Consider the following 112,723-nt stretch of genomic DNA (forward strand, 5'->3'; position numbering starts at 1 on the left):
CTTCAGGCCAGCCTCGGCTTCCTTCAAGATGCCGATGATTTGTTCTTCGGTGAATCGCTTTTTCATTGCCGTTCCTCTCTGGAACGGACTCTACACCGTCACCGTACTAAATGCGGGGAGCAGGTCACCGGCCTTATAGAAGGCGCGCAAGGAAAGGTTCGCGCATTCGAAGAAAAGGTAAAGAGAATCGACGCTCGCATCCGGCAGCTTGAGGATGATAGAGATGCAGTTGAGGCCTTACTCGAGTACGTAAAAAAGGCCACGGAGCGGAAATCTGCGCTAACTGGCTTGTTCGTACAGGAATTTGAGTACGGTGCCGGCGAAGAGGTTCATCCCGAGATTGTTGACCAGTACGAGAAACGACTGGAAAGGCGAAAAGCGTCGATTGAGCACCTGAGTGCATTGCGTGAGCAACGCTTACGTGGAATCGAGTTTGCGAAGCGGGACATCGAGTTGCTGAAGAGAGTCTCTGCGGTTGAATATTGGCCTGTCTACCTTGAAGCAGCGGTTGAGGACTTCTAAGGCACGTACGCCCGTTCGGATTGCCGAGGCTCTAGGTTCCTGAGGCCCGCGCGAAAGGGTAGCGTAGGCCGTCAATGACCGTGGTCTTCGAAACGTTCGAGGAAGAACGATGCGCGTCGTCGAACTCGCGATAAATCTAGGCTACCAACAGAACGGACCCGTAAGTTTCTCAACTTATGGGTCCGTTTTTCTCAGGTTATGAGGCTATCTACATTACCCCTTAAACGTCAATATTCCCCGCCCGCAACGCATTGCTCTCAATAAACGCCCGCCGCGGCTCGACATCATCCCCCATCAGCGTAGTAAAGATCCCATCCGCAGCAATCGCGTCCTCGATCTGCACACGCAGGAGTCGCCGCACCGCCGGATCCATCGTCGTTTCCCAAAGCTGCCCGGGGTTCATCTCCCCCAGCCCCTTATACCGCTGCTTCGAAACGTTCCGTTCAGCATCCGCCAGCAGCCACTTCATCGCGCTCTTGAAGTCGCTGACAGCCATGCTGCGCTCACCACGCTTGATAACGGCACCTTCCCCGATAAGCCCCGTGAACGTATTCGCGGTGGCCACGAGCTGCTGATAATCCGCCGTGTGCTGGAATTCCTGATCGATGACAGAAACCCGCACATTGCCGTGATGCGTCCGCTCGACATTCAGCGACCGCTGTTCCCGAACCGGATCATACGAAGGCACCACGCGCACTTCGTTCTTCAAAGCCTCGTCATGCAACGCAGCATGAAGCGCCTTCGCCGAAGCCTCGGTCGACTCCTCATTGGAGAGATCGATCACCACCCCGTCCATGACCGCTTCCAGCGCCGCCGGATCATACAACCGGCTCAATCGATCGATCACGCTTTGCGACAGCAGATACGACCTTGCCAGCTCCCCAAGCGCATCCCCAGAAATCGCCGCCGCATTCTCACCCGGCACCAGCTCCGAGCCTTGCAGCGCCAATCGCAGCATGTGCGCGTTGAGCTCCGCGTCATCCTTCAGATACCGTTCGTCCTTGCCCGCCTTGATCTTGTACAGCGGCGGCTGCGCGATATACACATAGCCGCGCTCGATCATGTCCGGCATCTGGCGATACAGGAACGTGAGCAGCAGCGTCCGGATGTGCGCACCGTCCACGTCCGCGTCGGTCATGATGATGATGCGGTGATAGCGCAGCTTGTCGAGGTTGTAGTCTTCCTTGCCGATCCCGCAGCCGAGCGCGGTCACGAGCGTGACGATCTGCTCCGACGACAGCAGCTTGTCGTAGCGCGCCTTCTCGACGTTCAGTACCTTGCCGCGCAGCGGCAGGATCGCCTGGAACTTGCGATCGCGCCCTTGCTTTGCCGAGCCGCCTGCCGAGTCGCCCTCGACGATGTAGATTTCGCACTTCGCCGGGTCTTTCTCCTGGCAGTCCGCGAGCTTGCCCGGCAGGCCGACGCCATCGAGCACGCCCTTGCGGCGCGTCATCTCGCGTGCCTTGCGCGCAGCATCGCGCGCACGTGCGGCTTCGACGATCTTCCCGCAAATGATCTTCGCGTCGATTGGCGTCTCGAGCAGGAACTCTTCCAGCGCCTTCGCGACGACTTCTTCAACCGGCGCGCGCACTTCGGACGACACCAGCTTGTCCTTCGTCTGCGAGCTGAACTTCGGCTCCGGCACTTTCACGGACAGCACGCACGACAGCCCTTCGCGCATGTCGTCGCCGGTCGTCTCGACCTTCGCCTTCTTCGCGATTTCGTTGTCGGTGATGTACTTGTTGATGACGCGCGTCATCGCGGCCCGCAGGCCGGTCAGGTGCGTGCCGCCGTCGCGCTGCGGAATGTTGTTCGTGAAGCACAGCACGTTCTCGTTGTAGCTGTCGTTCCACTGCATCGCGACTTCGACGCCCACGTTGTCCTTCTCGCCCGTGGCGAAGAACACCGTCGGGTGCAGGTTGGTCTTCGTCTTGTTGATGTACTCGACGAAACCCTTCACGCCGCCGGCGAACGCGAAATCGTCTTCCTTGCCCGAGCGCAGGTCGGTGAGGCGGATCCGCACGCCGTTGTTCAGGAACGAAAGCTCGCGCATCCGCTTCGCGAGGATGTCGTAGTGATACTCGACCGTGCCGAAAATGGTCGGATCGGCCATGAAGTGCACTTCGGTGCCGCGGTTCTCGGTGTCGCCGGTCACGAGCATCGGCGACACTTCCACGCCGTCCACCACTTCGAGCACGCGATCCTGCGCGACGCCGCGATGGAATTCCATGAAACGCTTCTTGCCGTCGCGGCGCACGGTGAGGCGCAGCCAGCTCGACAGCGCGTTCACGCACGACACGCCCACGCCGTGCAGGCCGCCGGACACCTTGTAGCTGTTCTGGTCGAACTTGCCGCCGGCGTGCAGCTCGGTCATCACGATCTCGGCGGCGCTGCGCTTCGGCTCGTGCTTGTCGTTCATCTTCACGTCGGTCGGAATCCCGCGGCCGTTGTCGGTCACGGAAATCGAGTTGTCGGCGTGAATCGTCACGTGGATGTCGTTGCAGTACCCGGCCAACGCTTCGTCGATCGAGTTGTCGAGCACCTCGAACACGAGGTGGTGCAGACCGGTGCCGTCCGACGTGTCGCCGATGTACATCCCGGGGCGCTTGCGCACCGCTTCCAGCCCCTCGAGGATCTGGATCGACGAAGCGCCGTAGCTGCTGTTATCGGGTCGCGAATTGTGCTGTTCACTCATGGATATCTTCCGGTTCTGCGGGGCCACTCTCGTGGCGGCGCGGTGCGTTTCAGCGGGGGAAATCGCCGGCCGCTCGAGTTTCCTGGCCCGCCCCGGGGCACCGAAAAGGCACCAAAGGGGCGGGTTGTCGGTTCGCCATAAAAACGCCAAAGGGGCTTGCCGCCCCCTGGTGTGTGTCGCGATGTCGAACGCGTCAGATGCGCATCGGCATCACGACATACTTGAACTCGTCGTTCTCGGGCACGGTGATCAGCGCGCTCGAGCTGGCGTCGCCGAGGCTCACCTGCACGGTGTCGACCTTCAGGTTCGCGAGCACGTCGAGCAGATACGTGACGTTGAAGCCGATGTCGACGGTATCGCCCTGATAAGCGATTTCCAGTTCTTCCTGCGCCTCTTCCTGATCGGCGTTGGTCGACATGATCTTCAACTGGCCCGGCGCGATGATGCAGCGCACGCCCTTGAATTTGTCCGAGGTCAGGATCGCCGCGCGCTGCAGCGAACGCTGCAGTTCTTCACGGCCGATCTCGAACGTGTTCTTGTGCGCCTTCGGGATCACGCGCTGGAAGTCGGGGAACTTGCCCTCGACGAGTTTCGACACGAGCTCGACCTGGCCGAACGTGAACTTGGCCTGGGTTTGCGCGATGTCGATGGTGACGGTGTCGTCGATGTCCTCGAGCAGGCGTTGCAGCTCGAGAATCGTCTTGCGCGGCACGATGACTTCCTGGCGGCCGAACGTGCCGCCTTCGAGCTTCATCGACGAGAACGCGAGGCGGTGGCCGTCGGTGGCCACGGCCATCAACTGGTCGCCGTCGACGACGAGCAGCATGCCGTTCAGGTAGTAGCGGATGTCCTGCTGCGCCATCGCGAAGTGCACCATGCCGAGCAGCTGGCGGAACGACTTCTGCGGGACGGTGAGCGTGGCGCCGAAATCCTTCGCCTGCGCGACGGTCGGGAACTCGTCGGCCGCCAGCGTCTGCAGTGCGAAACGGCTCTTGCCCGATTGAACGGTGAGGCGCTTGTCGGCGAGCGACAGCGTGACCTGGCCGTCAGGCATCGCGCGCAGGATGTCGAGCAGCTTGCGGGCCGCGACGGTGGTCGCGATCTGGTCGCCGCCGACGCCGAAATCGGCGCGCGTGGTGATCTGCAGCTCCAGGTCGGTCGACAGGAATGAAACGTCCGGGCCGTTCTTGGTGATCAGCAGGTTGGCGAGGATCGGCAACGTATGGCGGCGTTCGACGATGCCGCTGACCGTTTGCAGCGGCCTGAGGAGGGTGTCTCGTTCGGTCTTGACCAGTTGCATAGAGTTCCTTCGTTGAGTAACGGCCTGCAGCGCAGCAGCCACGCAGCGCCCCGCCGGCCGGGCTCTTGGCCCGCCACCACCGGGGCGGTCAAACCAGTATTGTGCCTCAAAACCGAACCGCCCCCCTTAAATTGGGGCGGAGGCCGAATTATCAAGCGCGGCCGCCCGCTCAGCCCTTCAGCGTCTGTTCCAGCACGTGCAGCTCGTGGTTGAGCTGCGCGTCCTTGCTGCGCTCGTCGGCGATCTTGCGCACCGCGTGCAGCACGGTGGTGTGATCGCGCCCGCCGAACAGCTCGCCGATCTCCGGCAGGCTCTTCTGCGTGAGTTCCTTCGCGAGATACATCGCGATCTGCCGCGGCCGCGCGATGTTCGCGGGGCGCTTCTTCGAATACATGTCGGCGACCTTGATGTTGTAGAAGTCGGCGACGGTCTTCTGGATGTTCTCGACCGAAATCTGCCGGTTCTGCACGGTCAGCAGGTCCTTCAGCGCTTCCTTGGTCAGCTCGATCGAGATCTCGCGACCGTGGAACTTCGAATACGCGAGGATCTTGCGCAGCGCGCCTTCGAGTTCGCGCACGTTCGAGCGCAGGTGCTTCGCGACGAAGAACGCGACGTCTTCCGACAGGTTCACGCCTTCCGATTGCGCCTTGCGCATCAGGATCGCGACGCGCATCTCGAGCTCGGGCGGCTCGATCGCGACGGTGAGGCCCGAGTCGAAGCGCGAGATCAGGCGATCGTCGATGCCCGAGATCTCCTTCGGATACGTGTCGCTGGTGATGATCACCTGCGCCTTGTTCGCGACCAGCGCCTCGAACGCGTAGAAGAATTCCTCTTGCGTGCGCGACTTGCCGGAGAAGAACTGGATATCGTCGATCAGCAGCAGGTCGAGCGAGTGGTAGTAGCGCTTGAAGTCGTCGAACGCCTTGCGCTGGTACGCCTTCACCACGTCGGACACGTACTGTTCCGCATGGATGTAGCGGATCCGCGCGCCGGCCTTGTCGAGCAGCAACTGGTTGCCGATCGCGTGGATCAGGTGGGTCTTGCCGAGGCCGACGCCGCCATACAGGAACAGCGGGTTGTACGAGATGCCGGGGTTGTCCGCGACCTGGATCGCCGCGGCGCGCGCGAGCTGGTTCGCCTTGCCGGTCACGAAGTTGTCGAACGTGAGCACCGGGTTCAGCTTCGAACGTTCGTACATCGAATCGGCTTCGCCGCCGTTGGCGGGCGCGGCGCCCGGGCCCGGACGCCACGTGCGGCGGCCGGCCGCCGCTTCATGCGCGGGCAGGCTCGGCAGGTCGATGTCGGCGTCGTCGGCGTTCAGGTGGTGCGCGGCGGCCGCGGACGGCGTCATCGGCACGTCGGCCGGCGCGCTGGGCGTGGCGGCGGCATGCGCGGTCAGGTTGGCGGCGATCGCGGCGACCGTCGCGGCCGGGCCGCCGGGAGTCAGCGGCGCGCGCGGCGCAGCCGGTGCGGCGCCCATGGCGGCGCTGCGCATGCCGGCCTTCGGATCGAGAACGAACTGGACTTCGATCGGCGTGTTCCAGAATTCACGGGCCAGATCGGCGATCCGCCCCGAAAACTGGCTCTTGACCCAGTCCAGCTTGAAGCGGTTCGGCGCGGCGATGGACAGCGTGTTCGCCGACGCATCGAAGGCCACCGGGGCCAAGGGTTTGATCCACGTCACGTACTGCTGGGGCGTCAGCTCGCGCTCCAGCAGTGCGGAACAGTGTTGCCAGAAATCGTTCATCAAGTAGCTGTCGTTTTTGCGTGCACAGCGCGGCTCGCCGGCGCGCTTGTCGCGGTCGCGCAACAAGGCCCGAAGCGGTCGTGCGAGCGTGCGTCGGACGCCTGCGTCACAGTCTTGGCGGGGCAGGCGCGGGCCGAAGCGGCGTGCGGGATTCTTGGAGATAAGGCGAGATTCTAACGCCAAACGCAGCCACAGCGGGACTTATCCACAGGCTGGGTTTGTGGGGCGCGGGGCCGGATCGCCTGGGGTGTGCACAGGCGGACGACTCCTAAGGTATTGACCGTCAAGAGAAAAACGGTTTAAATAGCGGGTTCCGCGAAAACCAATCCTGTATTCCCGGCGATTGCGTTCGCCCGAATGCCTCCGGTTAAGGGCACGCGGTCCCCTGAATTTCGACATTCTCGAACAAGTGAGAACATCATGAAACGTACTTACCAACCGTCCGTGACGCGCCGCAAGCGCACCCATGGCTTCCGTGTCCGCATGAAGACGGCAGGTGGCCGCAAGGTCATCAACGCTCGCCGCGCGAAGGGCCGCAAGCGCCTCGCCATCTAAGGCAGGTTGCGCGCTGTGTCCGCCGTCCGCAGTTCCGCGGAAGGTGCCGTCGAGCCGGGTGCGAATCCGTCGCAGACGAAAGCCGCCTTCCCGAAAGCTGCGCGACTTCTGAAAACGGATGAATTTTCATCCGTTTTTCGTTTGCGCCCCTGGCGGCGTTCCGCGCACTTCGTGATCTACGGCAAGCCGACCGGTCAGCCCGCGCGCCTGGGGCTCGTCATCGGCAAGAAGTATGCGCCGCGAGCGGTAACCCGTAACCTCGTGAAGCGGCTGGCGCGCGATGCGTTTCGCTTGCGCCGGGCCGAATTCGCCGGTTACGACCTGCTGCTGCGGCAGCACACGCGCTTCGACAAGAAAGCGCTGCCGAGCGCGGCTTCCGCCCCGCTCGCGGCGATGTGCGCGGCCGAGATCCGCGAACTGCTCGACAGGGCAGTCCGGGAAATCGCCCGCCGCGCGTCGAAGCCCGCGTCCGAGTGACGCATCCGTGCCCGGTGCGGCGTTCGCGCCCACCCGGCCGGTTTTGACGCGGCGTCGTACGGCGCCGCCCAAGGTATGGAAACGGTATTGATCGCCTTGCTGCGCTTCTACAAGGTTGCCGTGAGCCCGATGCTCGGCAACCGTTGCCGTTTTTATCCTTCCTGTTCGGATTACGCGCGCGAGGCAATCCAGTATCATGGCGCCGCGCGCGGCACGTATCTCGCCGTCAGGCGCGTGTGCCGATGCCACCCGTTTTCCGCGGGCGGCATCGACCTCGTCCCGCCGCCCAACTCCGACACTCGCGCTCGCGGCGAAGCCGACGCGCGGTCCCATCGACTCTGAGACAACGCATGGATATCAAACGCACCGTCCTATGGGTGATCTTCTTCATGTCAGCTGTCATGCTGTACGACAACTGGCAGCGGGACCATGGACGCCCGTCGATGTTCTTCCCGAGCGCCACGCACACGGCCCCCGCCGCTGCCGGCGGCGCATCGGGCACGGGCGCGACGACGACCGCAGGTGAAGTGCCTGCCGCCGCGGCCGGCGCCGCACCGTCGACGACGGCTCCGGCCGCCCAGGCGCAGCTCGTGAAATTCTCGACCGACGTGTACGACGGCGAAATCGACACGCGCGGCGGCACGCTCGCGAAGCTGACGCTGAAGAAGCAGGGCGACGGCAAGCAGCCCGACCTGTACATCACGCTGTTCGACCACACGGCCGGCCACACGTACCTCGCACGCACGGGCCTGCTCGGCGGCGATTTCCCGAACCACAACGACGTCTACACGCAGGTCAATGCAGGCCCGACGTCGCTGACGGGCGACCAGAACACGCTGAAGCTGTCGTTCGAATCGCCGGTGAAGGGCGGCGTGAAGGTCGTGAAGACCTACACGTTCACGCGCGGCAGCTACGTGGTCGGCGTCGACACCAAGATCGACAACGTCGGCACGGTGCCTGTCACGCCGACGGTCTACATGGAACTGGTGCGCGACAACACAGCCGTCGAAACGCCGATGTTCTCGCACACGTTCCTCGGGCCGGCGGTCTACACGGACGCGAAGCACTTCCAGAAGATCGACTTCAGCGACCTCGACAAGAACAAGGCGAACTTCGAGAAGGCCGCCGACAACGGCTGGGTCGCGATGGTGCAGCATTACTTCGCGTCGGCCTGGATTCCGCAGCAGGGCGTGAAGCGCGACATCTACGCTGAAAAGATCGATCCGACGCTGTACCGCGTCGGCGTGAAGCAGCCGGTCGCCGCGATCGCGCCGGGCCAGTCGGCCGACGTGCAGGCGCGCCTGTTCGCCGGTCCGGAAGAAGAGCGCATGCTCGAAGGCATCGCGCCGGGCCTGGAGCTCGTGAAGGACTACGGCTGGGTGACGATCATCGCGAAGCCGCTGTTCTGGCTGCTCGAGAAGATTCATGGCTACGTCGGCAACTGGGGCTGGGCGATCGTGTTGCTGACGGTGCTGATCAAGGCGGTGTTCTTCCCGCTGTCGGCCGCCAGCTACAAGTCGATGGCGCGCATGAAGGAAATCACGCCGCGCATGCAGGCGCTGCGCGAACGCTTCAAGAGCGATCCGCAGAAGATGAACTCGGCGCTGATGGAGCTGTACAAGACCGAGAAGGTCAATCCGTTCGGCGGCTGCCTGCCGGTCGTGATCCAGATCCCGGTGTTCATCTCGCTGTACTGGGTGCTGCTCGCATCGGTCGAAATGCGCGGCGCGCCGTGGATTCTGTGGATTCACGACCTGTCGCAGCGCGATCCGTTCTTCATCCTGCCGGTGCTGATGGCCGTGTCGATGTTCGTTCAGACGAGCCTCAACCCGACGCCGCCGGACCCGGTCCAGGCGAAGATGATGAAGTTCATGCCGATCGCGTTCTCGGTCATGTTCTTCTTCTTCCCGGCTGGTCTGGTGCTGTACTACGTCGTGAACAACGTGCTGTCGATCGCGCAGCAGTACTACATCACGCGCAAGCTCGGCGGCGTCAAGAAGAAGCCGGCCTGACGCCCGTTGGCCTCGCGGGCGGTCAGCTGCCCGCGATGCTTGCAAAAAAAGCCGCATGGTTCATGACCATGCGGCTTTTTTGTTTCCCGGCGGCGGCGCGTGCGGTGGCTGCGTTCAGGCTTTCTTCGCTTCGAGTTTCGGATCGCCGTAGAACTGCTCGATCAGTTCCTGAACGAGGTAGCGCTGGTGCGGAGACAATGCCTCGATCTTCGACGCGAGTTCGATCGTCTCGGGCGTCGGCGGATAGCGTTCGTCGCGCGGCAGCGGTTGCGGCGTCGGATGTTCGATCACGCTCGGCGACGGCCCGTAATGCAGCCAGTGCACTTCGACGCGCAACCATTCGGCCAGCGTTTCGAGTTTGTCCGACGTCGGGATCGTGCGGCCCGTCAACCATTTGTGCGCGGTTTGCGGCGAAACGGGATGCGTTCCGCGGTGGCGCAGATTGAATCGGTTCGCCAGCTCCGTCGCGCCCGTGACCTTCTCCGGGCTGCGCCGCAGGGCGAATTTCAGGCGTTCCGAGAACGCGGCTTTTTCTTCGGATGTCGGCATGGGGAGATTGTGCAATTCCATCGCCGCGTCTCAGACAACCATATGAGATAAATGTATCTCGTTCAGACGAATCCCGACCTTGGTTAGGATGGGGAATGAAATTGAGGGACGTACTGCCAAGCCCCTCCGGCCCGCATACTCGTCCGAAATGGCCGGTGTGTGATGCGGCCGGACTGATACTCGGCTTATCCCCGGTGGGATAAATTCGGGCGAGTCCGAATCCGGCGTCGCCGCCAGTGGCGTGTGAGCCGGCACGCTACAATGCCGGCGTTCCGATGCCCGAGCTGTTGTGCGGGCGCACCATTGACACGCTGTTTACCCGATTTCTCCGATTCCCATGCTCGCTACCGATTCCGATCCGATCGTCGCCATTGCCACTGCTGCCGGCCGGGGTGGCATCGGGGTCGTCCGCGTGTCGTTCGGGCGCGGCGGCGAGGCGGCCGCGCTGCCGCTGATCGACGCGTTGTGCGGGCAGAAGCTCGCGCCGCGTCATGCGAGCTACGTGCCCTTCCTCGACGCGCACGGCGCGCCGCTCGACCGCGGGATCGCGCTGTATTTCCCGGCGCCGCATTCGTACACCGGCGAGCACGTGCTCGAGCTGCAGGGGCATGGCGGGCCGATCGTGATGCAGCTGTTGCTGCAGCGCTGCCTGGATGCGGGGCGTGGCTTCGGGCTGCGGCTCGCGGAGCCGGGCGAGTTCACGCGACGCGCGTTCCTGAACGACAAGCTCGATCTCGCGCAGGCCGAGGCCGTCGCCGACCTGATCGAGGCGAGCACCGAAGCGGCCGCGCGCTCGGCCGGGCGTTCGCTCGACGGCGCGTTCTCGCGGCAGATCCATGCGCTCGTCGACGACGTGATTACGCTGCGGATGCTGGTCGAGGCGACGCTCGATTTTCCGGAGGAGGAAATCGACTTCCTCGAAGCGGCCGACGCACGCGGCAAGCTCGCGAAAATCCGCGCGCAGCTCGCGCATGTGCTCGGCGACGCGCGGCAGGGCGCGCTGTTGCGAGAAGGGCTGTCGGTCGTGCTTGCGGGGCAACCGAACGTCGGCAAATCGTCGCTGCTGAATGCGCTGGCGGGCGCCGAGCTGGCGATCGTCACGCCGATCGCCGGAACGACGCGCGACAAGGTGGCGCAGACGATTCAGGTCGAAGGGATTCCGCTGCACATCATCGATACGGCCGGGCTGCGCGAGACGGAGGACGAAGTCGAGCGGATCGGGATTGCGCGCACGTGGAGCGAGATCGAGCGCGCGGATGTCGTACTGCATCTGCTCGATTCGCGCACGGGGATGACGCCGGACGACGGGACGATCGCGGCGCGGTTTCCGGCCGGCGTGCCGGTGGTGCGCGTGCTGAACAAGACGGATCTGACCGGCGTGCCGGCGTGCGTCGAGCATCCGGCGGCGGAAGGTGACCTGACCGAGGTACATCTGTCGGCGAAGCGCGGCGACGGGATCGACATGCTGCGCGCTGAGCTACTGCGGATCGCGGGGTGGCAGGCGGGGGCCGAAGGCGTATATCTCGCGCGCGAGCGGCATCTGATCGCGCTGCGGGCCGCGCAAGAGCATCTCGCGCAGGCGGCGGATCATGCGGAGCAAAGGGCGCAGTCGCTCGATCTGTTTGCCGAGGAGTTGAGGCTCACGCAGGAGCAGCTCAATGCGATTACCGGGGAGTTCACTTCGGATGATCTGCTGGGGGTGATCTTCAGCAGGTTTTGTATCGGGAAATGATCCCAGGGTCATCGAATGCGATCCGGACGGTACGTCGCGGTTGCACTTCCTGCCGATCGTATGGCACCTGGTACTGGTGGCCATGGCGGATCTAACCCGCTACTACGTCACCGCGTTAAATCAGCACCGGGCTGGCCTGTTGGTTCTGATATCGCTGACCATGCTCGACTTTCTACGTTTCCATTCGTTCCCAGATGGCAATGTAACGCTATTACAGCTCTACCGCTTCGATCATGATGCTGTCATCAGCCTGGAGCGAAACTTCGAGCAAGCTAAGGAAGGACTACTACGCGCCTTTGGAGTGGAGCGGGAAGCTCCTAGGATTGGGATCAAGGGCTGCACGATGCCAAACCTTGGCTTGACTATTTCTGAAGGCTTCGGGCCTACCGCGAGTTCCAGTAGCGTGTTGGAACCATCGAGCATGGCCGAGGTAGCATGGGCTCAGCCTCCCGTTTTCGATCGCGGAGATTGAAGGCGCTGGTCCAAGTGTGGGCCGGGACATGGTTCGGCTGGTGTTGTGGGGGATGAAAGCTGGCGGCTGATCGAGTCAATTGGTTACGGGTGCGGTGAAAAATGGTACGGCCACAGTCAATTGACTGAAAACTGGGGTCAGAACAGTCTATTGCTACAGAGAACGGGTCCCCGTTTCCGGGCGCCTTTCTGGTTGTGCTGCGTGGCGATCAACGCTTGCCGTGGCGCTGTTGCTGTTCGCCCAGTGCTTGGACGACTTTTCCGGCGACTGTATCGGCGAACAAGTCCAGCGTCTGCTCGTCGATCGATCGAGGCCCTGCGCTATCGTGAGCAAGGCTTTCCTCCAAACGCGCCACAATTTCGGCGGTTAGTGATCGCTTGCTTTTCACAGACGCTTCTATCAACCGCTCTTTGAGGGCAGCCGGAATGCGCAGGTTGGTTTGGGGTTCATCGCGAGCCATAGCCAAGTCTAAGGCAGCACGGTGCTTGCAATCAATGAAGCACCGTGCTATACATATGAGTAGCACGGTGCTTCATGGCGATCGATGTTATGTGAGATTGTTCGACGAGGTCACGATAGAGACGACTCGTCCTTGGTAGGTCCTATTGCCTATTTCGGTCCGCGGCCGCTGGATGGAGAGGGCAATTTGAAGCGTTGATGTCATACCGCAAATCTTGGTGGTTCTCTTGATCGAAATTCGTTCGAATCGTCGGGGAATTGGAGAGGCTGCGAAGATGTACTGCGAGTAGACGGCTGATTCTTTGTTCAACGGAATTGGCAACCAACCATCAGGTGCTTGCCGCATTGTCTGAAACTTGGTTTTGATAGATCTGACTTCGTTCAGGTATGTAAATATGCGTGTCAATTAGGAAAGCTAATTTAGTACGAGGATGGAAAATGAACGACAAAGGACTTGCGAGCAGCAATCGTTCTGCTATTCAAGGTAGAGACGCAGATGCATCTTGTCGCGATGTTCTGGATGCTCCGGGCATTGACCAAAAAAAAGTTATCACTCAGCGCCTCGATAGCAGTAGAGGAGGCCGCCGCATAGAGATCGCGGAGGCTCATCATGGCTGACAATGACGATCCGATCTTGGGGGCTGACGAAGTGCGCCGCGAACTAATTCAGGCATCGCGTCAACTAAGCGTATTGCTGCTCGATCTTTCGATGGACCCCGAGCGGATTTTCGAACACTTCGCCCCACGTCGTGATGCCTTCTTCGAATTACTGTCGGATCTAAGCGTCAAGATCAATACGCGCGTGGAGGAGCTGCTTCGCGAGTGATGATATGAGTATTCCGGCGTCCCAGCCCATTTTTGCTGTGAGGGCGATCATGCCGCCGACTGAGCGGAGCACAATTCCGCCGACGCGACGCAAGTCATCTGTTACGCGAAGAGCGATGTTCACGCTCGGCCGCTTCGGATTTCGCGCGACGCGCGGCGTTGTACCGGAGGCCGCTTAATGAAGCCTCATCGATGTTTGGAGCGGTGTCGTATATTTCCCGCGTGTCAATCCCAATGACGATGATGATGGTAATACCCGCCATCACCGTAATACCCGCCACCGTCAGGCACCACGATACAGCCGCTCAGCAACACGGCCACGCCTGCAATCAACAAAAGGGTTTTCTTCATGGCGTTCACCTGCTCGGGTTCGATATGAAACCGAGCATAGCGAGCGCCCGCAACCCGGGCTGTAAGCATTGGTATCCCTGCGGCGCTTTGCGTAACGGCGCATTATTCCGGTCAAAATGACCGTAACAAATACCCAAACAACAGACGTTATCAGGCGACGACCACCCTGTTTCGCCCCGTATCCTTCGCCCGATACAGCGCGGCATCGGCGGCTTCGATCAACGCATCGGGTGTCGACAGATCATCCGCCGACACGGTCGCACAGCCGACGCTGACGCTCACGCGCCCGGCCGGCGAGTCGGGCATCGCGAGGTCGAGCCGCAGCACCGCTTCGCGCGCTTCGTCGGCTACCACCCGCGCGCCGCGCGCGCCGGTGTTCGGCAGCACGATCGCGAACTCCTCCCCGCCGTAACGCGCGACGATATCCGCGGGCCTCCGCACGGCACCGGCCAGTGCATTCGCGACGGCGATCAGGCACGCATCGCCCTTCACGTGACCGAATGCGTCGTTGTACGCCTTGAAGTGATCGACGTCGACCATCAGCAGCGACAGCGGTTCGCCCTGCCGTCGCGCCTGCAGGAACAGCGTGTGGAAATGATCGTTGAAGTGGCTGCGGTTGAACGCGCCCGTGAGCCCGTCGCGCGCGGACGAACGAATCAGCGTGGCGTGCGCTTCGAACAACTGCTGATACAGCATCGTCACTTCCCACGCGAGCACGCACACGAGCACGCCGGGCGTGAACATGCTGAACACGCGTGCGACGTACCAGCCGACCGTGAAGCGGTTCGTGGTCAGCAGGTTCAGCGTCGTGTCGGTCAGGCACGCGAGCACCGCGATGGCGAGCCACAGGTCGAGCGTCGTGCGCAGCCGTCCCGTGACCAGCACGCCCACGAGCGCAAGCACGTTGAGGATCCAGACGACGAGCGCGATGCCGTTGACGGGCAGCACGGCCGCGTCGCGAGGCGGATGGAACGCGGGCGGCAGCGACACGTTCAGCGCGAGCGCGCACAGGAGGGCCGCCGCGACGGCCGGCCCGCCGACGAGCGCGACCGTCCAGCGGCGCGTCTCTTTCGCGCCGACCGGGGCGCGCGTCAACCGCTCGCGGGCGAACAGCGCGGCCATCACGAAGCACGGAAAGCCGGCATGCCAGAAGATCCACATCCATGCGGCGCTTTGCGGGCGGGCGCCGAGCAGGCCATGCGGCGCGAACACGCCGGGAAAGGTGAGCAGTTGCAGCGCGACGGCGAGCGCGGTGAACGCATAGGCGCCGCCGAGCGCACCGAGCACGGGCTGGCGCGTCACGGTGAACTGCGCGCCGAGGAAGAACGCCGCGATGCTCGCGGTCGTGAACACGGTGAGCGCGCACATCGGCATGAACGGCTCGACGGCCGGCAGCGCGACGTTCGCGTGCGGCGCGGCGATCCCGAGCGCAAGCAGGATGACGAGCGCCGTCAGCGCGCCGAACCACAGCTGACGTTGCGTCGTGTGCTGAATCAGGATGCCTTCCATGGACTCCCCCGGACACGCGTGCTCAAACGCCCGATCTTGCGCCGGGCAGCACGCATCCGATCGCGGCGCGACCGGTGCGGTCCGATCCTATCTCGTTATTGGCGTCCGCTCAAATGCCGAGCCCCGGGCCGAAGTTGCCGGCGACGCAGCGTGTGACGGCGTCGACGTCCGCGTAATCCTGTTCGGGCAGGCCGTCGAGCATCGACAGCACGTCGTTGCTGGCGCCGGCATCGCGTGCGGCATCGACGATCGCATCCTTGTTCGCCGGATAGCGGACGGCCGCCAGCACATCGGCGATCTGCAGGTCGATCGTTTCGTTCGGGATATCGTGCGGAGGAAGGGCGGGCTTGTCGTTCACGTCGGCGTCTCGCGGGTTGGGCGGGAATCGGGTCGAAGCGCAAGAATCGTGCACCGCATGTTACTCGGCCGGCGGAGGCGGCCGGCGCGTGCTGCGATCGACGATGATCGAAGTCAATGCCCGCGACGCATGCGGCGCCACGGATGCTTCCAGTCGATGTGCGGCGCGTTCTCGTCGCGCGGATGCTGGCGGCGATGTTCCTGCCAGAGTTCGTCGGAAAACAGCGCGGCCACGATGACCAGCGGCAGCACGAGGAAAATTCCGAGTATGACTTGCTCCATCACGATAGCCTCCTTGCGGTGGCAGGAACCCTTGCTCCCATTCTAGGCTCTGAACTGCGCCCGCGTTCAATTTCTTACAGTGCGAAACGGGCCCGAACGCGGCCGTGCCGCGCGGGCGTTCCGCACGTGCGCCGGCATTAAAAAGGACATGAACATGCAACTCCAGAACGATACCAACACACTCGCGCTGCGGCCGCTGGAGCGCCAGGACCTGCGCTTCGTCCACGAGATGAACAACGACGCGAAGATCATGCGCTACTGGTTCGAGGAGCCGTACGAAACCTTCTCGGAACTGTCGCAACTGTACGACCGCCACGTGCACGACCAGCGCGAGCGCCGTTTCGTCGCGGTCGATGCGCAAGACGAACTGGTCGGCCTCGTCGAGCTGATCGAGCTCGATTACATCCACCGTCGCGGCGAGTTCCAGATCATCATCGCGCCTCAGTGCCAGGGGCGCGGCTACGCGGGCCAGGCGACGCGCCTCGCGATCGAGTACGCGTTCAAGGTGCTGAACATGCGCAAGCTGTACCTGATCGTCGACACGTCGAACGCGGCGGCAATCCATGTGTACGAGAAATGCGGATTCCAGCACGAGGCCGAATTAAAGGAAGAATTTTTCGGGAATGGCGCGTATCACAACGCTTATCGCATGTGCATCTTCCAGCGCGATTATTTCGAGCGCCAGCAAATCGGGCTGAATAAAGCAGGGTAAACGCCACACTGGTAAAAGGCACTTGCGGCGGGGCTCGGAGGGCGCAGAACGGAGGCGGGAACTACGGATAAATACGGATGCGCTTATACCTGGCATTTTTCTTGTATCAGGTAAATGCGATTCCGCGCTGCGGTAAAGTCGAATCGTTTCGGATGACTTTATGTGCAACGCATCAAAATGATCCGGATAGCGAAATGGATTATCCAAATCGTTCAATCGGCGCATTGTAACTTTGCTGAAAGCCCTGTCGGGTAACGCTTTCCGCCCGGCGGCGCGGGCCGGCGCGTCGTTCGGCAGCCGTTGCCGCCGGCGTGAATCGCGCCAAAAGTGGGTTGCGCGCGGGGTGCGACAATCCGCCGCTATTGCGGTCGCACAACAAATGTGCTTGCTATCGTTTGCCGGTCTTCTAAAGTGAAAAACGCGGGTTCACGATCACCTTTAAACACATAGCTAACCCAGCCTGGTGCCCGCAAGCCTGGAGACAGAACATGATGAAGCGTACCGGTGTCCTTTTTGCCCTTGTCGGCGCATTTTGTGCTGTGTCGATTGCCAAGGCCGGCGGCGATTCGGCCGTCAAGCCGAAGCAGGAAATCCAGCTGACGAAGAATGCATGGGGCTGTCTGTCCAAAGACAATCTGGATTCCGTACTGAATCACGAACGTGACGGCAAGTCGCAGGCGAAGCAGCAGTACTTCGACGACTTCCGCTGCCTGTCGGTGCCGGAAGGCCAGCGCTTCCGCGTGGTATCGGTCGATCAGGGCGACGTGCAGTTCGTCAGCGCCGACAACAGCGACCAGCAAGGTCTCTGGACCGATTCGCGCTTCGTCAAGCAGTAACCGTCCATTCACCGCGCCGTCGCACGACGCCCGAGCGCACCGGCCCGACGGGCCGGCGGAGCGAATCGAACACGGCCCGGCCATGCCGGGCCGTTGTGCTGTGAATCGCGCATGAAGCACGCCGGACGGCGCGCATTCGGTATCATCACGGCCCGACCGAACCGAATGCCCGCCCGGGCCGCATCCGCATGGCGCTGAAATCCACGATCTACAAAGCCGAACTGCAAATCGCCGACATGGATCGGCATTACTACGCCGATCACGCGCTGACGGTGGCGCGCCATCCGTCGGAAACCGACGACCGGATGATGGTGCGCATCGCCGCGTTCGCGCTGTTCGCGCACGAACGGCTCGAATTCAGCAAGGGGCTGTCGGACGTCGACGAGCCCGATCTGTGGCAGAAGGACCTGACGGGCGCGATCGACGTGTGGATCGAGGCCGGCCAGCCGGACGAACGGCGCATCGCGAAGGCGGCCGGCCGTGCCGGGCAGGTCACGGTGATCGCCTACGGCGGCAAGACGTCGGAAATCTGGTGGCAGGGCGTGCGCAGCAAGGTCGAACGGCTGCGCAACGTGCAGGTGCTGTCGCTCGCCGACGGCGTCGCGGCCGCGCTCGGGCGGCTCGCGGAACGCACGATGCGCCTGCAGTGCACGGTGCAGGACGGCGCCGCGTGGATCTCGAGCGCCGACCACGATCCGATCGCGGTCGAGTGGACGGTGCTGAAGGCGCGCGCCGACGCGTGACGGCCCGCGCGCCGGCCGCGTTCAGCCGAGCGCGGCCGGCGGCCCCTTGAATTCGACCATGTTCCCTTCGGGATCGAACAGGTAGATCGACGGCCCGTAGCCGCCGGCGCCGTAGCGCTGCGCCGGCGCTTCCGGCCGCGCGCCATGCGCGGCGAAATGGGCGATCAATGCGTCGGGGTCGAACGGCTCGACGCGCAGGCACAGGTGGTCGAGGTTGCGCCCGGTGCCGGGCGGGCCGCTGTCGGGGCGATCGATCGGGCCGCCGACCGTCAGCAGGTCGATCAGCGCATCGCCGGCGCGCAGTTGCACGAGGCCCAGATCGGGCTGCTCCTTCTCCACGTGGCAACCGACGGCGTCGCAGTAAAAGCGTGTCATTGCCGCCATGTCGGTCACGCGCAGCACGATGTGATCGATTCCGCGGATGGTGGGCTTCATGGGCGGGAACTCCTTCGCAGTCGACGAGCATCGAGTGTAGACGCATCGCGCCTGCGCTGCCGGCCGGAACGCGGCACAATCGACGGACGAAAAAAAGCCCGTTCACGCAGAGCGGAACGGGCTTAATCCATATCAGGAGGAGACATGGAGGAGACAGTTCCAACTATACACACGGCGATGGTGCGACGCAATATTCCGATTGCAAAAAAACGTCAGGACGATGATTTGCCGCATCCGCACTGCAGCAAAATGGTGACGGGACGATGACGAAAACCGCGCGGGAGCGGCTGTCGCGCACATTTCGTCGGATTTATTTTTAGCGATGCGGCCCCGATTCGCCGGCACGAATCACAGAGCAAGATTCGGGGCGCGACGGCATGTGCCGATGTCTAGAGTAGGCACCATCTACACTAGAGAGTGCGAGGTTCAGATGAAAACCGCCTATCCGACCGACGATGCCCGCTGGGGCGCCGTGACCGAACGCGATCCGCATGCGGATGGCGCGTTCTTCTATGCCGTCAGCACGACCGGCGTGTTCTGCCGCCCGACCTGCGCGTCGCGCCAGCCGCGTCGCGAGAACGTATCCTTTTTTGCCGATCCGGCGGCCGCGCGCGCGGCCGGCTTCCGGCCCTGCAAGCGTTGCCAGCCCGAAGGGCTGCCGCGCGAGCTGGAAATCGTCAATCGCGCGTGCGCGGTGCTCGACGCGCACGCCGAGCGGCTCACGCTGCAGCAGTTGAGCGACGCCGTGCACGTGAGCCCGTTCCATCTGCAGCGGCTCTTCAAGCGCGTGGTCGGCGTGTCGCCGCGGCAGTACCAGGCCGCGCAGCGCGGTGCCGCGCTGCGACAGGCGCTGCAAAGCGGGCAGCCGGTCACGCGGGCGGCCGTCGACGCGGGTTTCAACTCGCCGTCGCGGCTCTATGCGTCAGTGCCGCGCGAGCTGGGGATGGCGCCGTCCTCCTTCCGCCGCCAGGGCGCGGGCCTGCGGATCGACTATGCGACCGCGTCGACGTCGCTCGGCACCGTGCTCGTCGCCGCCACCGAACAGGGCATCTGCCGGATCGCGTTCGGCGACGACGCGGCGTCGCTCGTCGGCGAGCTGAAGGACGCGTTCGCGCGGGCGGAACTGGTCGAATCGTCGGCCCGGCTCGCGCCGTTCGTCACGCAGATCCGTGCGTACCTCGACGGCACGCGGCACGCATTCGACCTGCCGCTCGACATCGCGCCGACGGCGTTCCAGCAGCGCGTGTGGGAAGCGCTGACGCATATCCCGTACGGCGAAACGCGCAGCTATTCGGAGATCGCCGAGGCGCTCGGCTCGCCGCGCGCGGTGCGGGCGGTCGCGTCCGCGTGCGCGTCGAATCCGGTCGCGCTCGCGATCCCGTGCCACCGCGTCGTGCAGAAGGGCGGCGCGCTCGCCGGCTATCGCTGGGGCGTGCGCCGCAAGGCGACGCTGCTCGCGGCCGAGGCGCGTCATATCCACACCGATGAAGCCGAAGCCGAGACGGAGGGCAGTGCGGTTTGAGCATCGAAACGACAACGATCACATCCATCGCGAACGGCGGCCCGGTGCCGCCGTTCGCGCGGATGGAACTGCGCTACAAGGCGCCGTACGACTGGGCGCGCGTGCTGCGCTTTTTCAGCGGGCGCGCGATTCCGGGCGTCGAGCAGGTGGCCGACGGCGCGTATCGCCGCATCGTCGACCTGCACGGCGATGCCGGCCGGCTCACCGTCACGAAACACCCGCGCAAGCATTGCCTGATCGCGACCGTCGAAGGGGCGCTCGCGCGTCACGTCGACGATGCATTCGCCGCGCGCGTCGCGACGATGTTCGACCTCGGCGCCGATCCGGCCGCGATCGGCGGCGATCTCGCGCGCGATCCGTGGTTCGCGCCGCTCGTCGAGGCCGCGCCGGGGCTGCGCGTGCCGGGCGCGTGGTCGGGGTTCGAGCTGGCCGTGCGCGCGATCGTCGGCCAGCAGGTGAGCGTGAAGGCCGCGACGACGATCGTCGGCCGGCTCGTCGAACGGGCCGGCGAACGCGTGATTCATGAAGACGACGGCGCGCCCGCGTGGCGTTTCCCGACGCCCGACGCGCTGGCCGCGTGCGATCTCGACAAGATCGGGATGCCCGGCAAGCGCGTGGCGGCGCTGACCGGCGTGGCGCGCGCGGTGGCGGCCGGCGACGTGCCGGTCGACCGCGCGCATGCCGATCTCGCGACGCTGCGCGGCGCATGGCTCGATCTGCCCGGCATCGGTCCGTGGACCGTCGAATACATCGCGATGCGCGCATGGCGCGACCCGGACGCGTGGCCGGCATCCGATCTCGTGCTGATGCAGTCGATCGCCGCGCGCGACCCGGCGCTCGACCGGCTCACCAGCCAGAAGCGCCGCACCGAAGGCTGGCGGCCGTGGCGCGCGTATGCGGCGCTGCATCTGTGGAACGAAGTGGCCGACCGGGCGGGCGCCGCGCGCGGCGGGTAAGCGCGGCGGGGCGAGCGCGGCGGCCCGCGCTCGGGTGCGACCGCAACGCGGCTGGGCCGCAACCCGCTGCGCAAGCGGTGCCGGCAAGCGGCAAGCGCCGGCGCGACGCGACTCGTCATGGCGGAGTCCGCGCCTCCGGCGTCGGCCGGATGTCGCGCGTGCGATGCCCGCGCACGCGTCGTTTCGCGATCCATTCGGCGACGAGGTTGCACCTGCCGCCACCCGTTCGCCGTTCGCGTTCCGTCCGACGAATGGCGCCGACCGGCGTGCCGATCGGCCTCGTCCGGAGCCGGCGATACCGGCCGGGACTGCCGCGCCCGGCCCGTCCGACGGCCCGCTCAGGCCCGCGCGCCATGCCCGGGGCCACCTCAAGCGCGGGTTCCGGCGAGATGTTAAAGTGCCCGCTACCAACGAAGCGACCAACAATCCAGCCGGCCGCGCGGCGTTCTGCGCGCGGCCGTCACGCACTTGCGTCTCCATGTCGAACACCATGACTCACCGCCAGTCCGAACTGCTGCTGAATCGCCTCGACGCGCTGAGCTCGGGCCCGACGCGGCAGCATCTGCCCGACGGCCTGCGCGGCATCGAAAAGGAAAGCCTGCGCGTGACGCGCGACGGGATGATCGCGTTCACGCCGCATCCGCGCGCGCTCGGTTCGGCGCTCACGCATCCGGCGCTGACGACCGACTATTCCGAAGCGCTGATCGAACTGATCACGCCCGCGGAGCGCGACGCCGCGCTCACGCTCGAACGCCTCGACGATCTGCATCGCTACGTCTATTCGTCGCTCGGCGACGAGATGCTGTGGAGCGACTCGATGCCCGGCCTGCTGCCGGCCGACGACCAGATCCCGATCGCCAACTACGGCACGTCGAACATCGGCCGCCTGAAGACGGTGTACCGGCGCGGCCTCGCGTATCGCTACGGCCGCACGATGCAGTGCATTGCCGGCATCCACTACAACTACTCGCTGCACGAGGAAGTGTGGCGGCGCCTGCATGCGGAAGAAGGGTCGACGGCGACGCTCGTCGATTACCAGTCGGAACGCTACCTCGCGCAGATCCGCAACTTCCGCCGCCGCAGCTGGCTGCTGATGTACCTGTTCGGGGCATCGCCCGTGCTCGACACGAAGTTCCTGCGTGGCAAGCCGCATCACCTCGACACGTTCGACGCCGATACGCTGTACCGGCCGTACGCGACCAGCCTGCGGATGAGCGATCTCGGCTACTCGAACACGACGGCCCAGGCCGCGCTGCACGTCGACTACAACACGCTGCCCGGCTATCTCGACGCGCTGTCGAAGGCCGTCAGCGAGCCGTATCCGGCGTACGAGGCGATCGGCACGCATCGCGACGGCGAGTGGATCCAGATCAACACGAACGTGCTGCAGATCGAGAACGAGTTCTACTCGACGATCCGGCCGAAGCGCGTCACGTATTCGGGCGAGCGGCCGCTGCATGCGCTCGCGTCGCGCGGCGTGCAGTACATCGAAGTGCGCTGTCTCGACATCGATCCGTTCGAACCGACCGGCATCGCACTGGAGACCGCGCGCTTCCTCGACGCGTTCCTGCTCGCCTGCGCGCTCGACGAAAGCGCGCCCCTCGACTGCGACACATACAAGGAAGCGAACGCGAACTTCGGCAGCGTGACGCTGGATGGCCGCAAGCCGGGGCTCACGCTGACACGCGACGCCCAGCCGGTCACGCTGCAGGCGTGGGCGGATGCGCTGATGGCCGATATCGAAATCGTCGGCCGCCGTCTCGACGACATTCGTGGCGGCGACGAGCATGCGCGCGCGATTGCCGCGCAACGCGAGAAGCTCGCCGATCCGGAGCGCACGCCGTCCGCGCGCGTGCTGCGCACGATGCGCGAGAACGGTCAGTCGTTCCTCGCGTTCGCGCTCGCTCAGAGCGAAGCGCATGCCGCGCATTTCCGCGCGCATCCGCCGTCGGCCGAGACGCTGCGCACCGAGCAGGCGCTCGCCGCGAAGTCGCTGGCCGAGCAGGCCGAGCTCGAAGCGAAGGAGGCCGGATCGTTCGACGCGTTCGTCGCCGCCTATCGCGCCTATACGCTGAACCGCTTCAGCGTGTGACGATCGCGCATGCGGCCGGCGCAGCGTGCGCCGTGCCGCGATGCGATTGCAATCCGGGTCCGTCAGCGATCAGTAACGGGCGTACGTGCCGCGCTCGGCCACGCCGGCTTGCCCGATTCCGCGTTGCCCCGGCCGTCGCTGCCGTAACCGGCGGCGTCGCGCTCACCACGCGCCTGCGCGGCACGCTGCATGACCGCCTGCATGTTCCGCGGAAAGTCTGGACTGCTTGCGAGGCTCGATCGGTAGCCGGCTGCCTGCAGTTCCACGAGTTCCTGGCGGACCTGCGTGCGCGTGAGCGCCGACGCGGTTTGCGCGTGAGCGGCGAACGCCGCGCCGATCAGCATGAACGCGCATGCCGCGTGTTTCATCGTCGTCATCGTGTTTGCTCCGTGAGGTTCCGGTGCCGCGCCATCGCCGGCGCGGCCGGAAACGATGCAGCCAGTCCAGGCTTCGGAGGCCAAACGAAACATCCTCGTGGCTGGCAGTCATCTTTTCCGGTCGCGCAACATTGCGCGGCCACCGGTGAGCCGGCCGCGACGGGTTTTCTGTCGAACGCGACAGCGGCACGCCATCTGCCGGCCATCGTGCGGCGGCGGGTTCGTATCGGCTCGCCCGCATCGGGCTTCTCCCCCCTTGTACAAGCGCGTCGCGCCTCCTAACCTCTTTTAAGCGACCGATCGGTTGGCCGCGCAACGTCGTTGCGTACGCAAGCGCCCGATCGCGGTCGCGACTGCAGGAGACTGCAGGACATCGCTTGTACCGAGCCCGGCGCATCGACATGCGAAGCCGGGCCGGCCGCACAAGGCATGGGACCCGAGTAGACGCTGAAGCGCCAACTCGGGTCGACATCTGGAGACACGATGAATCCCACCGACGCCCTACCGCCCGGCATCGTCTTCGCGCAACCGTTGACGCCGGTCGCGCACTCGCTGCTCCTGTCGTTCCTCGTCGCCGCGATCCCGATCGCGGTCGCGCTGATCGCGCTCGGCGTGCTGCGCCGCCCCGCGTGGCAGGCGTCGCTCGCCGGGCTCGTCGCGGGCCTGGCGGTCGCGATCGGCGCGTGGGGGATGCCGGCCGGGCTCGCGTTCAACGCGGTCGGCGCCGGCATGGCGCTCGCGGTCGTGCCGGTGATGTGGATCGTCTTCAACGCGCTGCTGCTGTACAACATCGCGGTGAAGTCGGGCCGCTTCGACCAGTTCCGGCAGTGGATGCTCGACAACCTGCCCGACGACCGCCGTCTCGTGCTGCTCGTCGTCGCGTTCTCGTTCGGCTGTCTGCTCGAGGGAATCTCCGGATTCGGCACGCCGGTCGCGATCACGAGCGCGCTGCTGATCGCGCTCGGTTTCCCCGCGCTCGAAGCGCTCACCTATACGCTGCTGTTCAACACGGCGCCGGTCGCGTTCGGCGCGCTCGGCGTGCCGATCACCGTGCTCGGCGCGGTCACGTCGCTGCCGCCCGCGACGCTCGCGCAGATGGTCGGCCGTCAGTTGCCATTCTTCGCGCTGCTGCTGCCGTTCTACGTGGTCGGCGCATACGGCGGCTTGCGCTCGATCACGAAGCTGTGGCCCGCGCTGCTCGTGTCCGGCGGCAGCTTCGCGATCGCGCAGTTCGTCACGTCGAACTTTCTCGGCTACCAGCTCACCGACGTGCTGTCGTCGCTCTCGTCGCTGATCGTGACGATCGGCTTCCTGCAGGTGTGGAAGCCGCAGCCCGATCCGCAATTCGCGCTCGCGCGCAGCGTGCCGGCCGCCGCCGGCGCCGCGCGCGCGGGCTTCGGCGGCTGGCTGCCGTGGCTCGTCGTGTCGGTGGTCGTGATCGTCTGGGTGCACGCGAACATCGCGGCGATCGGCGACGTGAAGATCAAGTGGCCGGGCCTGCACAATGCCGTGTACGTGTCGCTGTACCACAAGCCGTATGCGGCGATCTGGGATTTCCAGCCGCTCGGCACGGGCACCGCGATCCTCGTGTCGGCGATCATCACGGCCGCGCTGACGCGCACCGGCCCCGGCGCGTTTTTCGAATGCGTGGTGAAGACGTGGCGGCAGACGTGGATCGCGATCGTCACGGTGATGATGATCGTCGGGCTCGCGTACCTGCTGAACTACTCGGGCATCAGCTACACGCTCGGCACCGGCGTCGCGTCGACGGGCGCGCTGTTCCCGCTGGTGTCGGCATCGCTCGGCTGGATCGCCGTGTTCCTGTCCGGCAGCGACACGTCGGGCAACGCGCTGTTCGGCAACCTGCAGGTCGTCGCCGCGCGGCAGCTCGGCCTCGATCCGGTGCTGATGGCCGCGACCAATTCGTCGGGCGGCGTGATGGGCAAGATGATCTCGCCGCAGAACATCGCGACGGGCGTGTCGACGACGGACCTGAAAGGGCAGGAAGGCGTCGTGTTCGCGCGCACCTTCTGGCACAGCGTGATCCTCACGCTGTTGCTCGGCGTGCTGGTGTTCCTGCAGCAGCACGTGCTGACATGGATGATTCCGGCGCTGCCGAAGTGACGCACGGCGCGACGACGGAAGGAAGGCACGAGGACAACGACGAGGGAAGGCGCGAAAAAAGCGCCCGGCAGTGTGCGGAAGCGGCGAACGCGCGGCGGCTCAGCGCGCGTTCGCCCGCCGCATCGTTCGCCCGGGTTCGACCACACCGGCCGCTTCGGCGCCGTCCGGCAGGATGCACGCGAGGAACGCGTCGATCGCGGGGCTCTGACGGCGCGCCTTCAGGTAGTACACGTATTCGTCGATCGTCGTATCGACACCGCGCAGCGCGATCACGCGCAGGTCGGGATGACGCTCGGCCTCGCCGCGCGGAAACAGGCTGCCGCCCACCCCATGCAGGATCGCCTCGCGAATCGCTTCGCGGCTGCCGATCTCGGCGACCGAGGTGGCCGCGACGCCGGCCGTGGCGAGGATCGTCTCCGTGCAGCGGCGCGTGATCGACCCTTCCTCGCGGATCAGCAGCCGCACGTCGGCGAGCTGCACCGGGTCGATCGAATCGAACCGCGCGAGCGGATGACGGCGATGCACGACGAGCACCAGCGGATCGGTCGAGATCACCTTGCGTTCGAGGCCGTCGGCATCGTTGCGCTGCGACGAGACCGCGAGATCGATGCGAAACTCCTGCAGCGCCTGCAGGATTTCCTCGGAGTTGCCGATCCGGCACGTGAGCGCGATCGACGGGTGCGCGCTCGAGAAGCGGCCGACCGCGTCCATGATGTAGTACGGGCCCGTCGCGCCGATCCGCAGGTGGCCTTCGAACAGGCCGCCGACGTTGCGCAGCATGATGTCGGCCTGCGCCTCGAGCGCGATCATCTTCTCGACGAGCGGGAGCAGCTCGATGCCCGTCTCGGTCACCTCGAGCTTGCGGCCGCTGCGGTAGAACAGCTCGACGCCGTACACCTGCTCGACCTGCCGGATCTGCGCGGCAATCGTCGGCTGGCTCACGCCGAGGTGGCGCGCGGCGCGCGTGATGCTGCCCTGCCGGACGGTCGCGTGGAACGCCTTCAACTGATCGAACACGACTCGGCTTCTCCCCCCTCTACATCGCGCGTCAGCGTAGCGCACGCATGTGTCGGCCACATGAAAGGCGCATCGTGCGCGACTTCGAAAAAAAGCTGGGGGTGACCGCAAGAAACCTGCGGGAACCGGTCACGGCCGGGACATGCCGGTGAGGGGTAATAACGGCGACGCAGATCGCCGGCTCCGCTCGCCCGGCGAGCCCACTCCCACCGACCACAAGGTTCTCTTCATGTCCTCGAACAATCGACGCGATTTCCTGCGCCTCGCCGCGCAGTCGGCCGGCGCGATGGCCGCCTACGCGGGCTTCCCGCCCGCGATCCGCAATGCGCTGGCGATGCCGGCCGCCTATCGCACCGGCACGATCCGCGACGTGGAGCACGTCGTGATCTTCATGCAGGAAAACCGTTCGTTCGACCATTACTTCGGCGGGCTGCGCGGCGTGCGCGGCTTCGACGACCCGCGTCCGCACCTGCTGCCGAGCGGCGCGCCGGTGTGGCAGCAGCCGCCGGCGTCGGTGTTCACGAAGAACTACCATTCGCGCGGACTCGATCCGTCGGCGCCGTACGTGCTGCCGTTCTACCTCGATCCGAAGCAGACGACCGAATTCCAGCCGGGCACCAACCACGGCTGGAGCAGCGGCCACCTGTCCTGGAACAACGGCCAGTGGGACCAGTGGGTGAACCAGAAGCAGGACGTGCTGACGATGGGCTACCTGAAGCGCCAGGATCTCACGTACCACTACGCGCTGGCCGACGCGTTCACCATCTGCGATTCGTATTTCTGCTCCGCGCATGCGGACACCGCGCCGAACCGCATCTACCTGTGGACCGGCACGGTCGACCCGCGCAACATCTACGGCACCCCGCCGAACGGCCCGGGCATCGGCGAGCGCGACGACGTGAACGGCTACACGTGGACGACCTACGCCGAACGCCTGGAGAACGCGAAGATCAGCTGGAAGGTGTACCAGGGCGGCACCGGCATCCCGGGCGACCCGACCGACAACTACACCGACAACTCGCTGATGTTCTTCAAGCGCTTCCAGGTGAAGGAAGGCGCGAGCGGCCCGCTGGTCGACAAGGGCGCGTCGGACCACACGCTCGCCGAGCTGAAGGCCGACGTGCAGGCTAACCGCTTGCCGCAGGTGTCGTGGATCGTGTCGCCGTACAAGTACAGCGAGCACCCGCAGGCGTCGCCGACCGACGGCGCGTTCTACATCAACATGGTGCTCGAGGCGCTGACGTCGAACCCCGAGGTGTGGGCGAAGACGGTGTTCATCCTGAACTACGACGAGAACGACGGGCTGTTCGACCACGTCGTGCCGCCGGTGCCGCCGGTCACGAGCGGCGTGGGCGGCCAGGGCATCGTGTCGTCGAACCTGCTGTCGAACCTCGGCGACGAGCTGCTCGACCTGAACAAGTACCCGGGCGAAATGAGCCCGCTCGTGCCGGGCGCCGACCCGGGCGGCATCCAGCCGATCGGCCTCGGGCCGCGCGTGCCGTTGATCATCATCTCGCCGTGGACGAAGGGCGGCTGGGTCTGCTCGGAGACGTTCGACCATACGTCGGTGCTGCGTTTCCTCGAAGCGCGTTTCGGCGTGAAGGAGCCGAACATCAGCGCGTGGCGCCGGTCGATCTGCGGCGACCTCACGTCGGCGTTCGACTTCTCCGCGCGCCCCGACACGCGCACGGTGAGCTTCACGGTGCCGCAGCACATCGCGACGGCCGGCCAGGCGTACCAGGTGCCCGCGCAGCAGTCGATGCCGGCGCAGGAACCCGGCACGCGTCCGGCGCGTGCGCTGCCGTACGAACTGTTCGTGCACAGCCGCGTGGGCGCGCAGGACGACACCGTGTCGCTCGACTTCGCGAACACCGGCGACGCCGGTGCCGCGTTCTACGTGTACGACCGCCGCAACCCGGCGACGCCGCCGCGCCGCTACGCGGTGTCCGCGCGCGACCGCTTCCTCGATACGTGGAGCACGTCGGCCGCACGCGGCGAGTACCATCTGGCCGCCTACGGCCCGAACGGCTATCTGTGCGAATTCCAGGGCAACACGCGGCTCGCCGCGGACGGCCGCCACGCGAACCCCGAAGCGAAGATCGGCTACGACGTGCGCAACCGTCACGTGTACCTGCAACTGCGCAACAGCGGGCGCGCGACCTGCCGCGTGACGGTCGACAACGCGTACAGCCATGCGCATGCGAAGACCTACACGCTGGAGCCGGGCGAGCGCGTCGAAGGGCACTTCGAGCTGTCGTCGAGCCACGGCTGGTACGATCTGACGATCACCGCGACCACGCTGCACGGCGGCGACGACAAGGTCGTGCGCCGCTTCGCGGGCCACGTCGAGACGGGGCGGCCGAGCCACAGCGATCCGGGGCCCGTGAAGCACACGGCCTGACGGTTGCGCAGGCGCTCGCGCGATGCGGGGCGGTGCCCCGCACCGCGCGAGCGCCGCGTGCCGGTTGCATGCTGGCCGTGTTCCGTCGGTGTTCCGGCACGCAGGATTGGCTTTTGGAAACTGAAAACTGTTGACAATATGCCGTAGCGAGGGTATACAAGGATCATTCGCCGATATGGCGCCCTCGTTTTCATCCACAGCCCCGCTGCCTGCCCGACCATGACTGCCCCGAACACGCTCAGCGCCATCGAACTCCTGCAAAGCCAGTCGCTCGCGATGATCGTCCAGGACATGCTCGAGCGCGCGATCGTCTCCGGCGAATACGCACCGGGCGAGAAGCTCAACGAAGTCGAGATCGCGACCAGGCTGAACGTGTCGCGCGGCCCGGTGCGCGAAGCGTTCCGCGCGCTCGAGCAGGCCGGCCTGCTGCGCAACGAGAAGAACCGCGGCGTGACCGTGCGGGTCGTGCCGCTGCGCGAGGCCGAGGAGATCTACGAAGTGCGCGCGATGCTCGACGAATCGGTCGCGCGCGCGCTCGCGAAGCGTATCTCGCCCGATACGCTGAAGGTGCTGAAGGGCATCATCCAGTCGATGAAGGACGCCGCGAAGACGCACGACGTCACGCGCTACACCGAGTTGAACGTGCAGTTCCACGACGCGATGGTCGTCGGCGTCGGTAATACGCATCTCACCGATACCTACCGGCGGCTCGTGCGCCAGCTCGGCCTGCTGCGCCAGGCGGCGATCGAGGCCGAGGAGGATGCGATCGCCGTGTCGGCGGCCGAGCACGACAAGATCGTGCAGGCGCTCGCGGCCGGCGACGAGGAAAAGGCCGTCGCGCTCGTGCGCGAGCACGTCGCGCACGGCCTCGCGCGGATGCGCCGCATGCACGAACAGGGGTTGCTGGCGACGGGCAAGGCGGCGCGGGAGAAGGCCGGCGCATAAGAACCGGCAATGCCCGCGCGGGCTGCCGCGCACCGGCAAAGGGACGCGTCGCCGCGTCCCTTTTTCGTTGCGCTTCGGTTCAGCGGGTCAACCCGTCGTCACGCCTTGTCGGCCTTCCCCGCCGCGCTCGCGAACTTCGCGAGCCACGTATCGACCGCCGCCGGCTGCCGGTTTTCGTCCTCCGCGCGTTCCTTGCGGCGAATCGCATTGCGCACGACGTGCGCGCCGACATAGCGGATCGGCTCCGGCGGGAAATGGCCGAGGGGGCCGCGCACGATCGGGCTGCGCGTCCACGCGTTGTCGAGACCGAGCACCAGCGACGACAGGATCTGCCCGCCCATGTAGGTCGGCCCGACGCCGTTGCCCGAATAGCCGAAGCCGTAGAACACGTTCGGCGCGTCGTCGAGGCGGCCGAAGAACGGGAAGCCCGTCACGGAGCGGTCCGACGGCCCGTTCCAGCTTGCGGTGATCGGCACGCCCGCGAGCGACGGGAAGAATTCGCGCAGGCTCTGCGTGAGCTGCGCCTCGTACGGCGAGCGCCGGTCGAACACCGGTGCGATGCGGCTGCGCCACGAAAACGTGTTGCCGCCCTTGCCGAGCATCAGCCGGCCATCGACGGTCGTGCGGTAGTAGTAGACGAAGATCCGCGAATCGAGCACCGACACGCCGTCCACCAGCCCGGTGCGCTCGAGTAACTCCGGGCATTTCTCGGTGATTACCATGTCGCTCGACACGACCGCGATCGTTCGTTCGAACTGCGGGAAGCGGCTTGCCATCCACGCGTTGATCGCGAACACGAGTTTGCCGGCCGTCACGCTGCCTGACGGCGTATGCACCACGGCCGGCTGCCCCGGCGTGAAGTCGAGCATCGGCGTGCGTTCGTAGATCCGGATCCCCATGTCGAGCGCGACGCGGCGCAGCCCGCGTACCAGCTTGCCGGGATGCACGGTCGCGGCGATCGGCGAGTAGACGCCGTCGAGATTGCGCGCGGAGCCCGAGCGTCGCGCGACTTCGGCGGGCGGCAGCGGCTCGTAGCTGTGGATGCCGCACGCGGCGAGCGCGTCGAGCACCGGCGCGAGCGTGCCGACCTGCGCGCGCGACGTCGCGGTGTACAGCGTGCCGTCGAGCCGCAGTTCCGCGTCGATGTCGTGCGCGCGGCAGAAATCGGCGATGTGCTGCACGGCCGCTTCCGATGCCTTCACGAGCCGGATCGCCTCGGCTTCGCCGAACAGACGCCGCAGCGTCAGGAATTTCGCGGACCACGTGAGCAGGCAGCCGCCGTTGCGGCCGCTCGCGCCGGCGCCGCAGAGGTCGGCTTCAAGGATCGCGATGTCGAGCGCGGGGTTCTGCTGCTTCGCCTGGATCGCGGTCCAGAGGCCCGTGAAGCCGCCGCCGACGATGCACACGTCGGCCTGCGTCGCGCCTTGCAGCGCGGGGGCGAGATCGCCGTCGTTGAACAGCGCTTGTTCGATCCAGAAGGGTCGCATCGGAAGGTTCGTCGATAAGGGGCCGTGCGGCGCACGGCCGGGAAAAAACGCTCGCCCGCATGCTCATGCGCACGCGGCCGGGTGCATCGCGTCACATCGTCATGCCGCCGCTTCGGCCGATACGCGGCGCACGCCCATCGCCTTCAGCGTGTCGGCGATTGCCGCGACGGCGCCCGGAATCCCGGCTTCGCCGAAATGGCCGATGCAGCCGACGCGGAACGTCTCCACTTCGGTCAGCTTGCCCGGATACAGAATGTAGCCGCGCTTTTTGACCTCCTGATAAAACCGCTTGAAATCGTAGTTCGGATCGTCCGGCGCATGGAACGTGACGATGATCGGCGCCTGGATCGCCGGATCGAGGAACGGCCGGAAGCCGAGCGCGAGCATCCCGTCGATCAGCGCGCGATAGTTGCGCTGGTAGCGGCCGCCGCGCGCGGCGAGCCCGCCTTCGTCGACGTATTGCGCGACGGCCGCGTCGAGCGCGGCGACCACGTGCGTCGGCGGTGTGAAGCGCCACTGCGTCGTGCGCTGCATGTAGACCCACTGGTCGTACAGGTCCATCGCGAGCGAGTGGCTGTTGCCTTCGCAGCGTTCGAGCGCGCTGCGCTTCGCGATCACGAAGCCGAGCCCCGGCACGCCTTCGAGACACTTGCCGGACGCCGCGATCACCGCATCGAACGGAGTCGTGCGCGTGTCGATGTCGATCGCGCCGAACGAGCTCATCGCGTCGACGATCAGCGCGCGTTCGTGCCGGGCGACGACCTGCGCGATCTCGTGCAGCGGGTTCAGCACGCCGGCACCCGTTTCGCAGTGCACGAGCGCGACGTGCGTGATCGACGGATCGGCCGCGAGCGCGCGCTCGACGTCGGCCGGATCGACGCGGCGATCCTCGCGGTAGTCGATCGTCGTCAGCTTGCGGCCGAGCACGCGGCAGATCTTCGCGAGGCGCTGGCAGTACGCGCCGTTGTTCGGCACCAGCACGTGACCGTCGCGCGGCACCAGCGTGCCGATCGCCGCTTCGACCGAGAACGTGCCGCTGCCCTGCAGCGGCACGCATTCGTGCGTGCTTTCGCCGTGCACGATCCGCAGCAGGCGTTCGCGCAGCCGCGCGGTGATCGCGTTGAAGTCGCCGTCCCACGAACCCCAGTCGCGCAGCATCGCGTCGCGGGTGCGGTCGGAAGTCGTCAGGGGGCCGGGGGTGAGCAGGATGGGCTGGGCGGCGAGCGTCATGGTGTCTCCTTGATGAAGTCGGGACGTCACGTGAATGCGGCGGGAAATCAACGGCGATGCGGATGGCGCCACGCCTGCGTACGGCGCAGCAGGCGATGCGAGATGCAGGCGAACAGCACGCACGCGAACGACGACGTCGCGAGCACGAGCGTGGCCATCGCGGCGGCCGGGCCCATCTGGCCCGCGTCGTCGAGGTTCAGGATCGCGACCGACGCGGGCTGCGTGTCCGGCGAGTACAGGAACGCGACGGCCGACACCGTCGTCATCCCGTTGACGAACAGGTAGCGTGCGATCAGCAGGATCGCGGGCAGGCACACGGGCACCGTCACGCGCAGGAAGGTCTTGTAGAACGGCACCTTCAGCGATGCGGATACGGCCTCGAACTCGCCGTCGATCTGCCTGAGCGCGGTGACGGCGGTGAGATGGCTCGACGCGTAGTAGTGCACGACCGTGACGATCGCGAGCAGCCACAGCGATCCGTACAGCCCGTTCAGCGGATTGCCCGGCGCGTTGAACAGGAAGATGTAGCTGATGCCGAGCACGAGCCCCGGCACGCCCATCGGCAAGATCGCGCACAGGCTGATGAAGCCGCGCAGCCAGCGCGCGTCGCGGGTCTTCTCGATCAGGTAGGCGCCGCCGAACACGACGATCGTGCCGCCGAGCGCCACCGTCGCGGCCATCCGCAAGCTGTTCTTGTACGCGTCGAAGATCCCGGCCGCGATCAGCCCCATCTTGTAGTGCTGCAGCCCGAGCGTCATCTGGTACGGCCAGAACTTCACGAACGACGCGAACACCGAGATGCCGACCACCGCGACGAAGAACGCGCACACGAGCGCGCAGTACGCGAGCATCGCGGCGTCGAAGCCGCGCGACGGCTTCGGCTGGTACGGCGTCGAGCGTGCGCCGAGCTGCGACTGCTGGCGGCGGCGGATGAGGAAGTCGATGCCGAACGCGACGAGCGCCGGGCACAGCAGCATCAGGCTCACCACCGCGCTGCGGTTGAAGTCCTGCAGCCCGATGATCAGCTTGTAGATGTCGGTCGACAGCACGTTGTACGAGCCGCCGATCACGACCGGCACGCCGAAGTCGTTGATGCACATCGTGAACGCGACCATCGTCGCGCTGATCAGCCCGTACTTCGCGCCGGGCAGCGTGACCGTGAAGAATTTGCGCAGGCGGCGCGTGCCCATCGCGTCGGCGGCCTCGTAGAGCCGGCCGTCCGCGAGCGACAGCGCGGTGACGAGGATCATCAGCACGTGCGGGAACGACGCATACACCATGCTCAGCACGATGCCCGGCAGCCCGTAGATCGAATGGCCGTGCAGCAGCGACTTGAGCAGCCCCGCATTGCCGAACCAGTAGATGAACGACACGGCCGACAGCAGCGTCGGCGCGAGCAGCGGCAGCAGCGCGATCGTGCGCGCGGCATTCTTCAGTGGCATGCACGAGCGCGTGAGCGCATACGCGAACGTGAACGCCATCGGCACGACGATCGCCGTGACGAGCGCGCCGACCGTCAGCGAATGGAGCATCGAGCGCAGCACGCCGCTGTCCTCCAGATACTCGACGAAGTTGTGCGCGCCGACGAACCGCCCGTCGGCGTCGACGAAGCATTTCTGCACGACGAGCGCGAGCGGCAGCAGCAGGAACAGTGACATCAGCGCGGCCATCGCGAAGAGCGCGAGCTGGGCGATGCGGTCGTGCCAGTGCGTGATCTGTCGCACGTCGGCGGGGGCGGACGCGCCGCGGCGGCGCTCGGTCAGGACGGTGCTCATTGCAGTCGCTCCTTCGCGCACGGGAACACGCGGACATGCTCGCGATCGAGCGCGAGGTCGATGCGCGCGCCGGCCTGCACGCCGGTGCGGTCGACGTCGTGATACGACAGGTCGGCGACGATCTCCTGGCCGTCGAGCCCGTCGATCCGGAAGCTCACGCGGCAGAACGCGCCGAGGAATTCGAGCTTCTCGACGCGGCCGGCCAGCACGTTGTCGGCCGTTTCGCCCGGCACGCGGATGCGCAGGTCCTCGGGCCGCACGTAGACCGACACCGCCGCGCCCTGCGCGGGGCGGGCCGCGCCCTGGCGGCAATCGAGACCGACCGCGCCCGCGCGCAGCGTGCCGTCCTGCGCGACTTCGGCGGGAATCGTGTTGACGCGGCCGATGAAGTCCGCGACGAACGGCGACGCCGGCTGACGGTAGATTTCGAGCGGCGTGCCGATCTGTTCGATCACGCCGTGGTTCATCACGACGATGCGATCGGCCATCGACAACGCTTCTTCCTGGTCGTGCGTGACCATGATCGTCGTCACGCCGAGCCGCTGCTGCAGCGCGCGAATTTCCTGGCGCAGCCGCACGCGCACGCGCGCGTCGAGCGCCGACAGCGGCTCGTCGAGCAGCAGCAGGCCGGGGGATGTGGCGAGCGCGCGCGCCAGCGCGATGCGCTGCTGCTGGCCGCCGGACAACTGGCCCGGATGCTTGCGATGGCTGTCGGGCAGGCCGACCAGCGCGAGCAGCGTGTGCACGCGCTCGTGGATCGCGTCGCGCTTCATCTTCCGGTTCACGAGCCCGTACGCGACGTTGTCGTACACGGTGAGGTTCGGGAACAGCGCATACGACTGGAACACGATCCCGTAGTCGCGCAGTTGCGGCGGCAGCCGCGAGATGTCGCGGCCGTCCTGCATGATGTGGCCGGCGTTCTGCGTCTCGAGCCCCGCGATGATCCGCAGCAGCGTGGTCTTCCCGCAGCCGGAGGGCCCGAGGAAGCAGATCATCTCGCCCTTCATCACGCTCAGGTTGATGTCGGTGAGGACTTGCGTGTCGTTGTACCGCTTCTCGATGCGTTCCACGCTCAGATAAGGTGCCATGCGCGCCTCCTTGGAGGGGCGGCCCGGGGGCCGGATTCGACGACGGAAAGGGGAAGGCGGGGCGGCGCGCGGCGCGGCCCCGCTGTGGGTTGCGGCGTTATTGCTGCGCTTTCGCCCCGTAACGCTTCTGCCACGTATCGAGGATCGACTGGCGGTTCTTCGCCGACCACACGAAGTCGTTCTTCACGAGCAGATCCGAGTAGTTGTCGGGGATGCCGGCCAGCTTTCGCGCCACGCCCGGATACGCGACGATCGCCCACCAGCGCGCGGTGATCTGGTTCGCTTCCTTGCTCGCCATGAAGTCGGCGAGCTTCCTCGCGGCGTCGGGCTGCTTCGTCGTCTTCATGATCGCCGTGCCTTCCATGTCCCAGCCGAGCCCTTCCTTCGGGAACACGAGATCGATCGGCGCGCCCTGCGCCTGCAGTTCGTGCCCGCGGAACTCGAACGAGATGCCGATCGGGAATTCGCCGGTGCCGGCGAGCGTGCACGGCTTCGAGCCCGAGTGCACGTACTGCGCGACGTTCTTGTCGAGCGCGTCCATGAATTTCCAGCCTTTGTCGTCGCCGAAGGTCTGCAGCCACGCTGTCACGTCGAGGTAGCCGGTGCCCGACGACACCGGGCTCGGCATCACGATCGCGCCTTTGTAGACCGGCTTCGTCAGGTCTTCCCACGACGTCGGCTTCGGGATGTTCTTCGCTTGCGCGGCGACGCGGTTGTAGCAGATCGTCGCGCCCCACACGTCCATGCCGACCCAGTGCGGCGGCGTGTTCGCGTCGCTGTACTTGCGCGTGAGCTGGTCGAAGCCCTTCGGCGTGTACGGCATCAGCATGCCTTGCAGGTCGAGCAACGTGAGACTCGACGCGGCGAGGCCGAGCACGACGTCCGCGCGCGGGTTGTTCTTCTCCGCGAGCAGCTTCGCGGTGACCGAGCCGGTCGAGTCGCGCACCCAGCGGATCTCTATATCGGGGTTCGCCTTCTCGAACGCGTCCTTGTAGGGCTTCATCGCCTCGTCTTCCAGCGCGGTGTAGACCAGCAGCGACGTCTTGGCGTGCGCGGCCTGCGCGGCGCCGACCGCCATCGCCGCGGCCAGCGCGATACGGGCCGCGCCCGCCGCCCATGCGTTCAAACGCTTCTTTATCAGCACCTCGTTCATCTTCAGACCCCTTGACTGTGGCGCCGCGGCACACGGCGGATGAGTGGAGACCAACCCTCTTGCTGCAACGTTGTTTTGCTTTCTGTTCTCTGCATGTTGTTGACAATCTACAAATCATCAATTTTAATGTCAAGCATGGAAAACACCTCCCTTCGGCGCGACGCGGGCGCCGACGGCTCACCCCTTCGACCTGAAAGGAATGAACGTCATGACTGAAACGCCTGTATCCGTGGAAGTGAACGGCCGCCGCTACAACTGGATGAGCCGTCCCGTGGTGGTGGTTTGCGTCGATGGCTGCGCATACGAATATCTGGAGGAAGCGGCCGAGGCCGGCGTCGCGCCGTTCCTGCGCACATTGCTGAAGCCGGGCACCGCGCTCAAGGGCGAGTGCGTGGTGCCGAGCTTCACGAACCCGAACAACCTGTCGATTGTCACCGGCGTGCCGCCGGCGATCCACGGGATAAGCGGCAACTACTTCTACGATCGCGACACCGGCGCCGAGGTGCTGATGAACGATCCGAAGTACCTGGTCGCGCCCACCGTGCTCGCGACCTTCGCCGAACAGGGCGCGCGCGTCGCGGTCGTCACCGCGAAGGACAAGCTGCGCCGCCTGCTCGGCAAGGGGCTGAAGGGCATCTGCTTCTCGTCGGAGAAGGCCGACGAAGCGAGCATCGAGGAAAACGGCATCGACGACGTGCTCGAACTGGTCGGCAAGCCGGTGCCGAGCGTTTACAGCGCGGACCTGTCGGAGTTCGTGTTCGCCGCCGGCGTGCGCCTGCTCGAGACGCGCCCGATCGACCTGATGTACCTGTCGACCACCGACTACGTGCAGCACAAGTGCGCGCCCGGCACGCCCGGCGCGAACGCGTTCTACGCGATGATGGACACGTATCTGCAGCGTCTCGACGAACTCGGCGCGATCGTCGCGATCACCGCCGATCACGGGATGAACGCGAAGCACGACGACGCGACCGGCGAGCCGAACGTGGTCTACCTGCAGGAGCTGTTCGACGAATGGCTCGGCCACGATGCGGCGCGCGTGATCCTGCCGATCACCGACCCGTACGTCGTGCACCACGGTGCGCTCGGCTCGTTCGCGACCGTCTACGTGCCGGCGACGGCCGACACCGATGCGCTGCGCGCGCGGCTCGCCGCGGTGGACGGCATCGAGGTCGTGCTGACGGGCGCCGAAGGCTGCGCGCGCTTCGAGCTGCCGCCCGCGCGCATGGGTGACCTGATCGTGATCTCGAAGCAGGACGTCGTGCTCGGCACGCGCCGCATCAAGCACGACCTGTCGGGCCTCGACGTGCCGCTGCGCTCGCACGGCGGGATCTCCGAGCAGATCGTGCCGCTGATCTTCAGCAAGCCGGTCGCGACCGACGTCACGGGCCGCGCGCGGCTACGCAACTTCGACATCATCGACATCGCGCTCAACCATCTGCAGTGACGCGGACGCATCCGCCAGGAGACACTCATGAACGCCATTGCAGAATCATCGGACGTCGGCACGCTTCATCGTGAAGCACTGCGAATCGATGGAGAAAAGATCTACCGCGACGCGGTGATCGACGTGCGCAACCCGTACGACGGCTCGCTGGTCGGCACCGTGCCGAAGGCGACGCTCGACGACGTGCGCCGCGCGTTCGCGGTCGCACGTGCGTACCGGCCGACGCTCACGCGGCACGACCGCGCGGCGATCCTGCGCCGCGCGGCCGACATCGTGCGCGCGCGCACCGCGCAGATCGCGGCACTCATCACGGCCGAGGCCGGCTTGTGCATCAAGGACTCGACGTACGAAGCCGGCCGCGTGGCCGACGTGCTGACGTTCGGCGCCGGCGAAGTGCTGAAGGACGACGGGCAGATCTTCTCGTGCGATCTGACGCCACACGGCAAGAAGCGCCGCGTGTACACGCAGCGCGACCCGCTGCTCGGCGTGATTTCGGCGATCACGCCGTTCAATCATCCGATGAACCAGGTCGCGCACAAGATCGTGCCGTCGGTGGCGACCAACAACCGGATCGTCGTGAAGCCGTCGGAGAAGGTGCCGCTGTCGTGCTACCTCTTCGCGGACATCCTGTACGAAGCCGGCCTGCCGCCGCAGATGCTGCAGGTGATCACCGGCGACCCGAAGGAGATCGCCGACGAGCTGATCACGAACCCGGCGATCGACATGATCACGTTCACCGGCGGCGTGTCGATCGGCAAGTCGATCGCCGCGCGGATGGGCTACCGGCGCGCGGTGCTGGAACTCGGCGGCAACGATCCGATCATCGTGATGGAAGACGCCGATCTCGACGAAGCGAGCACGCTCGCGGTGTCTGGCTCGTACAAGAATTCGGGGCAGCGCTGCACGGCGATCAAGCGGATGCTCGTGCACGAGGCGGTAGCCGATCGCTTCACGGAGCTGGTCGTCGAGAAAACGCGCGCATGGTCGTACGGCAATCCGTCCGATCCGTCGGTCGACATGGGCACGGTGATCGACGAAGCGGCCGCGAAATTCTGCGAGCAGCAGGTGAACGACGCGATCGCGCGCGGGGCGCGGCTGCTGGTCGGCAACGTGCGCGAGGGTGCGCTGTATTCGCCGACCGTCGTCGATCGCGTGACGCCCGACATGCCGCTGGTGAAGCATGAAACCTTCGGCCCGGTGTCGCCGATCATGCGCTTTCGCGACATCGACGAAGCGATCCGGATGTCGAACAGCACCGACTACGCGCTGTCGTCGTCGGTGTGCACGAATCGCTTCGACCACATCACGCGCTTCATCACCGAGCTGGAAGTCGGCAGCGTGAACGTGCGCGAGGTGCCGGGCTATCGACTCGAACTGACGCCGTTCGGCGGCGTGAAGGATTCGGGGCTCGGGTACAAGGAAGGCGTGCAGGAGGCGATGAAGAGCTTCACGAATACGAAGACGTATTCGTTGCCGTGGTAAGTGGCGTGCAACGCGCTCGCGCCGGCATCGCAGCTGGCGCGAGCGTTATTCGATCGGCTCATGTCGTTCGCCGATTTGCGTTTTTGGCGCACCTCGACGCGTCGGTAGAATTCGCGGGCCGCTCGAACGGCACCCGCGTGCCGGCCTCGTGACGCGAGACGCGGTGCCGGCTCAGCCCGGCGCGTACCCGTCGAGCACGGCCGCCACGATCGCTTCCGGCGCATCTTCCTGAACCAGATGGCCCGCGCGCGGGACCCGGATCAGCTTGCCGTTCGCGATGCGATCGGCCAGGGCTTGTCCTTGCTCGCGCGGAATCCACACGTCGTCCTCGCCCCGCACGATGCGCACCGGAAAGTCCGGCGGCGCGTAGCGGGCCTCCGCTTCCTCGATGTAGCGCTGGCGCATCTGCGCGATCTGACGATAGAACGCGGCCTGGCCGGCCGGCGTGAGCCATGGTGCACGGTAGATCGACAGCACGTCATCGCTCAACGGCTGCGCGACCGCATTGCCGAGATAGGCCGACAGGAGTGCACGATGCGCGTACGCGGGCAAGCCGGCGAACGCGGCTTCGTGCTGCGCGACGTGGCGCACGAACGGCGAGCCTTGCGGCGCGATCGCGACCGGGTTCACAAGCGTGAGATCCGCATACGCGATGCCATCGAGAAAGTGCGCGCGCAGCACGGTCGTGCCGCCGTAGTCGTGCGCGAGCACGCGCGGCCGCGCGAGTTTCCATTCGTTCAGCAGCGCGCCGAACAGCGCGTTCTGACGGCCCAGCGACACGTCCGCGTCCGGCATGTCGGACTGGCCGTAGCCGAGCAGGTCGTAGAAATACACGCGATGGCGCCGTGCGAGCCACGGCGCGATCCGGCGCCATACCTGCGACGAAAACGGCGTGCCGTGCACGAGCACCAGCGGCGGGCCTTCGCCGAGTGTGCCCCATGCAATCGAGTGGCCTTCGAAATTGAAGCGGTTCGGGAGTTCGAGCATCGGCTTCTCCGTGATAACCTGTTTCGGTGGTTAACAGGTTACGCCGGATGCTCCGGATGTGAAACCGATAGGCGGAAATAAATGGTTACTCGATCCGACCCCGCTCGACACGGGCATGAATGGAGCGCGGCCGATTTCGTCGGCGGCCATCCGGCGCTCGACTTCCTCAACACGGTGGCCGACACCGGCAAGACGCGCGACGAAGACAAGCTCGTTGACTGGCCGGCCGTGCGCGCATGGGCCGGGAAAGCGGGGTTGCTGGCGCCCGACGATCTGGCGCGGCTGCTGCGTCACCCGCGCCAGGACGGCCCGGACGAGCTGGCGGCGCTGCACCGCTTTCGCGACGACGCGTACGTCGCAATCGCGCACCTGACGGCCGACGGCGGCGGCAGCGCGGGGGCGCGCGCGGCGGACCGGCTCGCGGTGGCGATCCGCGACGCGATCGGGCGCAGCGCGTTCGACGCGGTCGGCGGCCGCTTCGCGTGGCGGCCCGATGCGCGCGCCGCGTCGCGCTGGATCGATGCGGTCGCGCTCGGTTTCGAGCATCTGATGCGCAGCGATGATTTCGCGCGCGTGCGGCAGTGCGGCCGGTGTACGTGGTTCTTCGTCGATCGCGGCCGCGGCGTCGGGCGGCGGTGGTGCGACATGCGCACCTGCGGGAATCGCGCGAAGGTGGAGGCGTTCAGGGAGCGGTGACGTGCGCGTCGCGACGGCTGCCGCACCGCGCGTGCGTCATGGTGCCGTTTCGTGCGGCCGGAGGTCGGGCCATAACGTCGCGGCGACGAACAGCCCCGCTGCCAGGAACGGCGCGCCGATCGCGAACAGGATGGCCGTGAGGCCCCAGCGATCCCAGAAGCGGTCGACGAGCGCACGCTCGGGGGTGACGGGATCGTACAGCACGCTGACCGCGTCGCCTTCGTGCAGATCCGGGTGCGACGACGCCGAGCCCTGGGCGAACGTGATCAGCCGCCCGCTGTCGGTCGTGAACGCGACGATGGCCGAATACAGCGACATGCGCGACCGCGACGACCGTCCGTTTTTCGCGATCTCGACCACATGGCCGGTCGAGCGCGCATAGTGGTGGACGATCTGCCACTGACGCAGGCCGGCCGCGCCGGCCCCGGCGACGAAGCCCGTGCCGATCGCGATCGGGATTAGCACGATCGCGACATCCCAGCGGCGCCGTGCCGCCTTGCGTGCGACGCGGGGCCGCGCCGGCTCCGATTGCCGGCGGCGACGCTCGCCGGCGATCAGCAGGCTGCCGATCGCGAACGACGCGACGGCGAGCAGCGCCGGCACGGCCACCGGAAACCAGCGTTGGGTGAAATCGTCGATCAGCGCGGGGCGCTCGGGGTGGTCGGGATCGACCAGGACATCGACGTTTTCGCCGATGTCGTATGCGGGGACCGTCGAGGCGGTATTGCCGGCGACTTCGCGGCGGCGGCCGTCGTTCGCGAGGTACGCGACGATCGGCCGGTAAGCGCGCATCGCATCGCTGTCCTGGACGATACGCACGACCGTGCCCGGCGCGCGGACCAGGCGGCCGGGTTCCCGGCTTGCCGTGATGGCGAGTACGCCGGCCAGCACGGACAGGATGACACCGATCATCAGCGCGACCAGCGCGTCCTTACCGGGCATGACTTGATCCGGTTCGTGCGTCGTGCGGATTTGGTTGTGCCCGGATGAGCGGCTCATCTCGACGGACAGGCCGATATTGATGCAACCATGCCCTCTGAATGGTCGCGTCTCGTTCACATGCTTCCATGTCTGACGTCCCATGTTCTCTCAGTGCCGGCGGGCAGGCGACGATACCTGCGCCGGTCGTGTGATATTTGTCGGACGATTCTAGCGGAAACGATGCGCAACGGGCGTGCGGTGACGTACCGCGAAAGGCGCGCGCCGTGAGTGCGGCGCGCCAAAACGAAAAAGGCCGGTCAGCTTTCGCTGACCGGCCTTTGGAATTCCTGGTGGGGCGTGAGTGACTCGAACACTTGACCTACGGATTAAGTGGTATGCATAAACTTGTTTGGAATCAGTCATATATTTGTCGCTCGCATCTACGAACCGTCGTTTTTGCAAGGGGCAGAATTCCTGTCGAGTCCAAGCCTCGCTGCGAATGGTCGATTGCGATCTAAATCAACTCGGCTGCGTCACGAATACGCTGCGCCGTCGCTGGCAAGCCATTGCGTTCAAGCGCTTGGGCGAAGTCCTCCGGGCTTGCTTTCGGATTTTTCCATCGTCTCCGCATGCCTTTGAATGCCGACATGGTGGAGATGTAGTCCAGATCCCATTGATTGATGATGAAGCGGTCTGGATGGATGACTTCGATTCCATACGGGCCGACGCTCTCGGCTGGGAAATCCTTTAGATTGGCCGTCACGATGCAATCGGCATGGCCCGCGATGGCCGCTGCCAATACATGCCTGTCGCCAGGATCGGGGAGGCTCATGTTTGCAACGAGCGGGGTCCATGCGGATTCGGGCACTTCCCAATCCAGCACGGCGTCCCGCATGCCATCTCGCCGTATTTCGAGTCTGCCTGCGAGCTCAGGCCGAAGCGTTTCCAGGTTAGTGATCCATTCCTGCTCGATGCATTGAGTCCACTTCGCAGCAAAGAGTCCCGCGGTTGCGAGACTCATGAGGGAGTCGGCAACCGCAATAGGAAACAGCACGCACGCATCGAGCAGGGCCGTATAACGTACGTGACCGGCCATGTCAGTAATCCAGCCCTAGTTTTTCGGCGTTCTCTGCCAGCCGATCCAGTGCCGCCACTTGCTTTTCGCGCATTTGGCGTGCGTACTCGTTAAGATCCTCAAGTGCGATCCGCCGGTGCGTGCCGACCATGCGATGTTTGAGCCTGCCCGCCTCGATTTCCTTGATCACGAATGGACGCGATACGTTGAGGAAGTTGGCGGCCTCCACGGTCGTAAATTCGCGATCTGCTCTCATGATGGTGATCGGCTGGCCCTCGCTTATAGCGCCGAGCAGTTGCCCGATGAGTTTCAGTGAGGCTGGTGGGAGGGCGATAGTTGGATGGTCTCCGGCATCAGTCGTCAGGGTGATTTTTGCCGCGCGCGAATGATCCAGGGCTTCCATGATGCAGCGTTGTGCAACGCTTGCCATTTCGAGGTCCTTCTTGGTCATCTCCGGTGGCGTCATCTCCCGAATCCGCTCTACGGTGCGCATATATTCCTCTCTCAAAGTCAAAAACCAGATAGGCGCTACGCTTGCAATCGCAGCGCTGCGATTGCAAGCGTAGCGCCTATCTGCAATAAATGCAACATGTGCAACAACTGGTTGTCGGTCATGCTCACAAATGATCGCGCTGCACAGTGCGGAGCGCACCGATGGCGGCTGCGTGCGGGCACGAGGCAGGATCGCTGGTTATCACTATCCAGCGCGGGCGGGCTTGGCCGCGAATCACAGGGCCGGTTTGACGTTTGTGAGGCCTCCAACCGGTACGGGTGCTGGGTTTCGAGCGCTTAAACCATTGCGATTGGCATGGGAAGCAAAGCGGCGGAAACCGGCACGGCCCTATTAGGAAAGATCGGCCAAGGCACTACTTGCCGGTGCATCTGGGCGATCGAATCTCGGCGGCGAGTCGATTCGTCGGGGCTTGTTCAGTTGCTGACGGGGCAAATCGATTTTACCCGTTGCTCCATTGTTATCCCGATAAGGCGGCTGAGAAGCAAAGCCCAGGGATGGCTTGGGGAAGTTGCTGAGTGACGAAAAAGCGTTGCACGTTCAACGGGATCAAGTGCGGAAGTGATAGACGCACCGAGCTACAGCCAATCGCGAACCGTAGGGCAAACAGTCGATTGACGCTTCGTCGACAGTCGGAAAAGAAAAAGGCCGGTCAGCTTTTGCTGACCGGCCTTTGGAATTCCTGGTGGGGCGTGAGTGACTCGAACACTCGACCTACGGATTAAGAGTCCGCTGCTCTACCAACTGAGCTAACGCCCCCAACAGAAGAAAGATTATGCGTGAGTATTTCAGACTTGGCAAGCCCTTTGTGCCAATTTCCTGAAAATATTTCGTCAAGACAACGGCGGCTGTCAGCGCGATAACGAGCGGTCGCAGTTTGCGCGCTCCCGGTATGATGACGCCACACGCGCTGCGCGGCGGTCGCGCAACGCTTTCTGGACATTCGAAGATGGACGAAAACGCAGTCCGCGAATTGCTGGATCGCCTGCTGGCCCCGTGGGTCCGCTCGCTGGGTCTGGTCCCCGTGTCGATCGGCGACGACAGCGTCACGCTGCGCCTGCCGTTTTCCGGCGAATTCCGCCATTCGGGCGGCGTGATCTGCGGCCAGGTGTTCACGGCGGCCGCCGACACCGCGATGGTGGTGGCGATCTCGGCCGCGCTCGGCGAATTCCGGCCGATGACGACGGTGTCACTGAACACGAACTTCATGCGTCCTGTGCGCAAGGGCGACGTGCTCGTCACCGCGCGCGTGCTGCGGATGGGCCGCAACCTCGTGTTCGGCGAAGTCGAGCTGTTCGACGAGGACGGCAAGATGGCGGTCCACGCGACGTCGACCTACGCGCTCGTCAGCTGAGCGGCGCGATGTTCGACCAGATCGTCTTTGCGGGCGGCGGCAATCGGTGCTGGTGGCAGGCCGGCTTCTGGGACGTCGCGCAGCCGGCTCTTGGCCTGCGCCCGCGCGTGATCACCGGCATCTCGGCCGGCGCGGCCACGGCGTGCATGCTGTATACGCGCGACGCCGCGTGGGTGATGCGCTATTACGAAGAGGCGCTGCGCCACAACCGGAAGAACGCGTACTGGGGCAACCTGTTCGGTCGCGAGCCGGTGTTTCCGCACTACCGGATCTATCGTCAGGCGTTGCTCGACATCTACGGCGAGCCGTTCGCGAAGCTCGCCGCGGCGCCGGAGATCCGCATAGGCGTGTCACACGTGCCGCGCTGGCTCGGCGCGCGCAGCGCGGTCGCCGCCGGCCTCGTCGCGTACAACATCGAAAAGTACGTGCGCAAGACGCTGCACCCGACGCTCGGGCGCACGCTCGGTTTCCGGCCCGAATTCGTGCGCGCGCAAGCCTGCACGCAAGTAGACGAACTCGCCGACCTGATCCTGCAGTCGTCCTGCACGCCGCCGTTCACGCCGGTGCTGCGGCGCGGCGGCCGGCCGGTGCTCGACGGCGGGATGGTCGACAACGTGCCGGTCGATGCGCTCGACCCGTCGCCGGGCGACGTGCTGGTGCTCGTCACGCGGCTGTATCCGCGTCCGCAAATGTTCACGGTCGCGCATGGCGACCAGCGGCGGCTGTATGTGCAGCCGTCGAGCAAGGTGCCGATTTCGAGCTGGGATTACACGAGCCCGTCGCAGATGCGGCATGCGTACGATCTCGGGCGGCGCGACGGCGAGCATTTTCTCTCGCGGGTCGGCGCGATGACGGGCGGCCGCGCGGCCGCCTGACGATCGGGAATGGAGCAACGGGGCCGCGCGACGTGCGCGGCCCGTGCGATCAGCGCTTGCGGATCGGCGTCAGCGCTTCCGGGTTCGCGACGCTCGACATGTCGCCGTCGTCGAACGCGAGAATGTTGCGGAAGGCGGCACTGAAATACAGCTCGTAGCTTTCGCGTTCGACGTAGCCGATGTGCGGCGTGCAGATCACGTTTTCCATCCGCAGCAGGCTGTAGCCCTGCAGGATCGGCTCGCTCTCGAACACATCGATCGCGACCATCCCCGGACGGTTGTGCGACAGCGCGTTGACGAGCGCGTTTTCCTCGAGCAGCTCGGCGCGGCTCGTGTTGACGAGCAGCGACGTCGGCTTCATCCGCATCAGGTCTTCCTGCGTCACGATCCCGCGCGTGTCGTCGTGCAGGCGCAGGTGCAGCGACAGCACGTCGCTCTGCTCGAACAGCGCTTCGCGGCTCTCGGCGGCCGTGTAGCCGTCGGCGCGCGCGGCTTCGAGCGAATGCTCGCGGCCCCAGATCAGCACGTTCATCCCGAACGCCTTGCCGTAACCGGCGACGAGCCGGCCGATCTTGCCGTAGCCCCAGATGCCGAGCGTCTGGCCGCGCAGCACCTGGCCGAGGCCGAAGTTCGGCGGCAGCGCCGACGTCTTCAGGCCCGACTGCTGCCACGCGCCTTGCTTCAGGTTCGCGACGTACTGCGGGATGCGGCGCTGGGCGGCCATCACGAGCGCCCAGGTCAGCTCGGCCGGCGCGACCGGCGAACCGGTGCCTTCGAGCACCGCGATGCCGCGGTCGGTACACGCGTCGAGATCGATGTGGCTCGACACACGGCCGGTCTGGCTGATCATGCGCAGGTTCGGCAGCTTCGCGAGCAGCTGTGAAGTAATCGGGGTCCGTTCACGAATCAGCACGAGCGCCTCGACTTCCGCCAGACGGCTGGCGAGCTGTCCCAGGCCGCGCACCGTATTGTTGAAGACCTTTACGTCGTGTCCGGCGAGCATCTCGAAGCAGTTCAGCTTGCGGACGGCGTCCTGGTAGTCATCGAGAATGGCAATTTTCATGGTGAACGGGGGTGTCGCGCGTTGAAAGCGGGGCGGGCAGCGGCGCACCTTGCGCGCCCGTTCCGCCCGGCCGGGGCCGACATGATGCTACGTCGGCCGCCTTCGTGGGGTCTTTTTAACAGGTTGTTACGCTCCGCCGCAATCGGCGCAGCCATCCTCCGCGCCGCGCGCACGCCGGACGAAGGGGTGCGCTGTTGTGTCGCATCAAATATGTCCTTTCTGATTCGGTCGCTTACTCGACGAGGTTCACCCAATTGTTGCTTCAAGCAGAATAATTGGATCAACTATCCGCGGAAGCCGAGGATTTTTGACTATTTTTATCGTCAACAGCCCCGTTGTTGAGCAACTCTGCATCATTTCCGCTGTCGTAGGAGAATTACGCATAGGCTTCAACTTTTTGAAGTTGTAACAGCGGCAGGAGTCGTTTATGGATCATTTGCAGTCGATGCGCGTGTTCGTCAAGGTTGCAGATCTCGGCAGTTTCGCGCGGGCCGCGAGCGCAATGGATATCTCCAACGCGGTCGCGACGCGCCACGTCGCCGATCTGGAAGGCCGGCTCGGCACGCGTTTGCTCAACCGCACCACGCGCAGCCTCTCCCTGACGGAGTCGGGTCAGGTCTATCTGGAGCGTGCCCGCCAGATCCTCGACGAGCTCGAGGACGTCGAGCAGATGGTCGTCGCACGCAATCACGAGCCGGTCGGCACGCTGCGCATCGTTGCGCCGGTCGTGTTCGGCCTGCACAACCTCGCTCCCGTGCTGCAGTCGTACACGGAGAATTTCCCGAAAGTGGTGCCGGATCTCACGCTGGTCGACCGGCAGGTCGATCTCGTGGAGGAAGGCTTCGACGTCGGCATCGTCGTCACGCGCCAGATGCGCAGCGCGAGCATCGTCACGCGGCGCCTGACCACCGGTTGCATGACCGTGTGCGCGACGCCGAGCTATCTGGAGAAGCACGGCGTGCCGATTCATCCGGAACAGCTCGCCGAGCATCCGGCCTTGAGCCTGCCGACCGAATACTGGGGCGACGAGCGCGTGTTCACCGGGCCGGACGGCGAAGTGCGCGTGCGCCCGACCAACGTGATCGTCGCGAACAACACCGCGATGCTGCGCCAGTTCGCGTTGCTCGGAATGGGCGTCGCGATCCTGCCGAGCTACCTGATCGGCAGCGACATCGCGCGCGGCGCGCTGGTGCGGCTGCTGCCGGAATTCCGGCTGCCGCAGGTCGAGATCAACATCGCCTACCCGAGCCGGCGCCACCTGCCTGCCAAGGTGCGCACGTTCATCGACCACCTCGTCGAGCATTTCAGCCATTCGACCGACGCGACGATGGGTGAGCAGTGGGCCGCACAGGCCGCGATGCTGCCGCCGATCGGCGTCGAGATGCGGGCCGAGCAGCCCGAATCGACCGATCCGAACCTGCAGCCGCGTCTTGCGCGCTCGCCGCGCACGCGCGTGGCGGTGCCGTCGCCGCTGTAACGGCTCGGCGCCCCCGGTCGCGCGCAGGCCGGCACAAAGAAAAAACGCGGATCGATCGATCCGCGTTTTTTTATGGCTGCGTGCCGGCGCCGGACGCGCCGCAAGCGGCGCCCGGCGGCCGGGCCGTCACGAACCCGTCTTGCGCGCCGTCGTCTTGCGAGCGGCGGTCTTGCGTGCCGGTGCCGGTTTCTCTTCGGCGCCTTCGGTCACGGTTTCGGCATCCTTCGCCGCCGATTTGGCCGTCTTCTTCGCGGCGGCGGCCTTCGGCTCCTTCTTCTCGAACTCGAAGCCGATCTTGCCGTCCGGCTGCTTCACGAGGAACGCCTTGAAGTTGCGGCCGGTGCGCGACGACTTGAAGTTCGGCAGCAGATCCGTGCGGCCGTCGGCCAGCAGCTTGCCCATCTGCTCGCGCGTGATTTCCTGCTGCAGGATCACCTTGCCCGAGCGGAAATCGCAGGTCTTCGGGTTCGCCACCGAGTGCTCGCACACGTAGCTCATCCCGTGCTCGAACACGCGGCCCTTGCACTTCGGGCACGCGCCGACCGGTTCCTGCGCGGAGAAGTCGGGCGCTTCGCCGTCCTCGCCGCCCTGGTCCTGGCCGAAATCGAACTCGAGCTTGTAGTTCTTCGTCTCGTCGTCGAAGGACAGCTTGAGGATCGCCGAAAACGGGCGGCCCATCTTGCTGCGGAACCCCGACAGCGGCCCGATTTCCTTCTTCTGCAGCAGCTCCTCGACTTCCGGGATCTCGAATTGCCGGCTGCCCGGAATCTTCGAGATCGAGAATTCGCACTTCGTGCACGCGAAGCGGCGGTAGTTTTCCTTCACCTGGCCACCGCAGTTCGGGCACGGTGTCTGGAGGGTCGCGTAGTCGCCGGGGATCGTGTCGGAATCGTATTCCTTCGCGCGCTTGACGATCTGCTGCGTCATGCGGGCGATTTCCTGCATGAACGCGTCGCGGCCGAGATTGCCGCGCTCCATCTGCGACAGCTTGTATTCCCATTCGCCGGTGAGCTCGGGCGCCGTGAGTTCCTTCACGCCGAGGCCGCGCAGCAGCGTCATCAGCTGGAATGCCTTCGCGGTCGGGATCAGTTCGCGGCCTTCGCGCAGCAGATACTTCTCGCCGAGCAGGCCTTCGATGATCGCCGCGCGCGTGGCCGGCGTGCCGAGGCCCTTCGCGGCCATCGCCTCGCGCAGCTCGTCGTCCTCGACCAGCTTGCCCGCGCCTTCCATCGCGGACAGCAGCGTCGCTTCCGAGTAGCGTGCGGGCGGCTTCGTCACCAGCGCGACGGCGGCGATCTCGTCCGTCTTCACCTTCTCGTTCTTCTGCACCGGCACGAGGTTCGCGTCCGCGCCTTCGGCATCGCGGCCATACACCTGCAGCCAGCCCGGCTCGACGAGTACCTTGCCTTCGGTCTTGAAGTGATGGCCGGCGACTTCGGTGATTCGGGTCGTCACGCGGAATTCGGCTGCCGGGAAGAACACCGCGAGGAAGCGCTTCACGACCATGTCGTACAGCTTCTGCTCCGGCTCGGACAGCGACTTCGGCGCCTGCAGCGTCGGGATGATTGCAAAGTGGTCGCTGATCTTCGAGTTGTCGAAGATCCGCTTGTTCGGCTTCACCCAGCCCTTGTCGAGCACCTGTTTCGCATGCGGCAGGTAGTTGTTGCTCTCCTTGAGCATCTCGAGCGTGGACTCGACCGTCGACAGGTAGTCTTCCGGCAGCGCGCGCGCATCGGTACGCGGGTAGGTCAGCACCTTGTGCTTTTCATACAGCGCCTGGGCGAGGCCGAGCGTGTTCTTCGCGGAGAAGCCGAAGCGACCGTTCGCCTCGCGCTGCAGGCTCGTCAGGTCGAACAGCAGCGGCGACAGTTGCGTCGACGGCTTCGACTCCTCTGACACCGTGCCGACCTGGTCGCGGCAGGCGGCGACGATCGTTTCGGCGGCCGGCAGGCTCCACAGGCGGGAGTCGCGCCGTTCCGGATCGAATTCGTCGCGCTTGAATTTCGGGTCGTACCACTTGCCTTCGTAGAAGCCGCCCGCGCATGCGAATGCGGCTTTCACTTCCCAGTAGTCGCGCGGGACGAAGCGGCGGATTTTCTCTTCACGTTCGACGACGATCGACAACGTTGGCGTCTGAACGCGGCCGACGGTGGTCAGGAAGAAGCCGCCGCCCTTGCTGTTGAACGCGGTCATCGCGCGGGTGCCGTTGATCCCGACGAGCCAGTCGGCTTCCGAGCGGCAGCGTGCGGCGTCGGCGAGCGGCTGCATGTCCGAGTCGCTGCGCAGGTTCGCGAAGCCGTCGCGGATGGCCTGCGGCGTCATCGATTGCAGCCACAGGCGCTGGACCGGCTGTTTCGCCTTCGCGTGCTGCGCGATCAGGCGGAAAATCAGCTCGCCTTCGCGCCCCGCGTCACATGCGTTGATCAGGCGGTCGACGTCCTTGCGCTTCATCAGCTTCGTGAGCACCTTGAGGCGCGACTCGCTTTTTGCGATCGGGTTCAGGTCGAAATGCGGGGGAATGACGGGCAGATGCGCGAAGCTCCATTTCCCGCGCTTGACCTCGTACTCCTCCGGGGCCGCGATTTCCAGCAGGTGGCCGACAGCTGACGAAAGGACGAAATCGTCGCTTTCGTAATACTCGTCATGCTTGGTAAAGCCGCCCAAAGCGCGTGCGATGTCGTTCGCGACAGAAGGCTTTTCCGCAATGATCAGTGCTTTGGACATGACAGGTGTGTGGTGGTAGACCGGGTTCGCCGGTTGTGAGTCCCTTTTACGACCGCTTTATAGCACACGCCGCAGCGACGGCGGCTCGGCGTGTAAAAAGCGGCTCATCATAGAGGGGGGCCGCAACGGCGGCAAGCGCCGGCCCGCGAATTCAGGCTTCGACGTTCAGGACGTCGCGCAATTTCGGTGCGTGCGGCACACCGGGCACCGCGCTCAGGTCGGACAGCATGCGCTCGACGATCGCCGCGTGCGGCAGCACCGTGCCGAAGAAGCGCGCGGTATGGGCATCCTCGATCAGGATGGTCGGGAAATTCTCGACGTCGAGATCGTCGAGCCGGTCGGCATGGGTTTCGATGTCGATCCAGGCGAAGCAGGCGTCCGGATGCGCGTCGGCGAGCCGGTCGAAGGCACTCCGGTAGTCGCGGCACGTACCGCACCACTCGGCGCACAGGCAGGCGACCAGCAACGTGCCGGGATCGGCGAGGCGCTCGGCGATCCGATCTGCATCGGTGTCGAGATTCAGCGCGGGCATGGAATTCCTTGGGTATCGTCGGCGGCCGGGGCCGCCCCTATGGCGGGAAATGTAGCACGCCCCGCGCGGACGGGGTGGGCGCCGCGTCAAGCCGCGCGAAGCGTCCGCCGGCGACGCTCGCGATGCGGCCCGCCAGTTCCAGCGCGAGCAGCGCGCCATGCAGCACGTCGTCGGACAGGCCACTGTGCTCGGCGAGCCATTCGTACGTAACGGGGCCATATCCGAGGGCGGTGAGCACCGCTTGTTCCGATGGATCACCCGGCGGCGGAGCTTCGATTCGGGGCGGCGCGGCGGCTGCGACGGCGCGATCCGCTTGCGCGATGCCGGCAGGGCCGGATTCGCGGATTTCGCCGGGGTTCGCGCGCGGGTTGCCGGCCCGCGCCGCGCGGCCCGTCGTGCGCGCCGCCGGCTCGCCCAGCCCGTATTCCTCGAGCACGTCGAGCGGCGCCGCGGTGAGCTTTGCGCCGTCGCCGATCAGCGCGTGGCAGCCCTGCGCGAGTGGCGCGTGGATCGAACCGGGCATCGCGAACACATCGCGCCCCATCTCGTTCGCGAGCCGGGCGGTGATCAGCGAGCCCGAGCGCGGGGCGGCCTCGACGACGAGCACGCCGATCGCGAGCGCGGCGATCAGCCGGTTGCGCTGTGGAAAATGCGCGGCGCGGGCCGGCGTGCCGAGCGGCCATTCGGACACGATCGCGCCGTGCGCGGCGATCTCGTGGTCGAGTGCGCGGTGCCGGGCCGGATAGACGAGATCGGAGCCCGTCGCGATCACCGCGACGGTGCCCGACCGGCCGTCGAGCCCGCCACGATGCGCGGCGCCGTCGATCCCGAGCGCAAGGCCCGAGACGATCGTGAGACCGGCGTCGGACAACGCGTGGGCGAAATGCGTTGCATCGGCGAGCCCCTGCGGCGTCGCATGGCGGCTGCCGACCACGGCGAGGCCGCGTGCGTGCAGCAGGTCGAGCCGCCCTTTTACATATAGCAGCGGCGGCGGATCGTGCAGGTCGCGCAGCCGCGGTGGATAGGCCGGATCGCTCAGCGTGACAAGCGCGTTGCCCGGCCCGTCGAGCCAGGCGAGCGCGGCGTCGGTGCGCGTATCGAGATCGTCGCGCTCGCTCGCGCGCACGGCTTGCGCGGCGGCGGGGCTGCTCACGGCGGCGATGGCCTGGTCGGACGCGTACAGCAACGCCGCCGGCGAGCCGAATGCCGCGAGCAGCGCCTGCAACACGGCGGGCGAGAGACCGGGCGCATGCGCGAGCTGCAGCCATGTGCGCAGCGCGGACGGTGTCAGCGCTTGCGGCGACATGAGGCTGCCCTCGAATGCGGCGGCCAGCGCAGTGCGTGGCGCCATGATAAAATTTTCATCATCCGAAATACTCGACAGGGCCGTGCGCGCAGGCGCCCGGCCGATTGCAGGAGGCGTGATCCGCGGCATTGATATGCCACGCATCCGCCTCATCTTCATTGCATCCCGGCGGCGGCGCCAGCCGGCCGGATGGCCGATGCGGCACGCCGCTTCACCGAATACCGAACACCATGGCTTTGCTCAATATTCTTCATTACCCCGACAAGCGGCTGCACAAGGTCGCCAAACCCGTCGACAAGGTCGACGACCGAATCCGCAAGCTCGTCGCCGACATGGCCGAGACCATGTACGCGGCGCCCGGCATCGGCCTGGCGGCCACGCAGGTCGACGTGCACGAGCGCGTGATCGTGATCGACGTCTCCGAGGAGAAGAACGAACTGCGCGCGTTCATCAACCCGGAGATCGTGTGGTCGAGCGACGCGAAGCAGATTTATGAAGAGGGTTGCCTGTCGGTGCCCGGCATCTACGACGAAGTCGAACGCCCCGATCACGTGCGCGTGCGCGCGCTCAACGAGCAGGGCGAGACTTTCGAGCTCGACTGCGAAGGGCTGCTCGCCGTGTGCGTTCAGCACGAGATGGATCACCTGATGGGTCGCGTATTCGTCGAATACCTGTCGCCGCTCAAGCAGACGCGCATCAAGACGAAGATGAAGAAACTCGAACGCGCGATGTGATGCGCGTACGCCCAGCCCGACTCCGAACGCTGTCATGACCCATACGTTGCGCGTGATTTTTGCCGGCACGCCGGAATTCGCCGCGGCTGCCCTTGCCGCGATCCACGAGGCCGGTTTCCCGGTGCCGCTCGTGCTCACCCAGCCCGATCGCCCGGCCGGCCGCGGGATGAAACTCCAGGCGAGCGCCGTGAAGCGCTACGCCGTCGAGCACGGGATGACGGTCGCGCAGCCGCCGTCGCTGCGCCGCGCGGGCAAGTATCCGGCGGAGGCGGCCGACGCGATCGAGCTGCTGCGCACGACGCCGCACGACGTGATGGTGGTGGCCGCGTACGGCCTGCTGCTGCCGCAGGAAGTGCTCGACATCCCGCGCGCCGGCTGCATCAACATCCACGCGTCGCTGCTGCCGCGCTGGCGCGGCGCGGCGCCGATCCATCGCGCGATCGAAGCCGGCGACGCCGAGACGGGCGTCACGCTGATGCAGATGGATGTCGGCCTCGACACCGGCGCGATGATCGAGGAGGCGCGCATCGCGATCGCGCCCGACGATACGACCGCGACGCTGCACGACCGGCTCGCCGCCGACGGCGCGCGACTGATCGTCGACGCGCTCGTGCGGCTCGAGCGCGACGGCACGCTGCCGGCGACGCCGCAGCCGGCCGACGGCGTGAGCTACGCGGAAAAGATCGGCAAGCACGAAGCGGCGCTCGACTGGCGCAAGCCTGCCGACGTACTTGCGCGCCAGGTGCGTGCGTTCGATCCGTTCCCGGGCGGCGTCGCGACGCTCGACGGTGCAGCCATCAAGCTGTGGGCGGCCGAGCCCGTGGCGGCGCGCGGCGACGCGGCGCCCGGCACGATCGTCGAGGCCGCGCCGGAAGGCGTGGTGGTCGCATGCGGCAGCGGCGCGCTGCGCGTCACGCAGCTGCAGAAGCCGGGCGGCAAGCGGCTGCCCGCACGCGAATTCCTCGCCGGTTCGCCGCTCGCCGCGGGCCAGCGTTTCGCGCTACCCGACGCTGACTGACGCCTGAGCGCCATTCGACCCGGTTCGCCGGCCCCGCGCAACTGGCCGGACGGCCGAGTCGCGCGGGGCCGCCGGCACGCGTAGAATTTCCCTGCACTCTCCGGTTTCGAGGTTTTCATGTTCGGCATCGTCCATTTCGGTTTCTTCGTGTTCGCGGTTTTCCTGCTGAACCTCACGCCCGGCCCCGATACGGCCTACATCATCGGCCGCAGCGTCGCGCAGGGGCGCGGCGCGGGGCTGATGTCGGCGTTCGGTATTTCGGCCGGCTGCTGCGTCCACGCGCTCGCATGTGCATTCGGCCTGACCGCGCTGCTGGCGGCGTCGGCAACCGCGTTCACGGTGATCAAGCTGGTCGGCGCCGCATACCTGATCTATCTCGGCGTGCGGATGATCATCGCGAAGCAGCCCGCCGCGCCGTCGGGCGCCGAAGCCGCGCAGGCCGCGGCCGCCAAGCCGCTGCGCCAGCTGTTCATGCAGGGTTTCTGGACCAACGTGCTGAATCCGAAGGTCGTGCTGTTCTTCGTGTCGTTCTTCCCGCAGTTCGTGTCGGCCGACAGTCCGCACAAGGCCTGGGCATTCCTGACCCTCGGCGCGGTGTTCGTCGCGATGAGCACGGTCTGGACGAGCCTCGTTGCGTGGGTGGCAGGCAGCGTCACGCAGCGCTTTGCCGGCAAGCCGGGCGTCAAGAAGTGGCTCGACCGCACGGTCGGCAGCGCTTTCGTCGGCCTCGGCCTTCGTCTTGCAAGCTCGCAACGCTGAGATTGAATTTTTCCGACAAGACCTTATCTAACAAATCGCTTACAATTTCCGCCGTGCGCTGTCATGCGCGGCGGTCCCCTGACGGATAAGGAGTGGGTATGTTCAATTGGGTCAAAACGGCGATGCTGATGGCCGGGATCACGGCCCTGTTCATCGTGATCGGCGGGATGATCGGCGGCTCGCGCGGCATGGCGATCGCGCTGCTGTTCGCGCTCGGCATGAATTTCTTCTCGTACTGGTTCTCCGACAAGATGGTGCTGCGCATGTACAACGCGCAGGAAGTCGACGAGAACACGGCGCCGCAGTTCTACCGGATGGTGCGCGAGCTGGCCACGCGCGCGAATCTGCCGATGCCGCGTGTGTACCTGATCAACGAGGACGCGCCGAACGCGTTCGCGACGGGCCGCAACCCCGAGCACGCGGCGGTCGCCGCGACGACGGGCATCCTGCGCGTGCTGTCGGAGCGCGAGATGCGCGGCGTGATGGCGCACGAGCTCGCGCACGTGAAGCACCGCGACATTCTGATCTCGACGATCACCGCGACGATGGCGGGCGCGATCTCGGCGCTCGCGAACTTCGCGATGTTTTTTGGCGGGCGCGACGAGAACGGCCGGCCGGCCAACCCGATCGCGGGTATCGCGGTCGCGCTGCTCGCCCCGATCGCCGGCGCGCTGATCCAGATGGCGATTTCGCGGGCCCGCGAGTTCGAGGCCGACCGCGGCGGCGCGCAGATTTCCGGCGATCCGCAGTCGCTGGCCACCGCACTCGACAAGATCCATCGTTATGCGGCGGGCATCCCGTTCCAGGCGGCCGAGGCGCATCCGGCCACCGCGCAGATGATGATCATGAATCCGCTGCACGGCGGCGGCCTGCAGAACCTGTTCTCGACGCACCCGGCCACCGAGGAGCGCATCGCGCGCCTGATGGAGATGGCGCGCACCGGCCGCTTCGATTGACCCTGGCGTACCGCGCGGCCGTTGCCGCGCGCAGGCCGCTTCGCCACCCCGCATGCTTCGCGCTGCGGGGTGTTTCGTTTGTGCGCGCCGTAAAGGGGCCAAAGGGGCGGCATGGCCGCACGCTACAATGCGCGGTTTGGGATCGCCGGGCCATGTGGCGGCTGCGATCCCGCCGTTTGCCGCCGCCGTTTGCCGCATTTGCTTGCCGCACCCGATTGCGGCGCCTGTTTGCCGATTCCGTACCGATGACACGACCCCGTTCTTCCGCTCCGACTTCTTCCGGCCGCCCGGCGCGCCTGACTGCGCTGCACCTGGCGTCCGATTCGCTCGGCTTCGCGCTCGACGCGGCCGCGCAGGCGGTCGATGCGGTGCGACGCGGCACCGCGTTGCCGGCGGCACTGTCGGCGGTATTCGCGCAGATGCCGCCCGGTGCGCAGGCGCACGCGCGCGGCGCGACGCAGGACGTCGCCTACCGGACGATGCGCCGCCTCGGCAGCGCGGACTGGCTGATCGGCAAGTTCGTCAGCAAGGCGCCGCCCGCGCACGTGCACGCGGTGCTCGCCTGCGCGTTCGCGCTGCTGCTCGACCCGCCTGACGCCGCCGCGTACCCGGCGTTCACGGTGGTCGACCAGGCCGTCACCGTCATCGGCGCGCGGCGCGAATTCGCGTTCGCGAAGGGGATGGTCAACGCGGTGCTGCGCCGTTTCCTGCGCGAGCGCGACGCACTCGTCGCGGCGATGCAGGACGACCCGGTCGCGCACTGGAACTACCGCGCGTGGTGGGTCGATGCGGTGAAGCGCGCATGGCCCGACGCGTGGCAGGCGATCCTCGCGGCCGGCGAGCGTCAGGGGCCGCTGACGCTGCGCGTGAATGCGCGTCGCGCGAGCGTCGATGCGTATCTCGACACGTTGCGTGCAAGCGGGATCGACGCGACCGCGATCGGCCGGCATGCGGTGCGGCTCGCCTCGGCGCTGCCGGTGGATCGCATTCCGGGGTTCGCCGACGGCGTGGTGTCGGTGCAGGACGCCGGCGCGCAGCTCGCGGCCGAATGGCTCGGCGCGCGCGACGGCATGCGCGTGCTCGACGCGTGCGCGGCGCCCGGCGGCAAGACCGGCCATATTCTCGAACTCGCCGATGCGGACGTCGTGGCGCTCGAAAGCGACGCGACGCGCGCGGCGCGCATCGGCGAGAATCTCGTGCGCCTGTCGCTCGCGGCGAACGTGTGCGTCGGCGACGCCGGCGCGCCGGATGCGTGGTACGACGGGCGCCCGTTCGATCGCATCCTGGCCGACGTGCCGTGCTCGGCGTCCGGCATCGTGCGGCGGCACCCCGACATCCGCTGGCTGCGCCGCGAGGCCGACATCCCGGCGCTCGTCGCGGAGCAGCGTCGCATCCTGTCGGCGTTGTGGCCGCTCGTGAAGCCGGGCGGCGAACTGCTTTACGTGACCTGTTCGATCTTCCCCGAGGAAGGCGAATTGCAGGCCCGCTGGTTTGAAGCGGCCTGCGAAGATGCGGTACGATTGGACGCCCCTGGCCAGCTGCTGCCGGGCGGCGTGCAGGGACGGGCGGCCGCCGGCGCACTCGACCAGAACACCGATCACGACGGATTTTTCTACGCGCGGTTTCAGAAACGGTGACGATCAAACACCTTTTTCCATTTCGGCTCGCGGCCGTCTTGCTCGTCGCGTTGACGCTGTGCCTGGTCATCGTCCGGCCGGCGCATGCCGAATCGATCGCCGTGCAGCGCGCGTCGCTCCAGTCCGACGGAAGCGGCTGGAGCCTGGACGCGCGTTTCGACTTCGAGCTGAATCCGAACCTCGAGGATGCCGTCAACAAGGGCATCCCGCTTTACTTCACGACTGACTTCGAACTGAGCCGCGCGCGCTGGTACTGGTTCGACGAGCAGCCGGTGGCGGTCACGCAGACCATCCGCCTGTCGTTCCAGCCGCTCACGCGCGAGTACCGCGTGTCGACGGGCGGCCTGCAGCTCGGCTTCCCGTCGCTGAAGGATGCGCTCGCGGTGGTCCGTCACATCACGTCGTGGCACGTGATCGACCGCAACCAGGTGCGCGCGGGCGAAACCTACACGGCGTCGGTGCGGATGCAGCTCGATACGGCGCTGATGCCGAAGCCGTTCCAGGTCGATGCGGTGAACAATCGCGACTGGACGCTCGGGTCGGACTGGAAGCGCTTTACCTTCACGGTGACCGAACGTGCTAAATAAAGTACGCCGCGCCGCCAGCGGGAAGAGCCTCCTCATCCGCGTGATCGTCTCGACCGTCGCGCTGACCGCACTGCTGCTGCTCGTGCTGCTCGCGGCCGCGAGCGCGAACACCGAATTCTTCGACCGCTACTACTCGTGGCTGTACGCGACGAACATCGTCGTCGCGCTCGTGTTCCTGCTCGTGGTGCTCGGGCTGATCGGGATGATCGTCGTGCGCCTGAGGAAGGGCAAGTTCGGCACGCGGCTGCTCGCGAAGCTCGCGGTGTTCTTCGCGCTCGTCGGCGTGGTGCCGGGCGGGATCATCTACGTCGTGTCGTACCAGTTCGTGTCGCGCAGTATCGAGTCGTGGTTCGACGTGAACGTCGAGACGGCGCTGACGGCCGGGCTGAACCTCGGCCGCGGGATGCTCGACGCGTCGCTGTCCGATCTGCAGACGAAGGCGCGGATGATGTCCGACCAGCTCGCGAGCGTCGATGCGAACACGAACGGCACGACGCTCACGCTGCTGCGGCTGCGCGACCAGTTCGGCGTGCAGGACGCGACGATCGTCGAGCCGAGCCGCGGCGGCTCGGGCGCGGCGCCCGACCTGCACATCGTCGCGCAGGCGTCGGGCAATTTCGCGGCGCTGATTCCGGACGACCTGCCGACGCCGCTGATGCTGAGCCAGGCGCGCGAACACGGCGCGTATGCGGCGATCGAGGGCGAAGTCGACGGCGACCCGCGCGCGCACGGCGCGAAGGGCGCGCTGCGGCTGCGCGTCGTGCGGCCGATTCCCGATGCGACGACGTCGCTGCTGCAGCCGGCGGAGCGATTCCTGCAGCTCACGCAGCCGGTGCCGCCCACGCTCGCGCACAACGCGGACGCCGTGCAGCGCGCGTACCGCGAGTACCAGGAAAAGTCGCTCGGCCGCACGGGGCTGCGCAAGATGTACATCGGCACGCTGACGCTCGCGCTGTTCCTCGCGACCTTCATCGCGATGATGCTCGCGCTCGCACTCGGCCAGCAGCTCGCACGGCCGCTGTTCCTGCTCGCGCAGGGCACGAAGGAGATCACGGAAGGCGATTACACGCCCAAGCGCGAGATCAAGACGCGCGACGAGCTCGGCTTCCTCACGCAGTCGTTCAATGCGATGACGCGCCAGTTGTCCGAGGCGCGGCTCGCGGTCGAGAAGAACCGCATCGCGCTCGAGCATTCGAAGACGTATCTCGAGAGCATCCTCGCGAACCTGACGGCCGGCGTGTTCGTGCTCGACCGCCAGTTCCGGCTGACGACGGCTAACCGCGGCGCCGAGCGGATCTTCCGGCAGCCGTTCAACGCGCTGATCGGTGCGACGCTCGACCGGATCGGCGTGGCCGCCGGGTTCGGCGCGATGGTGCGCAAGGCGTTCGCCGATCGCGAGGCGGCGTCCGACGGCGGCAGCGGCGATCGCGGCCACTGGCAGCAGCAGTTCGCGATCGAGGTGCCGGGCGAAACCGAGCCGCTGACGCTGCTCGTGCGCGGCACGCGTCTCGTGTCGACGGTCGAGGGGCAGGCCGACGATCCGCAGACGTCCGGCTACGTCGTCGTGTTCGACGACATCTCCGACGTGATTTCCGCGCAGCGTTCGGTCGCGTGGGGCGAGGTCGCGCGGCGGCTCGCGCACGAGATCAAGAATCCGCTGACGCCGATCCAGCTGTCGGCCGAGCGGCTGCAGATGAAGCTGTCCGACAAGCTCGCACCGTCCGACGCGGACGTGCTCAAGCGCGGCGCGACGATGATCGTGAACCAGGTGGCCGCGATGAAGCGGATGGTCGACGATTTCCGCGAATACGCGCGCACGCCGCCGGCGGTGCTCGCGAACCTGCAGTTGAACGAACTGGCGAGCGAGGTGCTCGGGCTGTACGGCGTCGGCGAAGGCAAGAGCCCGATCGTCGCCGAGCTCGCGCCGTCGCTGCCGGTGATTCGCGGCGACGCGACGCAATTGCGCCAGGTGATCCACAACCTGCTGCAGAATGCGCAGGATTCGGTTGCGGAGTCCGCGCATCCGCGTGTGTTGATCGAAACCAAGACAGTAGAATATGGCGATCCCGACGCCGAAGGCAAAACGCACGTCGCGGTACGTCTGACCGTGTCCGACAACGGGCCCGGTTTTCCGGCACGCATCCTGACGCGCGCGTTCGAGCCTTACGTGACGACGAAGGCGAAGGGCACGGGGCTCGGGCTGGCCACGGTCAAGAAAATCGTTGACGAGCACGGCGCGCGGATCGATCTGCGCAATCGCATGCACGGCGAGACCGTCGAGGGTGCGCAGGTGTCGATCCTCTTCCTGCAGATGGCGAGCGATACGCCAGGCGCCGAACCCGGTGCGCAGGACGGGGCGACTCCCGCCAAGACAAAAGCAAGTGAGCAGACAAGGGCAGCGTAAATGGCAACCATCCTGGTGGTAGATGATGAAATGGGCATCCGGGAATTGCTCTCGGAGATCCTCAGCGATGAAGGACATGTCGTCGAGGCGGCGGAGAACGCGCAGGCCGCGCGGGAATACCGGCTGAATCAGGCGCCCGATCTCGTGCTGCTCGATATCTGGATGCCCGATACCGACGGCGTCACGTTGCTCAAGGAATGGGCGGCGCAGGGGCTGCTGACGATGCCCGTGATCATGATGTCGGGGCACGCGACGATCGATACGGCAGTTGAGGCGACCAAGATCGGCGCGCTCGATTTCCTCGAGAAACCGATCGCGCTGCAGAAGTTGCTGAAGTCCGTCGAGCACGGTCTCGCACGCGGCGCGGCGCCGGTGTCCGCCAACGCGGCGGCGAAGGCGGGTGGCGGGCAAGCCGCGGGGCCGGCGGCGGTCGCGTCGGCGGCGGCGCTGCCGACGCTCGGCGACGACATGGCGTCGGCGCTCGGCCTCGCGGGCCAGACGGCCGCGATCCCGTTCGACATCCCGTTGCGCGAAGCGCGCGATGCGTTCGAGCGTGCGTACTTCGAATATCACCTCGCGCGCGAGAACGGCAGCATGACGCGCGTCGCGGAGAAGACGGGCCTCGAGCGCACGCACCTGTATCGCAAGCTCAAGCAGCTCGGCGTCGAGCTCGGCAAGAAGCCGCCCGAAGGCGCGCTGTAAAATATTTTGCGAAAGCACTTGCTCGGGGCCCGATAGCTCGATATACTTTCATTCTTCGTTGGCCCGGTAGCTCAGTTGGTAGAGCAGCGGATTGAAAATCCGCGTGTCGATGGTTCGATTCCGTCCCAGGCCACCAGCATTTAAAACCCCAAGAATCGGAAGGTTCTTGGGGTTTTTCGTTTGTGGTGGGTATTGCGCGTCGTGGGCGGCGGGCCCGGCAGCATTCGCCGGGGCATGATAAAATCCGTGCCCGCTCAATGACTTAGCGCATCGCTTCATGCGCATGGCAGGCTGCCCACGGCGCACCTGCCGTGGCGCGCGGCCACGATGCCGCGCGATGGGCGGTATAAGCGCGCCGCCGCATTCGCGGCCGACCGCGCTGCCTATACTGGTCGAGCCGGCGCGGGCCGGCCGCGTCGGCCGCCCGGCGGCAGCCGGCCTCGGGGCGCAGTGCGACGCGAGCCTACACATTCACGGAGTATCACGGTGATTCGGACAGACGCTAAAGACGGCGCGCTCGTGTTGTTTTCCGGCGGGCAGGACTCCGCCACGTGCGTGGCCTGGGCCCTCGAACGCTATCAGACGGTCGAGACGCTCGGCTTCGATTACGGCCAGCGCCATCGCGTCGAACTCGAGTGTCGCGATGGCGTGCGCGAAGCGCTGAAGCGCAAGTTTCCCGCGTGGTCGGACCGGCTCGGCGACGATCACATGATCGACCTGTCGGTGCTCGGCGCGATCAGCGATACCGCGATGACGCGCACGATCGAGATCGAGACGACGGCAAACGGCCTGCCGAACACGTTCGTGCCGGGCCGCAACCTGATGTTCATGACGATCGCCGCGGCGATCGCCTATCGCCGCGGGCTGCGCGTGCTGGTCGGCGGGATGTGCGAGACCGATTTTTCGGGCTATCCGGACTGCCGCGACGACACGATGAAGGCGCTGCAGGTCGCGCTGAATCTCGGGATGGACACGCGCATGGTGCTCGAGACGCCGCTGATGTGGCTCGACAAGGCGCAGACCTGGCAGCTCGCCGAACAGCTTGGCGGCGAGGCGCTCGTCGAACTGATCCGGGTCGAGACGCACACGTGCTACGTGGGCGAGCGCGCGGAACTGCACGACTGGGGCTTCGGCTGCGGCGAATGCCCGGCCTGCAAGCTGCGCAAGCGCGGCTACGAGGCCTACCTGAAGGGCGAGCGGGTGACCGAAGCGCCGCTGTGACGCGGCTGCGCGGGCAGCGCTTGATGGACAACGGATTCTGATCGACAACGAGCGGCGCAAGCCGGACGAAGCACGATGACTTACGCGGTCAAGGAAATTTTCTACACGTTGCAGGGCGAGGGCGCGAATGCGGGCCGGCCGGCCGTGTTCTGCCGGTTCGCCGGCTGCAACCTGTGGTCGGGCCGCGAAGAGGATCGTGCGGAGGCCGTGTGCCGCTTCTGCGATACGGACTTCGTCGGCACCGACGGCGAGAACGGCGGCAAGTTCAAGGACGCCGCGGCGCTGGTCGCGACGATCGCCGGCTTGTGGCCGCAGGGCGAAGCGCACCGCTTCGTCGTCTGCACGGGCGGCGAGCCGATGCTGCAGCTCGACCAGCCGCTCGTCGACGCGCTGCATGCGGCAGGCTTCGAGATCGCGATCGAGACCAACGGTTCGCTGCCGGTGCTCGAATCGATCGACTGGATCTGCGTGAGCCCGAAGGCCGATGCGCCGCTCGTCGTCACGAAGGGCAACGAACTGAAGGTCGTCGTTCCGCAGGACAATCAGCGGCTGGCCGACTACGCGCAGCTCGATTTCGAGTATTTTCTCGTGCAGCCGATGGACGGCCCGTCGCGTGACCTCAATACGAAGCTCGCGATCGACTGGTGCAAGCGTCATCCGCAGTGGCGGCTGTCGATGCAGACCCATAAATATCTGAACATTCCCTGAGCCCCGGCTTTTGACATCGTGCTGATTACCCGAAAACTCGAATTCGACGCGGGCCACCGCATTCCCGATCACCGCAGCCAGTGCAGGAATCTGCACGGCCATCGCTACGTGCTCGAAATCACGCTGCGCGGCGATCTCGTCGATACCGAGGGGGCGCCCGACCGCGGCATGGTGATGGATTTCGCCGACGTGAAGGCGCTCGCGGTCGAGCATCTCGTCAGCAAGTGGGACCACGCGTTCCTGGTCTATGCGCGCGACGAGGTCGTGCGCTCGTTCCTCGAGCAGATGGCCGACCACAAGACGGTCGTGCTCGACCGGATCCCGACGGTGGAGAACCTCGCGGCGATCGCGTTCGACCTCCTCGCGAACGTGTACGACGCGCACTACGGCGTGAACCTGCGTCTCGAGCGCGTGCGCCTGTACGAGACGCCGAACTGCTGGGCCGACGTCGAGCGCCAGCCCGGCCGCTGATCCCGCCTTCCCGCGAGGCAGCCCCGCCGTCCGGCGCGGGCTGCCCGTCACTGCAGCCGCCTCGCCTTCCGCGCCGTGCCGGTACGGCTCCCCCGTCCGTTCCCGCATTGAGCACCCCGCCGCGCTATGATCGTCGTGCGGCACCGAAAAACGCTCGTGTGAGCCATTGCGCGGCTCGCGCTGTCAGATCGGCTGGCTCGGTCCGACTCACGTTCTCCGGCGCGCGGTCTGCCGCCGCCGCCATGCTTCGATTGCCCGGCGGCGTGCGTTTCGCTTCGCCTGTTGCTTGTCCCGTTCGATTGCCGTTCCGCTCCGGAGGCCGTATCGATGAGCACGCTCACCAATTCCCTCAAACAACGCCTGCGCGACGGTGACGAGCCGCTGTACGGCCTGTGGCTGTCGCTCGGCAGCGACTCGGCCGCGGAAGCGCTCGCGCATGCCGGTTACGACTGGCTCTGCATCGACATGGAGCATGCGCCGAACGACAGTCGCGACGTGGCGTCGCAACTGCGCGCGATCGCCGCGGCGCACCTGCCGAGCGAGCCGGTCGTGCGCGTGCCGGCGCGGGAGCCGTGGCTCGTGAAGCGCGCGCTCGACGCCGGCGCGCGCACGCTGATGTTCCCGTGTATCGAGACGCCCGACGACGCCGCGCACGCAGTGCGGCTCACGCGCTTCCCGTCGCCCGAATCGCCCGACGGGCTGCGCGGGGTGGCCGGCATGGTGCGCGCGGCGGCGTTCGGCATGCGCCGCGACTACCTGCAGACGGCGAATGCGCAAGTCGCGGTGATCGTGCAGGTCGAATCGGCGCGCGGCGTCGACGAAGTCGAGCGGATCGCGGCGACGCCTGGCGTCGATTGCCTGTTCGTCGGCCCGGCCGATCTCGCGGCGAGCCTCGGACATCTTGGCGATATCCGCCACCCGGACGTCGAAATCGCGATGGCGCGCGTGCTCGCGGCCGGCAAGCAGGCCGGCGTCGCGGTCGGCATCTTCGCCGGCGACACGGCGGCCGCGCGCCAGTATCGCGAGGCCGGCTACCGGATGATCACGGTGTCGGCCGACGTGAGCTGGCTGTTGCGCGCGACGCGGCAGGCGTTGCAGGAGGTACGGTCATGAACGGCGCAGACGGTGCGTGCCGCAGGCGCGCGCGGATCGGGGCGATGGTCGGCCTGTGGGCCGTGTGTGCGTCGGCGGCCGCGCAGGGTGCGCCGCAAGCGAAGCCCGATCCGTCGCACGAGACGCAATCGGCGGTCGCCGACTACAACGCCGGCGACTATCGCGCGGCGCTGGTGCAATTCCACGATGCGGCCGAGCGCGGCGATCGCCTCGCGCAGTTCAACTACGCGATGATGCTGCTGACGGGTGAAGGCGTGACGGCGAACGTCGATGAAGGGTTGCGCTGGCTGAAGCGCGCGGCGGACGCGAACATGTCGCATGCGCAGTACGTCTACGGCCGGATGTTCGACGACGGCGAGTTCGTCGCGCGCAACCCGGCCGAAGCGCATCGCTGGTTCCTGCGGGCCGCGAAGCAGGGGCACGTGCAGGCCGAGCTGTCGCTCGCGAACCAGTTCCTCGACGGGCGCGGCACGCCGCGCGACAACCGGCAGGCGTTCGCGTGGTACAAGCAGGCTGCCGACGCGGGCGAGCCCATCGCGCAGTACGTGACCGCCTCGTTCTACGAACGCGGCGGCGACGGCGTCGCGCAGAACCTGAACATCGCGCGCGCGTATTACGCGGCGGCGGCCGCGCAGGGCGACGAGACGGCCGGGCTGAAATTCAAGGAGTTGAGCGCGCGGCTGAAGGCGCCGATGCCGGCATCGGGCGCCGGCGCGGAGCAAGGCAAGCCGCACGCGCCGACGCAGTAAGCGGCCGTATTCGGCTTCCCCAATGAAAAACGGCGCCGGGCGCCGTTTTCGTGTGCCGTGGTGCGGGCCGCGCGCTCAGCTCTTCATCAGCCGCCGCTGCCGCCCGACGCTCATGATCATCCCGATCGCGATGCCGAGCGTCGTGAGCGCGGTGCCGCCGTAACTCATGAACGGCAGCGGCACGCCGACGACCGGCAGCACGCCGCTCACCATCCCGATGTTGACGAACGCGTAGACGAAGAACGCGAGCGTGAGCGAGCCCGCGAGCAGCCGGCCGAACAGCGTCGCGCCCTGCGCGGCGATGTAGAGCCCGCGCGCGATCAGCGCCATGTACAGCGTCAGCAGCACGAGGCCGCCGGCGAGCCCCCATTCCTCCGAGAACACCGCGAAGATGAAGTCGGTGTGTTTCTCCGGAATGAATTCGAGGTGCGCCTGCGTGCCTTTCAGATAGCCCTTGCCGAGCACGCCGCCCGAGCCGATCGCGATCACGGCCTGGATCGTGTGGAAGCCCTTGCCGAGCGGGTCGGACGTCGGGTCGAGCAGCGTGCACACGCGGTGCTTCTGGTAATCGTGCATCAGCGGCCACTGCACTTCGGGCTGGCAGATGCGCTCTTCGAACACGGCGATCGAGCCGACCGCGATCACGCCCGCGACGAGCACCGGCACGATCAGCTTGAACGACAGCCCGGCGAGATAGATCACGAAGAAGCCGGCCGCGAACACGAGCAGGCCCGTGCCGAGGTCGGGCTGCTTCGCGATCAGCCCGACCGGCACCAGCAGGATCCCGAACGCGGCGACGAAGTCGTACCAGCGCAGGCCGCCTTCGCGGCGCTGGTAGTACCACGCGAGCATCAGCGGCGTCGCGATCTTGAGGATCTCGGACGGCTGGATCACGACGCCGACGTTCAGCCAGCGCTTCGCCCCCTTCTTGGTCATCCCGAACAGCGCGACCGCGACCAGCAACGCGACCCCGAACGTGTAGAGCGGGACCGCGAAGCGCATCAGCGTGGTCGGCGGGATGTTGGCGATCACCCACATCAGCACGAACGTCAGCAGGATGTTGCGCAGTTGATCCTCGACACGGCCCGGCATGTCGATCGCCGCGCTGTACAGCGTGACGATGCCGACGCACAGCAGCAGGAACACGATGAGGGCGAGCGGACGGTCGAAGCCCGCGAACATCTGCTTGATCTTGTCGAGCCAGGCGCGCTTGTCGAATTGCATGCCTTTCTCCGTTAATGAGCGGTGCCGGCGTCCGCCGCTTTCGCGGGGGCCGTCGCACGGTGGTTGTCGTCCCGCGGCGTGGCGACGAGCGGCTGCGCGTCGCTGGCGGTCCGGCGCGGCCGGTGCGGGCGCCGCATCGGCGGCAGGCTCGCGGCCATCGGCGCCGCGGCGCTCGCGTCGGCTGGCGCCGTGGCGCTGGCGCCGGCCGCAGCCGACGCAGTCGATGCCGCCTCGGCCGCGCTGGCCGCCGACGGCACGACCGGCTGCGGCAGCGCGGTGAAGCCGGCCGCGACGGCGGCGGGCTTCGAGGTGTCGCCCACCACGGGCGCGCTCGCCGGCTCGGTGGCCGACGCCGCGGCGGCCACGGCCGCGGCCTGGTTTTTCGGGTTCTGGCGCTCGACCAGATAGTAGTCGAGCACGCGACGCGCGATCGGGCCGGCGGCCTGAGCGCCCCAGCCGCCGTTTTCGACGACCAGCGCGACGGCGATCTGCGGGTGGTCGACCGGCGCGTACGCGATGAACAGCGCGTGGTCGCGCAGGTGCTCGGCGAGCAGGTGGCCCTTGTAGTTCGAGCCCTGCAGCGAGAACACCTGCGCGGTGCCGGTCTTGCCGGCGGCGAGGTACGGTGCGCCGCGGAACACCTTGTACGCGGTGCCGGACGGGTTCTCGATCACGTTCTCCATCCCGCGCTTCACGACGTCGATGTCGGCCGCCTTCAGCGGGATCACCTCGCTTTCCTTCGGCACGGTCAGGTGGCGCGCGCGCGAGATCGGATCCTCGACTTCCTTCACGAGGTGAGGCTTCATCACGACGCCGTTGTTCGCGAGCGTCGCGGTCGCGTGCGCGAGCTGCAGGATCGTGAACGAGTTGTAGCCCTGGCCGATCCCGAGACTGATCGTCTCGCCGTCGAACCACTTCTGCTGCGCGGCCTTCTTGAACGCCTTCTTCTTCCAGTCGGTCGACGGCAGGATCCCGCGCGCCTCGCCCTGGATGTCGATGCCGGTGATCTGGCCGAAGCCGAACGGCTTCATGAAGTTCGCGATCGCGTTCACGCCGAGATCGCGCGCGAGCATGTAGAAGTAGGTGTCGTTCGACACCATGATCGCCTTGTTCATGTCGACCCAGCCCTGGCCCGAGCGCACGTCGTTGCGGAACGTGTGGCCGCCGAACGTGAAGTAGCCGGGATCCTGGAAGCCCCAGCCCGGCGTGCGCTTGCCGAGCGTCAGGCCGGCGAGCGCCATGAACGGCTTGTACGTCGAGCCGGGCGGGTAGGTGCCGTGCAACGGGCGGTTCAGCAGCGGCTTGTCGGGCGAGTTGTTCAGCTCGTCCCAGGTCTGCTGGTCGATGCCGTCGACGAACGAATTCGGGTCGAAGCTCGGCGACGACACGAACGCGAGCACGTCGCCCGTCTTCGGCTCGATCGCGACGAGCGCGCCGCGCTTGCCGGCGAACGCCTGCTCGGCCACCTGCTGCAGCCCGATGTCGAGCGACAGCACGAGGTTGTTGCCGGGCGTTGCCTGCGTGCGCGACAGCGTGCGTACCGGCCGGCCGCCGGCCGTCACCTCGACTTCCTCGAAGCCGGTCAGCCCGTGCAGCTCGGCTTCGTAGCTCTGCTCGACGCCGATCTTGCCGATGTAGTCGGTGCCCTTGTAGTTGTTCGCGTCGCGGCGCGGATCGTAGTGCTCCTGGTCGCTGTCGTTGTCGTCGCTCATCGCGTCGATGCGATCCTGGTCGCGCTTCGAGATCCGGCCGATGTAGCCGATCACGTGCGCGGCCGTCATGCCGAGCGGGTACTGGCGGAACAGCCGCGCGCGCACGTCGACGCCGGGGAACCGGAAACGCTGCGCGGTGAAGCGCGCGACTTCGGCGTCGGTGAGCCGCGTGCGGATCGGCAGGCTCTCGAAGTTCTTCGAGTCTTCCTGCAGCTTCTTGAAGCGGCGGCGGTCGCGTGCGTCGATCGGGATGATCTCGGACAGCTTGTCGATCGTGTTGTCGAGCGTGTCGTCGAGCTTCGACGGCGTGATCTCGAGCGTGTACGCCGAGTAGTTCTTCGCGAGGATCACGCCGTTGCGATCGGTGATGATCCCGCGGTTCGGCACGATCGGCGCGACCGAGATGCGGTTTTCCTCGGCCTGCAGCGCGTATTTGCCGTGCTGCATCAGCTGCAGATAGAAGAAGCGGCTCGCGAGCAGCCCGAAGCAGACGAACACGAACACGCCCGCCGCCGCGACGCGCAGGCGGAACCTCGAGAGCTGCTGTTGGGTGTCGTTGAATTCGGTCATTTAAGGGCAATCTGGCCCGCGCGCGGGCGCGGGCGAGGTGCCGCCCCGGAGCGCGGCGCGCGGCGGGCGTGGGGGCGGCGGGTATTCAAGGTCGGTCCGGCTCAGATCGGGCGCGTATCGTCCGGGTCCACCGGGCGGCGTTGCGGCATCAGCAGCAGATGGCTCGCGATTGGCCACAGCGCGGCTTCGACGAAACCGTCGACCAGATAGCGCCAGCCGGGGAACGCGGCGCCCATCAGCAGGCGGATCACGAACGGCACGAGCTGCGCGCCGACCAGCAGCGGCGTGACGTACAGCACCTGCACGCCGATCGGCATCCACAGCACGCGGCGATGGATCGTGATCGCGCCGTACGACAGCAGCGTATAGGCGAGCGCGTGCTCGCCGAGCAGCCCCGCATCGTGCACGTCCATCAGGATGCCGAGCGCGAACGCGACGCCCATCCCGACCTTGCGCGGCTGGTGGATGTTCCAGAACAGCAGCACGAGCGCGACGAAGTCGGGCACGCCGGGCAGGCGGCCCCACGGCATCAGGTTCAGCAGGAATGCGGCGGCGAGGCTGAAGACGATGAAGTACGGATTGACCGGCTGCAGGATGTATTGCGGGCGGTTCATCGCTGGGCTCCTGATTGCCCGGCGACGGGCTTGGCCGGCGCGGCGGGGGCAGCCGGCGCCGGCTTCGCAGCGGCGGGCTGGGTCGCGGCGGCCGGTTTCGCGTTCGCGTCGGCTTTCTCGGCCTTCGCGGCGGCTTTCGCGCCCTTCTTGCCCTTCGCGTTCTTGTCGGCGGCGGGATCGGGCTCGGCCGGGCGCGGCGGGATGTCGTTCCGGTAATGCAGCACGAGCATCTGGCGCGCGCCGCGCACGGCCGCGACCGGTGCGCAGGTCACGCGGGCGAATGCGGTATCGGCGAGCTTGTCGACGCGCACGACCTTCGCGACCGGCAGGCCGGGCGGATAGACGCCGTCGAGGCCGCTCGTGATGAGCTCGTCGCCGGCGACGAGATCCGCGCTCGTCGGCACGAAGCGCAGGTCGAGCGAATCGCCCTTCGGCGTGCCGTAGATCACGCTGCGCAGGCCGGTGCGCAGCACCTGCACGGGAATCGCGAGATCGCGGTCGGTGACCAGCGTGACTTCGGATTGCAGCGGGAACACGCGCGTGACCTGGCCGATCACGCCGTCCTCGCTGACGACGGGCGAGCCGTCCTGGATGCCTTGCTGCGAGCCTTGCCCGACCACGATCTTCTGCGTGAACGGATCGCTCGTGTCGTACTGGATCTCGACCGGCGTCGATTGCGTTGCGATGTGCTGGCGCAGCTCGAGCACCGCGCGCAGGTGCGCGTTTTCCTGTGTGAGCACGGCGGCCTGGTTGGCCTGCGTGGACAGCTGCAGGTTGCGCTTGCGCAGGTCGTCGTTCTCGTGGCGCAGCGACGCGCCGGTGACGGCGATGTCGGCCGCGCCCATGAACAGGTCGCGCGGGACGAGCGCCGCGCGTTGCAGCGGGTAGAGCACGGTGCCGAGCACGCCGCGCACGATTTCGAGCGTGCTGAAGCGCGCGTCCGACACGAGGAGCGCGATGGCGAGGGCGACGAAGAAGATGAGCCGCGCGAGCGCGGGCGGACCTTGCTTGAAGAGGGGCGGCGGACTGTATTCCATGGTCGGCGCCGGGCGCGTGTGATCGGTTAAATAATGCTCAGACGCGCAAACGGCGCGGCGGTTCGTTCTGAACGAGCGATCCGGCCACGCCGCGGGTGCGTCATATCAAACGGGACTGCTTAGGCGATCACTCGTACGAGAAGATGCTGCCCAGCTTGTCCATGCGCTCGAGCGCCATGCCCGAACCGCGCACGACACAGGTCAGCGGATCTTCCGCGACGAGCACCGGCAGGCCGGTTTCTTCCGCGAGCAGGCGGTCGAGGTCGCGCAGCAGCGCGCCGCCGCCCGTCAGCATCATCCCGCGTTCGGCGATGTCGGCGCCGAGTTCCGGCGGCGTCTGTTCGAGCGCGATCTTCACCGACGACACGATCTGGTTCAGCGGATCGGTCAGCGCTTCGAGAATTTCGTTGCTGGAGATCGTGAAGCTGCGCGGGATGCCTTCCGACAGGTTGCGGCCCTTGACTTCCATTTCCTTGACTTCGGAGCCCGGGAACGCGGAGCCGATTTCCTTCTTGATCGCCTCGGCGGTTTGCTCGCCGATCAGCATCCCGTAGTTGCGGCGGATGTAGTTGACGATCGCCTCGTCGAACTTGTCGCCGCCGACGCGCACCGAGCCTTTGTAGACGATGCCGCCGAGCGAGATCACGCCGACTTCGGTCGTGCCGCCGCCGATGTCGACGACCATCGAGCCGGTGGCTTCCGACACCGGCAGCCCCGCGCCGATCGCGGCCGCCATCGGCTCCTCGATCAGGTAGACCTGCGACGCGCCGGCGCCATGCGCCGCTTCCTTGATCGCGCGGCGCTCGACCTGGGTCGAGCCGCACGGCACGCAGATGATGATGCGCGGCGACGGCGAGAACATGCGCGACTCGTGGGCCGTCTTGATGAACTGCTTGATCATCTGCTCGGTGACGGTGAAGTCGGCGATCACGCCGTCCTTCATCGGGCGGATCGCCTCGATGTTGCCCGGCACCTTGCCGAGCATCTGCTTGGCTTCCTTGCCGACCGCCTGGATCGTCTTCTTGCCGTTGGGGCCGCCTTCCTGGCGGATCGACACGACGGACGGCTCATCGAGCACGATGCCCTTGCCGCGCATGTAGATCAGGGTGTTTGCGGTGCCGAGGTCGATCGCGAGATCGTTGGAGAAGTAGCTGCGCAAAAAACCGAACATTCAGAATCCTGTTTCGCTCTGAGCCGGCCCTGTGTAGCGAGGAGCGCTGAGGGCGGCAGCGGAAAAAATAACAGCCTCGGGAAGCGTGGCGGAAGCGGCCGCCGCGGCGCACGAAGCTGCGAGTGATGTCTACCGGGGATCGCACGAAGCACGCACGGCTTGCCGAAGTGGGCGAAACGGTGCGGGAAAAGGCTGCCGGGTTTGGGTCGAACGCGTAATGATACCTTATAATTTCACGGTATTTGAATCGAAACGGGCGGTATTTTTGCCGCTTCGGCCCCGATTTTTGAGGGTGGGATCGCACCCTCCAACCCCCCGCCGCAGTGCTGCTTTCGATGCACTGCGCAGCCTTGTTTTTCCGGTGATCGCATGGCCCTGACCCTGACCGATGTGAAACGCATCGCGCACCTCGCGCGACTCGAAATGGCCGACGCCGACGCCGAGCACATGCTCGGCCAGCTCAATGAATTCTTCGGCCTCGTCGAACGGATGCAGGCGGTCGACACCGCCGGCATCGCGCCGCTTGCCCACCCGATCGAACAGATCCAGGAAGTCGCGCAGCGCCTGCGCGACGACGCCGTGACGGAAGTCGTCGATCGCGACGACAACCAGCGTCCGGCGCCGGCCGTCCAGGACGGCCTCTATCTCGTGCCGAAGGTGATCGAGTAAGCGTTCGATGAAAAGCGCGCCGGCCGGCCAGCGCCGCGCGCCACCCAGAATTCCCAGGAAAACCACTCAATGCACGCAAAAAGCCTGACCGAACTGCGCGCCGCGCTCGCCGCCAAGGAATGCTCGGCCGTCGAGCTCGCGCAGCTCTATCTGAAACGGATCGACGCCGCGCGCGACCTGAACGCGTTCGTCCATGTCGACGCCGACCTCACCCTCGCGCAGGCGAAAGCCGCCGACGCCGATCTCGCGCGCGGCGCGGGCGGCGCGTTGACCGGCCTGCCGATCGCGCACAAGGATGTGTTCGTCACGCGCGGCTGGCGCTCGACCGCCGGCTCGAAGATGCTCGCGAATTACGAGAGCCCGTTCGACGCGACCGTGGTCGCCCGCCTGCAGGCGGCCGGCATGGTCACGCTCGGCAAGACCAACATGGACGAGTTCGCGATGGGCTCGTCGAACGAGAATTCCGCGTTCGGCGCGGTGAAGAACCCGTGGGACACGAACGCGGTGCCGGGCGGCAGCTCGGGCGGCAGCTCGGCCGCCGTCGCCGCGCGCCTCGCGCCGGCCGCGACCGGCACCGACACCGGCGGCTCGATCCGCCAGCCCGCGTCGTTCGCGGGCGTGACCGGCATCAAGCCGACCTACGGCCGCGTGTCGCGCTACGGGATGATCGCGTTCGCGTCGTCGCTCGACCAGGGCGGCCCGATGGCGCAGAGCGCGTCCGACTGCGCGCTGCTGCTGAACGCGATGGCCGGTTTCGACGAGCGCGACTCGACGAGCCTCGAGCGCGACGACGAGGATTTCACGCGCCACCTCGGCCAGCCGTGGGCGGCCGGCAACGATGCGGCCAAGCCGCTCGCCGGCCTGCGCATCGGCTTGCCGAACGAGTATTTCGGCGAGGGCCTCGCAGACGACGTGCGCGCGACGATCGACGCGGCGCTCAAGCAATACGAAGCGCTCGGCGCGACCCTCGTGCCCGTGTCGCTGCCGAAGACGGAACTGTCGATCCCCGTGTACTACGTGATCGCGCCGGCCGAGGCATCGTCGAACCTGTCGCGTTTCGACGGCGTGCGCTTCGGCCACCGCGCCGCGCAGTACGGCGATCTGCTCGACATGTACAAGAAGTCGCGCGCCGAAGGCTTCGGCCCCGAGGTGAAGCGCCGGATTCTGGTCGGCGCGTACGTGCTGTCGCACGGCTACTACGACGCGTATTACCTGCAGGCGCAGAAGATCCGCCGCATCATCGCCAACGATTTCCAGGAAGCGTTCAAGTCCTGCGACGTGATCATGGGCCCGGCATCGCCGACGGTCGCATGGGATCTCGGCGCGAAGGGCGACGATCCGGTGCAGATGTATCTCGCGGATATCTACACGCTGTCGGTGAGCCTCGCCGGTCTGCCCGGCATGAGCGTGCCGTGCGGCTTCGGCGCGGGCGCGAACGCGAAGCGCCCGGTCGGTCTGCAGATCATCGGCAACTATTTCAACGAAGCCCGGATGCTGCAGGTCGCCGACGCGTTCCAGCGCGCGACCGACTGGCACAAGCAAGTACCGGCAGGAGTGTAAGCACCATGACTCAATGGGAAGTCGTTATCGGTCTCGAAACGCACGCGCAACTGTCGACCGTCTCGAAGATTTTCTCGGGCGCATCGACGCAGTTCGGCGCCGACCCGAACACGCAGGCGTGCCCGGTCGACCTGGCGCTGCCGGGCGTGCTGCCGGTGCTGAACCGCGGCGCGGTCGAGCGGGCGATCCGCTTCGGCCTCGCGATCGGCTCGACCATCGCGCCGCGCAGCATCTTCGCGCGCAAGAATTATTTCTACCCCGATCTGCCGAAGGGCTATCAGATCAGCCAGTACGAGATTCCGGTCGTGCAGGGCGGCCGGATCACGATCCAGGTGCCCGCCAACGAGAAGGCCGGCAAGGCCGCGTACGAGAAGACGGTCAACCTCACCCGTGCGCACCTCGAGGAAGACGCGGGCAAGTCGCTGCATGAAGACTTCGCCGGGATGACCGGGATCGACCTGAACCGCGCGGGCACGCCGCTGCTCGAGATCGTCACCGAGCCGGAAATGCGCAGCGCGGCCGAGGCCGTCGCATACGCGAAGGCGCTGCACGGGCTCGTCGTGTGGCTCGGCATCTGCGACGGCAACATGCAGGAAGGCTCGTTCCGCTGCGATGCGAACGTGTCGGTGCGCCCGGTCGGCCAGGAGAAGTTCGGCACGCGCGCGGAAATCAAGAACCTGAACTCGTTCAGGTTCCTCGAGGAAGCGATCAACTACGAAGTGCGCCGCCAGATCGAACTGATCGAGGACGGCGGCGAAGTCGTGCAGGAAACGCGCCTGTACGATCCGGACAAGCGCGAGACGCGTTCGATGCGCAGCAAGGAAGACGCGCACGATTACCGCTACTTCCCCGATCCCGACCTGATGCCGCTCGTGATCGGCCGGGACTGGGTCGAGCGCGTGCAGTCCGGCATGCCGGAGCTGCCGGCGGCGATGCAGCAGCGCTTCGTCGACGAGTACGGCGTGTCCGCGTACGACGCGGGCGTGCTGACGTCGAGTAAGGCGATGGCCGCGTACTTCGAAGCGGTGGTCGCGAAGGCCGGCGCGGCGAACGCGAAGATCGTCGCGAACTGGCTGATGGGCGACGTGTCGTCGCAACTGAACCGCGACGGCATCGAGATCGATGCGATTCCGGTGTCGGCCGCGCAGCTCGCGCTGTTGCTGCAGCGCATCGCCGACGGCACGATCTCGAACAAGATCGCGAAGGAAATCTTCGCCACGATCTGGGACGAGAAGGCGGACGACGAAGCCGCGGCCGACCGCATCATCGACGCGAAGGGGCTCAAGCAGATCTCCGACACCGGCGCGCTGGAAGCGATCATCGACGAGGTGCTCGCGGCGAACGCGAAGTCGGTCGAGGAGTTCCGCGCGGGCAAGGAAAAGGCGTTCAACGCGCTGATCGGCCAGGCGATGAAGGCGACGAAGGGCAAGGCCAATCCGCAGCAGGTCAACGAACTGCTGAAGAAGAAGCTCGGCTGAGCATGCGCGCGCGCCTGAACCGCGCTTGACGACGGGCCGCTCCGAACCAGTTCGGGGCGGCCCGTTGCGTTTGGTGGATGCGGTATCGTATGCACCACACCGCCCAAGGAGGAACGAATGGCGAAACAACCGTCGCTCGACGATTTCCGCGTGCCCTACAGCACGCGCGAGAAGGAAGCCGCCGCATTCAAGCTCGATGCGTTCGACCCGGCCGCGAAGCCGTTTTCGTCCGGCTCGAAGGAGGCCGACCGCGAACGGCTGTCGGTCGTCTCGACCGAGCTCGACGTGCAGCAGGAGCGCCTGCACACGCAGCAGAAGAAGCGCGTGCTGCTCGTGCTGCAGGGGATGGACACGAGCGGCAAGGACGGCACCGTGCGCGCGGTGTTTCGCGAGGTCGATCCGCTCGGCCTGCGCATCGTGCCGTTCAAGGCGCCGACGCCGATCGAGGCCGCGCACGACTTTCTGTGGCGCGTGCATGCGCAGGTGCCGGCGGCGGGCGAACTCGCGATCTTTAACCGCAGCCACTACGAAGACGTCCTCGTGCCGCGCGTGCTCGGCGCGATCGGCGACAAGGAGTGCGAGCGCCGCTACCGGCAGATCCGCGATTTCGAGACGATGCTGTTCGAGAACGGCACGACCATCGTCAAGTGCTTCCTGCACATCTCGAAGGACGAGCAGCGCGCGCGGCTGCAGGCGCGCATCGACGACCCGACCAAGCACTGGAAATTCGACATCTCCGATCTCGACGCGCGCAAGCACTGGGATGCCTACCAGTCCGCGTACCGCGAAGCGCTCGCCGCGACGTCGGCCGAGCACGCGCCGTGGTACGTGATCCCGGCGAATTCGAAGACGCACCGCAACGTGATGATCGCCGAGCTGCTGCTGCGCACGATGACCGACATGAAGCTGGAATTCCCGCCGCCGAAGCCCGAGCTCGAAGGCGTGAAGATCCGCTAAGCTGCCACCCTGTAAAAACATCGAACTGAACGGAACCCGACATGATGCGAGTGATCACCGCCAACCTGAACGGCATCCGCTCCGCCGCGAAGAAGGGCTTCTTCGACTGGCTCGGCGAGCAGAACGCCGATTGCGTGTGCGTGCAGGAAATCAAGGTATCGGCCGACGACCTGCCGGCCGAATTCGTCGAGCCGCACGGCTTCAAGAGCTATTTCCACCACGCCGAGAAGAAGGGTTACAGCGGCGCGGGCGTGTACAGCCGCCGCGAGCCCGATGACGTGATTATCGGCTTCGGCAGCAGCGAATTCGATGCCGAAGGGCGCTACGTCGAGGCGCGCTACGGCAAGCTGTCGGTCGTGTCGGTGTACGTGCCGTCCGGATCGAGCGGCGAAGAGCGCCAGCAGGCGAAGTACCGCTTCATGGCCGAATTCATGCCGCACCTCGCCGCGCTGAAGAAGAAGCGAGAGGTGATCCTGTGCGGCGACGTGAACATCGTCCACAAGGAAATCGACATCAAGAACTGGAAGAGCAACCAGAAGAACTCGGGCTGCCTGCCGGAAGAGCGCGAGTGGCTCACGAAGCTGTTCGACGACGTCGGCTACGTCGACGTGTTCCGCACGCTCGACCCGCGCCCCGAGCAGTACACGTGGTGGAGCAACCGCGGCCAGGCGTACGCGAAGAACGTCGGGTGGCGGATCGATTACCAGATCGCGACCCCGGGTGTGGCCGGCACCGCGAAAAGCACGTCGATCTTCAAGGACATCAAGTTCAGCGATCACGCGCCGCTGACGATCGACTACGACTACCAGAAGTGATTCCTGGGCTACGCGGTGCGCGTAGCCGCCGAATGCAGAACGGGCCGCATGTCGAACATGCGGCCCGTTGCGTTTGACGCGGCTTACTGCTTGATCGACGCCATGTCGATCACGAACCGGTACTTAACGTCGCTCTTCAGCATCCGCTCGTAGGCCGTGTTGATCTGCTGCATCGGAATCGTCTCGATATCGGAGGTGATCCCGTGCTCCGCGCAGAAGTCGAGCATTTCCTGCGTTTCCGCGATCCCGCCGATCAGCGAACCCGCGAGGCGGCGGCGCTTGAAGATCAGGTTGAACACCTGCGGCGACGGATGATCGTGCTCCGGCGCACCGACGAGCGTCATCGTCCCGTCGCGCTTCAGCAGGTTCAGGAACGGATTCAGGTCGTGCTGCGCGGCGACCGTGTTCAGGATGAAGTCGAAGCTGTTCAGGTGCGCGTTCATCTGCGCTTCGTCCTTCGAGATCACCACTTCGTGCGCGCCGAGCCGCTTGCCGTCCTCGATCTTCGACGGCGACGTCGTGAACAGCACGACGTGCGCGCCCATCGCGCGCGCGAGCTTCACGCCCATGTGGCCGAGGCCGCCGAGGCCGACGATCCCGACCTTCTTGCCCGGGCCGACGTTCCACTGGCGCAGCGGCGAATAGGTCGTGATCCCCGCGCACAGCAGAGGCGCGGCGCCGGCCGGGTCGAGCGTGTCCGGCACGCGCAGCACGAACGCCTCGTCGACGACGAGCTGCGTCGAATAGCCGCCGTACGTGATGTCGCCGGTCACGCGATCCTGACCGTTGTAGGTGCCGACGAAGCCGTTCTCGCAATACTGTTCGAGACCTTCCGCGCAGCTCGCGCAGGTGCGGCACGAATCGACGAGGCAGCCGACGCCGACCAGCTCGCCGACCTTGAAGCGCGACACTTGCGGGCCGGTCGCGGTCACGCGGCCGACGATTTCATGGCCGGGCACGACCGGATAGATCGTGTTGCGCCATTCGTTGCGCGCCTGGTGAAGATCCGAGTGGCAGACGCCGCAGTAGAGGACGTCGATCTGGACGTCGAGGTCGCGCAGCGCGCGACGCTGGAATTCGAACGGGGCGAGCGGCGACTGCGAATCGGTCGCTGCGTAGGCATAGGTTGTGCTCATGCAATGGCTCCTTGTCCGGAAAACATCCGGCGAAACAGACTGCCGCCGCACCATGTGGCGATGCGGCGAGACAGGTGCCTATCGTAAGGAGCGCACCGCCGCGGCGAAATACCCGAAGGTCTGGAAGATTTGCCTATTCCTCTCGAATTGCCCGCGAACAGCCGTCAAAATACGTTCACGGTGCTACATTGCGAGCCAGATTCTCTTGCCGGACAGGACCATGCCGATGAGCTTCCAGCCCCTTTTGGCCGACGCGGCCGAGCGCGTGCGGCGCCGCATGATCGAACTGCATACGCGCCTCGCGCCGAACGAGGGCGACACGCTCGCGGCGCTCGACGGCGTGCGCTTCATCCGCGTGACTCATCCCGCGCCGCGCATGCCCGTTCTGTACGAGCCGAGCATCATCGTCGTGTGCCAGGGGCGCAAGCTCGGCTATCTGGGCGATCGTTCGTTCGTGTACGACGCGCAGCAATACCTGGTGCTGTCGGTGCCGCTGCCGTTCGAGTGCGAGACGTTCGCGAGCATGGAGGAGCCGTTTCTCGCGATCTCGATCCGCGTCGATCTCGCGGTGATCGCCGAACTCGCGATCCTGCTCGACGAGACGCTCGGCGCGGCCGTCAGCGAGCCGCTCGGCATCTATTCGACCCCGCTCGACGCGCCGCTGGCCGACGCGGTCGTGCGGCTGCTCGAGGCGCTCGCCTCGCCGCACGACACGCGCGTGCTGGGGCCGGCGATCATGCGCGAGATCGCGTATCGCGTGCTGACCGGCGAGCAGGGCGACGCGATGCGCGCGGCGCTCGTGCAGCAGCATCATTTCGGTCGCATCGCGAAGGCGTTGCGGCGCATTCATGCGGAGCTGAAGGCCGATCTCGACGTCGAGACGCTCGCGCGCGAAGCCGGGATGAGCCTCGCGGTGTTCCACGCGCAGTTCAAGCACGTGACGGCGACGTCGCCGATGCAGTACGTGAAGACCGCGCGGCTGCATCAGGCGCGGCTGATGATGGTGCGCGACGGAGTGGGTGCCGGCACGGCGGCCGCGCGGGTCGGCTATGCGAGCGCGTCGCAGTTCAGCCGCGAATTCAAGCGGCTGTTCGGCCGCAGCCCGGGTGACGAACTGCGCTGGATGCGCGAGAGCGGCAGCCGTGCGGCGGGCGCGGCGTCGGCCAAGCCGGCCGCGGCCAACGCCGGCGCATGAAACGATCGGCTTCGCGGGCCGCTCAGCGCCGCACGATCTTGCGTCGCTGCGCGCTGATGCCCGCGTAGTCGGGCAGCGATTCGACGCGTTTGCCCGTCGCCTTCGCGTACAGCGGCATCAGGTCCGGCAGCCGGTTCAGCAGATCCTGGCGCCGCGCCGTGCTGTACGGGTGCGTGTAGATGAAGCCCGTCGTCTTGTTCGCGCGTGTCGCGACCGCGAGCTTGTCCCACAGCGTGATCGCCGCGCGCGGATCGAAGCCCGCGCGTGCGGCGATGTCGCCGCCGATCACGTCGGCTTCGGTCTCGTCGGTCGGATCGTAGTGGAGCGTCTGCAGGCGCTCGCCGAGGTTCAGTGCCTGCGGCAGCGGATCGCCGACGCCGAACAGCGGCGGCAGCGTGGCCGCGCGCAGCGACGTCTGCGAGGCTGCGCCGAAGTTGCTGCGCGCGTGTTCGCGCAGCGCGTGCGCGATGCCGTGCGCGAGCAGCACGCCGAGCTCGTCGTCGTTCAGGCGGATGTGGTCGAGCAGGCCGCCGTACACGAGCACCTTGCCGCCCGGCAGGCAGGTCAGGCGGATGTCGCGCGAGCGGATCGCGTTGACGTCCCATGCCCAGTTCTTTACGCGATCGTTCCACTTCACCGAATACGGCGCGAGCTTCGCGACGATCGCGCGCAGGCGCTTCACGCGCGGCTGGTTCGCGGCCAGCAGGCGGTTGCCGTCGGCGGCCGCCTGCACGATCTGCGCGTACTCGCTCGCGGTGAGCTGCTCGAGCAGCGGCGACGGAAGCAGCGTGCGGAACGCGATCTCGTTGCCGTAGCGGACCTGCTGCGGCGTCGGCGTATACGTCTTCGTCGACACGGCGCCGCCGGTCGGCTGCGCGGCTTCGGCGGCGGACGGCGCGGCGGGCGCGGCGGAAGTCGCCGGTGTGGATGGCGTTGCCTGCGCCGCGGCCGGCGCGGAGCCCGCCGCGGCCGAGCCGGTGTCGGCCGCGTGCGCGAACCCCGCGGCGAGTGCCGCGGCGCCGACGCTCAGCGAAGCCGCAACGCGCGCGACGCGATGCAGGCGCTTACTGAGCACGGCTGGCCTCGCCGTTGCGGGCGGCACCGTTCCACGGCGCGATCCTGAACAGCAGCAGCATGCCGGGAATCGCGAGCGCGGTGCACACGATGAAGTAGTCGTACCAGCCGATCTTCGCGACGACGAAGCCGCTCGCGGCCGACGCGAGCGTGCGCGGCACCGACGCGAGGCTCGTGAACAGCGCGAACTGCGTGGCCGTGTAGCGCGGGTCGGTCGTGCTCGCGATATACGCGACGAACGCGGCCATCGTCAGGCCGGTCGTGAAGGTTTCGAAGCCGTAGACGATTGCGAGCGCGACCGTCATCGGGCTGAATTGCGGCGCGACGGCAATGCCGAACACCGACAGCGCCGAAGCGATCGCATGGCTCGTCGAAACGGTGAAGTCGTAGAGCACCGCGAGCACGGGCGAGCCGGGGCCGAGCTGCGCGAGCCACGCGAAGCCGAGCGTCGACACCATCTGCAGCGCGCCGAAGATCCACAGCCCGCGGCCGATGCCGATCTTCACGAGCCAGATGCCGCCGATGATGCCGCCGGCGACGCTCGCGACGAGCGCGGTGGTCTTCGCGACGATGCCGATCTCGGTGCGCGTGAAGCCGATGTCGAGGAAGAACGACGTCGACAGCGTGGTGGCCATCGTGTCGCCGATCTTGAACAGGAAGATGAACGCGATGACGAGCAGCGCGCCGGCCCAGCCGTCGCGCTGGATGAATTCACGGAACGGCAGCACGATCGCGTCGCGCAGGTTGCGCGGCGGCGTGCCGACCACTTCCGGCTCGCGCACGACGAGCGTCATCAGGATGCCCGGCAGCATGAACGCGCCGGTGATCGCGAATACCGCGTCCCACGGCAGGTGGTCGGACAGGATCAGCGCCAGCGAGCCGGGGATCAGCGCGGCGAGCTTGTACGCGTTCACGTGCACCGCGTTGCCGAGCCCCTGCTCGGTGTCGCGCAGCAGCTCGCGGCGATACGCGTCGATCACGATGTCGGCGCTCGCGCCGAAGAACGCGACGAGCGTCGTGAGCGCGGCGACCGTCCAGATCGAGTCGCGCGGCGACACGAAGCCGAGCGCGGCGATCGCGCCCGCGACCAGCAACTGCGTGAGCAGCAGCCAGCCGCGCCGGCGGCCCGGCCGCCAGCCGGGCAGGCGCGGGATGTAGCGGTCCATCAGCGGCGCCCACAGGAACTTCCACGTATACGGGAACTGGATCAGCGCGAACAGGCCGATTTCCTTCAGGTTCACGCCTTCGGAGCGCAGCCATGCCTGCACGAGGTAGACGAGCGTGAAGAGGGGCAGCCCGGACGTGAAGCCCAGAAACACGCAGATCAGCATGTGCGTGTTCAGATAGGCGCGCCAGCCGGGGTGATCCTCGTGAGCGGTGAGTGCGGGCGCCTCGTGTGGCGTTTTCGACATGGAGTGGAACTGGGTAGCGTTGACTGACGGCGGCGGTAGCGCAGGCGGCGCGGACGGGCGCAGGAGGGGCGGCCGCGCGCGTGGGCGGGCCGGATCTTCCGTCAACGGCTCCCCGGCTCAGCTGCGCTTGACGCGATAGACAGCAAGACTACCACGCCAGTTCGCTCCCCATCGAATCGGCTGGCCTTCGTGCAGCACGACGCGGTCGAGGATCGTGACACCGACCTCCGGCGCGAGCGCCTCGAAATCCTTGATCGTCAGCACCCGCACGTTCGGCGTGTTGTGCCACTGGTACGGCAGCGATTTCGATACCGGCATGCGGCCGTGCAGCACCGACAGCCGGTGCGACCAGTAGCCGAAGTTCGGGAACGACACGATGCACTCGCGCCCGACGCGCGCCGTTTCGCGCAGGATCGCGGCCGTCTGGTGGATCGTCTGCAAAGTTTGCGACAGGATCGCGATGTCGAAGCTGTGATCCTCGAACAGGCGCAGGCCGTCCTCGAGGTTCTGCTGGATCACGTTGATGCCGTTTTTCGCGCTCGCGAGCACGCCCGCGTCGTTCAGCTCGATCCCGTAGCCGGTGACGTCCAGCTCCTCCATCAGCAGCGCGAGCAGCGAGCCGTCGCCGCAGCCGAGGTCGAGCACGGTCGAGCGCGGCTCGACCCAGCGGGCGATCGTGCGGAAGTCCGCGCGCGCGGACAGGGAATTCAGCGCTTGCTGGTTCATGCTCCCACCTCGATGGCGATTCGTTCGTAATACGCGCGGATCAGGTTGTGATAGCGCGCGTCGTCGAGCAGGAACGCGTCGTGGCCGTGCGGCGCATCGATTTCCGCGTAGCTGACCGTGCGCTTGTTGTCGAGCAGCGCCTTCACGATCTCGCGCGAGCGCGCCGGCGCGAAGCGCCAGTCGGTCGAGAAGCTCGCGATCAGGTATTTCGCTTGCGTCTGTGCGAGCGCGGCCGTCAGGTTGCCGTCGAACGCCTTCGCCGGGTCGAAATAGTCGAGCGCGCGCGTGATCAGCAGGTAGGTGTTCGCGTCGAAGTAGTCGGCGAACTTGTCGCCCTGGTAGCGCAGGTACGACTCGACCTCGAATTCGACGTCGAAGCTGAAGTTGTACGCATCGAGTGCGCCGTCCGCGCGGCGCAGCGCCCGGCCGAATTTCTCGGCCATGTCGTCGTCGGACAGATACGTGATGTGGCCGATCATCCGCGCGACGCGCAGGCCGCGCTTCGGTTTCACGCCGTGCGCGTAATAGTCGCCGCCGTGGAAGTCGGGGTCGGACAGGATCGCCGAGCGCGCGACCTCGTTGAACGCGATGTTCTGCGCGGACAGCTTCGGCGTCGACGCGATGTCGATGCAGTGCGCGACGCGCTCCGGATACATCAGGCTCCACGCGAGCGCCTGCATCCCGCCGAGGCTGCCGCCCATCACGGCGGCAAAGCGCTCGATGCCGAACGCGTCGGCGACGCGCGCCTGCGCATGCACCCAGTCCTCGACGGTCACCACCGGGAACTTCGCGCCGTACGGCTTGCCGGTCGACGGATCGATGCTCATCGGGCCGGTCGAGCCGAAGCACGAACCGAGGTTGTTTACGCCGATCACGAAGAAGCGGTTGGTGTCGAGCGGCTTGGCCGGCCCGACCATGTTGTCCCACCAGCCGGTGCTGCGCGGATCGTCCGCGTAGACGCCGGCGACGTGATGCGACGCGTTGAGTGCGTGGCAGACGAGCACCGCGTTCGAGCGCGCGGCGTTGAGCTCGCCGTACGTCTCGACGACGAGCTGATAGTTGCCGAGCGCGCTGCCGTTTTGCAAACGCAGCGGTTCGGCGAAGTGCATGGTCTGTGGAGCGACGATGCCGATCGATTCCATTCGTTCCGCCTTATGACTGGGCGGCTAAATGGTGTCGGCGAGGCGCGGAGTCGGAGATGCGCGGCTGACGACCTCTTTAGCCGCATTTGTAGTGAACCGCCGGGACAAAGAGAAACCAAGGCCCCGGCCGGTTCGCGCGCCCGCAATCGAGTCAGCAAATCGGCGCGCTTCCGACCTGCCGCCAAGGGGGCGGCAGGTCGGCAAAGTATAGCGGAAATTGCGAAGCGCGGATTTCGGCGCGTGGCCGAGCGCGCCGTCAGACGCCGCTCACTGCAGGATCAGCCGCAACTGCGCATCGGCCTGCTCGCCGGGCGGCTTCTGGAATCCGCCCTTCGCGAAGCGATGCCACCTGCCGATCACATAGCTGACGAGCAGGCTCGCCCGCACAGCCGGATCGTAATCGGCCGGCAGCACGAACGGCGCCGCGCCGTCGGGCGCGCCCGCTTCCGTGCGCGCGACGCGCAGGCATTGCTTGACGGTCGCCTCGATACGGTCGAGCAACTGGTTCACGCGCTCGGTGAGCCGCTCGTCCTCGCCGACGAGCGCCTCGCCCGTCAGCACGCGCGTCATCCCGGGATTCTTCGCGGCGAAATTGAGCATCGTCAGCGCGATCGTGCGTGCCTGCAGCACGCCGTTCGGCTCCTTCGCGACGATCTGGTTGACGAGGCCGAACAGCGACTGCTCGATGAACTCGATCAGCCCTTCGTACATCTTCGCCTTGCTCGCGAAGTGCCGGTACAGCGCGGCTTCCGACACGTCGAGCCGGGCCGCGAGCGCGGCGGTCGTGATCTTCTCGGATTTCGGCGCCTCGAGCATCGCGGCGAGCGTCTGCAGGATCATCACGCGCCGCTCGCCCGGCTTCGGGCGCGGGCGCGAGGGTGTGGCCTGGCCTTCCGTTACGGCTTGGTCCTGCGGGTGAGTCGGCTGCATTTTTGTCGCCCCGATCGAGTGCCCAGTCGCAGCGATTTTAACGAACGAATCCGCTGGTCGACATAAAGCGGGCGCCCGGTGCCCGGCAGATGGCCCGGCAGGTGCCCCGTGATCCATACCGTGCCGATGCCGAGGCGCTTGTAGTGCTTCAGGTGGCTGCGGGTATCCTCGACGAGGATCGCGTCGGCCGCACGCGCATGCGCGGCGCGCAGTATCCGGCGCAGCATCGCGTGGTCGGGCTTGGCGCGCCACGCACGGCGGTCGCGCATGTGTTCGATCGCGATCACGCGCTCGAACAGCCGCTCGATGCGCAGCTCGTGCAGCACCGCGCGCGCGTAGTGCTCCGGCGCGTTGGTCAGCACCAGCTTGCGACCCGGCAGCGCGGCGACGATGCGCGCGAGGCCGCGCTCGGCGCGCACCATCGCGGGCAGGTCGGAAAACGTGTGGACCACGCGCAGGAAGTCGTGCGGGTCGATCGGGTGATGGCGCGTGAGGCCGAGCAGCGCGGCGCCGTAGCGCTCGGTGTAGCCGTTGCGCAGGCGGTCGGCTTCGGCTCGCCCGACCTGCAGCGCGTCGATGATGTATTGCGTCATCGCACGGTTGATCTCCGGAAAGATCGCGTGCGACGCGTGGTGCAGCGTGTTGTCGAGATCGAACAGCCAGACGGGCGCGCCGGCGCGCGGCCGGCTGCGCGAGATGCGTCGGCGCCGCAACGGGGCCGGCAGAGCCGAGCCGGCAGGCGGGCGGCGCGCGCTCAATGCGAGCGGATCATCGTGCCGAACGGCTGCTCGGTCAGGATTTCCAGCAGCACCGAGTGCTCGATCCGGCCATCGACGATGTGCACCGACTTCACGCCGCTCTTCGCCGCGTCGAGCGCCGACGAAATCTTCGGCAGCATGCCGCCCGAAATCGTGCCGTCCTCGAACAGTGCGTCGATCTCGCGTGCGGACAGGTCGGTCAGCAGGTTGCCGTCCTTGTCCATCACGCCCGGGATGTTGGTCATCATCAGCAGCTTCTCGGCGTTCAGCACGGTCGCGAGCTTGCCCGCGACGAGGTCTGCGTTGATGTTGTACGAGAGGCCGTCCTGACCGAGGCCGATCGGCGAGATCACCGGGATGAACGCATCGTCCTGCAGCGCCTTCACGACGGCCGGGTTGATCGCCTCGACTTCGCCGACCTGGCCGATGTCGATGTACTGGCCCGGGTTGTCGCGGTCCGGCATCAGCAGCTTGCGCGCGTGGATCAGGCCGCCGTCCTTGCCCGTCAGGCCCACCGCGTGGCCGCCGAAGTGGTTGATTAGCATCACGATGTCCTGCTGCACTTCGCCGCCGAGCACCCATTCGACGACTTCCATCGTCTCTTCGTCGGTGACGCGCATGCCCTGGATGAAGGTGCCGGCCTTGCCGATCTTCTTCAGCGCGTGATCGATCTGCGGACCGCCGCCGTGGACGATCACCGGGTTGATGCCGACCAGTTTCAGCAGGATCACGTCGCGCGCGAAGCCTTGCTTGAGCCGCTCTTCCGTCATCGCGTTGCCGCCGTATTTGATGACCACGGTCTTGCCGTGGTAGCGACGGATATACGGCAGCGCCTCCGCGAGGATTTCTGCTTTCAGCGTGGGGGCGATCTGCGAGAGGTCGATGGGCTCGGACATGGCGGCGGCTCTGGCTGGGAACGGTTGAAACAGGGCGAATTGTACAGGAGTGGCGCAGCGCAGCATCGGGTTTTTGGGCCGGCCGGAACACCGGCGGCGCGACGCGGCATCGCACGCGGCGGCCCGCCGGCTATGGCGCGGCACGATTCGAGCGTGGTCGCGCTGAGGGCGCCGACGGGCGGGTGCGCGTGCGTTTGCGGCCGACTTCGGCCGGGCGGCCGGCGTGCAAAATTCAGCCGCCGCGCTATGCTTGTCGCGTAGGGCGATGTCCCGCCCGCTTCCGCGAATGCGCCATGACCGATTCCGCCGCCGACGCCCGTTCCGCCCCGCGCCGTGCGCGCTGCCCGCACTGCGGGCGCGGCTTCGACTGCGGCGCGCACACGCAGCCGTTCGACTGCTGGTGCGCGTCGATGCCGGTGCTGCCCGACGGCACGCCGCCGGCGGCCGGTGCGCGATGCCGATGCCCCGAGTGCCTGGCTGACGAGATTGCGCAGCGCATGGCCGGCGCGGCCGGTTGACGAGGCGCCGCCGGAGGCCCCGCCGCGCACGCGCGTCGCCCGTTCGTGCGCGCGGATCCGGCCCCGCTAGAGGCGCGGGGCGCTAAACGGGTAAACTGCCCGGATGCAACGAATCACCACCACCGGGCGCGTCAACCTCAGTCACCTGTTCTGGCTCCGCAATCTCGCGATCATCGGCCAGCTCGTGACGATCGGCGTCGTGCAGACCTATTTCGGCGTACATCTGCCGCTGCCGGCGATGCTGATGGTCATCGCGCTCGAAATCGTTTTCAACGCGCTGACCTGGGTGCGCGTGCTGCGCGCGCGGCCCGAGACCAATTTCGAGCTGCTCGGCCAGCTGTGGGTCGACCTCGGTGCGCTGTCCGCACTGCTGTTCCTGTCGGGCGGCACGACCAACCCGTTCGTGTCGCTGTACCTGCCGTCGCTCGCGATCGCGGCGGCCGTGCTGCCGTGGCACCTGATGATCTGGCTCGCGGCGTTCGCGGTCGCGTGCTACGCGGCGCTCGGCTTCGATTCGGTGCCGCTCAACATGGACAATCCGGCGAACCTGTTCGACTACTACCGCACCGGCATGTGGGCGAACTTCATGGTCAGCGTCGGGCTGATCGCGTGGTTCGTCGCGCGCATGTCGAATGCGCTGCGCCAGCGCGACGCGGCGCTTGGCGAAGCGCAGCAGCACCTGCTGCGCGACGAGCGGGCGGTCGCGCTCGGCGTGCAGGCCGCCACCGTCGCGCACGAAATGGGCACGCCGCTGTCGACGATCGCGATGCTCGCCGAGGAGTTGCGCGACGCGGCGCGCGCCGATCCGGGGCTGGCGCGCTACGAGGCCGACCTGAAGGTGCTCGAGGAGCAGATGACGCTCTGCACGTCGGCGCTCGCGCGCCTGCGCAGCCGCGCGAGCACGCCGGCGAGCCGCCAGCCGGTGGACGACTGGCTCGACACGTTCGTCGAGCACTGGCGCCTGCGGCATCCGCACGTGCAGTTCGAGTTGCTCGGCGCGCGCCCGTCGGGCGTCGCGCTCGACGATACGGTCGCGGCCGGCCAGATCCTGACGATCCTGCTCGACAACGCCGCGCGCGCGAGCCCGCAGCGCGTGACGCTCGCCGCGAAGGTCGCGCACGACCGCGCGGCCGACGAAATCGAATTCGAGGTATGCGACGACGGGCCCGGCATTCCGGCCGCGCTGCGCGAATCGCTCGGCGCGATGCCGGTCGACAGCACGCAGGGCGGGCACGGCGTCGGCCTGTATCTCGCGTTCAGTGCGGCCGCGCGGCTGGGCGGCGAGATCGAACTGTCCGATGTCACGCCGCGTGCGGCGGGCGGCAACGGGCGGGCCGGCGGTGCGGCGAACGGCCACGCGGCGGCCACATCGGGACAACGCACGGGTGCACGTGCAGCCGAACGGCCAACCGGCACGCCGGACAGCCGCCCGCCGGCCGGCGCAGCGGCCGTGCGCGGCACGCGGGCCGTGCTGCGCCTGCCGGTCGTGCGTGTCGCGATGCCGGCTGCCTCAACCAACACGTAGACGGAGAAACCACATGAGCGAGAACAACTTCCTGGTGATCGACGACAACGAGGTGTTCGCGGGCACGCTCGCGCGCGGCCTCGAGCGCCGCGGTTACGCGGTTCAGCAGGCGCACGACAAGGAGGCGGCGCTCCGGCTCGCCGCGGGCGGCAAGTTCCAGTTCATCACCGTCGACCTGCATCTCGGCGAGGATTCGGGGCTGAGCCTGATCGCGCCGTTGTGCGATCTGCAGCCCGATGCGCGGATTCTAGTGCTGACCGGCTACGCGAGCATCGCGACCGCCGTGCAGGCCGTGAAGGAAGGCGCCGACAACTACCTCGCGAAGCCGGCGAACGTCGAGTCGATCCTGGCCGCGCTGCAGACCAACGCGACCGAAGTGCAGGCCGACGAGGCGCTCGAGAATCCGGTCGTGCTGTCGGTCGACCGGCTCGAATGGGAGCACATCCAGCGCGTGCTGGCCGAGAACAACAACAACATTTCGGCGACCGCGCGCGCGCTGAACATGCACCGCCGCACACTGCAGCGCAAGCTCGCGAAGAAGCCGGTTCGGCAATAAGCGGCACACCAACGAAAACGGGCGGCCCCCGACGAAGGGGCCGCCCGTTTTTCATCCGGCGCCGCGCGCGTTACAGCACGTAGCGCGACAGGTCTTCGTCCTGCGACACTTCGCCGAGCGCGCGATCGACGTACTTCGCGTCGATCGTCACGCGCTCGCCGGCGTGGTTGCCCGCCGAGAACGACACTTCCTCGAGCAGCTTCTCGATCACCGTGTACAGCCGGCGAGCACCGATGTTCTCGGTTTTCTCGTTAACCGCGAATGCGATCTCGGCGAGGCGCCGGATACCGTCGTCGGCGAATTCGAGCTGCACGTCTTCGGTCGCGAGCAGTGCCTGGTACTGCTTGACGAGGCTCGCGTCGGTCGCATCGAGGATCGCCTCGAAGTCTTCGACCGACAGCGAATCGAGCTCGACGCGGATCGGGAAGCGCCCCTGCAGTTCGGGAATCAGGTCGCTCGGCTTCGCGAGGTGGAATGCGCCGCTCGCGATGAACAGGATGTGATCGGTCTTCACCATCCCGTACTTCGTGTTGACCGTCGTGCCCTCGACGAGCGGCAGCAGGTCGCGTTGCACGCCCTGGCGCGACACTTCACCGCCGGTGCCTTCGTTGTTGCGCGACGTGATCTTGTCGATCTCGTCGAGGAACACGATGCCGTTCTGCTCGACGTTCTGCACGGCCTTCGTCTTCACTTCCTCTTCGTTCAGCATCTTCGCCGCTTCCTCGTCGGTCAGCAGCTTCAGCGCTTCCTTGATCTTCACCTTGCGGCGCTGCTTCTTGCCGCTGCCGAGGTTCGAGAACATCGAGCGGATCTGCTCGGTCATCTCTTCCATCCCGGGCGGCGCCATGATGTCCATGCCGACCGACGGCTGCTCGAGGTCGAGCTCGACTTCCTTGTCGTCGAGCTGGCCTTCGCGTAGGCGCTTGCGGAACGTCTGGCGCGTCGCGTTGTTGTCGTCGTTCGCGTGGTCGGCATTGCCGCCGAAGCCCACCGCGCGCGGTTGCGGCAGCAGGATGTCGAGGATGCGGTCTTCCGCCTGATCGGTCGCCTTGCTGCGCACCTTGCGCATCTCGGTTTCGCGCGTCTGCTTGACCGACGTTTCCATCAGGTCGCGCACGATGCTGTCGACGTCGCGGCCGACGTAGCCGACTTCGGTGAACTTGGTCGCTTCGATCTTGATGAACGGCGCATCGGCGAGCTTCGCGAGGCGGCGCGCGATTTCGGTCTTGCCGACGCCCGTCGGCCCGATCATCAGGATGTTCTTCGGGGTGATTTCCTGGCGCAGCGGGTCGGCGACCTGCTGGCGGCGCCAGCGGTTGCGCAGCGCGACGGCGACGGCCTTCTTCGCCTTCGCCTGGCCGATGATGTGCTTGTCGAGTTCCGAGACGATCTCGGCAGGGGTCATGGTGCTCATGGGGCTGTCCTTACTCGATCGTTTCGATGATGCGGTTGTGGTTCGTGTAGATGCACATGTCGCCGGCGATCCCCAGCGACTTCTCGACGATCTCGCGCGGCGACAGGTCGGTATTCTCGACGAGCGCGCGGGCCGCGGCCTGCGCGTACGCGCCGCCCGAGCCGATTGCGCAGATGCCGCCTTCCGGATCGAGCACGTCGCCGTTGCCGGTGATCACGAGCGTGGTGGTCGCATCTGCCGTGATCAGCATCGCCTCGAGGCGGCGCAGCATCCGGTCGGTGCGCCAGTCCTTCGCGAGCTCGACGGCCGCGCGGGTGAGGTTGCCCTGGTGCTTCTCTAGCTTCGCCTCGAAGCGATCGAGGAGCGAGAACGCATCGGCGGTGCCGCCCGCGAATCCGACCAGAACCTGGTTGTTGTAGATCCGCCGCACTTTCCGCGCGCCACCCTTCATGACGATGTTGCCGAGGGTTACCTGGCCGTCGCCGCCGAGCGCGACCTTGTCGCCGCGCCGGACCGAAACGATGGTCGTGCCGTGAAATTGCTCCATCTGCGTTCCTTGAGAAAAACGGGGAAGAGTCGGGCGGCGCGAGGCGCCGCCGCGTGAATCCGCAGTGCGCCGGGAAGCGGCCCGGCGCGCGTCCGTTTCATTTTAGGGCGGGCGCCGGGATATCAAGAGGGGGAGACAAATCGGCCGGCGGCCGGGAGCCGGCGCCGGAAAAACAAAAAGCGCGCGGCAGGCCGCGCGCTTCCGGGAAGCAGCGTGTCTGAGCGGAATGCCGCTCGATCAGTCGCCGAACAGCTTCTGGCGCAGCTCGCGGCGCTCCTGCGCCTCGAGCGACAGCGTGGCGGTCGGACGCGCGAGCAGGCGCGGAATGCCGATCGGTTCGCCGGTTTCCTCACACCAGCCGTAGTCGCCGGAATCGATGCGGGCGAGCGACTGCTGAACCTTCTTGAGGAGCTTGCGTTCGCGATCGCGCGTGCGCAACTCGAGCGCGTGCTCTTCCTCGATGGTCGCGCGGTCGGCGGGATCGGGAACGATCACCGTCTCGCGCAGGTTCTCGGTCGTCTGGCCTGCATTCTTGAGGATGTCCGCCTGCAACTGTTCGAGCCGATTTTTGAAGAAGGCGAGCTGATCCTCATTCATGTAATCCTTGTCGCTCATCTTCAGGATTTCGGCTTCGGTCAAGAGTTTCTTCGTCATCTGCTTGCTTCTTCAATGTGCGGCAAATCGAGAGATAGTGCCTGCACTTTGGGATTACCCGCAACCGCCCTTGCAATCATTTGCGATTTGCCGCCGCGGGGCCGAAAGCCTCTGGAAAACCGGTTCTCAAATACCAGGATAGGCCTGGCGCGGATTTGCGCGCGCTGCGAACCGGTATGCTGCGCGGCAGATCGCATCGGCCGCGGCCGGGAGGCGGATGGGCGATCCGGCGCGGTTGCGATGCCCGGATAAAACTGGTTCAGCAAGAACCGGGCCTGTTTGTTGCCGTACTCCAGCGGGCACGTATTGTAACTGAATCGCAAGCGGCCGCCGTATCGGGTCGATCCCCGTCGGTCGCGCCGATATCTAGAAAATATAACGCGCAAATCGCGAAAAAGCGATGACGGCGAAACCCTGCCCGGAAAAGGCGTCGCGCGGCTGCCGCGGCTGCCTGCGAAGGCGGCCGGGCAGCGCGGGACGGCAGGCGCCCGCGCGGGTCAGGCGAGGCAGGCGTCGAGGCCGTCGGTGATCAGGTCCTGCGGCAGGTCGACGCCGATGAACACCATCTTGTTGGTCTTCTTCTCGGCCGGCAGCCACTTGGCGGCGAGGTCGCTGCCCATCATCTGGTGCACGCCCTGGAACACGACCTTGCGGTCGACGCCCTTCATGTACAGCACGCCCTTGTAGCGCAGCATCCGCTCGCCGTAGATCTGCAGGATGCCGCCGAGGAAGTCTTCCAGCTTGTTCGGATCGAACGGGCGGTCGTTGCGGTACACGAACGACTTGATCTTGTCGTCGTGGTGCGCGTGGTGATGATTGTGGTGGCCGTGATCGTGGCCGTGATCGTGGCCGTGATCGTGATCGTGCGCGCATTGACCGTGATCGTGGTCGCAACCGGCGTGATCGTGATCATGGTCGTGATCGTGGTGGTCGTGCGCGTGATCGTCCTCGGCGAGGAAATCGGGATCGATCTCGAGCTTCGCGTTCAGATTGAAGCCGCGCAGGTCGAAGATTTCCTTGATGTCCGCTTCGCCGAAATTCACGACCTTGATCGCGGCCTTCGGGTTCATGTGCATCAGGCGGTGCTTGAGGCCGGCGACGGTCTGGTCGTCGACCAGGTCCGACTTCGTGATGAACAGGCGGTCGGCGAAACCGACCTGGCGCTGCACCACTTCGTGTTCGTCGAGTTGCGCGTTCGCGTGCTTCGCGTCGACCAGCGTGATGACCGCGTCGAGCAGGAAATCGTCGGCGATTTCGCTGTCGATGAAAAACGTCTGCGCGACGGGGCCCGGGTTCGCGAGGCCGGTCGTCTCGATCACGATGCGGTCGAAGTCGAGTTTGCCTTCGCGCTTTTTCGCGGCCAGATCGCCGAGCGCGCGGGCGAGGTCGCCGCGGATCGTGCAGCAGATGCAGCCGTTGCTCATCTGGATGATCTGCTCGTTCGAATCCTGCACGAGGATTTCGTTGTCGATGTTCTCTTCGCCGAACTCGTTCTCGATCACGGCGATCTTCATGCCGTGCTGTTCGTTCAGGATGCGCTTGAGCAGCGTCGTCTTGCCGCTGCCGAGGAAGCCGGTGAGGATGGTGACGGGAGTGGCCATGTCGGTCGCCTGTGGTTCGTGAATCGGGGTCAAAACCAGGATGTGCGTCGCGCCCTCGCGCTGCGAGCCGGGGCGCACAACTATCCATTGAAACATACCTGTCAAGCCCCCGCCCGTCGTCCGGACGACAGGCGAAAGCGCTGGCCCGCCAGCGGGCGGCAGGCGCGGTCGTGCGCGCTAGATCGGGGCGATCAGACGATTTGCAACAGCAGGCCCTTCAGATATTCGCCTTCCGGGAAAGCGGCGAGCAGCGGGTGATCGACGCCCGCGCCGAGCCGCTTCAGGATGCGCGCGTCGACCTTCGCGTCGGCGGCCGCGCCCGCGACGATCTTCTGGAACAGGTCCATGTCGATCGCACCCGAACACGAGTACGTGAACAGCAGGCCGCCCGGGCGCAGCAGCTTGAAGCCGCTCAGGTTGATGTCCTTGTACGCGCGCGCCGCGCGATCGACGCTGTCGCGGGTCGGCGCGAACTTCGGCGGGTCGAGCACGATCAGGTCGAAACGCTCGCCTTCGTCGACGAGGCGGCGCAGCGTCTTGAATGCATCCGCGTCGAGCCAGGTCGCGCGCTCCGCGTCGAAGCCGTTGGCGACGACGTTCTGCTGCGCGAGCGCGAGCGCATCGCCCGACGAGTCGATCGACACGACGCGTTTCGCGCCGCCCTTGAGCGCCGCGAGCGAGAAGCCGCCGGTGTAGCAGAAGCAGTTGAGCACATCGCGGTCGGCCGCGTACTGCGCGACGAGCGCGCGGTTGTCGCGCTGGTCGACGTAGAAGCCCGTCTTGTGGCCGTTCGGCACGTCGACGTGATAGCGCACGCCGTTTTCGCTCGCGATCAGCGTCGCGGGCGGCGCGTCGCCGGCCAGCACGCCGGTCGTCTGTTCGAGCCCTTCCTTGTCGCGGATCGACACGTCCGAGCGCTCGTACACGTTCGGGCAGCCGGTCGCGCCGACGAGCGCCGCGACGATCGCTTCCTTCCACGCTTCGACGCCGGCCGCCATGAACTGGCACACGAGCTGCCCGCGCGGCGGCGCGCCGGCTTCGGCGGTATCGGCGACGTAGTAGTCGACGATCAGCCCCGGCAGCCCGTCGGCTTCGCCGAACACGAGCCGCACCGCGCCCGTGCCCGACACCATCGTCGTACGGTGCGCGACCGCGCGCTGCACGCGGCGCTTGAAGAACGCGTGATCGATCGGCTCGCTCTCGTCGAAGCTCCACACCCGCACGCGGATTTGCGACTGCGGGCTGTACGCGCCGCGCGCGAGAAAGCGGCCGTCGTGCGCGCGCACGAGCACGGTCGCGCCGGGCGCGGGCTTGCCGTCGACGCGGTCGATCGCATTGGCGTAGATCCACGGATGGCGGCGCAGCAGCGATTTTTCCTTGGACGGCTTGAGGGTGACGGTTTGCATGATGGGATCGAAATGGGCTTGGCGCGACGCCGGCCGATGCCGGCCGCCGCGCGCGGCGGGTAACACGGGACGTGCGTCAGTCGCGCTTCTTCGCGCGCGGATGCGCGCTGTCGTAAATCTTCGCGAGATGCTGGAAGTCGAGCGACGTATAGACCTGCGTCGCGGCGACGCTCGCGTGGCCCAGCAGTTCCTGCACCGCGCGCAGGTCGCCGCTCGATTGCAGCACGTGCGTCGCGAACGAGTGGCGCAGCACGTGCGGGTGGACGTTGGCGGGGATGCCGGCGGCGAGCGCCGCGCGCTTCACGCGTTCGCGCACGACGCCCGGCGACATCCGGTTGCCGCGCACCGACACGAACAGCGGATGCGGATCGTGCTTCACGAATTCGCCGCGCACCGCGAGCCACGCGTTCAACGCGTCGATCGCCTTGCGGCCGACCGGCACCTTGCGTTCCTTGTTGCCCTTGCCGCGCACGGTGACTTCGGCTTCGGCGAGATCGAGCCAGCCGGCCGAGCGGTAGCCGTCGGCCTGCGTGTACCTGACGTCGAGCCCCACCAGTTCGGCGAGGCGCAGCCCCGACGAATAGAACAGCTCGAGGATCGCGTGGTCGCGGATGCCTTCGGTCGTTTCGGGCAGCGGTGTATCCATGAGTGCGACCGCATCGTCGACCGACAGCGCTTTGGGCAGCGATTTCTCGCGTTTGGGCGCGCGTACGCCGGCGACGGGATTCGCGGGCATCTCGATGCGTTGTGCGAACCAGCGATAGAACGCGCGCCATGCGGAAAGCCGGTGCGAGATCGAGCGTGCGGACAGCCCGGCCGCGTGTGCGCGCACGACCGCGCCGCGCATGTCGACGGCGGTCAATGCTTCGAGCGGCCGGCCGGCCGCGAGCTTTTTCAGTTCGTCGAGTTCGTGTGCGTACCCGCGCAGCGTGTGCTCCGACAGCTGCCTGACGTGCTTCAGGTTCGACAGGTAGGCGGCGATCGGATCGTCGGTCATCGCGTGCGGCGGATCAGTGCGGCAGCAGGCGCGTGAGCGCGGCGCTCGCGAGCGTCGCGATCTGCGCGAGGAAGTCGGTGGCCATCCCGTCGTGGAAGCGGCGCGCGTCCGGCGAGCCGAGCACCAGCAGGCCGAACGCGGGCGCGTCGGTGCCGGCGAGCGGTGCACGCAGCGCGAGCAGCGCGATCGACGCGGCCGAGCCGTCGCCGGCCGGGGCGGCTTCGGCGCCTTCCGCCGCGCTCGCGGCCGGGGCGGCGAGGGCGGGCGCGAGCCACTGGGCGGCCTCGAAGCCCGTGTTCGCGCCGCAGTACGGCGTCGACAGGCCGTTCGTGAACAGGCGCACTTCCTCGCCGACCTGGCGTGCGAAGTCGGCTTGCGCGTAGGTGTCGGCCACATCCCACACGCGCAGCGCGGTTTGCGGGACGTCGAACACCTCGGCGATGCCGTCGGCGATCGTGCGCGGCAGCGCGTACGGATCGCGTTCCGCGATCACGCGCGCGGTCCAGCGGCTGAATTTCGCGGACAGGCTGTCGTTCTCGTGGCCGTAGCGCACGAGCTCGGCAAGGCGGCGTTCGAGGTGCTTGTTCTTGTCGCGCAGCATCTCCATCTGCCGTTCCTGCAGCGAGATCGCGGCCTTGCCGTGCGGGTTCGCGAGACGGATCGTCGCGAGCAGCTCGGCGTGCTGCGCGAAGAATTCGGGATTGGCGAGCAGGTAGTCGGCGACTTCGCGATCGTTCATGTGGCTGGAGCGTTCAGTTATCAAGGACGTTGCAGGGTCAGGCGTTCAGGTCGATCTCGCCTTCGAACACGGTCGTGGCGGGGCCGGCCATCGTCAGCGCGGCGGCTTCGTCGCGCGCGCCGTCCCAGCCGATCGTCAGCGTGCCGCCTTGCGTGTGCACGGTCACGGGCGAATCGAGCAGGCCGCGCCGGATGCCGGCCGCGACCGCCGCGCACGCACCGGTGCCGCACGCGAGCGTCTCGCCCGCGCCGCGTTCGTACACGCGCAGCTTCACTTCGCGGCGCGACACGATCTGCATGAAGCCGGCGTTCACGCGCTGCGGGAAGCGCGCATGGCGCTCGATCAGCGGGCCTTCTTCCAGCACCGGATACGCTTCGGCGTCGTCGACGACCTGCACCGCGTGCGGGTTGCCCATCGACACCGTCGAGACCCAGCGCGTCGCGCCGCCGACATCGAGCGGCCACAGCGTGTCGTTGCCGTCGGTCCGGCCATCGAGGCCCGATGCATCGAACGGCACCTGCGCCGGCGCGAACACGGGCGCGCCCATGTCGACGACGACTTCGCCGTTGTCCTGCAGCGTCAGCGTGATCAGGCCCTTCATGACCTGCACGCGCACGCTGCGCTTGTCGGTCAGGCCGCGATCACTGACGAATTTCACGAAACAGCGCGCGCCGTTGCCGCAGTGCTCGACCTCGCCACCATCGCAATTGAATATCCGGTACTTGAAATCCGCGCCGTCGACGGTCGGTTTCTCGACCAGCAGCAACTGGTCGGCGCCGATGCCGAAGTGGCGGTTGGCGAGCGCACGCACCTGCGCATCGGTGAGCGGCGGCAGCGCGCGCGAATAGCCGTCGAGCACGACGAAGTCGTTGCCCGCGCCGTGCATCTTGGTGAACGAGAGTTTCACTGGGTCCGGAATTCCATGGCGAACGAGGCGGTCGGCACGACATGAACGGCCGGCGGCCATGCCGGGGCGGCCTCGTTCGTCGTGCTGATCTCAGCCGTAAATGATACATGCAGCCGACAGGGGCGTCCTGCGCGGGCCGGTGTTTCGCGTCGCCAGTGCAGACGGGATGGGCGGTATCTGTCGATCGGTCGACTGGTCGCGTCAGTGGCGAGGGACAAATTGATGCGGTGTGGCGGGCGTTGTCGCAGCGCAGGCGAGGCTTGGCGATGCGTGTCCGATGCACGGTGAGAGCACGGGACGACCCGGATGAGCGTTTTCGTACGGGTCAAATTGACAAGATGATCAAGCGATTCGTATAGTCTGGCTATACGCCAGTGGGCCATGCCGACGACATCGCGACTTGAGTATGGGAGGTCCATGATCAAGTCATGGCAGCACAAGAGGCTGGAAGCGTTTTTCATGAACGGGAGCAAGGCGGGCATCCTGCCGGGCCATGCTCCGAGACTGCGGCGCCAGCGTGCCCGTCTCGATGTGGCGAGCCGGCCGTTCGACATGAACGTGCCGGGCTGGCGCTTCCACGGTCTTGCCGGCGGGCTGGACGGTTACTACGCGGTGAGCGTGAGCGGTAACTGGCGCCTGACGTTCAGGTTCGACGGCTCCGACGTCGTCCTGGTGAATTACCAGGATTACCACCGAGGTGATTCAAGCCATGACACGCATCTTCAATCCGCCCCATCCGGGCGAAGCGCTGCGCGATGACGTGCTGCCGGCGCTCGGCCTGACCGTCACCGAGGCCGCCGCGCAGCTCGGCGTGACGCGCGCGGCGCTGTCGCGGATCCTGCACGGCCATGCCGGCATCTCGCCGGAAATGGCGCTGCGTCTCGAAGCGTGGCTGGGCGAGGACCGCGGCGGCCGTGCGGATCTATGGCTCGCGCAGCAGATGGCATTCGATCTCTGGCAGGCGCGCGCGAAAGGCGCGCCGAAGGTGGCGAGAGCGAGAGCGCAGGCGCGCGCATGACGCGCCGGCGGGGTTTCGTCCGGCAGGGTCAGTACAGGCTCGGCTCGCCGGGCGGGCGCGTCTTGAAGCGCTTGTGCACCCAGTAATACTGCTCGGGCATCAGCGGAATCTGTTCCTCGAGGAATTCGTTCATCCGCCGCGCGTCGAGATCGTCGTCGCCGGTCGGGTAGTGATCCCACGGCTTGAATACCTTCAGACGGTAGCCCTTGTAGTTCGGCAGCACTTCGCCGATGAACGGCACGACCTGCGCGCGGCCCGTCTTCGCGAGCCGGCCGACGGCCGTCAGCGTGCAGGCCGGCACGCCGAAGAACGGGACGAACGTCGAGTTGCGCAGCCCGTAGTCCATGTCGGCGCCGAGCATCACCGGCTTGCGGTCGCGCAGCCAGCGCAGCACGACGCGCGCGCTGTCCGCGCGGCCGACCATCTCGGCGTCGAAGCGCCCGCGCGCCTTCTTCGCCTCTTCCTCGAGCACCGCGTTCGAGAACGGCTGGTACAGCGATCCGCAACGGCGCTGCAGCGACCGGTTGAGCCAGATCGAACCGGCTTCGATGCCGACGAAGTGCAGGCCGAGGAACAGCGTCGGCGGCAGGTCGGGATCGGTGAGATCGACCGCGCTGTCGACCTGGATCAGTTTCGCGAGCTTTTCCTCCGAGCCGAACCACTGCACGCTGCGCTCGACGTAGCTGCGGATCGCATGGCGGAAGTGCTGCCCCGCCACTTCCTCGCGCCGCTCGTCGCTCCAGTCGGGGAAGCAGAGTTTCAGATTCGTATGTACGATGCGCTTTCGCCGGCTGGGGATCTGATACAGCAGCCAGCCGAGGCCATCGCCGAACCGTGCGGTCAGACCGTACGGCAGCAGGGCGAGCAGCTTCAGCAAGCCGATGGCGAGGTGCGTGCCGAGGCGGCCTAGCATGCGGAAGCTCCGTAGGGCCGGCTGGCCGGCACGTTGCGAACAGGGTGGTGAGACAGCGGAAGATGCAGCACGGGCGGCGCTCTGTGACAATTCAGGAAAGCCGCTATAATACGGGCTTCGCCGAGTTAACTGACAACTTGCGGGGCGAAGCCGGCTGGCGCAACACACGCTGCCCGGTCCTGGTAATCCGCTAAAGCGTCGCCGCTTCAGGCCCAACGAAGCTGGCTACGTGAAACCAACCGTAACCACACAGGAGCCTGAAAAAGTGGCAAACGATTATCTCTTCACGTCCGAATCCGTCTCCGAAGGCCATCCGGACAAAGTCGCGGACCAAATCTCGGACGCGATTCTCGACGCCATCCTCGAGCAGGACAAATACTCGCGCGTTGCGGCGGAAACGCTGTGCAACACGGGTCTCGTCGTGCTGGCCGGTGAAATCACCACGACGGCCAACATCGATTACATCCAGATCGCGCGCGATACGATCAAGCGCATCGGCTACGACAACACCGACTACGGCATCGACTACAAGGGTTGCGCGGTGCTCGTCGCGTACGACAAGCAGTCGCCGGACATCGCGCAGGGCGTCGATCGTGCACACGACGACAACCTCGATCAAGGCGCGGGCGACCAGGGCCTGATGTTCGGCTATGCGTGCGACGAAACGCCGGAACTGATGCCGCTGCCGATCTACCTGTCGCACCGCCTCGTCGAGCGCCAGGCCAGCCTGCGCCGCGACGGCCGCCTGCAATGGCTGCGTCCGGACGCGAAGTCGCAGGTGACGGTCCGCTATGTCGACGGCAAGCCCGATTCGATCGACACCGTCGTGCTGTCGACGCAGCACGCACCGGACATCGAACTGCCCGCGCTGCGCGAAGCGGTGATCGAGGAAATCATCAAGCCGACGCTGCCGGCCGACCTGATCAAGGGCGACATCAAGTTCCTCGTGAACCCGACCGGCCGGTTCGTGATCGGCGGCCCGCAGGGCGATTGCGGCCTGACCGGCCGCAAGATCATCGTCGATACCTACGGCGGTGCCGCACCGCACGGCGGCGGCGCGTTCTCGGGCAAGGATCCGTCGAAGGTCGACCGTTCGGCTGCCTATGCCGGCCGCTACGTCGCGAAGAACATCGTCGCCGCCGGCCTCGCGTCGCGCGCGCTGATCCAGGTGTCGTACGCGATCGGCGTCGCCGAGCCGACCTCGGTGATGGTCAACACGTTCGGCACGGGCCGCGTGTCGGATGCGGTGATCACGAAGCTCGTGCGCGAGCATTTCGACCTGCGTCCGAAGGGCATCATCAAGATGCTCGACCTGCTGCGCCCGATCTACGAGAAGACCGCGGCTTACGGCCACTTCGGCCGCGAAGAGCCGGAGTTCTCGTGGGAAGCGACCGACAAGGCGCTCGCGCTGGCCGAAGCGGCCGGCGTGGAGCCGACGGCACGCGTCGCGTAAGCGTCGTTCGCCCGAAATGAAAAACCCCGGCAAGGCCGGGGTTTTTTTATGGGTTTCGATCGCCGAAGCAATGGCGACAATTGAGCGGGCAATGCCCGCCGGGCACTCGGTCAGCGCGCGCTGAACCCGAACCAGCCGGCGCTCGCCGCGAGGCGGCGCGGGCGGTTGATGCGGCGCTGCGGGCCGAGCGTGCGACGCAGTGCGAGCGCGCGCAGCGACGACGGCTTCTGCAGCAGCGAGCGCAGGCCGGCGCGGCGCGCGAACGCCTGCGCGCTCATCATCGAGAAAAATGCGTGGAACCACGCACGGATGCCGTCCAGCCGGCTGTGCGTGTGCGTACGCTCGGCCAGTGCCTGCGTGCGTGCGCGGTGATGGCGCAGCGAGCGGGCGGGAGCGGACGGCACGACGCGCTTCGCAGCGCGGTTGAAACGGGAAGTCAGACGGAATGGCATGTGAACGATGCTTCGCTTGTATGGGTGGCGCCCTGGAGAGCGCACTGGTATGAACGGCCTCGGATGGCGCAACGGATCTTACCGAAACCCGCTGCGCGCCGCGCCCGCCAGAATTGACAGGCCGCGTCAGGCTACAGGGGATTCATGACGGGCAAAAGTCGCGATAAACCCTTGTGCCGCAAGGCGTGTGCCGCATACCGCCTGTCGCTGAGGCAGGTGCCGCGTCGCACAGTTCCCTTGCGCTGGATCAAATCCGCGATTGGCATGCCCCTGCGCACGACAATGGCGCTGTTCGCGGTATCCGGCGCCGATTTACAATCGTCACATTCACACAATAAACGTCTGGCATCCCATGTCGTCTCCATTGCAGTCGGAATCGATCCGCGCGCAAGTCGCGGAATTGCGCGAGCGCGGCTTCGTCGTCGCGCGTGGCCTCGTCGGCGAGGAGCAGTGCGCAACGCTCAGGCAGATCGCGGAGCGCCAGTTGCGGGAGGCCGCCGAGCCGATCGAGTTCGAGGCCGACCTGCGCTACCCGGGCGCGCCCGAGTCGAAGCATGCGCCGGGCGGGCATACGGTGCGGCGGCTGCTCGATGCGTATTCGCGCGATCCGGCGTTTGCCGAGCGCGCGATCGCGCCTGAAATCGGCGCGTGGATGCGCGAGTATTTCGGCGAGAAGCCCGTGCTGTCGCGCGCGCATCACAACTGCATGATGACGAAGCACCCGGCGTACGGCAGCCTGACCGGCTGGCATCGCGATTTCCGCTACTGGGCGTTCGAGCGCCCGGACATGGTGTCGGTATGGCTCGCCCTCGGGCCGGAAACCAACGAGAACGGCGCGCTGTGGCTCGTGCCGGGTTCGCATACGGCCGAATTCGGGCCGGAAGCGTTCGACGATGCGAAGTTCTTCCGCGGCGATCTGCCGGAAAACCGCAGGATGATCGACGCGGCCACGTGCCCGTCGCTGCAGACGGGCGACGTCGTGTTCTTCCATAGCAACACGCTGCATTCGGCGGGGCAGAACCGTTCCGATCAGGTGAAGTTCTCGCTCGTGTACACGTATCACGGCGCAAGCAACCGGCCGGTGCCCGGCACACGCTCGGCGTCGAAGCCGGAAGTGCAGTTCTAGGCGTGGATCGGGGCGGCGGGCGTTGCCGCCGCCGCGATCACACGATCACGCGATGCGGCGCATCGCGGGCGAATGAAGCAACGGGCGGCGCGGCCGCCCGTTTCGTCTGGTGCGGCCCGCGCGCACGAGGCGGCCCGTGCGCGCGTCGCGATGCGCGGCGATCAGCGCTTGCTGCCCGGCATCGCGAGGCCGATCAGGCCGACGAACGACGCGACGGCGCCGCCGACGATCAGCAGGATCGTCTTCGTCGCGGGCGAGCCGGTGAAGAAGCGCGACACGTCGTCGTTGATCGAATGGAACGACTGGCCGCCGAAATACAGCAGCACGATGCCGCCGACGAGCAGTGCAACCGAGATGACCCGGGACATACCAACCTCGCTGAAACGGTGATTCGAGACGCCGCAGTGTAGGCGACGGCCGCGGTCGCGTCCATCGCCGTGCCGCCGTGCGTGATCCGGCCGCTTTCGCTACCATAGTCGTCGTATGACTCCTTCGCCGCCGTCGCGTCATGTGCGCGGCCGGCGCGCGTCCCTTTCCCCGATGTCCTGACGGAACAGACTCATGGCCTACGAAGCAGCTTCCGAACGTTATGCCGGCATGCAATACCGCACCTGCGGCAAATCCGGGCTCAAACTGCCCGCCCTGTCGCTGGGTCTGTGGCACAACTTCGGCGACTCGACGCCGATCTCGACGCAGCGCGAGATCCTGCGCACCGCGTTCGACCTCGGCATCAACCACTTCGACCTCGCGAACAACTACGGGCCGCCGTACGGCAGCGCCGAAATCAATTTCGGCCGGCTGCTGAAGGAGGATTTCCGGCCGTATCGCGACGAGCTGCTGATCTCGACGAAGGCCGGCTGGGACATGTGGCCGGGGCCGTACGGCAGCGGCGGCGGATCGCGCAAGTACGTGCTCGCGAGTCTCGACCAGAGCCTGCAGCGCATGGGGCTCGACTACGTCGACATCTTCTATTCGCACCGTTTCGACGCGCACACGCCGCTCGAGGAAACGGCGGGCGCACTGGCGTCGGCCGTGCAGCAGGGCAAGGCGCTCTACATCGGCATCTCGTCGTATTCGGCCGCGAAGACGCGTGAGATGGCCGAGCTGCTCGCGCAATACAAGGTGCCGCTGCTGATTCACCAGCCTTCGTACAACATGCTGAACCGCTGGATCGAGAGCGACCTGCTCGGCACGCTCGACGACGTCGGCGCGGGCAGCATCGCGTTCACGCCGCTCGCGCAGGGCTTGCTGACGTCGAAGTACCTGAATGGCGTGCCGGCCGACGCGCGCGTGAACAAGCCGGGCGGTGGCTCGCTGAAGCAGGATCATCTGAGCGCGGACAACCTCGAGCATGTGCGCAAGCTCAACGCGATCGCCGAACGGCGCGGGCAGAGCCTGGCGCAGATGGCGCTGGCGTGGGTGCTGCGTAACGGTCGCGTGACGTCCGCGCTGATCGGCGCGAGCCGCGCGGAGCAGGTGCGCGAGAACGTCGGTGCGTTGAAGAACCTCGAATTCTCGGCGGAGGAACTCGCGGAGATCGATCGTTACGCGACGGAAGGCGGCATCAATCTGTGGGAAAAGCCGTCCACCGATCAGGCGATCTGACCGGAAGTCGATACGGCATGCGACACATCGCGTGCCGTATCGCAGCTCGCGGGCAATCAGTCGCTTCGCCGCGGTGCAGCGAAGCGCGTCAAGCACGGGTGAGCGCGCTAGATCAGCGCAGGCAAGCCTTCAACGAGCAACACCGCGACACCGACGCCGAGAATGACGCCGAGCACGCGCAGCAGGTTGTGACGGAATTGGGTCGCGCACGGCACCGCGCCGAGAAATAGCGCTCCGGCCAGCGCCATCGGAATCAACAGGATGAAGTCGCCGATCGTGAAATAGGTGGTCATGCGTGTCTCCAGTGTCGGCCGAGGTGCGCGCTTCAACGCTTGCCTGGGCTTCATCCCTCGCGGGAGGTCGGCCGAAGTCGGCACGCGTGCGCTCACCCCGGTCCCATGCCGGGTGTTTGTAGTGTGGTCCGGCCCGTTGCGTGCAGGCCGGTCCATTCGAGTATAGGCAACCGGTGGCGTTTTTCGCTATCCGAACCATTAAAAATCAGTGGAAAGCCTCGAGAAGCGCGCGGTTTTCGTACAAGCAAGACGAACGCCTTGCATGAATCTTTCCCGTTCCTTTCGATTGCCGCGGAATCGTCGTATATGTCCGATACGGGCCGCCGCATCCGCGGGCGCGGCGGCCCGCGCGCTTACGCACGGTCGGGTTGCGGGCGTGCGGCCGGCGCGCGGAACACGAGCGCGAGCCCGGCGATGATCGCGCCCATGCCGGCGAGCGCGAGCGGCTCGGGCCGGTTGCCGAGCCACACGGCATCCATCAGCGTGGTGACGACGGGCACGAGATAGAACAGGCTCGTCACGTTGACGAGATCGCCGCGCTGCATCAACCGGTAGAACAGCAGTTGCGCGATCACCGAAATCACGATGCCGAGCCACAGCAGCGGCACGACGAACGCCCAGCTCGTGTCGAACGACACTGGCCGGAACGGCACGATCGCGACGCACAGCGCGAGGCCGATCGCATTCTGCAGCGGCAGCACGTCGGCGGGCGCCGCGCGTACGCGCTTTTGCAGCAGCGAGCCGACGGTCAGCGCGACGAGCGCCGTGAGCGCGCACGCGATGCCGGCAGCCGACAGGCCGCCCGTCCCGCCGCTCACGCCACGGCCGACAACGAGCGCGAGGCCGGTGAGCGACAGCGCGAGCCCCGCGATGCGCACCGGCTGCCAGTGACGACGCTCGACGATCGCGAGCGTGAGGATCGGCTGCACGCCGAGGATCGTCGCGAGCACGCCGGGTGCGATGCCGCGCTCGAGCGCGAGCAGGTAGAAGATCGAATAGCCGCCCATCATCAGCAAGCCGGTCAGCGCGGCCATGCGCCGCTCGCCGCGCGGCGGCAGCCAGCGTTTGCGCACGAACGCCAGCGCGAGCAGCACGAGCGATGCGAGCGCGAAACGGGCAGTGAGAAAGGCGAACGCGGATGCGTGACGCAGACCGAGTTCAGCGAAGATCGCGCCGCTGCTCCACAGCAGAACGAAGAGCGACGTCGCGCCATGCGCGGCAAGCGCGCGTTTGAACGAAACCATGTGAATCCACCTGTCGAACGGATCGAAACGTTCCATTCGCGCGCGGCAACGTGCCGTGCGTCATGACGCACGCATCGATAGCCGACGGCGCGAATGGAAGACGAAAACGGAAGCCGGCCAGTCAGCCGGCGCGTGCCGCCGGCGGGGGCGGCGCAGCGCAGACGAGCGGCGGTGCGACAGGAGGAGGAAGGACCGACGGATGCACGCACGCCTGCGGCCGCGAGTCGAACTGCGGCCGGGATCTGGCGAGGGCGGACGTGAGCGGATACATCGTGTCGGAATGCGATTGAACGCGAATGAAAGCCTAAGGTACAGCAAGGCAACCGTCGAGTGCAACTCCTGTCGGCGGCTGCCTGTCGCGAGCGATGGGCTGCGTCGATGCAGGCCGACACCGATGCGTCGGCCGCTGCGCACGCAAGCATTCGACGAACGGTGAAAAGCGATCGGCATGCGATGCGCGCGACGTGATGTGGGCGCCGATCGCGGCGCGTGTGCCGACGATCCCGCACGGAAGAAGCGAAGCGGTACGCGCGTTGCGTCGATCACGTGCGCGCGGCGGCGCCGGGCGGTTTCGGCGGGCAGTCACATTCGACAGGGTATGATGGGGGAAGCCGGGCGGGCAAGTGCGTGCCCGGCGCAGTGGTTGATTGGAGACATTCGACGAATTCGCGGCGCTTCGCCTGCTTCTTCTTCTTTTCGCGCTTCGATAAACCGTGAACAATGGGATCACGCGCAACGCTCCGCCGAGAGCGGCGCGGATCGCGCATTTGCCGGCTCGCCAGCGGGCCGGGTTTCAAGATTCAAGAGTGGGGAACCATCATGCATATCGGGTCGATCGTCTGCACTACCCATATCGCGGTGCCGAAGGGCGCGCGCGGCATCGTCCAGCGCATCCTGGGCGACATGGCCATGGTGACCTGGTACGAGGGCGTGCCGGGTGAGTCGAAAGAACTCAACACCGAGCCGTTCTTTCTGGAGGATCTGATCGACACCGGCGAATCCGTCCTGCCGGCCGGCGCGGCGCTTCACTAAGCACACATCGCATCGGACGCTCGTCTTTCGGTCCGGCTGGCGGCACAATGCGGGGCATGACAGACGCCACTTCCGCTCCCGCTTCTCCCGCCAGCCCGCCGTTCGCCGGCCTCACGCCCGAATGCGTGCTCGACGCGCTCGACAGCGTGCTGATGCCGGTCGGCCTGCGCACCGACGGGCGACTGCTCGCCCTCAACAGCTACGAAAACCGCGTCTACCAGGTCGGTATCGAAGACTGCCCGCCGGTCGTCGCGAAGTTCTATCGGCCCGCGCGCTGGTCGGACGACGCGATTCTCGAAGAACATGCGTTCGTCGCCGAACTCGCCGCGCGCGAGATTCCGGCGGTGCCCGCGCGATCGTTCGACGGCCGCACGCTGCACGCGTTCGACGGTTTCCGCTTCTCGATCTTCGAGCGGCGTGGCGGCCGCGCCCCCGATCTCGACCGCAGCGACACGCTCGAATGGCTCGGCCGCTTCATCGGCCGCATTCATGCGGTCGGCGCGACGCAGCCGTATGTCGCACGTCCCGTGCTCGACATCCATACGTTCGGCTACGAGCCGCGCGACTATCTGCTCGCGCACGATTTCATTCCGGATGACGTAAGACCGGCATACGCGACCGCGGTCGCGCTCGCCCTCGAAGGCGTCGAGGCCGCGTTCGAGCGCGCGGGAGAGATTCGTCTGCTGCGCACGCACGGCGACTGTCATCCGAGCAACGTGCTGTGGACCGATGCCGGCCCGCATTTCGTCGACTTCGACGACAGCCGGATGGCGCCGGCCGTCCAGGATCTGTGGCTCCTGCTGCCGGGCGATCGCGAAGGCGCGTCGCGCGCGCTGGCGGACCTGCTTGCCGGCTACGAGGATTTCTGCGAATTCGAGCCGCGCGAGCTGCATCTGGTCGAGGCGCTGCGCACGCTGCGGCTGATCCATTACGCGGCGTGGCTCGCGCGGCGCTGGGACGACCCCGCGTTTCCGGCCGCCTTCCCGTGGTTCAACACGCATCGTTACTGGGAAGCGCGCGTGCTCGAATTGCGCGAGCAGATCGGCGCGATGCAGGAAGGGCCGCTCTGGCCGGTGTGACGGCCGCGTGCGCGGCATCGACGCCGCGCGGCAGGCGCGCAAGGGCCGCGACGCGACGCGCGCGGCCCGGCCGGCTCAGAACTTCAGCATCAGCTTGATCAGCGCGGCGAAGCGCTTGCCGTACGGCGGCGCGAGCAGGTTGCGTGCGTTCAGCCGTGCCTGCGTGAGCACCGGCTTCATCTTCGAGAACGTCACGAAGCCGTCGTAGCCGTGATACGCGCCCATGCCGCTCGCACCGACGCCGCCGAACGGCAAACTGCCGCACGCGATGTGCATCAGCGTTTCGTTGATCGATACGCCGCCCGAGACCGTTTCGCGCATCACGCGGTCGATCGTGCCGCGATCCTCGTCGAACAGGTACAACGCGAGCGGACGCGGGCGCGCATTGACGTACGCGATCGCCTCGTCGATCCGCTCGTACGGCACGAGCGGCAGCAGCGGCCCGAAGATCTCTTCCTGCATCAGCGGCGACGCGGCCGGCGCGTGCGTGACCGCGCACGGCACGAAGCGGCGCGACGCGGGATCGGACTGCGCGTCGGACAGCGGATGCAGCTGCGCGCCGGCCGCCTGCGCGTCGCTCGCGAGTTGCTGCAGGCGTGCGTAGTGACGCGGCGACACGATCGTCGTGTAGTCGCCGTTGGCCGACAGGTCCGGATACAGCTTCGCGAAGCGGGTCCGCGCGCGCTCGATGAACGCGCCTTCCATTCCGCGCGGCAGCAGCACGTAGTCGGGCGCGATGCAGGTCTGGCCGGCGTTCAGCGTCTTGCCGGCGACGATCGCGTCGACGGCCGCGTCGAAGCGCGCATTCGGGCCGACGATCGCCGGCGACTTGCCGCCGAGTTCGAGCGTGACGGGCGTGAGGTGGTCGGCGGCCGCGCGCATCACGTGGCGGCCGACGTGCGTCGAGCCGGTGAACAGCAGATGATCGAACGGCAGCGCGCTGAACGCGGCGCCGACCTCTGCGTCGCCGTTCACGACCGCGACGTGGTCGCGCGCGAAGGTCTTGCCGATGAGCTGCTCGAACAGCGCCGACGTGCGCGGCGTCAGTTCGGACATCTTGACGATCGCACGGTTGCCGGCGGCGAGCGCGCAGATCAGCGGGCCCGCCGCGAGCAGCACCGGGTAGTTCCACGGCACGACGATGCCGACCACGCCGAGCGGCTGCGGAATCACCTTCGCGCGCGCCGGACGCAGCCACTTGTTCATCGGCTTGCGGATCGGCTTCATCCAGCGCTTGCCGTGCTTCAGCGCATCGTCGATCTCTTCCTTCGCCATCCAGATTTCCGACAGCAGCACTTCCTGTTTCGCGCGATGGCCGAAATCGGCGCTGATCGCGTCGGCGAGCGCATCCGCGTGATCGATCAGCATCGTGCGCAGCGCGCGCAGGTGCTGCGCACGCGTGTCCCATGCGGGGTACGGCGCGCGCAGGTACGCCGCGCGCTGGTCGTGCAGCAGCGACGTCAGCGTGTCGACCGACGGCAGTGCTTGAGGGGCCAGTTCGGGCAGGTCGTTCTTCATGTCGTCTCCTCCAGTTGGGCCTGGCTGATCGGCCGGCCGTCACGCCGCACGCGCACGCTCGGCGAGCGCGGCGACGCGGATCGGGTGATGCGTGTCGCACGGCACGGGGCCGGATGCGACGGGTATTCGAAAACCGGTTGCGGCACGCGGCAGGCGTCGTATCCGCGCGACGGTGCCCGCGTCCGAAAATCGTGCCGCACGGCCTGCGCACACGACTCGATACGGTGACGAGCGGGCACGCGATGCCGCCTTGCGATCGTCTGCCGATACGCCGCGGCAGGGCAGTGCGATGCGTATGCGACGGCGGGTCGCCGCGCATCGTGCGTCGGCGCCGACACACCGTCCAAACGGTCGGCGACGACACGCGTCGTTCGATTTCGACCGACCGCGCGCATGACGCCGTGCATCGTCGCGCGGGCCGCCGTTTGAAATGAAATGCGGGCCGCGCGCGTGGCCTGCGGATCACCCGGTCGGCACGCGGCCTGCAGAATCCGGCGCTGCATCGTCGTTCCTCCCGTTTCGCGACGAATCGGCTTCTCGTGGCCGGTGCATCGCGCGAAGCGCATCGGTACATCTTAAATTTAGTTCACGCGGGCGTTTAGAGGAATCGCTCTTGAATCCGCGCGCCGCGCACGCGACGGCCATTCCTACAATGCCCGAACACAAGAGGAGACGCGGTCGCGCGGCGGTGCCGGGCGCCTTCCATGACACGACGGAGACGTGACATGCAATACGACTACATCATCGTCGGCGGCGGTTCGGGCGGATCGAGCCTCGCCGGCCGTCTCGCCGATGCCTGCCCCGATGCGACGATCGCGCTGATCGAGGCCGGCTCGCATACGGAGCGCAACCTGCTCGTCAACATGCCGGTCGGCATCGCGGCGCTGGTGCCGTTCAAGCTCGGCACCAACTACGGCTACGAGACGGTGCCGCAGCCGGGCCTCGGCGGGCGGCGCGGTTACCAGCCGCGCGGGCGCGGGATGGGCGGTTCGAGCGCGATCAACGCGATGATCTACACGCGCGGCCACCCGGGCGACTACGACGAGTGGGCGCGGCTCGGCGCGACGGGCTGGGGCTGGCAGGACGTGCTGCCGTATTTCCGCCGCGCGGAAGGCAACGCACGCGGCGCCGACGCGTGGCACGGCGCGGACGGCCCGCTGTCGGTGTCGGATCTGCGCTTTCGCAATCCGTTCTCCGAACGATTCATCCAGGCCGCGCACGCGGCCGGCTATCCGCTGAACGACGACTTCAACGGCGCGACGCAGGAAGGCGTCGGCTTCTATCAGGTCACGCATCGCGACGGCTCGCGCTGCAGCGTGGCGCGCGCGTACATCTACGGCCGCGACCGGCCGAACCTGCACGTGATCACCGATGCGACGGTGCTGCGCGTCGGGTTCGACGGCAAGCGCGCGGTCGGCGTCGTCGTATCGCGCAACGGGCGGGTCGAGACTTTCGGCGCGCGTGCGGAAGTGATTCTGTCGGCCGGCGCGTTCAATTCGCCGCAACTGCTGATGTGCTCGGGGATCGGCCCGGCAGAGCAATTGCGCCGGCACGGGATCGCGGTCGTGCAGGATGCGCCGGACGTCGGCACGAACCTGATCGACCACATCGACTTCATCATCAACACGCGCGTGAATTCGTCCGAGCTGGTCGGCGTGTGCCTGCGAGGCATCGCGAAAATGACGCCGGCGCTCGCGCGCTATTTCTCGAGCCGCACGGGGATGATGACGAGCAACGTCGCGGAGGCCGGCGGCTTCATCAAGAGCGATCCGTCGCTCGAGCGGCCCGACCTGCAACTGCATTTCTGCACGGCGCTCGTCGACGATCACAACCGCAAGATGCACTGGGGCTTCGGCTATTCGCTGCACGTGTGCGCATTGCGGCCGTTCAGTCGCGGCACGGTGGCGCTCGCGAGCGGCGATGCGCGCGACGCGCCGCTGATCGATCCGCGCTTCTTCAGCGATTCACGCGACCTCGACCTGCTGGTGCGCGGCACGCAGGCGATGCGGCGCATCCTGTCGCAGGCGCCGCTCGCGTCGCAGGGCGGGCGCGAGCTGTACACGCGGCCGGACCAGAGCGAAGCGGAGCTGCGCGCGACGATCGTCGCGCATGCGGACACGATCTATCACCCGGTCGGCACCTGCCGGATGGGCAGCGATGCGCGCGCGGTCGTCGATCCGCAACTGCGCGTGCGCGGCGTCGACGGGCTGCGCGTGGTGGATGCGTCGGTGATGCCGACGCTGATCGGCGGGAACACGAATGCGCCGTCGGTGATGATCGGCGAACGCGCGGCCGACTTCATCGTCGCGGCGCGCCGGGGCAGCGTGCCGCGCGGCGAGGCGGCTGCCGTGGTGCACGGCCGCTAGGCGGCGCGCGCACGGCGGCGGCCATGCTCAGGCAAACGTATCGACGAGGCCGGCGCGGCTCGCGCGCACGGCGACCGGTGCGGATTGCGCGGCGTCGGCCGGTGCATCGACGGCTGACGGTCCGCCGTTCCCGCGTCGCGACGACTGGCCGCCGGCGAAGGTCTGCTGCGGGTTGGGCTGCTGTTGCGAGGCGAGGCCGCCGTCGCTGACGGTCGCGCTGCCGAGCCCGAGCCCGCCCGCTTCCATCGCCTCGCGCAGCTTCGGCAGCGCGGCTTCGACCGCGTCGCGCACCTGGGCGTGCTGCGACACGAACAGCGCGTGCGCGTGATTGTCCGCGACGCGCAGCACGACCTGCAGCGGCCCGAGATCGGGCGGGTTGAGCGTCAGCTCGGCGCTCTGCTGGTGCGCATTCGACAGGAACACCACTTTCTGGCTCAG

At 66.6% G+C, this 112,723-nt stretch carries 106 protein-coding genes, 2 tRNA genes and 1 pseudogene (1 of these 109 cut by a window edge); 55 read left to right on the plus strand and 54 right to left on the minus strand.

The annotated features are described in order from the left end of the window. Positions 1 to 522: hypothetical protein (locus C4B30_RS22630; protein WP_158683514.1), on the plus strand; the 522-nt coding region annotated here is incomplete at its 5' end. Positions 523 to 742: 220 nt separating this feature from the next. Here the strand turns inward: C4B30_RS22630 and gyrB are convergent. The 3 genes from gyrB to dnaA form a co-directional block, all read right to left on the minus strand. Next, positions 743 to 3,217 (minus strand): DNA topoisomerase (ATP-hydrolyzing) subunit B, encoded by a 2,475-nt coding sequence (gene gyrB, locus C4B30_RS22635; protein WP_027783064.1) that lies wholly within the window; start codon positions 3,215 to 3,217, stop codon positions 743 to 745. 193 nt (positions 3,218 to 3,410) lie between these two features. After that, entirely contained in the window at positions 3,411 to 4,517 is a 1,107-nt protein-coding gene (gene dnaN / locus C4B30_RS22640; protein WP_006490996.1) for a DNA polymerase III subunit beta, read from the minus strand. Between the two features lie 169 nt (positions 4,518 to 4,686). Further along, positions 4,687 to 6,264: a chromosomal replication initiator protein DnaA gene (dnaA, locus tag C4B30_RS22645; protein WP_218827922.1), complete on the minus strand. Its 1,578-nt coding sequence runs from the start codon at positions 6,262 to 6,264 to the stop codon at positions 4,687 to 4,689. A 420-nt stretch (positions 6,265 to 6,684) separates the two neighbouring features. Between dnaA and rpmH the strand changes: the two genes are divergently transcribed. The 4 genes from rpmH (at position 6,685) to yidC (ending at position 9,308) form a co-directional block, all read left to right on the plus strand. Then, positions 6,685 to 6,819: a 50S ribosomal protein L34 gene (gene rpmH / locus C4B30_RS22655; RefSeq protein ID WP_004198824.1), complete on the plus strand. Its 135-nt coding sequence runs from the start codon at positions 6,685 to 6,687 to the stop codon at positions 6,817 to 6,819. Between the two features lie 15 nt (positions 6,820 to 6,834). Next, positions 6,835 to 7,296: a ribonuclease P protein component gene (gene rnpA / locus C4B30_RS22660; RefSeq protein WP_105133062.1), complete on the plus strand. Its 462-nt coding sequence runs from the start codon at positions 6,835 to 6,837 to the stop codon at positions 7,294 to 7,296. Positions 7,297 to 7,371: 75 nt separating this feature from the next. Further along, the gene (yidD, locus tag C4B30_RS22665; protein ID WP_006750110.1) at positions 7,372 to 7,638 is read left to right on the plus strand and encodes a membrane protein insertion efficiency factor YidD; all 267 of its coding nucleotides are present in this window, start codon (positions 7,372 to 7,374) and stop codon (positions 7,636 to 7,638) included. 8 nt (positions 7,639 to 7,646) lie between these two features. Then, positions 7,647 to 9,308, plus strand: coding sequence for a membrane protein insertase YidC (gene yidC, locus C4B30_RS22670; RefSeq protein ID WP_027785802.1), 1,662 nt, complete (start codon positions 7,647 to 7,649; stop codon positions 9,306 to 9,308). A 114-nt stretch (positions 9,309 to 9,422) separates the two neighbouring features. Here yidC and C4B30_RS22675 read toward each other — a convergent pair whose 3' ends face one another. Then, positions 9,423 to 9,857, minus strand: a complete 435-nt coding sequence (locus C4B30_RS22675) for a transcriptional regulator (RefSeq protein ID WP_027785801.1) — start codon at positions 9,855 to 9,857, stop codon at positions 9,423 to 9,425. Between the two features lie 337 nt (positions 9,858 to 10,194). Between C4B30_RS22675 and mnmE the strand changes: the two genes are divergently transcribed. Continuing rightward, positions 10,195 to 11,589 carry a tRNA uridine-5-carboxymethylaminomethyl(34) synthesis GTPase MnmE gene (mnmE, locus tag C4B30_RS22680; protein WP_105133063.1) on the plus strand — a complete coding sequence of 465 codons (1,395 nt, stop codon included), beginning with the start codon at positions 10,195 to 10,197 and terminating at the stop codon, positions 11,587 to 11,589. A gap of 82 nt (positions 11,590 to 11,671) precedes the next feature. After that, complete coding sequence (locus tag C4B30_RS22685) at positions 11,672 to 12,061, plus strand: hypothetical protein (protein WP_158683516.1); 390 nt, start codon at positions 11,672 to 11,674, stop codon at positions 12,059 to 12,061. A gap of 208 nt (positions 12,062 to 12,269) precedes the next feature. Here C4B30_RS22685 and C4B30_RS22690 read toward each other — a convergent pair whose 3' ends face one another. Beyond that, on the minus strand, positions 12,270 to 12,521 hold the full coding sequence (locus C4B30_RS22690; protein WP_089499307.1) for an Arc family DNA-binding protein: 252 nt from the start codon (positions 12,519 to 12,521) through the stop codon (positions 12,270 to 12,272). 437 nt (positions 12,522 to 12,958) lie between these two features. On the opposite strand from C4B30_RS22690, the gene C4B30_RS35395 reads away from it, so the two are divergent. Together C4B30_RS35395 and C4B30_RS22695 are read left to right on the plus strand one after the other, a co-directional pair. Continuing rightward, entirely contained in the window at positions 12,959 to 13,138 is a 180-nt protein-coding gene (locus C4B30_RS35395) for a hypothetical protein (RefSeq protein ID WP_158683518.1), read from the plus strand. Beyond that, the gene (locus C4B30_RS22695; protein ID WP_089499306.1) at positions 13,131 to 13,346 is read left to right on the plus strand and encodes a hypothetical protein; all 216 of its coding nucleotides are present in this window, start codon (positions 13,131 to 13,133) and stop codon (positions 13,344 to 13,346) included. The genes C4B30_RS35395 and C4B30_RS22695 overlap by 8 nt, the downstream gene beginning before the upstream one ends. Before the next feature lie 224 nt (positions 13,347 to 13,570). Here C4B30_RS22695 and C4B30_RS36095 read toward each other — a convergent pair whose 3' ends face one another. From C4B30_RS36095 to C4B30_RS35710, 4 genes are all read right to left on the minus strand, one after another. Beyond that, complete coding sequence (locus C4B30_RS36095) at positions 13,571 to 13,696, minus strand: hypothetical protein (protein ID WP_256980637.1); 126 nt, start codon at positions 13,694 to 13,696, stop codon at positions 13,571 to 13,573. Between the two features lie 150 nt (positions 13,697 to 13,846). After that, positions 13,847 to 15,205: a sensor domain-containing diguanylate cyclase gene (locus tag C4B30_RS22700; RefSeq protein WP_027785797.1), complete on the minus strand. Its 1,359-nt coding sequence runs from the start codon at positions 15,203 to 15,205 to the stop codon at positions 13,847 to 13,849. 109 nt (positions 15,206 to 15,314) lie between these two features. Further along, the gene (locus tag C4B30_RS22705) at positions 15,315 to 15,563 is read right to left on the minus strand and encodes a DUF2795 domain-containing protein (protein WP_027785796.1); all 249 of its coding nucleotides are present in this window, start codon (positions 15,561 to 15,563) and stop codon (positions 15,315 to 15,317) included. A 113-nt stretch (positions 15,564 to 15,676) separates the two neighbouring features. Continuing rightward, a complete protein-coding gene (locus tag C4B30_RS35710; protein WP_175888569.1) occupies positions 15,677 to 15,844 on the minus strand; it encodes a hypothetical protein in 168 nt (55 codons plus the stop codon). A gap of 154 nt (positions 15,845 to 15,998) precedes the next feature. Between C4B30_RS35710 and speG the strand changes: the two genes are divergently transcribed. From speG to C4B30_RS22720, 3 genes are all read left to right on the plus strand, one after another. Then, positions 15,999 to 16,556 carry a spermidine N1-acetyltransferase gene (gene speG / locus C4B30_RS22710; RefSeq protein WP_027785794.1) on the plus strand — a complete coding sequence of 186 codons (558 nt, stop codon included), beginning with the start codon at positions 15,999 to 16,001 and terminating at the stop codon, positions 16,554 to 16,556. A 488-nt stretch (positions 16,557 to 17,044) separates the two neighbouring features. Continuing rightward, positions 17,045 to 17,392, plus strand: coding sequence for a surface attachment protein Sap1 (gene sap1, locus C4B30_RS22715; protein ID WP_027785793.1), 348 nt, complete (start codon positions 17,045 to 17,047; stop codon positions 17,390 to 17,392). Positions 17,393 to 17,580: 188 nt separating this feature from the next. After that, positions 17,581 to 18,135, plus strand: a complete 555-nt coding sequence (locus C4B30_RS22720; protein ID WP_027785792.1) for a YaeQ family protein — start codon at positions 17,581 to 17,583, stop codon at positions 18,133 to 18,135. A 21-nt stretch (positions 18,136 to 18,156) separates the two neighbouring features. Here C4B30_RS22720 and C4B30_RS22725 read toward each other — a convergent pair whose 3' ends face one another. After that, positions 18,157 to 18,570, minus strand: a complete 414-nt coding sequence (locus tag C4B30_RS22725; protein WP_027785791.1) for a VOC family protein — start codon at positions 18,568 to 18,570, stop codon at positions 18,157 to 18,159. A 430-nt stretch (positions 18,571 to 19,000) separates the two neighbouring features. Between C4B30_RS22725 and ada the strand changes: the two genes are divergently transcribed. The 3 genes from ada (at position 19,001) to gshA (ending at position 23,140) form a co-directional block, all read left to right on the plus strand. Further along, positions 19,001 to 20,092, plus strand: coding sequence for a bifunctional DNA-binding transcriptional regulator/O6-methylguanine-DNA methyltransferase Ada (gene ada / locus C4B30_RS22735; RefSeq protein WP_027785790.1), 1,092 nt, complete (start codon positions 19,001 to 19,003; stop codon positions 20,090 to 20,092). After that, entirely contained in the window at positions 20,089 to 21,048 is a 960-nt protein-coding gene (locus C4B30_RS22740) for a DNA-3-methyladenine glycosylase family protein (RefSeq protein WP_027785789.1), read from the plus strand. The genes ada and C4B30_RS22740 overlap by 4 nt, the downstream gene beginning before the upstream one ends. 478 nt (positions 21,049 to 21,526) lie before the next feature. After that, positions 21,527 to 23,140: a glutamate--cysteine ligase gene (gene gshA / locus C4B30_RS22745; protein WP_027785788.1), complete on the plus strand. Its 1,614-nt coding sequence runs from the start codon at positions 21,527 to 21,529 to the stop codon at positions 23,138 to 23,140. Between the two features lie 62 nt (positions 23,141 to 23,202). Here gshA and C4B30_RS22750 read toward each other — a convergent pair whose 3' ends face one another. Continuing rightward, positions 23,203 to 23,517: a DUF4148 domain-containing protein gene (locus tag C4B30_RS22750; RefSeq protein ID WP_027785787.1), complete on the minus strand. Its 315-nt coding sequence runs from the start codon at positions 23,515 to 23,517 to the stop codon at positions 23,203 to 23,205. Between the two features lie 483 nt (positions 23,518 to 24,000). Between C4B30_RS22750 and C4B30_RS22755 the strand changes: the two genes are divergently transcribed. Further along, the gene (locus C4B30_RS22755; protein ID WP_027785786.1) at positions 24,001 to 25,641 is read left to right on the plus strand and encodes an L-lactate permease; all 1,641 of its coding nucleotides are present in this window, start codon (positions 24,001 to 24,003) and stop codon (positions 25,639 to 25,641) included. 99 nt (positions 25,642 to 25,740) lie between these two features. Here the strand turns inward: C4B30_RS22755 and C4B30_RS22760 are convergent, their stop codons facing one another. Next, positions 25,741 to 26,658 (minus strand): LysR family transcriptional regulator, encoded by a 918-nt coding sequence (locus tag C4B30_RS22760; protein WP_027785785.1) that lies wholly within the window; start codon positions 26,656 to 26,658, stop codon positions 25,741 to 25,743. A gap of 229 nt (positions 26,659 to 26,887) precedes the next feature. Here C4B30_RS22760 and C4B30_RS22765 point away from each other — a divergent pair, with 229 nt between their 5' ends. Both C4B30_RS22765 and C4B30_RS22770 read left to right on the plus strand, forming a co-directional pair. Next, a complete protein-coding gene (locus tag C4B30_RS22765; protein WP_027785784.1) occupies positions 26,888 to 29,059 on the plus strand; it encodes a phosphocholine-specific phospholipase C in 2,172 nt (723 codons plus the stop codon). A gap of 219 nt (positions 29,060 to 29,278) precedes the next feature. After that, the gene (locus tag C4B30_RS22770; RefSeq protein WP_027785783.1) at positions 29,279 to 30,004 is read left to right on the plus strand and encodes a phosphonate utilization associated transcriptional regulator; all 726 of its coding nucleotides are present in this window, start codon (positions 29,279 to 29,281) and stop codon (positions 30,002 to 30,004) included. Between the two features lie 98 nt (positions 30,005 to 30,102). On the opposite strand, the gene C4B30_RS22775 is transcribed toward C4B30_RS22770, so the two are convergent. The 5 genes from C4B30_RS22775 to C4B30_RS22795 all read right to left on the minus strand — a co-directional run bounded on the left by C4B30_RS22775 (position 30,103) and on the right by C4B30_RS22795 (position 36,737). Next, the gene (locus tag C4B30_RS22775) at positions 30,103 to 31,491 is read right to left on the minus strand and encodes an FAD-dependent oxidoreductase (RefSeq protein WP_105133065.1); all 1,389 of its coding nucleotides are present in this window, start codon (positions 31,489 to 31,491) and stop codon (positions 30,103 to 30,105) included. A 99-nt stretch (positions 31,492 to 31,590) separates the two neighbouring features. Next, complete coding sequence (locus C4B30_RS22780; RefSeq protein WP_027785781.1) at positions 31,591 to 32,721, minus strand: 2-aminoethylphosphonate--pyruvate transaminase; 1,131 nt, start codon at positions 32,719 to 32,721, stop codon at positions 31,591 to 31,593. 47 nt (positions 32,722 to 32,768) lie between these two features. After that, positions 32,769 to 34,496, minus strand: coding sequence for a putative 2-aminoethylphosphonate ABC transporter permease subunit (locus tag C4B30_RS22785; protein WP_027785780.1), 1,728 nt, complete (start codon positions 34,494 to 34,496; stop codon positions 32,769 to 32,771). Then, positions 34,493 to 35,584, minus strand: coding sequence for a putative 2-aminoethylphosphonate ABC transporter ATP-binding protein (locus tag C4B30_RS22790; protein WP_027785779.1), 1,092 nt, complete (start codon positions 35,582 to 35,584; stop codon positions 34,493 to 34,495). The genes C4B30_RS22785 and C4B30_RS22790 overlap by 4 nt, the downstream gene beginning before the upstream one ends. A 97-nt stretch (positions 35,585 to 35,681) precedes the next feature. Then, positions 35,682 to 36,737 carry a putative 2-aminoethylphosphonate ABC transporter substrate-binding protein gene (locus C4B30_RS22795; RefSeq protein WP_027785778.1) on the minus strand — a complete coding sequence of 352 codons (1,056 nt, stop codon included), beginning with the start codon at positions 36,735 to 36,737 and terminating at the stop codon, positions 35,682 to 35,684. Between the two features lie 208 nt (positions 36,738 to 36,945). Between C4B30_RS22795 and phnA the strand changes: the two genes are divergently transcribed. Next, positions 36,946 to 38,184, plus strand: a complete 1,239-nt coding sequence (phnA, locus tag C4B30_RS22800; RefSeq protein WP_027785777.1) for a phosphonoacetate hydrolase — start codon at positions 36,946 to 36,948, stop codon at positions 38,182 to 38,184. 27 nt (positions 38,185 to 38,211) lie between these two features. Continuing rightward, the gene (gene phnY / locus C4B30_RS22805) at positions 38,212 to 39,666 is read left to right on the plus strand and encodes a phosphonoacetaldehyde dehydrogenase (RefSeq protein ID WP_027785776.1); all 1,455 of its coding nucleotides are present in this window, start codon (positions 38,212 to 38,214) and stop codon (positions 39,664 to 39,666) included. A gap of 171 nt (positions 39,667 to 39,837) precedes the next feature. On the opposite strand, the gene C4B30_RS22810 is transcribed toward phnY, so the two are convergent. Continuing rightward, positions 39,838 to 40,653, minus strand: a complete 816-nt coding sequence (locus C4B30_RS22810; protein ID WP_027785775.1) for an alpha/beta fold hydrolase — start codon at positions 40,651 to 40,653, stop codon at positions 39,838 to 39,840. An 81-nt stretch (positions 40,654 to 40,734) separates the two neighbouring features. Here C4B30_RS22810 and C4B30_RS22815 point away from each other — a divergent pair, with 81 nt between their 5' ends. Next, positions 40,735 to 41,349 carry a CGNR zinc finger domain-containing protein gene (locus C4B30_RS22815; RefSeq protein ID WP_027785774.1) on the plus strand — a complete coding sequence of 205 codons (615 nt, stop codon included), beginning with the start codon at positions 40,735 to 40,737 and terminating at the stop codon, positions 41,347 to 41,349. Between the two features lie 36 nt (positions 41,350 to 41,385). On the opposite strand, the gene C4B30_RS22820 is transcribed toward C4B30_RS22815, so the two are convergent. The 4 genes from C4B30_RS22820 to C4B30_RS22835 all read right to left on the minus strand — a co-directional run bounded on the left by C4B30_RS22820 (position 41,386) and on the right by C4B30_RS22835 (position 44,615). Then, positions 41,386 to 42,432: a DUF3592 domain-containing protein gene (locus C4B30_RS22820; protein ID WP_027785773.1), complete on the minus strand. Its 1,047-nt coding sequence runs from the start codon at positions 42,430 to 42,432 to the stop codon at positions 41,386 to 41,388. A 352-nt stretch (positions 42,433 to 42,784) separates the two neighbouring features. Continuing rightward, on the minus strand, positions 42,785 to 43,366 hold the full coding sequence (locus tag C4B30_RS22825) for a PIN domain-containing protein (protein WP_027785772.1): 582 nt from the start codon (positions 43,364 to 43,366) through the stop codon (positions 42,785 to 42,787). A gap of 1 nt (position 43,367) precedes the next feature. Then, positions 43,368 to 43,796: an excisionase family DNA-binding protein gene (locus C4B30_RS22830; protein ID WP_325047957.1), complete on the minus strand. Its 429-nt coding sequence runs from the start codon at positions 43,794 to 43,796 to the stop codon at positions 43,368 to 43,370. A gap of 743 nt (positions 43,797 to 44,539) precedes the next feature. Further along, positions 44,540 to 44,615: transfer RNA gene (locus C4B30_RS22835), tRNA-Lys, on the minus strand. Positions 44,616 to 44,805: 190 nt separating this feature from the next. Between C4B30_RS22835 and C4B30_RS22840 the strand changes: the two genes are divergently transcribed. Both C4B30_RS22840 and C4B30_RS22845 read left to right on the plus strand, forming a co-directional pair. Further along, positions 44,806 to 45,210: a PaaI family thioesterase gene (locus tag C4B30_RS22840; protein WP_027785770.1), complete on the plus strand. Its 405-nt coding sequence runs from the start codon at positions 44,806 to 44,808 to the stop codon at positions 45,208 to 45,210. Positions 45,211 to 45,218: 8 nt separating this feature from the next. After that, positions 45,219 to 46,085: a patatin-like phospholipase family protein gene (locus C4B30_RS22845; protein ID WP_027785769.1), complete on the plus strand. Its 867-nt coding sequence runs from the start codon at positions 45,219 to 45,221 to the stop codon at positions 46,083 to 46,085. Between the two features lie 49 nt (positions 46,086 to 46,134). Here the strand turns inward: C4B30_RS22845 and C4B30_RS22850 are convergent, their stop codons facing one another. Continuing rightward, positions 46,135 to 47,148, minus strand: coding sequence for a D-2-hydroxyacid dehydrogenase family protein (locus C4B30_RS22850; protein WP_027785768.1), 1,014 nt, complete (start codon positions 47,146 to 47,148; stop codon positions 46,135 to 46,137). Positions 47,149 to 47,575: 427 nt separating this feature from the next. On the opposite strand from C4B30_RS22850, the gene C4B30_RS22855 reads away from it, so the two are divergent. After that, positions 47,576 to 48,625: a LysR family transcriptional regulator gene (locus C4B30_RS22855; RefSeq protein WP_027785767.1), complete on the plus strand. Its 1,050-nt coding sequence runs from the start codon at positions 47,576 to 47,578 to the stop codon at positions 48,623 to 48,625. 126 nt (positions 48,626 to 48,751) lie between these two features. On the opposite strand, the gene C4B30_RS22860 is transcribed toward C4B30_RS22855, so the two are convergent. From C4B30_RS22860 to dprA, 3 genes are all read right to left on the minus strand, one after another. Then, positions 48,752 to 51,349: a DNA topoisomerase III gene (locus tag C4B30_RS22860; RefSeq protein WP_027785766.1), complete on the minus strand. Its 2,598-nt coding sequence runs from the start codon at positions 51,347 to 51,349 to the stop codon at positions 48,752 to 48,754. Positions 51,350 to 51,500: 151 nt separating this feature from the next. Then, a complete protein-coding gene (locus tag C4B30_RS22865; protein WP_027785765.1) occupies positions 51,501 to 51,881 on the minus strand; it encodes a thioredoxin family protein in 381 nt (126 codons plus the stop codon). Between the two features lie 37 nt (positions 51,882 to 51,918). Further along, positions 51,919 to 53,232, minus strand: a complete 1,314-nt coding sequence (gene dprA, locus C4B30_RS22870; protein WP_027785764.1) for a DNA-processing protein DprA — start codon at positions 53,230 to 53,232, stop codon at positions 51,919 to 51,921. Positions 53,233 to 53,417: 185 nt separating this feature from the next. Here dprA and def point away from each other — a divergent pair, with 185 nt between their 5' ends. The 14 genes from def to C4B30_RS22940 all read left to right on the plus strand — a co-directional run bounded on the left by def (position 53,418) and on the right by C4B30_RS22940 (position 66,246). Continuing rightward, on the plus strand, positions 53,418 to 53,921 hold the full coding sequence (gene def, locus C4B30_RS22875; RefSeq protein WP_006477461.1) for a peptide deformylase: 504 nt from the start codon (positions 53,418 to 53,420) through the stop codon (positions 53,919 to 53,921). A 34-nt stretch (positions 53,922 to 53,955) separates the two neighbouring features. Then, positions 53,956 to 54,939, plus strand: coding sequence for a methionyl-tRNA formyltransferase (gene fmt / locus C4B30_RS22880; protein ID WP_027785763.1), 984 nt, complete (start codon positions 53,956 to 53,958; stop codon positions 54,937 to 54,939). 117 nt (positions 54,940 to 55,056) lie between these two features. Then, a complete protein-coding gene (locus C4B30_RS22885) occupies positions 55,057 to 55,698 on the plus strand; it encodes a LysE family translocator (RefSeq protein ID WP_027785762.1) in 642 nt (213 codons plus the stop codon). A gap of 98 nt (positions 55,699 to 55,796) precedes the next feature. Then, a complete protein-coding gene (htpX, locus tag C4B30_RS22890; RefSeq protein WP_027785761.1) occupies positions 55,797 to 56,654 on the plus strand; it encodes a zinc metalloprotease HtpX in 858 nt (285 codons plus the stop codon). Between the two features lie 245 nt (positions 56,655 to 56,899). Further along, entirely contained in the window at positions 56,900 to 58,291 is a 1,392-nt protein-coding gene (gene rsmB / locus C4B30_RS22895) for a 16S rRNA (cytosine(967)-C(5))-methyltransferase RsmB (RefSeq protein ID WP_027785760.1), read from the plus strand. After that, positions 58,288 to 58,878, plus strand: coding sequence for a DUF4390 domain-containing protein (locus C4B30_RS22900; RefSeq protein ID WP_027785759.1), 591 nt, complete (start codon positions 58,288 to 58,290; stop codon positions 58,876 to 58,878). Before rsmB ends, C4B30_RS22900 begins: the two co-directional genes overlap by 4 nt. Next, positions 58,868 to 61,282 carry a sensor histidine kinase EsaS gene (gene esaS, locus C4B30_RS22905; RefSeq protein ID WP_027785758.1) on the plus strand — a complete coding sequence of 805 codons (2,415 nt, stop codon included), beginning with the start codon at positions 58,868 to 58,870 and terminating at the stop codon, positions 61,280 to 61,282. Before C4B30_RS22900 ends, esaS begins: the two co-directional genes overlap by 11 nt. After that, on the plus strand, positions 61,283 to 61,984 hold the full coding sequence (esaR, locus tag C4B30_RS22910) for a response regulator transcription factor EsaR (RefSeq protein ID WP_027785757.1): 702 nt from the start codon (positions 61,283 to 61,285) through the stop codon (positions 61,982 to 61,984). It abuts the gene before it with no gap. Between the two features lie 60 nt (positions 61,985 to 62,044). Next, a tRNA-Phe gene (locus C4B30_RS22915) sits at positions 62,045 to 62,120 on the plus strand. A gap of 350 nt (positions 62,121 to 62,470) precedes the next feature. After that, positions 62,471 to 63,205 carry a 7-cyano-7-deazaguanine synthase QueC gene (queC, locus tag C4B30_RS22920; protein WP_027785756.1) on the plus strand — a complete coding sequence of 245 codons (735 nt, stop codon included), beginning with the start codon at positions 62,471 to 62,473 and terminating at the stop codon, positions 63,203 to 63,205. A gap of 75 nt (positions 63,206 to 63,280) precedes the next feature. After that, entirely contained in the window at positions 63,281 to 63,913 is a 633-nt protein-coding gene (gene queE, locus C4B30_RS22925) for a 7-carboxy-7-deazaguanine synthase (protein ID WP_027785755.1), read from the plus strand. An 18-nt stretch (positions 63,914 to 63,931) separates the two neighbouring features. After that, positions 63,932 to 64,384: a 6-carboxytetrahydropterin synthase QueD gene (gene queD / locus C4B30_RS22930; RefSeq protein WP_027785754.1), complete on the plus strand. Its 453-nt coding sequence runs from the start codon at positions 63,932 to 63,934 to the stop codon at positions 64,382 to 64,384. A gap of 327 nt (positions 64,385 to 64,711) precedes the next feature. After that, positions 64,712 to 65,497, plus strand: a complete 786-nt coding sequence (locus tag C4B30_RS22935) for an HpcH/HpaI aldolase family protein (RefSeq protein WP_027785753.1) — start codon at positions 64,712 to 64,714, stop codon at positions 65,495 to 65,497. Further along, a complete protein-coding gene (locus C4B30_RS22940) occupies positions 65,494 to 66,246 on the plus strand; it encodes a tetratricopeptide repeat protein (protein ID WP_027785752.1) in 753 nt (250 codons plus the stop codon). The genes C4B30_RS22935 and C4B30_RS22940 overlap by 4 nt, the downstream gene beginning before the upstream one ends. A gap of 75 nt (positions 66,247 to 66,321) precedes the next feature. On the opposite strand, the gene rodA is transcribed toward C4B30_RS22940, so the two are convergent. The 5 genes from rodA to C4B30_RS22965 form a co-directional block, all read right to left on the minus strand. Continuing rightward, positions 66,322 to 67,470 (minus strand): rod shape-determining protein RodA, encoded by a 1,149-nt coding sequence (rodA, locus tag C4B30_RS22945; RefSeq protein WP_027785751.1) that lies wholly within the window; start codon positions 67,468 to 67,470, stop codon positions 66,322 to 66,324. Positions 67,471 to 67,481: 11 nt separating this feature from the next. Then, positions 67,482 to 69,752, minus strand: coding sequence for a penicillin-binding protein 2 (gene mrdA, locus C4B30_RS22950; protein WP_027785750.1), 2,271 nt, complete (start codon positions 69,750 to 69,752; stop codon positions 67,482 to 67,484). Positions 69,753 to 69,853: 101 nt separating this feature from the next. Then, complete coding sequence (mreD, locus tag C4B30_RS22955; RefSeq protein WP_027785749.1) at positions 69,854 to 70,366, minus strand: rod shape-determining protein MreD; 513 nt, start codon at positions 70,364 to 70,366, stop codon at positions 69,854 to 69,856. After that, positions 70,363 to 71,403: a rod shape-determining protein MreC gene (mreC, locus tag C4B30_RS22960; RefSeq protein ID WP_027785748.1), complete on the minus strand. Its 1,041-nt coding sequence runs from the start codon at positions 71,401 to 71,403 to the stop codon at positions 70,363 to 70,365. Before mreC ends, mreD begins: the two co-directional genes overlap by 4 nt. A 127-nt stretch (positions 71,404 to 71,530) precedes the next feature. Next, the gene (locus C4B30_RS22965; RefSeq protein ID WP_004189550.1) at positions 71,531 to 72,574 is read right to left on the minus strand and encodes a rod shape-determining protein; all 1,044 of its coding nucleotides are present in this window, start codon (positions 72,572 to 72,574) and stop codon (positions 71,531 to 71,533) included. A gap of 369 nt (positions 72,575 to 72,943) precedes the next feature. Between C4B30_RS22965 and gatC the strand changes: the two genes are divergently transcribed. From gatC to C4B30_RS22990, 5 genes are all read left to right on the plus strand, one after another. Then, the gene (gatC, locus tag C4B30_RS22970; RefSeq protein ID WP_027785747.1) at positions 72,944 to 73,243 is read left to right on the plus strand and encodes an Asp-tRNA(Asn)/Glu-tRNA(Gln) amidotransferase subunit GatC; all 300 of its coding nucleotides are present in this window, start codon (positions 72,944 to 72,946) and stop codon (positions 73,241 to 73,243) included. Between the two features lie 69 nt (positions 73,244 to 73,312). Then, entirely contained in the window at positions 73,313 to 74,803 is a 1,491-nt protein-coding gene (gene gatA, locus C4B30_RS22975; RefSeq protein WP_027785746.1) for an Asp-tRNA(Asn)/Glu-tRNA(Gln) amidotransferase subunit GatA, read from the plus strand. A 5-nt stretch (positions 74,804 to 74,808) separates the two neighbouring features. Then, positions 74,809 to 76,281, plus strand: a complete 1,473-nt coding sequence (gene gatB / locus C4B30_RS22980) for an Asp-tRNA(Asn)/Glu-tRNA(Gln) amidotransferase subunit GatB (protein ID WP_027785745.1) — start codon at positions 74,809 to 74,811, stop codon at positions 76,279 to 76,281. A gap of 117 nt (positions 76,282 to 76,398) precedes the next feature. After that, positions 76,399 to 77,238 carry a polyphosphate kinase 2 family protein gene (locus C4B30_RS22985; protein WP_027785744.1) on the plus strand — a complete coding sequence of 280 codons (840 nt, stop codon included), beginning with the start codon at positions 76,399 to 76,401 and terminating at the stop codon, positions 77,236 to 77,238. A gap of 41 nt (positions 77,239 to 77,279) precedes the next feature. Further along, positions 77,280 to 78,053, plus strand: a complete 774-nt coding sequence (locus C4B30_RS22990; protein WP_027785743.1) for an exodeoxyribonuclease III — start codon at positions 77,280 to 77,282, stop codon at positions 78,051 to 78,053. An 83-nt stretch (positions 78,054 to 78,136) separates the two neighbouring features. On the opposite strand, the gene C4B30_RS22995 is transcribed toward C4B30_RS22990, so the two are convergent. After that, positions 78,137 to 79,189 carry an NAD(P)-dependent alcohol dehydrogenase gene (locus C4B30_RS22995; protein WP_027785742.1) on the minus strand — a complete coding sequence of 351 codons (1,053 nt, stop codon included), beginning with the start codon at positions 79,187 to 79,189 and terminating at the stop codon, positions 78,137 to 78,139. A gap of 226 nt (positions 79,190 to 79,415) precedes the next feature. On the opposite strand from C4B30_RS22995, the gene C4B30_RS23000 reads away from it, so the two are divergent. After that, positions 79,416 to 80,384, plus strand: a complete 969-nt coding sequence (locus C4B30_RS23000; RefSeq protein ID WP_027785741.1) for an AraC family transcriptional regulator — start codon at positions 79,416 to 79,418, stop codon at positions 80,382 to 80,384. A gap of 22 nt (positions 80,385 to 80,406) precedes the next feature. Here the strand turns inward: C4B30_RS23000 and C4B30_RS23005 are convergent, their stop codons facing one another. The 7 genes from C4B30_RS23005 to argB all read right to left on the minus strand — a co-directional run bounded on the left by C4B30_RS23005 (position 80,407) and on the right by argB (position 87,322). Beyond that, positions 80,407 to 81,459: a M48 family metallopeptidase gene (locus C4B30_RS23005; RefSeq protein WP_105133070.1), complete on the minus strand. Its 1,053-nt coding sequence runs from the start codon at positions 81,457 to 81,459 to the stop codon at positions 80,407 to 80,409. Beyond that, positions 81,449 to 82,870: an AmpG family muropeptide MFS transporter gene (locus C4B30_RS23010; protein WP_027785739.1), complete on the minus strand. Its 1,422-nt coding sequence runs from the start codon at positions 82,868 to 82,870 to the stop codon at positions 81,449 to 81,451. The genes C4B30_RS23005 and C4B30_RS23010 overlap by 11 nt, the downstream gene beginning before the upstream one ends. Before the next feature lie 117 nt (positions 82,871 to 82,987). Then, positions 82,988 to 83,596, minus strand: a complete 609-nt coding sequence (metW, locus tag C4B30_RS23015; RefSeq protein ID WP_021156285.1) for a methionine biosynthesis protein MetW — start codon at positions 83,594 to 83,596, stop codon at positions 82,988 to 82,990. Then, positions 83,593 to 84,738 (minus strand): homoserine O-succinyltransferase MetX, encoded by a 1,146-nt coding sequence (metX, locus tag C4B30_RS23020; protein ID WP_027785738.1) that lies wholly within the window; start codon positions 84,736 to 84,738, stop codon positions 83,593 to 83,595. Before metX ends, metW begins: the two co-directional genes overlap by 4 nt. Positions 84,739 to 85,005: 267 nt before the next feature. Next, entirely contained in the window at positions 85,006 to 85,668 is a 663-nt protein-coding gene (slmA, locus tag C4B30_RS23030) for a nucleoid occlusion factor SlmA (RefSeq protein WP_027785737.1), read from the minus strand. Further along, positions 85,635 to 86,426: an HAD-IA family hydrolase gene (locus C4B30_RS23035; protein ID WP_027785736.1), complete on the minus strand. Its 792-nt coding sequence runs from the start codon at positions 86,424 to 86,426 to the stop codon at positions 85,635 to 85,637. Before C4B30_RS23035 ends, slmA begins: the two co-directional genes overlap by 34 nt. Further along, the gene (gene argB, locus C4B30_RS23040) at positions 86,423 to 87,322 is read right to left on the minus strand and encodes an acetylglutamate kinase (RefSeq protein ID WP_027785735.1); all 900 of its coding nucleotides are present in this window, start codon (positions 87,320 to 87,322) and stop codon (positions 86,423 to 86,425) included. Before argB ends, C4B30_RS23035 begins: the two co-directional genes overlap by 4 nt. A 293-nt stretch (positions 87,323 to 87,615) precedes the next feature. On the opposite strand from argB, the gene C4B30_RS23050 reads away from it, so the two are divergent. From C4B30_RS23050 to C4B30_RS23060, 3 genes are all read left to right on the plus strand, one after another. Further along, the gene (locus tag C4B30_RS23050) at positions 87,616 to 87,840 is read left to right on the plus strand and encodes a cysteine-rich CWC family protein (protein ID WP_027785734.1); all 225 of its coding nucleotides are present in this window, start codon (positions 87,616 to 87,618) and stop codon (positions 87,838 to 87,840) included. 103 nt (positions 87,841 to 87,943) lie between these two features. Then, positions 87,944 to 89,365: an ATP-binding protein gene (locus tag C4B30_RS23055; RefSeq protein WP_027785733.1), complete on the plus strand. Its 1,422-nt coding sequence runs from the start codon at positions 87,944 to 87,946 to the stop codon at positions 89,363 to 89,365. Between the two features lie 13 nt (positions 89,366 to 89,378). Next, positions 89,379 to 89,921 (plus strand): response regulator transcription factor, encoded by a 543-nt coding sequence (locus C4B30_RS23060; protein ID WP_021156278.1) that lies wholly within the window; start codon positions 89,379 to 89,381, stop codon positions 89,919 to 89,921. Positions 89,922 to 89,991: 70 nt separating this feature from the next. Here C4B30_RS23060 and hslU read toward each other — a convergent pair whose 3' ends face one another. The 8 genes from hslU to dapF all read right to left on the minus strand — a co-directional run bounded on the left by hslU (position 89,992) and on the right by dapF (position 98,186). Next, positions 89,992 to 91,335 carry an ATP-dependent protease ATPase subunit HslU gene (gene hslU, locus C4B30_RS23065; RefSeq protein ID WP_027785732.1) on the minus strand — a complete coding sequence of 448 codons (1,344 nt, stop codon included), beginning with the start codon at positions 91,333 to 91,335 and terminating at the stop codon, positions 89,992 to 89,994. Between the two features lie 10 nt (positions 91,336 to 91,345). Then, positions 91,346 to 91,882, minus strand: coding sequence for an ATP-dependent protease subunit HslV (gene hslV, locus C4B30_RS23070; protein ID WP_006483683.1), 537 nt, complete (start codon positions 91,880 to 91,882; stop codon positions 91,346 to 91,348). 237 nt (positions 91,883 to 92,119) lie between these two features. Then, on the minus strand, positions 92,120 to 92,536 hold the full coding sequence (gene dksA, locus C4B30_RS23075; RefSeq protein ID WP_006477498.1) for an RNA polymerase-binding protein DksA: 417 nt from the start codon (positions 92,534 to 92,536) through the stop codon (positions 92,120 to 92,122). A gap of 497 nt (positions 92,537 to 93,033) precedes the next feature. After that, positions 93,034 to 94,137, minus strand: coding sequence for a CobW family GTP-binding protein (locus tag C4B30_RS23085; protein ID WP_027785731.1), 1,104 nt, complete (start codon positions 94,135 to 94,137; stop codon positions 93,034 to 93,036). 191 nt (positions 94,138 to 94,328) lie between these two features. Beyond that, positions 94,329 to 95,543, minus strand: coding sequence for a class I SAM-dependent rRNA methyltransferase (locus C4B30_RS23090; protein WP_027785730.1), 1,215 nt, complete (start codon positions 95,541 to 95,543; stop codon positions 94,329 to 94,331). A 76-nt stretch (positions 95,544 to 95,619) separates the two neighbouring features. Next, the gene (gene xerC / locus C4B30_RS23095; RefSeq protein ID WP_027785729.1) at positions 95,620 to 96,540 is read right to left on the minus strand and encodes a tyrosine recombinase XerC; all 921 of its coding nucleotides are present in this window, start codon (positions 96,538 to 96,540) and stop codon (positions 95,620 to 95,622) included. A gap of 13 nt (positions 96,541 to 96,553) precedes the next feature. Further along, positions 96,554 to 97,279, minus strand: a complete 726-nt coding sequence (locus tag C4B30_RS23100) for a DUF484 family protein (protein ID WP_027785728.1) — start codon at positions 97,277 to 97,279, stop codon at positions 96,554 to 96,556. A 37-nt stretch (positions 97,280 to 97,316) separates the two neighbouring features. Further along, the gene (gene dapF / locus C4B30_RS23105; RefSeq protein WP_027785727.1) at positions 97,317 to 98,186 is read right to left on the minus strand and encodes a diaminopimelate epimerase; all 870 of its coding nucleotides are present in this window, start codon (positions 98,184 to 98,186) and stop codon (positions 97,317 to 97,319) included. A 417-nt stretch (positions 98,187 to 98,603) separates the two neighbouring features. On the opposite strand from dapF, the pseudogene C4B30_RS23110 reads away from it, so the two are divergent. After that, positions 98,604 to 98,879: pseudogene (locus C4B30_RS23110) on the plus strand (type II toxin-antitoxin system RelE/ParE family toxin); the annotation flags it as partial. A 16-nt stretch (positions 98,880 to 98,895) separates the two neighbouring features. Continuing rightward, positions 98,896 to 99,204, plus strand: coding sequence for a HigA family addiction module antitoxin (locus tag C4B30_RS23115; protein WP_027785726.1), 309 nt, complete (start codon positions 98,896 to 98,898; stop codon positions 99,202 to 99,204). Positions 99,205 to 99,232: 28 nt separating this feature from the next. Here the strand turns inward: C4B30_RS23115 and lpxL are convergent, their stop codons facing one another. Continuing rightward, positions 99,233 to 100,117 (minus strand): lauroyl acyltransferase LpxL, encoded by an 885-nt coding sequence (gene lpxL, locus C4B30_RS23120; RefSeq protein ID WP_027785725.1) that lies wholly within the window; start codon positions 100,115 to 100,117, stop codon positions 99,233 to 99,235. Positions 100,118 to 100,382: 265 nt separating this feature from the next. On the opposite strand from lpxL, the gene metK reads away from it, so the two are divergent. Further along, positions 100,383 to 101,570 (plus strand): methionine adenosyltransferase, encoded by a 1,188-nt coding sequence (metK, locus tag C4B30_RS23125; protein ID WP_006482984.1) that lies wholly within the window; start codon positions 100,383 to 100,385, stop codon positions 101,568 to 101,570. 110 nt (positions 101,571 to 101,680) lie between these two features. Here metK and C4B30_RS23130 read toward each other — a convergent pair whose 3' ends face one another. After that, complete coding sequence (locus C4B30_RS23130; protein ID WP_027785724.1) at positions 101,681 to 102,022, minus strand: hypothetical protein; 342 nt, start codon at positions 102,020 to 102,022, stop codon at positions 101,681 to 101,683. A 352-nt stretch (positions 102,023 to 102,374) separates the two neighbouring features. Here C4B30_RS23130 and C4B30_RS23135 point away from each other — a divergent pair, with 352 nt between their 5' ends. Continuing rightward, on the plus strand, positions 102,375 to 103,148 hold the full coding sequence (locus C4B30_RS23135; RefSeq protein ID WP_027785723.1) for a phytanoyl-CoA dioxygenase family protein: 774 nt from the start codon (positions 102,375 to 102,377) through the stop codon (positions 103,146 to 103,148). Between the two features lie 161 nt (positions 103,149 to 103,309). Here C4B30_RS23135 and C4B30_RS23140 read toward each other — a convergent pair whose 3' ends face one another. Beyond that, positions 103,310 to 103,516 carry a DUF3185 family protein gene (locus C4B30_RS23140; RefSeq protein WP_027785722.1) on the minus strand — a complete coding sequence of 69 codons (207 nt, stop codon included), beginning with the start codon at positions 103,514 to 103,516 and terminating at the stop codon, positions 103,310 to 103,312. 193 nt (positions 103,517 to 103,709) lie between these two features. Here C4B30_RS23140 and mgrA point away from each other — a divergent pair, with 193 nt between their 5' ends. Next, on the plus strand, positions 103,710 to 104,753 hold the full coding sequence (gene mgrA / locus C4B30_RS23145) for an L-glyceraldehyde 3-phosphate reductase (RefSeq protein WP_027785721.1): 1,044 nt from the start codon (positions 103,710 to 103,712) through the stop codon (positions 104,751 to 104,753). Between the two features lie 107 nt (positions 104,754 to 104,860). On the opposite strand, the gene C4B30_RS23150 is transcribed toward mgrA, so the two are convergent. Further along, positions 104,861 to 105,046: a hypothetical protein gene (locus C4B30_RS23150; protein ID WP_006482800.1), complete on the minus strand. Its 186-nt coding sequence runs from the start codon at positions 105,044 to 105,046 to the stop codon at positions 104,861 to 104,863. 353 nt (positions 105,047 to 105,399) lie between these two features. Next, the gene (locus tag C4B30_RS23155; protein ID WP_027785720.1) at positions 105,400 to 106,290 is read right to left on the minus strand and encodes a DMT family transporter; all 891 of its coding nucleotides are present in this window, start codon (positions 106,288 to 106,290) and stop codon (positions 105,400 to 105,402) included. Between the two features lie 819 nt (positions 106,291 to 107,109). Here C4B30_RS23155 and C4B30_RS23165 point away from each other — a divergent pair. Then, positions 107,110 to 107,322, plus strand: a complete 213-nt coding sequence (locus C4B30_RS23165; RefSeq protein ID WP_027785719.1) for a hypothetical protein — start codon at positions 107,110 to 107,112, stop codon at positions 107,320 to 107,322. Positions 107,323 to 107,378: 56 nt separating this feature from the next. Beyond that, positions 107,379 to 108,401, plus strand: coding sequence for a serine/threonine protein kinase (locus C4B30_RS23170; RefSeq protein WP_027785718.1), 1,023 nt, complete (start codon positions 107,379 to 107,381; stop codon positions 108,399 to 108,401). Positions 108,402 to 108,476: 75 nt separating this feature from the next. Here C4B30_RS23170 and C4B30_RS23175 read toward each other — a convergent pair whose 3' ends face one another. Continuing rightward, positions 108,477 to 109,919 carry a coniferyl aldehyde dehydrogenase gene (locus tag C4B30_RS23175; protein ID WP_027785717.1) on the minus strand — a complete coding sequence of 481 codons (1,443 nt, stop codon included), beginning with the start codon at positions 109,917 to 109,919 and terminating at the stop codon, positions 108,477 to 108,479. A gap of 725 nt (positions 109,920 to 110,644) precedes the next feature. Between C4B30_RS23175 and C4B30_RS23190 the strand changes: the two genes are divergently transcribed. Further along, the gene (locus C4B30_RS23190) at positions 110,645 to 112,285 is read left to right on the plus strand and encodes a GMC family oxidoreductase (protein ID WP_027785715.1); all 1,641 of its coding nucleotides are present in this window, start codon (positions 110,645 to 110,647) and stop codon (positions 112,283 to 112,285) included. A gap of 27 nt (positions 112,286 to 112,312) precedes the next feature. Here C4B30_RS23190 and C4B30_RS23195 read toward each other — a convergent pair whose 3' ends face one another. Continuing rightward, positions 112,313 to 112,723, minus strand: partial view of a flagellar hook-length control protein FliK gene (locus C4B30_RS23195; protein ID WP_027785714.1) — the 3' end only. Its footprint extends 960 nt past the window's final position; the window shows 411 of its 1,371 coding nt (coding positions 961-1,371); its start codon lies off the right edge, out of view; the stop codon is at positions 112,313 to 112,315.

This window comes from Burkholderia sp. BE12 (assembly GCF_002959955.1).
Taxonomy (GTDB): Bacteria; Pseudomonadota; Gammaproteobacteria; order Burkholderiales; family Burkholderiaceae; genus Burkholderia.

Coding starts and splice junctions, on each gene's coding strand:
- gyrB (WP_027783064.1), bottom strand. CDS start 3,217: ATGAGTGAACAGCACAATTCGCGACCCGATAACAGCAGCTACGGCGCT.
- dnaN (WP_006490996.1), bottom strand. CDS start 4,517: ATGCAACTGGTCAAGACCGAACGAGACACCCTCCTCAGGCCGCTGCAA.
- dnaA (WP_218827922.1), bottom strand. CDS start 6,264: ATGAACGATTTCTGGCAACACTGTTCCGCACTGCTGGAGCGCGAGCTG.
- rpmH (WP_004198824.1), top strand. CDS start 6,685: ATGAAACGTACTTACCAACCGTCCGTGACGCGCCGCAAGCGCACCCAT.
- yidD (WP_006750110.1), top strand. CDS start 7,372: ATGGAAACGGTATTGATCGCCTTGCTGCGCTTCTACAAGGTTGCCGTG.
- yidC (WP_027785802.1), top strand. CDS start 7,647: ATGGATATCAAACGCACCGTCCTATGGGTGATCTTCTTCATGTCAGCT.
- C4B30_RS22675 (WP_027785801.1), bottom strand. CDS start 9,857: ATGCCGACATCCGAAGAAAAAGCCGCGTTCTCGGAACGCCTGAAATTC.
- mnmE (WP_105133063.1), top strand. CDS start 10,195: ATGCTCGCTACCGATTCCGATCCGATCGTCGCCATTGCCACTGCTGCC.
- C4B30_RS22685 (WP_158683516.1), top strand. CDS start 11,672: ATGGCGGATCTAACCCGCTACTACGTCACCGCGTTAAATCAGCACCGG.
- C4B30_RS22690 (WP_089499307.1), bottom strand. CDS start 12,521: ATGGCTCGCGATGAACCCCAAACCAACCTGCGCATTCCGGCTGCCCTC.
- C4B30_RS35395 (WP_158683518.1), top strand. CDS start 12,959: ATGAACGACAAAGGACTTGCGAGCAGCAATCGTTCTGCTATTCAAGGT.
- C4B30_RS22695 (WP_089499306.1), top strand. CDS start 13,131: ATGGCTGACAATGACGATCCGATCTTGGGGGCTGACGAAGTGCGCCGC.
- C4B30_RS36095 (WP_256980637.1), bottom strand. CDS start 13,696: ATGAAGAAAACCCTTTTGTTGATTGCAGGCGTGGCCGTGTTGCTGAGC.
- C4B30_RS22700 (WP_027785797.1), bottom strand. CDS start 15,205: ATGGAAGGCATCCTGATTCAGCACACGACGCAACGTCAGCTGTGGTTC.
- C4B30_RS35710 (WP_175888569.1), bottom strand. CDS start 15,844: ATGGAGCAAGTCATACTCGGAATTTTCCTCGTGCTGCCGCTGGTCATC.
- speG (WP_027785794.1), top strand. CDS start 15,999: ATGCAACTCCAGAACGATACCAACACACTCGCGCTGCGGCCGCTGGAG.
- sap1 (WP_027785793.1), top strand. CDS start 17,045: ATGATGAAGCGTACCGGTGTCCTTTTTGCCCTTGTCGGCGCATTTTGT.
- C4B30_RS22720 (WP_027785792.1), top strand. CDS start 17,581: ATGGCGCTGAAATCCACGATCTACAAAGCCGAACTGCAAATCGCCGAC.
- C4B30_RS22725 (WP_027785791.1), bottom strand. CDS start 18,570: ATGAAGCCCACCATCCGCGGAATCGATCACATCGTGCTGCGCGTGACC.
- ada (WP_027785790.1), top strand. CDS start 19,001: ATGAAAACCGCCTATCCGACCGACGATGCCCGCTGGGGCGCCGTGACC.
- gshA (WP_027785788.1), top strand. CDS start 21,527: ATGTCGAACACCATGACTCACCGCCAGTCCGAACTGCTGCTGAATCGC.
- C4B30_RS22750 (WP_027785787.1), bottom strand. CDS start 23,517: ATGACGACGATGAAACACGCGGCATGCGCGTTCATGCTGATCGGCGCG.
- C4B30_RS22755 (WP_027785786.1), top strand. CDS start 24,001: ATGAATCCCACCGACGCCCTACCGCCCGGCATCGTCTTCGCGCAACCG.
- C4B30_RS22765 (WP_027785784.1), top strand. CDS start 26,888: ATGTCCTCGAACAATCGACGCGATTTCCTGCGCCTCGCCGCGCAGTCG.
- C4B30_RS22770 (WP_027785783.1), top strand. CDS start 29,279: ATGACTGCCCCGAACACGCTCAGCGCCATCGAACTCCTGCAAAGCCAG.
- C4B30_RS22775 (WP_105133065.1), bottom strand. CDS start 31,491: ATGCGACCCTTCTGGATCGAACAAGCGCTGTTCAACGACGGCGATCTC.
- C4B30_RS22780 (WP_027785781.1), bottom strand. CDS start 32,721: ATGACGCTCGCCGCCCAGCCCATCCTGCTCACCCCCGGCCCCCTGACG.
- C4B30_RS22785 (WP_027785780.1), bottom strand. CDS start 34,496: ATGAGCACCGTCCTGACCGAGCGCCGCCGCGGCGCGTCCGCCCCCGCC.
- C4B30_RS22790 (WP_027785779.1), bottom strand. CDS start 35,584: ATGGCACCTTATCTGAGCGTGGAACGCATCGAGAAGCGGTACAACGAC.
- C4B30_RS22795 (WP_027785778.1), bottom strand. CDS start 36,737: ATGAACGAGGTGCTGATAAAGAAGCGTTTGAACGCATGGGCGGCGGGC.
- phnA (WP_027785777.1), top strand. CDS start 36,946: ATGACTGAAACGCCTGTATCCGTGGAAGTGAACGGCCGCCGCTACAAC.
- phnY (WP_027785776.1), top strand. CDS start 38,212: ATGAACGCCATTGCAGAATCATCGGACGTCGGCACGCTTCATCGTGAA.
- C4B30_RS22810 (WP_027785775.1), bottom strand. CDS start 40,653: ATGCTCGAACTCCCGAACCGCTTCAATTTCGAAGGCCACTCGATTGCA.
- C4B30_RS22815 (WP_027785774.1), top strand. CDS start 40,735: ATGGTTACTCGATCCGACCCCGCTCGACACGGGCATGAATGGAGCGCG.
- C4B30_RS22820 (WP_027785773.1), bottom strand. CDS start 42,432: ATGGGACGTCAGACATGGAAGCATGTGAACGAGACGCGACCATTCAGA.
- C4B30_RS22825 (WP_027785772.1), bottom strand. CDS start 43,366: ATGGCCGGTCACGTACGTTATACGGCCCTGCTCGATGCGTGCGTGCTG.
- C4B30_RS22830 (WP_325047957.1), bottom strand. CDS start 43,796: ATGACCAAGAAGGACCTCGAAATGGCAAGCGTTGCACAACGCTGCATC.
- C4B30_RS22840 (WP_027785770.1), top strand. CDS start 44,806: ATGGACGAAAACGCAGTCCGCGAATTGCTGGATCGCCTGCTGGCCCCG.
- C4B30_RS22845 (WP_027785769.1), top strand. CDS start 45,219: ATGTTCGACCAGATCGTCTTTGCGGGCGGCGGCAATCGGTGCTGGTGG.
- C4B30_RS22850 (WP_027785768.1), bottom strand. CDS start 47,148: ATGAAAATTGCCATTCTCGATGACTACCAGGACGCCGTCCGCAAGCTG.
- C4B30_RS22855 (WP_027785767.1), top strand. CDS start 47,576: ATGGATCATTTGCAGTCGATGCGCGTGTTCGTCAAGGTTGCAGATCTC.
- C4B30_RS22860 (WP_027785766.1), bottom strand. CDS start 51,349: ATGTCCAAAGCACTGATCATTGCGGAAAAGCCTTCTGTCGCGAACGAC.
- C4B30_RS22865 (WP_027785765.1), bottom strand. CDS start 51,881: ATGCCCGCGCTGAATCTCGACACCGATGCAGATCGGATCGCCGAGCGC.
- dprA (WP_027785764.1), bottom strand. CDS start 53,232: ATGGCGCCACGCACTGCGCTGGCCGCCGCATTCGAGGGCAGCCTCATG.
- def (WP_006477461.1), top strand. CDS start 53,418: ATGGCTTTGCTCAATATTCTTCATTACCCCGACAAGCGGCTGCACAAG.
- fmt (WP_027785763.1), top strand. CDS start 53,956: ATGACCCATACGTTGCGCGTGATTTTTGCCGGCACGCCGGAATTCGCC.
- C4B30_RS22885 (WP_027785762.1), top strand. CDS start 55,057: ATGTTCGGCATCGTCCATTTCGGTTTCTTCGTGTTCGCGGTTTTCCTG.
- htpX (WP_027785761.1), top strand. CDS start 55,797: ATGTTCAATTGGGTCAAAACGGCGATGCTGATGGCCGGGATCACGGCC.
- rsmB (WP_027785760.1), top strand. CDS start 56,900: ATGACACGACCCCGTTCTTCCGCTCCGACTTCTTCCGGCCGCCCGGCG.
- esaR (WP_027785757.1), top strand. CDS start 61,283: ATGGCAACCATCCTGGTGGTAGATGATGAAATGGGCATCCGGGAATTG.
- queE (WP_027785755.1), top strand. CDS start 63,281: ATGACTTACGCGGTCAAGGAAATTTTCTACACGTTGCAGGGCGAGGGC.
- C4B30_RS22935 (WP_027785753.1), top strand. CDS start 64,712: ATGAGCACGCTCACCAATTCCCTCAAACAACGCCTGCGCGACGGTGAC.
- C4B30_RS22940 (WP_027785752.1), top strand. CDS start 65,494: ATGAACGGCGCAGACGGTGCGTGCCGCAGGCGCGCGCGGATCGGGGCG.
- rodA (WP_027785751.1), bottom strand. CDS start 67,470: ATGCAATTCGACAAGCGCGCCTGGCTCGACAAGATCAAGCAGATGTTC.
- mrdA (WP_027785750.1), bottom strand. CDS start 69,752: ATGACCGAATTCAACGACACCCAACAGCAGCTCTCGAGGTTCCGCCTG.
- mreD (WP_027785749.1), bottom strand. CDS start 70,366: ATGAACCGCCCGCAATACATCCTGCAGCCGGTCAATCCGTACTTCATC.
- mreC (WP_027785748.1), bottom strand. CDS start 71,403: ATGGAATACAGTCCGCCGCCCCTCTTCAAGCAAGGTCCGCCCGCGCTC.
- C4B30_RS22965 (WP_004189550.1), bottom strand. CDS start 72,574: ATGTTCGGTTTTTTGCGCAGCTACTTCTCCAACGATCTCGCGATCGAC.
- gatC (WP_027785747.1), top strand. CDS start 72,944: ATGGCCCTGACCCTGACCGATGTGAAACGCATCGCGCACCTCGCGCGA.
- gatA (WP_027785746.1), top strand. CDS start 73,313: ATGCACGCAAAAAGCCTGACCGAACTGCGCGCCGCGCTCGCCGCCAAG.
- gatB (WP_027785745.1), top strand. CDS start 74,809: ATGACTCAATGGGAAGTCGTTATCGGTCTCGAAACGCACGCGCAACTG.
- C4B30_RS22985 (WP_027785744.1), top strand. CDS start 76,399: ATGGCGAAACAACCGTCGCTCGACGATTTCCGCGTGCCCTACAGCACG.
- C4B30_RS22990 (WP_027785743.1), top strand. CDS start 77,280: ATGATGCGAGTGATCACCGCCAACCTGAACGGCATCCGCTCCGCCGCG.
- C4B30_RS22995 (WP_027785742.1), bottom strand. CDS start 79,189: ATGAGCACAACCTATGCCTACGCAGCGACCGATTCGCAGTCGCCGCTC.
- C4B30_RS23000 (WP_027785741.1), top strand. CDS start 79,416: ATGAGCTTCCAGCCCCTTTTGGCCGACGCGGCCGAGCGCGTGCGGCGC.
- C4B30_RS23010 (WP_027785739.1), bottom strand. CDS start 82,870: ATGTCGAAAACGCCACACGAGGCGCCCGCACTCACCGCTCACGAGGAT.
- metW (WP_021156285.1), bottom strand. CDS start 83,596: ATGAACCAGCAAGCGCTGAATTCCCTGTCCGCGCGCGCGGACTTCCGC.
- metX (WP_027785738.1), bottom strand. CDS start 84,738: ATGGAATCGATCGGCATCGTCGCTCCACAGACCATGCACTTCGCCGAA.
- slmA (WP_027785737.1), bottom strand. CDS start 85,668: ATGCAGCCGACTCACCCGCAGGACCAAGCCGTAACGGAAGGCCAGGCC.
- argB (WP_027785735.1), bottom strand. CDS start 87,322: ATGTCCGAGCCCATCGACCTCTCGCAGATCGCCCCCACGCTGAAAGCA.
- C4B30_RS23050 (WP_027785734.1), top strand. CDS start 87,616: ATGACCGATTCCGCCGCCGACGCCCGTTCCGCCCCGCGCCGTGCGCGC.
- C4B30_RS23055 (WP_027785733.1), top strand. CDS start 87,944: ATGCAACGAATCACCACCACCGGGCGCGTCAACCTCAGTCACCTGTTC.
- C4B30_RS23060 (WP_021156278.1), top strand. CDS start 89,379: ATGAGCGAGAACAACTTCCTGGTGATCGACGACAACGAGGTGTTCGCG.
- hslU (WP_027785732.1), bottom strand. CDS start 91,335: ATGAGCACCATGACCCCTGCCGAGATCGTCTCGGAACTCGACAAGCAC.
- hslV (WP_006483683.1), bottom strand. CDS start 91,882: ATGGAGCAATTTCACGGCACGACCATCGTTTCGGTCCGGCGCGGCGAC.
- dksA (WP_006477498.1), bottom strand. CDS start 92,536: ATGACGAAGAAACTCTTGACCGAAGCCGAAATCCTGAAGATGAGCGAC.
- C4B30_RS23085 (WP_027785731.1), bottom strand. CDS start 94,137: ATGGCCACTCCCGTCACCATCCTCACCGGCTTCCTCGGCAGCGGCAAG.
- C4B30_RS23090 (WP_027785730.1), bottom strand. CDS start 95,543: ATGCAAACCGTCACCCTCAAGCCGTCCAAGGAAAAATCGCTGCTGCGC.
- xerC (WP_027785729.1), bottom strand. CDS start 96,540: ATGACCGACGATCCGATCGCCGCCTACCTGTCGAACCTGAAGCACGTC.
- C4B30_RS23100 (WP_027785728.1), bottom strand. CDS start 97,279: ATGAACGATCGCGAAGTCGCCGACTACCTGCTCGCCAATCCCGAATTC.
- C4B30_RS23115 (WP_027785726.1), top strand. CDS start 98,896: ATGACACGCATCTTCAATCCGCCCCATCCGGGCGAAGCGCTGCGCGAT.
- lpxL (WP_027785725.1), bottom strand. CDS start 100,117: ATGCTAGGCCGCCTCGGCACGCACCTCGCCATCGGCTTGCTGAAGCTG.
- C4B30_RS23130 (WP_027785724.1), bottom strand. CDS start 102,022: ATGCCATTCCGTCTGACTTCCCGTTTCAACCGCGCTGCGAAGCGCGTC.
- C4B30_RS23135 (WP_027785723.1), top strand. CDS start 102,375: ATGTCGTCTCCATTGCAGTCGGAATCGATCCGCGCGCAAGTCGCGGAA.
- C4B30_RS23140 (WP_027785722.1), bottom strand. CDS start 103,516: ATGTCCCGGGTCATCTCGGTTGCACTGCTCGTCGGCGGCATCGTGCTG.
- mgrA (WP_027785721.1), top strand. CDS start 103,710: ATGGCCTACGAAGCAGCTTCCGAACGTTATGCCGGCATGCAATACCGC.
- C4B30_RS23150 (WP_006482800.1), bottom strand. CDS start 105,046: ATGACCACCTATTTCACGATCGGCGACTTCATCCTGTTGATTCCGATG.
- C4B30_RS23155 (WP_027785720.1), bottom strand. CDS start 106,290: ATGGTTTCGTTCAAACGCGCGCTTGCCGCGCATGGCGCGACGTCGCTC.
- C4B30_RS23165 (WP_027785719.1), top strand. CDS start 107,110: ATGCATATCGGGTCGATCGTCTGCACTACCCATATCGCGGTGCCGAAG.
- C4B30_RS23170 (WP_027785718.1), top strand. CDS start 107,379: ATGACAGACGCCACTTCCGCTCCCGCTTCTCCCGCCAGCCCGCCGTTC.
- C4B30_RS23175 (WP_027785717.1), bottom strand. CDS start 109,919: ATGAAGAACGACCTGCCCGAACTGGCCCCTCAAGCACTGCCGTCGGTC.
- C4B30_RS23190 (WP_027785715.1), top strand. CDS start 110,645: ATGCAATACGACTACATCATCGTCGGCGGCGGTTCGGGCGGATCGAGC.